The organism is Delftia sp. DLF01, assembly GCF_014852125.1.
Lineage (GTDB): Bacteria > Pseudomonadota > Gammaproteobacteria > Burkholderiales > Burkholderiaceae_C > Comamonas > Comamonas acidovorans.
The window spans coordinates 225,940-337,027 of sequence record NZ_JACVAZ010000002.1; the positions used below are offsets into that span (position 1 = coordinate 225,940).

The window sequence follows — 111,088 nt, forward strand, 5'->3', positions numbered from 1 at the left end:
CCTGTGCCACGGCCCTGCCGCATTCCTCGCGGTTGGCGATAGCGACATCTACCGGGGCTACAAGATATGTGCCTTCCCCGACGCGCTCGACGCGCAGACCCCCGACATCGGCTACATGCCGGGTCACCTGACCTGGAAGTTCGGCGAAAGGCTCAAGGCCTTGGGAATCGAGATCGTGAACGATGGCATCTCGGGCGCGGTGCACCGGGACAGGCAGCTCATCACGGGCGACAGCCCGCTGGCTGGCAATGCGCTCGGCAAGCTTGCTGCCGAAACCTTGCTCGCGGAAGTCACGGCCTGAAGTAAACGTTTCCGTGTCGTGTTGTCAGCCGCAGCAAGGCGAAGTTCGACTCAGGGTCGTTCCCCTGGCGCCTTTTCCGCTGGCGGCTGCAGCCCGTCTGCCAGCGCCATACCCAGCGCGTCAATGACCGCCCGCACGCCCGGCACGTTGCGGCGGTCGCGGTGATAGGCCAGGTACACCGGGCAGGAAGGCAGTGGCGCGTCCACCTCCAGTCGCACCAGGCCGGGCACGGCATGGGCCATGGCGTCGGGCAGCAGGCAGATGCCCTGCCCTTGCTCCGTGGCCTCCTGGCGGGCCAGGTCGGAGCCGGATCGAAAGACGAACCGGGTGGCGCCCCGGCTGGCCAGCCACAGGTTGGAGGCGTCCTGCCGGCCGGTGGCCAGGTCCTGCCCCACGAAATCGTGGCTGGCGAAGTTCTGCACGCGCAGGTGGCGATCCGGCAGGCGCCGCTCGACATAGCCGTGCGAGGCGTACAGGCCAAACGTCAATTGCCCCGCCCATTTCTCCACCACCACGGCCGAACTGGAGCGCCCGACACGGAGCGCCACATCCACTTCGCGCCGCCCGACATCCGTGAAGCGCGACTCCACGGCCACTTCGATATGCAGCCCGGGATGCGCGCTTCTCAACTGCGAGAGCACGGCGGTCACGGGCTTCACGAAGCCCTCGCCCATGCTGACGCGGATGGTGCCGGTCAGCGCATGGGCCTTCTCATCGGGCCGGTCGTCGCGCTTGATGCCGCCCAATCCCAGTTCGAATTGCTCGGCCAGTCCCACCAGTTCCATCGCATCGGACTCGACCGTCGTCCCTGCGCTGCTGCGGTGAACCAGGGCGCGGCCCAGAGATTGCTCCAGCGCCTCGACGCGCCGCGCCACGGTGGAGGTGGACAGGCCCAGGGCAGCGCCTGCGGCAAGCAGGCTTTGGTGGCGGTGAAGCGCCAGGAGCACGCGCAGGTCATCCCAGGTGGTGGGCGGTTGGTTTTTCATGAATGCAAATCAGCTTACCAGCGCTGCCCATTCCCAGCCGGGCACCCCGTCGCAATACTCGAGTGCATGAAAACCCCTTTTGATTTCTCCCAGAAAACCGTCCTGGTGACCGGCGCCTCCATGGGCATCGGTGAAGTATTCGCCAGGGAACTTGCCCGCCGTGGCGCCAAAGTCGTGCTGATCGCGCGCAGCCGCGACAGGCTCGAAAAGCTCGCCCACGAATTGCCCGGCGCCGAATTCCTGGTGGAGGACCTGGCCGCACCCGGGGCGGCCCGGCGGGTCTTCGATGCCGTCAGCGCCAGGGGCCTGCTGCCGGATCTGCTGGTGAACAACGCGGGCTTCGGCACCCACGGCAGGTTTGATGAACTGGCGCTGGCCATGCAGCGGGAGGCCATCGACCTGAATGTGGGCGCCCTGGTGGAATTGACGCACCTGTTGCTCCCCGCACTGGAGCAGCGCCAGGGCGGCGTCATCAACATCGCCTCCACGGCAGCGTTTCAGCCGGTCCCGTACATGGCGGTCTACGCCGCGACCAAGGCCTTTGTCCTTTCGTTCAGCGAAGCGCTCTGGGCCGAGTACCGGCCGCGCGGCGTGCGCGTGCTGGCGTTGTGCCCGGGCGCTACCGACACGGCGTTCTTCGCCCGCGCCGGCGAGGCCGCATCCTTCGGGAAAAAAGCGTCCAGCGAAGACGTGGTTCGCCTGGGGCTGAAAGCCTTCGACGACAACCGCGCCTCGGTGGTGCACGGTTGCGCCAACTACCTGACGGCCCTGGGCGCCCGCATTGCCACGCGCGAGTTCATGGCCCGGTTCACGGCCCGCGTGATGAGGCCTGCAGCGCAGCCGGCTTGAATGCCCCCGGTCTCAGGGATGCAAGCTTGCCGCGGCCCGGCCATTCCTGGCCCGGGCCTGCGTTCACCAGTCAGCCGCCACTGCAGTCAGCCCTTCGTGAGAGGGAAAGTGCGGCAGCACCTCCTGGGCCAGTTCCTCCAGCACCTCGGCGGGCGGGCGCTGTGACCACTGGATGCCCAGCGCCGCGTGGTTCACCCCCGCCGCCTGCCACTGTTCGAGCAATGCCACCAGTCCCTTGCGCCCGGTGCGCAGGACATAGCCCCCATGCAACGGGGTTGGGGGATGGCCGGGGTCATCGACCAGGTCGATCCACTCATTCGTCATGTGCGGGCGGAACGCGCCTCCAGGGATCAGGTCACGCCAGGCACGGATTTTTTCCGCCAGGTGCTGGGGCCCCCGGGGGGTATGGGTGGCACCGGGGTAGGTCAGCCAGCCATCTGCATGCTCTGCAATCCATGGCAGCGATTGGCCTGACGATCCCGTCACCATCAGCGGAATGCTCCCTGCAACGGGCTGGGGGAGAAACTCGGCGCCTTCCAGGCGCCCCAGCGGGGAGTCGATGTCCAGGAGCCCAGGCTGCATGAGCTGGCGCATATAGGCAACCGCGTGGGAAAAGCGCTGTGCCCGGGCCGCGTGTTCCAGTCCGTAGGCGGGAAACTCCATCGGCCTGTCGCCAGAGGCCAAGCCCATCACCAGCCGGCCGCCGGAGAGCTGGTCAATGCTTGTGGCGGCCTTGGCCAGGTCGATCGGATGGCGCAGGGAGACGATGGCGCTGCCGGTGGCCAAGGCGATCTTGCGGGTACGGGCAGCCAGGAAGGACAGGTAGGTGAAGGGGTCGAACACCTGCCCAGCGTCTCCGAACGAGGGATCGAACAAGGGGACATCGCGCACCCACACGGCGGCAAAGCCATGCTGGTCGATGCGGGTGACCAGATCGGCCTGCCCGCGCAGCACCGACATGTCGCCCTTGTAGCTGCGCAGCGGCAGGAAGATGCCCACGGTCAGCCGGTCTGGTGCAAACATGCGCCGATAGCCAGGGTGTGCGTAGAACGAGGCATAGGAAGCCCCACCCGTGCGCGGGGAGAGAGGAGTTGCGTTCATTGTCTGGACCTGACTCGTGTTCATGCGCCGGTTGCCGGTGCCGGCAACGCGATGCCCTTGCGCACCGCAGGCCGGGCCGCGACCCGCTCATGCCATGCGCTCAGATGGCGGTGCCGGCTGAAGTCGAAGTGGATGATTCGCGCGATGTGCGTCCAACCGAAATGGGCAATGTCTGCAATGGAGTAGCAGTCGCCCGCCAGGTAGGAACGGCCCTCCAGCGCGTGGTCCAGCGCCGTGAACGCCTCCTCCGTCAGGCGCCGGTAGCGTTCGATTGCCGCAGGGACAGGGCTTTCCGCAAACAGCTCGAAGTGCACGCGCTGGCCCAGCAGCGGCCCGACACTGGACGCATGGAATTGCAGCCATTTGATCGCCTCCCAGCGGGCCTGCAGGTCCTCTGGCAGCAGCTGCCCGCTCCTGTCGGCCAGGTACAGAAGAATGGCCGCTGACTCAAACAACACCACACCCGTCTCGCTGTCCGTGAGCACGGGAATGCGGCCATGGGGATTCAGCGCCAGAAAGGCCGGCTGCCGGTGCTCACCTTCATCGATGCGCACATGGTGCAGCTGGTAAGGCAGCGAAAGCTCTTCAAGCGCAATGGTCACCTTGAAGCCATTGGGGGAGCTGTCTGAATAGAGATGGAGCATTTTAATTTTAGATAAACTGAATTCATGGAATCGCTGGAAAGACTTATTCTCAACAGATATACGTCTAATATAAAGCGATGATTTCTGCTCCATGAATTTAGTAAATCTAAAAATAAAATGACCTACCCATTGCAGGCGCTGCGCACTTTCGTGGAAGTGGGGCAGCGCAAAAGCGTCAAGGCTGCGGCGCAGGCCCTGCACGTCACGCCCGGCGCCGTCAGCCAGCAGATCCGCGTGCTGGAAGACCGCCTGGGAGTGGTGTTGCTGGAGCGTGAGCGCCTTGGCATGCGGCTGACCGAGGCAGGCGCCAGCGTGTTCCCCAGGCTGCGCGAAGCGTTTCTTCAAATCGACCAGGCCATGCACGACCTGGAAAGCGCCAAGGCAAGACGGAGCCTGACCGTCAGCACGGTCGCCACGTTCGCGGCATCGTGGCTGGTGCCCCGGCTGGGGCGTTTCAAACAATTGCACCCGGACATTGAAATCCGCGTGGAGGCCACGTCGGAACTGGTGGACCTGCGGCGCGACCGGGTGGACGTGGCCTTGCGCCATGGGCTGGGAGACTATCCGGGGCTGGAGGTTCTCCCCCTCATGGCACCGGTTCTGACGCCCGTCGCCTCGCCAGGATTCCTGAAGGCGCACGGGGCAGTGATCCATGAGGCCGGCGATTGCCTCAGCTACCCCCTGCTGCATGACGGCGACCGCGCAGACTGGCCGCTCTGGCTGAAAGCGCATGGCGTGGCCGACGACATGCGCGCGGAGCGCGGCAGTGCCTTTGACGATGACTTCCTGCTGATCCGTGCGGCAGAGGCTGGCCAGGGCCTGGCGCTGGTGCCGCAGGCCTATGCCCAGGAAGAAATCGCGGCGGGCCGGCTCATCCAGGTGCTGGACAAGCCATGGCCCGCAAGATTTGCCTACTACGCGGTGACGCGGCCCGGAGCGGCCGACCGCCCCGAAGTGCGCGCGTTCCTGGACTGGATTCGCGACGAGGCGGGAAAAAACCTGTCACCTCCCCAACCCTAGCCCAGCACAAGCCTTGCTAGCCTTGGCACATGCTGATCTCCGAACTCGCCCAGCTCACGGGCGTCTCCATCCACGCGCTGCGGCACTACGAGCGCGCGGGCCTGCTCAAGCCCCGGCGCCTGCCCAATGGCTACCGCGACTATCCGCGCTCGGCCCGGCGCGAGGTGGTGTTCATCGCCATGTCCCGCGCGCTGGGGTTCGGTCTGCCGCGCATTGCGGAGAACCTGCGCGCCTGGCGTGCGGGGCGCATCGGCCCCGGTGACCTGGCCGATGCCGTGCAGCAGCGCGTGCAGGAGATAGACGAACAGATCGCCGCGCTGCAGGCCCAGCGCGCCCAGGCCCTGGACCATGTGCAGTGGCTGCGCGCCCGCCAGGCCGAGCGGGATCTGGCGCAGACGGCACCGACCCCAGCCAGCACCCCCGACAAACCCGCCGCGCCCTGGCCGCGCGTGCGCCGTGCCGCTTCACCCACCACGAAGGAGACAAGCCATGACTGAGCCGACCACCCACCTCACCCCATCCACCCAGGCCCTGCAGAACGCCGTGCTGGCCATGCCCATGGCGCGCACCCTGGGCCTGCGCTTCGTGCGGGCCGAGCCCGGCGCCACCGAGCTGGAGATGCCGATTGCCGATGCCCTGTGCTTTCAGCCGGGCCAGTTGCAGGCCACGGCGATCTTTGCGCTGGGCGACTTTGCGGCGGTGTCAGCCGCAGGCTCTGTGCTACCGCCAGGCTGGGCCAATGCCACGGTGGACGGCAGCGTGAAGCTCTTCGCCCCCGCACGCGGCACCCACCTGCGGGCGCGCGGCCGCGTGGTGGATGCCGGCCGCGTGCTCAGCATCTGCGCGGCGGACCTGTACGCGGTGGCCGAGGATGGTCATGAAACGCATTGCGCGACCTGGCTGGGGACGGCGCGCAATCTGGAGCCCAGGCCAGCGCGGGCCTGAGGGCGCCCCCGCCGCCTCCCCACCCCGTATGTCAGCGCCTGCGTCGTGGCGGTTGCGGGGCTGCGAGGTTGTCGAAGGGCAGACGACCTCGCCAAGGCCACCACGGCTACAAGCTTTCCTTCAAGCCAATCTTCTCTTCAGATAGAAACTCTCGCCTATTGTGAATAAGCAATACCAACATCACACAGGACACGAGAGAAGAAAACGAGAAAATATAGTTGATCATGGAATAACTGGAGCCATGAAAACCCAATGACATTGGGGCAAAAAATATCACTGCATAAATAGTCCAAAAAATCATTCTTGATGACCAATAAAGACCTAGCCCGCCAGAAATTGCTGCCGCATAGAAGAACACCACATCCGTAGTTCCTTTGCACACCAAGGAAAGGAATCCCTCACCGACAATTTGAAAACCATTCGCTTCTGATATTTCATAGAACATCATGAATACAGCCAATGCAACAACTGGAACAATGGCACAAAAAATCATCAATGACGATGAATCTTTGATGAACTGAAATTGCACTGCCCATTTTCCACGATTTTTGGATATCTCCATTGCCAGAACGGCACAGACTCCCATGGCAGGCAGTTCTGCCAACAGCAATATGGCAGAAGCTTGGGATTGAATTGCAGAATACATTGCACCCAGCCCTGCAACAGACATTGACAATATATAAAGCAGATATTTCCCAAAGAACGCATTGACATAGCCAGGGATGAAGACGGAAAATATTCTTCTGCCAGGCAATACACGAAAATTGAATGAAAATCTGAATTGACAGTATTTCTGCATCAAAGCATATGCGGCAACGGAAAAAATGATGTCACTGAACAGATAGGCAAGAGCGACAGAATCATCGCTCATCCACTCATTCTTCCCAAGCAGCACCAGCACAACAATCACACAGGCTGCGTGGAAAAAAACCTGCCACATTCTGAATTTTGCAACGATGGCAGTATGTGATCTTGACTCAAGAACGCAGCTACATACATTGATGATTCCGAAGAATGGAATACACAGAATTATCAATCTTGCCTGCGATACGGCCCCATCCAACAGTTCCTCTGGCAAACCGGATATCAGGGTTTTCGAGATAACAGGAAGCCAATACACCAGAATAAAACAAAACCCGGTGTATAGGAGGACCAGCCAAAGCAGCAAACTGATGAGTGAGTCCGATTGCTTCTTCTCTTTGCTGGCAGCCATTTCCGAAAAGAAGATGGCGCCAATACTCGCTGGCAATACAAAGAAAAGTGATGCAAAGGAAAGGGCTATGCTGAATTGGGCAACGAGAGTCGAGCTATAGAAACTAATGGCAAAAATGGTGACCATGGAGGCAAGCGGTGGGGCGGAGCGCCCAACTGCAAGATCAAATACCCGCGTTGCATCGCCAGGCCTCATACCTACCCCTCCTCCGCAGAATCAAAACCAATGATATATGACTCGAATTCTTTGAAATGAAGATCCTGCTCTTCTTTGATAGAGCCATTCATTTCCCTTGTCCTTCGCCCCTCTCGTCCCGGAATATGGACCACCAAAACAATGGCGACCAAATATATTGGTGCAATCCTCGAAATACATCTGGATGCAGCAATAGAAGAATCTTTTAATCCGATATGAATTAATCAATCATTCATTGCAAAAATGCATGATGCAATCGGACTGATCTGAAAGTCTTGATGCACAGCCTGTGCTGCACCAGCGCCTGAATTGAATTCGCAGTCTGCCAACCCTGCTTTTACATCGGCGGCTCATATGCATGCCACTGCGCTGTGGCGATTGCATTGCAGTCCTGCCGAAGGACAGGACTGTCCCATTGCCTGACGCGGGTCCAAAACAGACCCGGCCAGTCAACTCACCCCCGCAGCTTCGCCCGCCGCGCCTTCACCGCCGCAGCCAGCTGCTCCAGCACAGGCACGGTCTGCTCCAGGCTGATGCAGGCATCGGTCACGGACACGCCATGCGCCAGCGGCTGGCCGTCCACGATGTCCTGCCGCCCTTCCTGCAGGTGGCTTTCGATCATCAGCCCCGTGATGCGGGCATCGCCACCGGCGATCTGCTGGGCCACGTCGGCCGCCACGTCGATCTGGCGGCGGTGCTGCTTGCTGCTGTTGGCGTGGGAGACATCGATCATGACCTGCGGGCGCAGGCCTGCGCCTTCCAGCAGGGCGCAGGCGGCCTGCACATGCTCGGCGCCGTAGTTGGGCTGCTTGCCGCCGCGCAGGATGACGTGGCAGTCGCCATTGCCGCGGGTCTCGAAGATGGCGGACTGGCCCATCTTGGTCATGCCCATGAAGGCGTGGGGCGCGCTGGCCGCCTGGATGGCATCGCTGGCCACCTTGACGCCGCCGTCCGTGCCGTTCTTGAAGCCCACGGGGCAGGACAGGCCGCTGGCCAGCTGGCGGTGGCTCTGGCTTTCCGTGGTGCGCGCGCCGATGGCGCCCCAGCTGACCAGGTCGCTGATGAATTGCGGCGACAGCAGGTCCAGGAATTCCGTGCCCACGGGCAGGCCCAGGGCCAGCACGTCCAGCAGCAGGGCGCGGGCCATTTCCAGGCCTTCGTTGATGGCGAAGCTGCCGTCCAGGTGCGGGTCGTTGATGTAGCCCTTCCAGCCCACGGTGGTACGGGGCTTCTCGAAGTAGACGCGCATGACCACGAGCAGCTCGCCGGCCAGGGCGTCGGCCTGGGCCTTGAGCTGGCGCGCATAGTCCATGGCCTGGTCGTGGTCGTGGATGGAGCAGGGTCCGACGACGACGATGAGCCGGTCGTCCCGGCCCTGCAGCACGTCCGAGATGGCGGCGCGGCTGGTTTCCACCAGTTGCTGCGCGGCTTCGGGCGCGGGCAGCCATTCCTGCAGCAGGGCCGGGGTGATCAGGGGGCGCACGGCCTTGATGCGCAGGTCGTCGATGCGGGTGGTGTCGTGCGTGCTCAGGGGCACGGCACTGCGTTGTACGTGGGTGGGGGTGGTCATGGCGCTATTGTCGCGCCTTGAGGTTTCCCGACCGGGGCGGGGCAAGGGGCTTGCCCGCCCCTTGGCATCGACTTACTGAGCCGCCGCTGCCGGTGCCGGTGCTGGTGCCGCTGCTGGCGCAGGCGCAGGTGCGGACTCTGGCGCAGCCGGCACAGCGGCCGGTGCCGCGCCGTACTGCCAGCCGGCGGGCAGCAGGCCATCGACCCAGTGCAGGCGCCAGGCCATCAGCGCCAGCAAGGCCACCACGGCCAGCGCCACCAGGGTGTTGCGCAGGCCGTTGCCTTCCGCATAGGGGTCGCCCGCCGTGCGCCGTGCACCCACCGGCACCTTGGCGGTCTGCGACAGGCTGCGGCCCAGCGGCAGGTTGATGCGCATGCGGCCGTTGATGGCCCAGCCGCTGGCGTCCAGGATGGGCCCCAGGCTGCGCTGGCGCAGCTTGAGCCAGGCAATCATCATGCTGGGCCCGGAGATGGCCGCGATGAGGCCGACCAGGGCCACGGGAATCCAGGGCCCCAGGTCGATGAACTTGCCGAAGATGCCAACCAGCACGGCGCTGATGGAGCCCAGCGCCACACCCAGGGCGGCCACGGTGCCCACATCGGTCTTGCGCGATGCGGCGGCAGCCGTGGCGGCTGTGGCGTTGGCCGCAGCGGTGCCGGGCGCCGTGACCAGCTGACCGGCCTGCGTGCCCAGGCTGGCGGTCACGCCCTCTTCCTTGGCCGAGGCGCGCTTGGCCACCTGTTCCTCCACCATGCGCAGGAATTTCTTGTAGGGCAGGAAGAAGGCCTGGCCGATGCTGGTGGGGTTCTCGATGAGCTTGACGATGGTGGCGTCCCAGTCGTTGCCCGCGCGGTCATAGAACACGCCGTTGCGGCCCACGAAGAGAAAATCCACATCGCCCGCCGTGAAGGCCGCGACGATGGCTTTCTTCTTGCCCTCGCGCCGCAGCTCGCAGTAGGCCAGGCAGGTCTTGGCACGGCCGGCCAGCGCGGCGTGGGCGGCGGTATCGCTCACTTCCACGGTCAGGTCGCAGCTGCGCGCATCCAGGTAGAGCGTGCCGGCCTGGAAGGCCGCGCCCTCGCGCCGGTAAAAGAGGCTGAACGAGACGAAGTTGTTGAGCAGCACCAGCAGGTCGCGCTGCAGGCGGATGAGCTTTTCCAGCGCCACGGCCTGCAGGCTGTGTTCCTTCTCGGACTCGTCCTGGGCGATGAGGTCCAGCAGCGCGGCTTCCTGCCCGCCGTCCAGCAGCGCCTGCACCTCCTGTTGCGACAGGGCATCGAGCGGCGTGGCGGGCCGGGCCGCCAGCCATTGGCGGCAGGGCTGCAGCGCGGCCTTGACCTGCTCCCACTGCGCGGCGGTGATCTCCTGCAGGTCTTCGCCCAGCACGGGCTGCACGGCCTGCTCGCGCAGGGCCTGCAGCGCGGCGGCCCAGGCGGGGTTGACGCCCTGGGCCAGCGGCAGCGCGCGGTCGGCCGCCACGGCGGCCAGCGGCAGGGCGGCAATGGCCTGGGCGCCGCTGTCCAGCACCTCACGGCCCAGGGCGGCATAGCCTTCGATGGAGGGGTTGAGCGGGTCCTGCGCGCGCGTGTCGAAGGCGGCCAGCCGCGTGCGTGCGAAGAAGTCGTCCACCTTGGCCTGCACCGCGTCCACGGCGCGGGCCGCGGCCAGGGCCTGGTCGCGCTCGGCAATGCCGCAGCCCAGGGCCTCGGCGCCTGCATGCCAGTCGCGCAGGGAACGCAGGTCAGCATAGAAGGACTCGGCCTGCTTGCGTGCGATGCCGGCCACGCCATCGGCGCCCGCCGCCGTGCCGTAGGCCTTGCCGATGCGCTCGACCAGCGCGGCCAGCGCCTTGTCGTCCCCGGCGGTGGCGGGGCTGACGATGCCGTCGCCATTGAAGCGCATGGCCGCCAGGGAGGCCAGGCGCTCGCGCACCTGGGCCAGGCTCAGCGCGGCGCCGCCGGCCTGGCCGGATAGGGCCAGCATGCGCTCGGCCTCGGCATGCAGCAGGGCGCCCTGCTCGCTGTCGCGCTCCAGGCTGGACAGTTGCAGCACGTCGCCGCCATCGGCCAGCACCTGGGGATCACGCACGCGCGCCACGGCCCATTGGCAGGCGGCGATCAGTTCGGGCGGGCGGATGCGGCCGTCCTTGTCTTCGTCGATCAGGTCCAGCGTGTCGCTGTCGAACTCGATGCCGCGCGTGGGGCAGGCCAGGGCCACCCACAGCTTCTGGTCCAGCTCGCCGATGTGCGCAATGTCCTGCCCGGTGCGGATGACCACCTGGTCCACTCCACCGGCGCGAAAAAACTCCCAAGCATGTTGCTGCTGCATGAAATACCCAACGGCCGCTCTGGCCAACATTCAAAAAACGAAAACGAAAAACCGAAAAAGGGCCGCAGTTTAAAAGTCATTCGGCCTGCTCAATTGAAGACATTTGTCAACGATGGGCGTCAGCACAGGCTGTCAGGGCTGGCGCTTTGTGTGAAAATAAAAGCACTGAATAGATACTTTATTGCCTCCATGCCCTCCAACTCCACCGCGTCGGCCCCTCAACAAGGCCGGGACAAGCTGCACCTGCAGCTGGCGCGGCTGTTCCGCAGCAAGGTGTCCACGGGCGCCTGGCCCGTAGGCAGCGCCATTCCCACGGTGCAGGAGCTGGAGGCGCTGCATGGCGTGTCGCGCACCACGGTGCGCATGGCGCTGGGCGCCCTGGTGGCCGAGGGCCTGCTGCTCACGCGCAAGCGCGGCGGCACCCGGGTGATCGCGGCGCCCTACAAGCCGCCGTCCTTCCTGCTGCCCACCAGCTGGAAGGAGCTGGTGGCCTTTGGCGCCCACATCGGCCAGATCACCCTGCACACCGGGCGCGACTGCCTGCCGCCGATTCCCGAAGGTTTCCCCGACGTGGGCCGCATGGCCCCCGCCTACGTGCACCTGCTGCGCGTGTACGACCATGACGCGGCGCGGTTCTGCCTGTCGCAGCTGTACCTGGAGCAGCAACTGTTCCCCGAGATCGAGGCCCAGCTGGAGCGCAGCTCCCTGGCCGTAGCCCTGAGCAGCGACCCCTCGCGCATTGCCGTGGCGCGCCAGCACCTGAGCGTGGCGCCGGCCGACGAACTGGCCGCCGAGCACCTGGGCGTGGCCCTGGGCACGCCGCTGATGCAGGCGCTGCGCTGGGCCTGCAACGCCGATGGGCTGCTGATCTACTGGGCGCGGGTGCGCTTTCTCAGCGAGTACGTGCATATGGAAATGGATCTCCTGAAATGAACCCGACTTCCTCATTCCCCGCTTCACGCCCGCATGCGGGCCGCGTGGCCTGGATCACCGGCTCGACCAGCGGCATCGGCCTGGCCGTGGCGCGCCATCTGGCCAGCGAGGGCGCAGCCATCGCGCTGCATGGCCAGGCCGCCGCATCGGCCGAGACCGATGCACTGGTGCGCGAGATCGCCCAAGCCCACGGCGTGCCCGTGCGCCACTACGGGCTGGACCTGCGCGACGGCAGCGCCATCGCGCCGCTGGCCCGGCGCATTGCGGCCGAGCTGGGGCCCATCGACATCCTGGTCAACAACGCAGGCATGCAGCATGTGAGCCCGCTGCTCGAATTCCCGGCCGGCAAGTGGGACGAGCTGCTGGCCGTCAACCTGTCGGCGCCCTTCCACGCCATCCAGGCCTGCGCGCCGCAGATGCTGGAGCGCGGCTGGGGCCGCATCATCAATATCGCCTCGGTCAGCGGGCTGGTGGGCGTGGCGCGCAAGCCGGCCTATGTGGCCAGCAAGCACGGGCTGATCGGCCTGACCAAGTCGGTGGCGCTGGAGTTCGCCACCACGCCCGTGACCTGCAACGCCATCTGCCCCGGCTGGGTGCTGACGCCGCTGGTGCAACGGCAGATCGATGCGCTGGCAGCGCGCGAAGGGCTGGATGCCGAAGCGGCGGCGCGCCAGCTGCTGGGCGCCAAGCAGCCCTCCCAGGCCTTCGTGACCGTGGAGCAGGTGGCGGCGCTGGCCGGTTTCCTGGCCAGCGAGCAGGCCGCCCAGGTGCGCGGCGCACACTGGAACATGGACGGCGGCTTTGCCGCTGCCTGACCCCGCCACGCTCGCCCTGCCCCGCCAAACCCCTTTTCATACCAACGACAGACAAACCCAACCAGGAGAGACAGATGTCCTTGAACGAAACCCATGACGCAGGCTTGCGCAGCTGGGTGGCCTCGGCCAACACCGGCGCCAGCGACTTCCCTATCCAGAACCTGCCGTTTGCGGTGTTCCGCCGCGCAGGCAGCCAGGAGGCCTGGCGCGGCGGCGTGGCCATTGGCGACCAGGTGCTGGACCTGGCGCGCGCAAGCGCCCTCAAGGCGCTGGGCGATGCCGTGCAGCCGCAGCTGGAAGCCGCTTCGCAACAGCACCTGAACGGCTTCATGGCCATGGGACCGGCCGCCTGGTCGGCCCTGCGCCTGGCGCTGTCGCGCGCGCTGCGCGAAGGCGCTGCCGCACAGGCGGCACTGCAGGATTGCCTGGTGGCCCAGTCCGACGTGGAATACACGGTGCCGGCCCAGGTCGGCGACTACACGGACTTCTACACCTCGGTGCACCACGCCACCAACGTCGGCAAGCTGTTCCGCCCGGACAACCCGCTGATGGAAAACTACAAGTGGGTGCCGATTGGCTACCACGGCCGTGCGTCCAGCCTGCGCGTGTCCGGCGTGGACTTCCGCCGCCCCATGGGCCAGCTGAAGGCGCCCGACGCCGCCGCACCCGCGCTCAAGCCCTGCGCACGCCTGGACTATGAGCTGGAGATGGGCATCTACACCGGCGCCGGCAACGCCTGGGGCGAGGCGATTTCCATGGACGAGGCAGAGAACCACATCTTCGGCCTGTGCCTGCTCAACGACTGGTCGGCGCGCGACATCCAGGCCTGGGAATACCAGCCGCTGGGCCCCTTCCTGTCGAAGAACTTCGCCACCACGGTCTCGCCCTGGATAGTGACGCTGGAGGCGCTGGAGCCCTACCGCACGGCGTTCACGCGGCCCGCCGCAGATCCCCAGCCCCTGCCCTACCTGAGCTCGGCCGCCAACTCCGAGCGCGGCGCGTTCGACGTGCAATTGAGCGTGGCGCTGGAGACCGGCCGCATGCGCGCCGAAGGTCAGGCTGCGCAGCAGATCACCCACACCAGCTACCGACACGCCTACTGGACCATGGCCCAGCTGGTGGCCCACCACAGCGTCAACGGCTGCGACCTGCAGCCCGGCGACCTGCTGGGCACGGGCACGCTGTCCGGCCCCACCTCCAGCGAGGCCGGTGCGCTGCTGGAGCTGACCGAAGGCGGCAAGAAGCCCGTGGCCCTGGCCAATGGCGAGAGCCGCACCTTCCTGCAGGATGGCGATGCCGTGATCCTGCGCGGCTGGTGCGAGAAGCCAGGCGCCGCGCGCATCGGCTTCGGCGAGTGCCGCGCCACCGTGCTGCCCGCGCGCCAGGCCTGATGGCAACGGCAGATCGATCGGGGCCGATGGAGCGGCCCGATTGATCTGCGCGATGGATCTGACCGATTGATTCACCCGATCGATCCGCCCGAATGTCGTGATTCCGACAGCCATGAGTGCATGACACAATTGCTGACATGCCCGCCCCATCGGAAGACGCCATCTCAGCACCTCCCGCCACCATCGACTTCGGAAGGCAGGCGGCCCCTGCTCGGCAGGAGCCCGCCTTTGCCGAGCCCGGCAGTGCCAGCAGGCCCGACACGGCCGACTCTCCCAAGAGCCCCAGCAAACTGCCGCCCTCGATAGCCAGCGCCTTCGCTGCCGCAGCCTATGCGCTGCAGCACGGCGATGACGCCGCTGCCCCCAACGAGCGGGCAGGCGCCGGCGCACATGCCGGCGTCACCAGCTTCACGGGCGGACAGGGCACCGGCCTGATGCCGGGCCTGTACGCCAGCCTGATTGGCGAGCCCTCACGCGACTACTACCTGCGCCTGTTCGAGCGCTTCGACGCGCTGGGCAAGCCCTTGCCTACCTGGAACCTGGCCGCAGGCCTGTTCACCCTGCCCTGGTGCGGGCTGCGCGGGCTGTGGCAAGAGGGCGGCCTCTATGCGCTGGCCGCCGGCGGCACGGGCCTGGTCTGGGGCCTGCTGCTGCGCCCCGCGCTGGGCCTGCCCCCGGCGATTGCCCACGGCATCGATGCCACGCTGATCCTGCTGGCCATTGCCGTTCCCGGCCTGGGCGCCAATGCCCTGTACTGGCACCATGTGCGCCGCCACACGCTGCAAGCCATTGGCGAGGCCCCCAACATGGCCGCAGCGCACGAACGCCTGGCCCGCCGCGCGGCCACGCCCCTGCGCAAGCGCCTGGCCGTGGCGGCCGGTGCGGTGCTTGCCGCCGCTGCCGGTGCAGGCATCTGGGCGATGTCGGGCATGCCACATTTCATGGCGGCACAGACCGAGGTGATCCCGTCCGAAGCCATACCGGCCGCTGCACCAGTTTCGCCAGCTGCACCAGCCGTGGCGCCAACGCCCGCCGCAGCCGTAGCTGCCGTTGAAACGCCAAGGACGGAACCGGCGCCCACACCCGCCCCCATACCCCAGCCGCAAGAGCCGGTCACCCAGACCGAGGCGCGCCCTGATCCGCAAGCGCCCTTGCCCGCCGCCGGCAGCACCGTCTCCGGCACGGTCGAACCCATGCCCGTCGTGGCAGCGGCCGGCGCTGCGGGTGCCGTCGCGGCCACTGCAGCAGCAGCCATTCCCGTCAAGGCCGCGTTGGTGCCAACCAAAGCACCTGCACCTACGCCTGCGCCAACGCCCGCCAAGCCCTCCAAGGTGGCGGCTGAAACCAAACCAGCCAAGCCCGCCGAACCCGTCGCAAAGGCCCCGGCACCTACCAAGGCCGCCTCGGCGGCTCTGGAGCCGGGCAACTACTACATCAACATCGGCGTGTTCTCTGAAGCTGGCAATGCCGGGCGCGTGGTGGAGCGGCTGGAGAAAGCCAAGCTGCCCACGCTCAGCCAGACCCTGCACAGCAACAAGGGCGAGATCGTGCGCGTGCGCTCGGGCCCCTTTGCCAAGCAGCGCAGCGCCGATCAGGCGGCCGCCAAGATACGCGCCATGGGCATGGAGGCCACGGTCTTCCACCACGCCCCCGCGGAAGGCCGCAGCGCGCGGCGCTGAAGCCTTTGCTGCCACCTGTTACTTCCGCATGCCTTCGGCTTCGCCTTGGCCCGGCTCAGCCCGGCTAAGGTATGCGGCATTGTCCGAGGCAGCGCGCCCGCGCCTGCCCTGATACTGCGCAGCAACACCCCATGAATCGAGGAGACAGACCATGCCGATGACCGCCCCCGCCCTCCAACGCCGCCTTGCCGCCCTGGCCCTGCTGGGCGCCACCACCCTGGTGGCAGGCTGCGCCGGCATGAGCAATCCTTTTGGTGGCAGCGGCGGCGGTGGGGCGCAACCGGCCCCGCGCCCCGTGCAGGTCTGCAATGCGGCATCGGCGCAGTCCTTCGTGGGCAAGAGCAATACCTCGGCCACGCTGGAGGCCGCCCGCAAGCAGACGGGCGCCTACATGGCCCGCGTGCTGCGCGAAGGCCAGCCGACCACCATGGAGTTCAACCAGGAACGCCTGAACCTGGTGGTCGACGGCACAGGCCGCATCGTGGCCGTGCGCTGCGGCTGATCGCCGACCGATTGCGCGGTGGCGCTGGACGAAAAAAGGACGCCGAGGCGTCCTTTTTCAATGGTCGTTGGCCTGCTCACTCCGCTAGGAACAGCTCCTGCAGATCGCTGAGGAAGTCAAAGCCCCGCTCCGTGGGCACCACCCGCCCCAGGTCGCGCGTGATCAAGCCCTTGGCCTGTGCGGCGTCCAGCCCCTTGGCGATGGACGACAGCGGCAGGCCCGTGCGCTCCATGAAGTCCTGCAGCGCAAAGCCTTCGCGCAGGCGCAGCGCGTTGAGCATGTACTCGAAGGGCAGGTCGGCACGGCGCACCTCGCCGTCCTGCGCCAGCGGCGCGCCGGCCAGGGCCTGGTCCATGTAGCGCGCGGGATCGCGAAAGCGCACCTGGCGCACGATGCGGTGCGCAAAGCTGAGCTTGCTGTGCGCGCCCGCGCCTATGCCCAGGTAGTCGCCGAACTGCCAGTAGTTGCGGTTGTGCCAGCACTGGTGGCCCTCACGCGCATAGGCCGAGATCTCGTAGCGCTGCATGCCCGCGGCAGCGGTGCGCGCGGTGATGCGGTCCAGCATGTCGTAGGCCAGGTCGTCCTCGGGGATGGCAGGCGGAAACTTGGCGAAATACGTATTGGGCTCGATGGTCAGGTGATAGACCGACAGGTGCGGCGGGGCAAAGGACATGGCCACGTCCAGGTCCCGCGCCAGGTCCAGTTCGGTCTGGCCGGGCAGCGCGTACATCAGGTCGATGTTGAAGGTCTCGAAGCTGTCGGCCGCCTCGCGCACGGCCGCACGCGCCTGGGCGCCGTCGTGCACGCGGCCCACGGCCTGCAGCAGGCGGTCGTCAAAGCTCTGCACGCCAATGGACAGCCGCGTGACACCGGCCGCGCGGAAGGCGCGGAAGCGGTCGGTCTCGAAGGTGCCGGGGTTGGCCTCCATGGTGATCTCGCAGTCGGCCTCCATGCGCAGGCGCGCGCGGATGGCGGCCAGCAGCCGGTCGATGGACTCGGGCGCGAACAGGCTGGGCGTGCCGCCGCCGATGAAGATGCTGTGCACGGTGCGGCCCCAGATCAGCGGCAGCGCGCTCTCCAGGTCGGCGACCAGGGCGTCGATGTAGCGGTCTTCGGGCAGCTCGGGGCCGTCGCGGCCATGCTCGTGCGAGTTGAAGTCGCAGTACGGGCACTTGCGAATGCACCAGGGCAGGTGCACATACAGCGACAGCGGCGGCAGGCTGCCCAGCTGCAGCGTGCCGGGGCGCATGTAGTGCTGGATGTCGCGCTGCACGGCGGCCTGGGCGCCGGAGGCCGAATCCTGGGGCTGGATGGGAATCATCGCACCCAGCGCTCGCGCACGAGTTCAATCATCTGCAGCGTGGCGCGGCCGCGGTGGCTGTGCGCGTGCTTCACGGCCGGGTCCATCTCGGCAAAGGTCTGGCCCAGCTCGGGGATGTACATCACGGGGTCGAAGCCGAAGCCCTGCGTGCCACGGCGCTCGGTGGTGATCTCGCCGAGCACACGGCCCATGGCGATCAGCGGCTCGGGGTCCCTGGCGCTGCGCACGCCCACCAGGGTGCTGACCATGGCGGCGCGGCGGTCGGCCACGCCCTGCATCTGCTCCAGCAGGGCGCGCACGTTGTTGTCGTCGCTTTTCTCGTAGCCGAACTGCGTGCAGTAGTAGGCCGTGTCCACGCCCGGCAGGCCGCCGAAGTGCGAGACGCACATGCCGGCGTCGTCGGCAATGGCGGGCAGGCCCGTGCGCTCGGCCGCGAAGCGGGCCTTGGACAGCGCGTTCTCCACGAAGGTGCAATGCGGCTCGGGCGCCTCGCCGTCGAACAGGTCGCCCTGGCGAATCAGTTCAACGCCCAGCGGGGCGAACATGGCTTGCAGCTCGGCGAGCTTGCCGCGGTTGTTGGAGGCCAACACAATCTTCATCGTAGAAATCCAGTCGGGCGCCCGTGCGCCCTTTGTCGTCAATAGGTTCGGTAGTCCATGCGCGCCACCGGCACCGCTGCTGCGGGCCGGCAGCGGCTTTCAGCGCTTGAACTGGCGCTCGGCCGAGCGGCGTATCGCCTCGTTGATCTCGGCGATGGAGCGCTCGATGGCGGCGTCATCCAGCTCATCTTCCAGGTCTTCGATTGGCCCCCCCTGGATCGTGGATTCAAACGCGTCGTTCTCGATGTCCTGGGTGGAGATGCCCATGGTGGACTCGAAGGCGTCGGGCGTCTCCCACTCCATGGCGATGGCCGTGACGTTGTCGCTGGCATCGCCCGCGTTGCGCAGCGCCGTTTCCACCAGCTGGGGGATGGCCTGGGACACGGTGCGGCCGTGCAGGGTGCGCATCAGGTGCCCTTCGTCCACGCTGCCCCACAGGCCGTCGGAGCACAGGAGCAGCTTGTCGCCCTGCTCCAGCCGGCGCGGCTCGGTCACGTCGTAGATGGGCTTGGACGGCGAGCCCAGGCAGGTGAACAGCACATTGCGGCTGGATGTCTTGAGCTGCGCGGCGATCTCGCCCATCTCCAGATAGGAGTGGTCGCGCGTGCGCACCAGCAGCTCGCCACCGCGCACCAGGTACAGGCGCGAGTCGCCGCAGTGGATCCAGGTGATCTTGCCCTTCTGGATGACGGCCGCCACCAGCGTGGTGCGCGGCGTATCGATCATGCCCTTGGCGCTGGCGTAGCGCAGGATCTGCCGGTGCGCGTGCAGCAGCGCATCGACCAGAAAGCCCTGCGGATCGTCCAGCAGCGGCTTGGCCTGGCGCTGGAAATGCACGGACATCACCTGCAGCGCCAGCTGCGCGGCGACCTCGCCTTCGGGATGGCCGCCCATGCCGTCGGCCAGCACGAAGAGCACGGCCTCCCGCGTGTAGCAGTAGCCCATGCGGTCTTCATTGAGCGCCCGGCCGCCGCGGCGGCTCAGCTGAAATACCGAAAACCTCATGGCTTGCGCTCCTGGCCGACGGCCGGCAGGCCTGCCGCGCCGCTGATCTTCTGCATGTTCTTCTTGGCGTCGGTCACCAGCGTGTCCAGTTGCAGGCGCATGCGCTCGGAGACACTGAGCTTGGTGTAGCGGCGCTCACCCTCGCGGCTCAATTCCTTTTGCAGCGCAAACACCGACTGCGGGCGCGAACCGGGGTCCATGGCCATGCACCACTCGACGACTTCGATGAGGTTGTCCGAGTACACGCCGCGCAGCTTGGTCAGCGCCAGCGTGAGCCGGTCCTTGTCCTGGCGCTGCGGCGCCTCGTTGGGCGGAAAGCCCTGCATGCAGGCATAGATGCAGGCGCCAATCGCGTAGATGTCGGTCCAGGGGCCGAGCGACGCATCGCGGCGGTACATCTCGGGCGCGGCAAAGCCCGGCGTGTACATGGGGCGGATGAAGTTGCCTTCCTTGGACAGCACCTCGCGCGCCGCGCCGAAGTCGATCATCACGGCGCGGTCATCATTGGTGATGAAGATGTTGGCCGGCTTTATGTCCAGGTGCAGCATCTTGTGCTGATGGACGATGCGCAGGCCGCGCAGCACCTCGTCGAACAGCGAGCGGATGGTCGATTCGCGGAACACCTTCTCGGCCTTGAGCTCGCGCGCGGTGACAACGAAGTCCTGCAGGGTGGCACCCTCCAGGTAGTTCATCACCATGTAGACGGTTTCGTTCTCGCGAAAGAAATTGAGCACGCTGACCACGGAAGCGTGCGAGATCTGTGCAAGGGAACGCCCTTCCTCGAAGAAGCTCTTGAGGCCCAGGCGGTACAGTGAAAGCTTTTCGGGAGCCACGGCGGGCTGCAACTCTCCGGGGGCACGGGTGGCCAGCGATGCGGGCAGGTATTCCTTGATCGCAACCTGCTTGCCCTCTGCATCCAAGGCCAGGTAAACGACGCCGAAACCGCCGGAAGCAAGCCTGCGCACCACCCGATAGCCGCCGATCGTGCTGCCTGGCGGCAATGGCGCCGGCTTGATCTTGGAAGACATTTTTCTCCGGTGAGTCTCAGGGATGAGGCGAAACCCGGATAATCGGGCAATTGCAAGCATCCATCAAAAGTCCAATGCCAGTTTACAGCATGACCGGATACGCCAGTGCCCAGCACGGCGCGTCCGCAGAAGATGGTGGAGCGTCGGGCCGCAACAGCCGGCTCGGTCTGGAGATCCGCTCGGTCAACAGCCGCTTCCTGGATCTTTCGTTCCGCCTGCCCGACGAGTTGCGCGCCCATGAGCCGGCCCTGCGGGCCCTTCTGACCGCCCGCCTCAAGCGCGGCAAGGTCGAAGTGCGCGCCGCCATCGACAACGACGACGGCAACTCCCTGCCCGACCCCTCCACCGCCATGCTGCAGCGCCTGGCCATGCTCCAGGACACCGTCCAGTCATGGCTGCCCGACGCTCGCAGCCTGTCCGTCTCCGACGCACTGCGCCTGGCCAGCGGCGGCGCCAACTCGGCCATCGACTGGAGCAGCGTGCTGCCCACGCTGGCAGAGCAGGCCCTGACCGAACTGCTGGAGGCCCGCGCCCGCGAAGGCAAGCGCCTGGCCACCATGCTGCTGGACCGCATCGCCCAGCTGCGCAAGCTCGCGGCAGACGCCACGCCCCTGGTGCCCCAGCTTGTGGAGCAGCAGCGCCTGCGCTTCATGGAGCGCTGGAAGGAAGCGATGGCCCTGGCCGAAGGCGCCGTGGCGCCCGAAGCCGCCCAGGACCGCGCCCTGACCGAGGCCACGGCCTTTGCCATCCGCATCGACGTGGCGGAAGAAGTCACCCGCCTGGACTCGCACCTGGACGAGATCCAGAGCCTGCTCAAGAAGGGCGGCGAGATCGGCAAGCGCCTGGATTTCCTGATCCAGGAACTGCACCGCGAAGCCAACACGCTGGGCTCCAAGTCCGCCACGCTGGAGCTGACCCGCATCAGCGTGGACATGAAGGTGCTGATCGAGCAGATGCGCGAGCAGGTGCAGAACATCGAATAAGCCCATCACAGATGCCCATGCGTAACCAAACTGCGCACAAATCCATGGATTACCCCGGAAACCTCTTTGTCGTCTCGGCCCCCAGCGGGGCCGGCAAGTCCAGCCTGGTGCGAGCCCTGCGCGAGTTCGATGCGCGCGTCTCGCCCTCCGTCTCCCACACCACCCGCGCGCCGCGTGGCCAGGAAAAGCACGGCCGCGAGTACTACTTCGTCTCCGACCAGGAATTCGACACCATGGTGTCGAACAACGCCTTCGTCGAATGGGCGAATGTGCACAGCCGCCGCTACGGCACGGCCAAGAAGGCGCTGGAAGAGCGCATCCAGGTCGGCACCGACGTGCTGCTGGAGATCGACTACCAGGGCGCGCTGCAGGTCAAGGAAGCGTTTCCGAACGCCGTTCTGATCTTCATCCTGCCGCCCAGCTGGGACGAGCTTCGCGCACGCCTGGAAAACCGGGGCGAGGACGCGCCCGAGGTGATCGAGCTGCGCCTGACGAACGCGGCCGAGGAGATGGCCCAGGTGGCGAAATTCGACTTCGTTATAATCAACGAATTGTTCGAGAGCGCACTGTTTGATCTCAAGACGATCATCCACGCCCAGCGCCTCAAGTATGCGGCTCAGCGCAGCCGCCGAGCAGAGACCTTCGAGTCTCTCAATATTTCTGTACCCAACTGACGTTTCCCGGAGATCCTGATGGCACGCATCACTGTTGAAGACTGCCTGGAGCAGATCCCTAACCGCTTCCAGCTCGTGTTGGCCGCCACTTACCGCGCCCGCATGCTGAGCCAGGGCCACACGCCCAGGATCGAAACCAAGAACAAGCCCGGTGTCACCGCCCTGCGCGAGATCGCCGAAGGCAAGGTCGGCCTGGAGATGCTGAAGAAGGTTCCGGGCTGATTTGCTGCAAAGCAACACAATGGCCCCACAAAGAGCACCGCACAGCGGTGCTTTTTTTACATGAAGCCTGCACAAACCCGCATGCACGCTACATTTAAGTCATGAAAGCGGCCTTGACTTCGTTCACAGCCCCCTCTGATCCCGTACCGACACCCCGGCCCGAGCGCATGTCTGCAGAGCAGGCAGCGAGCGTGTCGGCCAATGCCTTTGCCGGACTGATGGAGCACCTGGGTTACCTGGATGCCACCAGCATCGAGCAGGTGCGCGAAGCCTATGCCTTTGCCGACCTGGCCCACAGCGACCAGTGGCGCAGCAGCGGCGAACCCTACATCACCCATCCCATTGCCGTCACCGCGCTGTGCGCGAGCTGGAAGCTCGACGCCCCGGCCCTGATGGCCGCGCTGCTGCACGATGCGATGGAAGACTGCGGCGTCACCAAGGCGGACCTCGCCCAGCGCTTCGGCCAGGACGTGGCCGAGCTGGTCGACGGCCTCACCAAGCTGGACAAGCTGCAGTTCAACACGCGTGAGGAAAACCAGGCCGAGTCCTTCCGCAAGATGCTGCTGGCCATGGCGCGCGATGTGCGCGTCATCCTGATCAAGCTGGCCGACCGCACCCACAACATGCGCACCATGGGCGACATGCCGCGCAACAAGTGGGGCCGCATCTCGTCGGAGACGTTGGAGATCTACGCACCCATCGCCCACCGCCTGGGCCTGAACCAGACCTACCGCGAGCTGCAGGATCTGGCCTTCCGTCACCTGCACCCCTGGCGCTATGCCACGCTGGAAAAGGCCATCGCCCGCTCGCGCAAGCGCCGCCGCGACCTGGTCCAGCGCGTGCAGGACGAGGTCAATGCGGAGTTCGCCGGCGCAGGCCTGCAGGCACGCCTGGCCGGGCGCGAAAGCACGCTGTATTCGCTCTATCTGCGCATGGAGAAGAACCAGCTGAGCTTTGCCAAGGTGACGGACGTCTACGGATTTCGCGTCATCCTGCCGCGCGTGATCGACTGCTACACCGCGCTGGGCGTGCTGCACCAGATGTACAAGCCCATGCCGGGCCGCTTCAAGGACTACATCGCCATTGCCAAGAACAATGGCTACCAGTCGCTGCACACCACGCTGGTGGGCCCCTCGGGCGTGAACATCGAGTTCCAGATCCGCACCGAGGAAATGCACATCGTCGCCGAAGCCGGCGTCGCCGCGCACTGGCTGTACAAGGCCCAGCCCGGCCACGATTCCGAGCAGTTGGGCACGCAGTGGCTGCAGTCGCTGCTGGACATCCAGAACGAGACGCGCGATGCGGCCGAGTTCTGGGACCACGTCAAGGTGGACCTGTTCCCCGACGCCGTCTACGTGTTCACGCCCAAGAGCGAGATCATGGCCATGCCGCGGGGCGCCACCGTGGTGGACTTCGCCTACGCCATCCACAGCAAGGTCGGCAACCACATGACGGCCGCCCGGATCAACAACGAGGAAGTGCCGCTGCGCACCGAACTCAAGAGCGGCGACGTGGTGCAGATCGTCACCTCCGAGGACGCCACGCCCAACCCGGCCTGGCTGGGCTTCGTGAAGACGGGCCGCGCGCGCTCCAAGATCCGCCACTACCTGAAGTCGGCCGCGCAAAGCGAATCGGCCCGCCTGGGCGAGAACCTGCTGGCCCAGGCCATGCGTGCCGAAGGCATGGATGCCGTGCCGCCGGCCGACGAGGCCAACCAGGCACTGTGGGACGAGGTGCTGCGCATGGCCGGCAGCCGCAGCCGCGCCGACCTGATGGTGGACATCGGCATGGGCCGGCGCATTGCGTCGCTGGTGGCCTCGCGCCTGACGGCGCTGATGGCGCGCCACGGCCACCGGCCCGACGCCCTGCTGCTCACACGCGAACGCTTCAACTCCAGCAACCGCCCCTTCCAGGGCGCCGTGCTGCTGGACGGCTCCAACCAGGGCTCCATCCACTACGCGCAATGCTGCCGCCCCGTGCCGGGCGACCCCATCGTGGGCTACCTGGGCAGCGGCGAAGGCCTGATCGTCCACCATGCGCAGTGCAAGATCGCGCAGCGCCTGCAGGAAAAGGACAGGGACCGCTTCATCGTGGTCGAGTGGGCCGATGACATGGATGCCGCGCGCCTGTTCGAGGCACGCATCGTGGTCACCGTCAACAACGGCAAGGGCGTGCTCGCGCGCGTGGCGGCCGAGCTGGCCGGTGCCGAGGTGGACATCCTGCGCGTGGACATGGCCGACGAGGCCGCCATGAGCACCACGGACCTGTGCTTCGTGATCTCGGTGCACGACAACCAGCAGGTGGAGTCCGCGCTGCGCAACCTGCGCCGCGTGCACTCGGTGGTGCGCGCATCGCGCGTCATCCCCTGAACACTGCCCCGCTCCTGCGGGGCTTTTTCATTGCTCCAGGTCCTGGGCCAGCTGCTGCAGAAACGGGCCGCAGTCCTGCTCGATCTTGAGGGCCAGCAAATCCTCGGAGCGCATGCGGCCCTGGTTGATGGCGGCCACCGGCTTGCCCTGGGCCACGGCCTCATGCACGAAGCGCAGGCCTGAATACACCATCAGCGAAGAACCGGCGACCAGCAGCCCGCCGGCCTGCTGCAGCATGGCGCGCACGGCCTGCACCCGCTGGCTGGGCACACCTTCCCCGTAGAACACCACATCGGGCTTGAGCACGCCGCCGCAGTGCGGGCAGGCCGGCACGTCGAAGCGGCTGAAGTCGCGCCCCTCCAGATCGGCATCGCCGTCGGGCGCGGCCTGGGCGCTCAGGCCGGCCCAGCCGGGATTGCGCTCCAGCAGCATGGCCTGCAGCACGGCGCGCTCCATGCCGGTGCCGCAGCCCATGCAGCGCACGGCGGCGATGCGGCCGTGCAGGTCGATGACGCCATCGCTGCCCGCGGCCGTGTGCAGGCCGTCCACATTCTGGGTGACCAGGCCTTCGATCCATCCGCGCTGCTGCAACTGCGCCAGTGCCGCGTGGGCCTGGCCGGGCCTGGCCTGCGCCATCACGGGCCAGCCCAGCAGGCTGCGCGCCCAATAGCGCTGGCGCGTGGCATGGCTGCCCATAAAGGCCTGCAGCGTCACTGGCTGGGGGCGCTTCCATTGCCCCTCCAGATCCCGGTAGTCCGGAATGCCGGAGCCCGTGCTGCAGCCCGCGCCCGTCAGCACCAGCCAGCGCCGGCCGGGCGGCAGCAAGGCGCGCAGGGCCAGCGCGGCATCGTGCAGAACCGGGGACGGTGATGGCGGCGGAGCGATGGCGGTCATGGCCGCACAGCATAGCGGCCCCGCACGCCCAATGCAGAAACACCGTGTTGCACTCCGAGCCGGGACGCAGCGGAGACAATGGCCGGATGCCTCACGCACACGCCACCGCCCACGCCTTTCCCACCGCCCGCCATCCCGCCGCGCTCAACCGTGCCGCCCTGGCCACCGCCCTGGCCGCCGTGCTGCTGGCCGGCTGCGCGTCCCGGCCGGCGCCTGCGCCAGTCACGGTGCCGCCCTCCATGCCCGCCCCCACGGCGCCTGTCGCGCCCGTGCAGCCCGAACCGGCCACCGCGCCGGATGCCGCCCAGCAGGCCGAAGCCACCAGCTTCGAAGCGTGGAAGCGGGATTTCGCGCGCAAGGCGCTGGACGCCGGCATCTCGGAGAAAACCGTGCGCAGCGCACTGGAGCCTGCCCGGCTGCAGCGCCGCGCGGTGCAGCTGGACCGCTCGCAGCCTGAATTCACGCGCACGCCCTGGCAGTACCTGGACAGCGCCGTATCGGCCCAGCGCATTGCCCAGGGCCGCGCCAAGCTGCGCGAAGCGGCTGCACCGCTGCAGTCGGCCAGCCAGCGCTATGGCGTGCCGGCCGAGGTGATCGCCGCCATCTGGGGCATGGAAAGCAATTTCGGCGGCAACTTCGGCAACTTCCCCACGGTCGATGCGCTGGCCACGCTGGCCTTCGACGGCCGGCGCGCCGCCTGGGCGCAAAAGGAGCTGCTTGCAGCCCTGCGCATCATCGACAACGGCGATATCGATGCAGCCCACATGATCGGCTCCTGGGCGGGTGCCATGGGCCACACGCAATTCCTGCCCTCCGTGTTCCTGGCCTATGCGGTGGATGCCGATGGCGACGGCCGCCGCGACATCTGGGGCAGTCTGCCCGATGTGACGGCCTCCACGGCGAACTACCTGGCCCATTCGGGCTGGAAGACGGGCGAGCCCTGGGGCGTGGAAGTGCGCCTGCCGGCAGGCTTTGACCATGCACGCGCCGAGACCAGCGTGCGCCAGGACAGCGCGCAATGGGCGGCCGAGGGCGTGCAGGCCGTGTACGGCTCCGCCCTGCCCTCCATGGCCGATGCCAGCGTGATCGCACCGGCCGGCGCGCGCGGGCCGGCCTTCATGGTGGGTGCCAACTTCCGCACCATCCTGCGCTACAACAACTCCGTGAATTACGCGTTGGGCGTGGGCCTGCTGTCGCAGCAACTGGCCGGCGGCCCGGGCGTGCAGGCGGCCTGGCCGCGCGATCTGGCACCGCTGTCGCGCGAGCAGTTGCGCGCCTTGCAGGCCGCGCTCAACGAACGGGGATTTTCGGCCGGGACGGCCGATGGCGTGATGGGCCCGGCCACACGCGCGGGCCTGCGCCAGTTCCAGCAAAGCCAGGGCCTGGTGGCCGACGGCTATCCCACGCTGGAGCTGCTGCAGAAACTGCAGCCCTGAACGCTCACCCGGCGGCGCTGCCCGGCTCCGGGTAGGTGACTTCCAGCACTTCCAGCGTGCGCACACCTGCGGGTGTGGGCAGGGCCACCTCGTCGCCCACACGGGCCTTGAGCAGGGCGCGAGAGACGGGCGCGATCCAGCTGACCTGCTGGCGTGCGCTGTCGGCCTCGTCGATGCCCATGATGGTGATGGTGCGCTCCTCGCCCTCGTCATCGACATAGGTGACGGTGGCGCCGAAGTAGATCTGCTCGCTGCCGGCATGCACGGAGGGATCGACCACCTCGGCGATCTCCAGCCGCTTGGTCAGAAAGCGGATGCGCCGGTCGATCTCACGCAGGCGCTTCTTGCCGTAGAGATAGTCGCCGTTCTCGGAGCGGTCGCCATTGCTGGCCGCCCAGTGCACGATCTCCACGATGCGCGGACGCTCGTTGTCGATCAGGTCCAGCAGCTCCGTCTTCAGCCGCGCGAAGCCCTGGGGCGTGATGTAGTTCTTGCCGCCCGGCGGCAAGGGCGGCAGGCCGACTTCATCATCGTCGTCGCCGTCGGATTCCTTGGTGAAAGCCTTGCTCATAGGGAGCCGATCTTCACACAGATCACCGCAGCAGGCGAAGACGCCGAACAAACCTCGACACCAACGGCGGCACAAACTGCGGCACAAACGAAAAAGCCTCAGAACTTTGCAGTTCTGAGGCTTGTCGTTTTGGTGCGGCTGGCAGGAATCGAACCCACGACCCCTTGGTTCGTAGCCAAGTACTCTATCCAGCTGAGCTACAGCCGCCAAGCTTCGAATTATAGCGTGCTTTTTGAACGCTTACGGAAAACCATGAAAATATCGAAAAATAACCGTTGCCAGCGCCTGAACCATTGCCACGGCCTCTGTGCGGGCCTGTGCGGGCGCCTGAAACGAAAAAGCCTCAGAACTTTGCAGTTCTGAGGCTTGTCGTTTTGGTGCGGCTGGCAGGAATCGAACCCACGACCCCTTGGTTCGTAGCCAAGTACTCTATCCAGCTGAGCTACAGCCGCCAAGACAACTATTGTATATCAATTTCCTGCCTCTCCGCAAAAATTGCAACCATCGCAAACTCCGGGCCCCGTGGCGCGCGGGCTGGCCTATATTGGCCGGTCGCGGATGCAGGCCCTGCCCTGCACCTGCGCGGGAGACAAACACAGCGAGCGGCCCGCCGCAGCGGCGGGAACGACAAGACATGACAGACAAGCGCGCGGCCACGCAGCCGCAACCGCCCGAGGGCGCCATGTGGGGGCAGCTGTTTCGCCGCAGCGCCCGCCCCTCCCTGAGCCTGCAGGGCCAGATCCGCGAGATGCTGGTCGATGCCATCCTCTCGGGCATCCTCGCACCCGGCGAATCCATTCCCTCCAGCCGCGAGCTGGCGCGCCACCTGGGCGTGGCACGCATCACCGTCGTGCTGGCCTACCAGCAGCTGGCCGAGGAAGCCTTTTTGCTGAGCCGCCAGCGCAAGGGCCACTTCATCCATCCCGACGTACTCAAGGGGCGCACGCCGGGCGGCGCTGCGGCCAGCAGCACCCCTGGCGAAGGCCGCCGCACCGACTGGTCGCGGCGCCTGTGGCTGCTGCCCAGCCAGCAGCGCAGCATCGTCAAGGAAGAGGACTGGCAGCGCTACCCCTATCCCTTCCTGTACGGCCAGTTCGACAAGGAGCTGTTTCCCACGGCCGCCTGGCGCGAATGCTGCCTCAAGGCCCTGGGCGTGCTGGACATACGCCAGTGGGCGCCCGACCAGATCGCGCGCGACGACGAGATGCTGATCCAGCAGGTGCAGACCAAGATCCTGCCGCGCCGCGGCGTCTGGGCCTCGGCCGACGAGCTGATCATTACCGTGGGTGCGCAGCACGCCCTCTACATGGTGGCAGACCTGCTGATGCGCGAGGGCACGGCCGTGGGCATCGAGGAGCCCGGCTACCCCGACGCGCGCAACATCTTCAGCAGCCGCACCTCCCAGGTCATCCCGCTGCCGGTGGACGGCCAGGGCCTGCCGGTCACGCCGCTGCTGCGCCAGCTCGACTACCTCTACGTGACGCCCAGCCACCAATGCCCCACGGGCGTGACCATGCCGCTGGCGCGGCGCGAGGCGCTGCTGGAGATGGCCGAGGCGCACGACATCATCCTCATCGAGGACGACTACGAGAGCGAGAGCAGCTTCGACGGCCAGCCCATTCCGGCGCTCAAGAGCCTGGACCGCAGCAACCGCGTGATCTACGTGGGCAGCCTGTCCAAGAGCCTGGCGCCGGGTCTGCGCGTGGGCTACATCGTGGCTGCGCCCGAGCTGATCCGCGAACTGCGCGCGCTGCGCCGGCTCATGATCCGCCACCCTGCCACCTTCGTGCAGCGCACGCTGGCCATGTTCATCTCCCTGGGCCATTACGAGGCCCAGCAGCGGCGCCTGGCCCAGGCGCAGAAGGAGCGGCACGCGGCGCTGACGGCCGCCATGGCCGAGCATGCCCCCGGCTGCCGCATCACGCCCGTGCGCGGCGGCGGCTCGTGCTGGGTGCAGTTGCCCGACCACATTCCTGTCGAAGCCCTGGCGCAGCGCGCCGCAGCGCACGGCGTGCTCATCGAGCCCGGCGATGTGTTCTTCGCCCGCCCGGGCACGCCCGGCAGCTACATGCGCATGGGCTACCAGTCCATACCCGCCAACGACATCGGCCAGGGCGTGAAGGCCCTGGCCGATGCGATCCGTGAGGAGCAGTCCGAGAAGTAACGCGAGGAGTGGCCGGGACCGGCCCTGCCGGTCCCGTCGCCCCTGGGTCAGTACTTCTGCGGCTCGGGCTGCGCGGCCTCGGACAGCGAGGACACCACCGGCGCCACGCCACGCTGCAGGAACTGCCGCACGCCATAGGCCAGCAGCAGGATGCACAGGCTGGCCACGCCCAGCGCCAGCGGTGTGCGCTGCTCGGGGATGAAGGCCATGGCGATGACGATGGACAGCATGCCGAAGATGGCGAACCAGGTCAGGTACGGATAGCACCACATGCGCACCTTGAGCAGGTGCGGCGCCTCGCGCTCCAGGCGGGAGCGCAGGCGCAGCTGCGAGATGGCGATCAGGATGTAGACGAAGATCGCCACCGTGCCGTAGGAATTGACCAGGAAGGCAAACACCTTGTCGGGCGACACATAGGACATCACCACGGCGCCGTAGCCGAATACCGTGGCCACCAGGATGGCGCGCGTGGGCACGCCATTGCGGCTGACCTTGGCCAGCGCCTGGGGCGCATCGCCGCGCCGCGTCAGCGCGAACAGCATGCGCGAGGATGCATATAGCCCCGAGTTCAGCGCCGACAGCACGGCCGTCAGCACGATGGCGTTCATGATCTGCGCGGCAGCGGGCACGCCCATGGTGTTCAGTGCGCTCACATACGGCGTGGCGATGCCAACCGCATTCCAGGGCACCAGGCAGGCCACCAGGAAGATGGAGCCCACATAGAACACCAGCACGCGCGTGATCACCGAGCTGGTGGCCTTGGCCACGGCCTTCTGCGGCTCGGCAGTTTCAGCCGCCGCAATGGTCACGATTTCGGCACCGAAGTAAAAGCCCGTGGCCGCCACGGCCCCGGTCAACACCGGCACGATGCCGTTGGGCATGAAGCCGCCATTGCCGGTGAGGTTGCCGAAGTGCATGCCCTGCGACGCAGGCGTCAGGCCCAGCACGTAGACGCCGGCCACGAACAGGAAGACCACGATGGCCGCCACCTTGATGGAGGCGAACCAGAATTCGAACTCGCCAAAGGACTTCACCGAGACCAGGTTGGTCAGCGTCAGCATCACCAGCAGCACCAGGCTGATGCTCCAGTTGGGGACATCGGGCAGCCAGTAGCGCACCAGGTCGGCACCGGCCACGGCCTCCAGCGCCACGACGATGACCCAGAAGTACCAGTACATCCAGCCCGTCAGAAAGCCTGCCAGCCGGCCCACGCCGGGGCGGTCGCGCCAGGCCTCTCGCGCATATTCGTAGAAGGACCCTCCGCCGGGCATGGAGCAGGCCAGCTCGCCCAGCATGCGCATGACCAGCACCACGAGCAGGCCCGTGATGAGGAAGGAAAGAATCGCGGCCGGCCCGGCCGACTTGATGACCACGCCGCTGCCCACGAACAGCCCGGCGCCGATGACGCCGCCCAGGGCGATCATGGTCATGTGCCGCTGTTTGAGCCCGTGTGAAAGCCCCGGCGAAGAGGCTTGCTGATGTCCGATCATGTCTTGTCTCCTGTTGCGTTCAGGCGCCACGGCTGATGCTCTGTTGTGGTGGCTGCGCAGGTGCGCGCCTTGCCGTGGCGTATCCGGTGTTCCCGGTGGCACGGGGCCGCAAGGCCCCGCGCCGTCAGGCGGCCGCCACCGGCGGGCGGTCCTTGCGGAAGGCGTTCTTCACGGCGATCTTTCCGTCCTTGAAGGTGAAGACATCCACCATGCGCGCTTCCACGCGCAGGCCGTCGGCCTTGGTGCCCTTGAAGGTGCTCTCGGACACGCCACGGTCGCCCTGCACGAAATGGTCTCCATCGAGCCAGGCCGCATCGGGGAAGGCCTGCCAGGCCATCTGAAAGCCCTCGCGCACCGCCTGGCGGCCGACGAAGCTGCGGCCCATGAGATCGGGCCCGGCCACGGCGTGGAACTCGCACTCATCGGCCATGAAGCCCATCAGGGCCTCGATGTCGTGGCGGTTCCAGGCCTCGGCGAAGCGGGCCAGGAACTGGGCATCCGGAGGGTTGGTGTCTGCGCTCATGCTGTCTCCTTGTCTGTGGTGGGTACCACGGCGCCGGGCCCCGGGCAGGGCCGCCGCGCCGCGTCATCGAAATGTCGATGGGCCATGGTAGGTAGCAGGCACACGGACCCGTTAGAACCAGATGCCATCAATCGTTAGGTCCAGGCGCGCGCACCGGCCGCCACTGGCTCTATCGAAAGCTGGGCTGTGGCGCTAACTGGCTCCATGGCCTGCTGGCTATGCTGATTCCATCGTCGGCGCACCGCCTTGCGTGGCTCGCCGGCATTGGCCCCATTCCACCGAATCCATAGCAAAAAGCGGCAGATCCCAAGCCGCCGCACCAGGAGACATCCGCCATGAAAGCCGAGGACATCCGCCCCAGCCACCTGCGTCCCTACGACCCTCAGTACGACCCGCTGGTGGCCGCCAACCCGGGCCACGGCACGGGCTATGCGCCCACTTACTGGGTCGGCACGGCGGGACGCCCGCCAGACGATGACGGCCCCGTCACCGGCGACATGGACGTGGACGTGGCCATCGTCGGCTCGGGCTTCACGGGCCTGGCCACGGCCCTGTTCCTGGCGCGCGAGCACGGCATACGCGCCGTGGTGCTGGACGCCAACCAGACCGCCTGGGGCTGCACCAGCCGCAACGGCGGCCAGGGGCAGAACGCCAGCGGGCGCCTGTACCGCTCGCAGTGGATTGCGCGCTGGGGCAAGGACGTGGCGCTCAAGCTCGACGCCGAGATCCGCGAGGGCTTCCAGACCTTCAAGGACCTGGTGGCCGAATTCCCCGAGTGCGAGCCCCAGCCCGGCGGCCACCTCTACATCGCCCACCGCGAAAAGAAACTCGACTTCCTGCGCAACGAGACCCAGATCATGCGCGAGGTCTTCGGCTACGACGCCCGCATGCTCAGCCCCGAGGAGCTGCGCCGCGACTATGTGAACGACGCCGACAGCCACGGCGCCATGCACGAGCCCGACGGCATCGGCGTGCACCCGCTCAAGCTGGCCTTCGGCTACCTGCGCAAGGCGCGGGAGCTGGGCGTCAAGGTGCACCCGGCCAGCCCGGTGCTGGGCGTCGAGACGCGCAACGGCGTGCACCACCTGCGCACGCCCGGCGGCACCGTGCGGGCGCGCGCCGTGGGCTTTGCCACGGGCGGCTACACCAGCAACGCCCTGCATGGCAGCCTGCGCTCCAAGATCATGCCCATCCTCTCGAACTCGCTGGTCACGCGGCCGCTGACCGAGCAGGAACTGGAGGCCACGGGCTTCAAGACCACCCAGGTCATCACCGACACGCGCACGCTGCGCTTTTACTACCGCCGCCTGCCCGACAACCGCGTGCAGATCGGCAGCCGCAGCGCCGTCACGGGTGCCGATGCGCCCAACCCCATCCACATGGCCAAGCTGGTGGACGGCCTGCACCGCAAGTTCCCGGCGCTCAAGGGCATCACCATCGACTACTCCTGGTGGGGCTGGGTCGATGTGAGCCACGACATGATGCCGCGCGTCTTCCAGCCCGACCCGGCCCAGAGCATCTTCTACGCCGTGGGCTATGGCGGCAACGGCGTCTCCTTCTCGGCCCACGCGGGCCGGCGCATGGCCGAGCGCATCGCGGGGCGCCAGAGCAAGACCTTCGAGCTGCCCATCTACAACTCGGAGCTGGAGTATCCGAACGTCTTCAACATGGTGCGCTCGCCCGCGTTTGCGCCGTTTCGCCGGTTGGGGCAGCGGTTCCTGTACCACTGGTACTACATGCGCGACGAAAAGCTCTGAACCCCAACCGATTGCTGCTTGGGCCGGCCTCCTGCAGGGGGCCGGCCCTTTTTTTCAGCAGCGCCGGGGGCAGCCACCTGCTACCGGTTCCGCATCCAGTCGGCCGTGTTCATGAAGCTGGCCTTGAGGCGCACGCGCAAATCCTCGGGCACGCCGGTCTCGCCCATGGCCTGGTCCATGCAGGCCACCCACTGGTCGCGTTCCAGGATGCCGATGGAAAACGGCATGTGGCGCATGCGCAGGCGCGGGTGGCCGAAGCGCTCCTGGTAATGGTCCGGGCCGCCCAGCCAGCCGCACAGGAACCAGAACAGCTTCTGGCGCGCATCGGCCAGCGTGCTGCCGTGGGCGGCACGCAGTTCGGCATAGCCGGGCTCCAGGTCCATGAGATCGTAGAAACGGTCCACCAGGGCCTGCACCCTGGGCTCGCCGCCGATCCATTCATAGGGGGTCTGGGGGGCGTTGTTCTGGGATTCCTCTGACATGGCGAAAAGCGGCTGGCGGCTGAGTGAAACCCGCGATTGTCAGGCATGTGCCATGTCCGTGCCCGTACCGGTATCCGTGGGGGCCCCGGCACGCAGGAACCCGTACACCGCCAGCGCCGTGAGCACCGTGATGCCCGCCAGCACATCCAGCAAGATGCCAAAGGCCTGGCCATAGGCCGCCAGCACGGCGGGTGCAGACAGGCCGGGCAGCAGGGCCATGGCCTCGGCGATGTTCCCCGTCACCAGCAACTGCGCCGCGCGGCCGGTGGCATGCACCGCCTGGGGCGCCTGAGCTGCCAGGGCCGACAGACGCCATGCCAGCAATGCGGCCAGCCCCGCGCCCACCAGCGCCAGCGCCATGCCTTCGCCCGCCACGCGCACCGTGCTGAAAATGCCCGTGGCCATGCCGGCGCGCTCACTGGGCACCACGCTCACGGCCAGGCCATCCATCAAACCCCAGGGCAGCCCGATGCCCAGGCCGATCAGCAGCAACGGGGGCGCCATCTGCGCAAAGGCCGTGCCCGGCGCGCACCCGCCCAGCCACAGCAGGCCCGCCGCGCATACCAGCAACCCCGCCAGGCACAGCAGCGCGGCCGAGATCCAGCGCGTGAGCCAGCCCGCCAGCAACGGCACGAACAGCATGGGCAGGGACAGCACAAACATCAGCTGCCCCGCCTGCAGCGGCGCCATGCCCTCCACGCCGATGAAGCGCACCGGCAGCAGCACCAGCAGCACCACGAAGGCATAGGCCGGCGCACCCGCCAGCAACTGCACGCCCACGAAACGCGGATAGCGAAACAGCGACAGGTCCAGCATGGGCTGCCCCGTGCGCTGCTGCACGCGCCGCTCCACGGCCACAAAGGCCGCCAGCGCCAGCGCGGCACCGGCCAGCGGCAGCAGCGCCGCCCCGCTGGACCAGCCCGCCTCCGGTCCCTGCAGCACGCCCCAGGTCAGCAGCGCCAGGGCTGCGGTGAACAGCAGCGCACCGGCCCGGTCCAGCCGCTGCGCCTTGGGATTGCGCGACTCCGGCATACAGCGCAGCCCCAGCACCAGCGCGGCCAGCGCCACGGCGGCCACGCAAAGCACCACGCCGCGCCAGCCCGCCACGCCCAGCAACCAGCCCGACAGCAACGGCCCGAAGGCCAGGCCCACGCCGAACGACGTGCCCACGCCACTGAAGGCACGCATGCGCGCCGTCCCGTCGAACACCTGGGCCAGCGCCGCCGTGCCGCCCGCCAGCGCGGCCGCCGCGCCCAGGCCCTGCAGCGCACGCAGCAGGTTGAACACGACAATGGCTCCCTGCCCGCCCAGGCAGGCCTGGGCCAGCGCACTGGCCAGCACCACGCCAAGCCCGGTCAGGAAAACGCGCCGCCGCCCGTGCAGATCGGCCAGCGCGCCGGCCGCCATCAGCGTGGCGCCAAAGCTCAGCATGAAGGCATTCGTCACCCAGTTGAGCGCCAGCGGCCCGCCGCCCAGCGCCTCGCGCAGCGCAGACAGGGCCACGGCCGGCCCGGTAAAGCTCAGCGGCATCGCCAGCGCCGCAAGACACACCGACAACAGCACCCAGACCGGGGACGCACGCGGTCGCGCTGTGCCGTGGAGCGCACCCGGTGCGCGGGAAGAAGTCAGGCAGGAGGACATGGTTGGCAAGGCTTTCGCAATTTCCCGGCCGCACATGGCCAAGCATGCATGAACGATAAAAGCGCTGCAATGCCGTGAAAATAGGCGCCAGACTCCCCACACTCCCAACCCCAGGTTGGCAATCGACATGGACAGCTTCAGCGGACTCGAATCCTTTGTGCGTGCAGCCGACCTGCTGAGCTTTGCCGAGGCCGGGCGCGCCCTGGGCATCTCGGCCTCGGCCGTAGGCAAGAACGTGGCGCGGCTGGAACAGCAACTGGGCCTGCGCCTGTTCCAGCGCACCACGCGCCAGGTACGCCTCACGCAGGAAGGCGCGCTGTTCCACGAGCGCTGCCGCCGCATCCTGGATGAACTGCACGATGCGCGCGCCACCATGCAGGCCGCCGCCGAGGCGCCGCGCGGACGGCTGCGCGTGAGCCTGCCCACCATCGGCTACCGCTTCCTGCTGCCCGTGCTGCCCGAGTTCCAGGCCCTGTACCCGGAGGTTGACCTGGACCTGGACTTCAACGACCACCTGGTGGACGTGGTCGAGGCCGGCCTGGACGTGGTCATCCGCAGCGGCGAACTGGCCGACTCGCGCCTGGTCGCGCGCCGGCTGGGGCCGTTCCGCTTCATCCTGGCCGGCTCGCCCGACTACCTGGCGGCACGGGGCATACCGCAATCCCCCGCCGAAATCGCACAGCACAGCTGCCTGCGCTACCGCTTCCTGAGCAGCGGCAAGCTGGAGGAATGGGTGCTGCCCGGCATGCCGCCCCACCTGCCCGCCGCCCTGGTCTGCAACAACATGGAAGCCATGCTGGGCGCGGCCGTGGCAGGCATGGGGCTGGCCTATATGCCGGACTTCCTGGCGCGGGATGCACTGGGGCGTGGCGAACTGCAGCGGGTGCTGGCGGAGGACCTGACGCACACGGGGCAGTTTTCGGCGTTGTGGGCGTCGAGTCGGCAGTTGTCGCCTAAGGTGAGGGCGTTTGTGGATTTTGTGGGGGAGAGGTTGTTCAAGGAGTCTTGAACGCGTCCTTCCTCTGCTGTTGCTCGTTTCTGCCCCTGCCGGGTGGTTGTTTTTCGAGGCCGGGTCTCGGCCCGGCGGCCGACTGCCCTTTCTTGATTCGCCAAGAAAGGTCAGATCAAAGAAGGCGACCCGGATGTCCGCGACCCTCCGCTTCGCTGCGGGCAACCTGCGTCGTGGCGGTTGCGGGGTTCGCCGTGAAACTCACTTCGCGCTGCGCGCTACGTTCAAACATCACGGCGAGTCAGATCACGAAGCAGTCCTGTCCTTCGGCAGGACTGCAACCCCGCAACCGCCACGCCGCAGGCGCTGACATACGGGAAGTTGGTGCGGGCCTTCGCTTCGCTCGGCCTTTTTTGAGCGCGCTCGTCGTCCAAAGCATCTATCATTTCGACCGGCCCCCTGTTCAGGGGCTGGTGCTTCAAAACACCTTTATAGAGCGGCGCAGCCTCCCCGTCAGCGAGGCCTTGTCACGTCTGGATCATCGGACCGTGGGTGCCTGCCCACGTCCCTGCGGTTACGGACGGGATGGGGCTACCCGCAAGGGCGTCCGCACGGCTCTGTACGTGTTTTGAACATCCCGTCCACCTTCTTCGCGCTTCAAAACGTAAAGCGGGTGGCTTCCATCTCACAGAGGAGAGCGAAACCATGCACGCCATATGTCCCATCCTGGTTACCGTCACCTGCAGGGCCAGGCCATGAAGCAGGAAACACGATCCACCAGCGCCAGAACCACGCAGCTGAACTTCTCCATCACCGAGGTGAACCGAATGGTCCAGATGGGCTGCAACGAGATCTCCTCCATCTCCCACCTCGCCCAGGCATGGCTGCTATCGCCCGAAGGCCTGCGCGACACGGACGTGGTGATCAACGCCTTGCGCACCATCCAGCACAGCGCCGAGCGGCTGGCCACCTACGTGGAAGACGAGATCTATCTCCTGCGCAACACCGCCAAGCCCGAGGTCTGAAGCAGCATGCAAAACAGCCGAGCGCGACAATGGCGCATCGGCTGTTTTGCATTTCCGGCTGTTGGCTATTGGCTGTTCCCCAGCCTCCCCCCTTGTGCCCACGCCTGCGTTGGGCGGGATGCGGGGTGGCAGCCCTGCCGAAGGACAGGGCTGCTTCGTCATCTGACTCGCCGTGATGTTTGAGTGAAGCGCGCAGCGCGCAACGAGTTTCACGGCGCACCCCGCATCCCGCCCAACGCAGGTCGCCCCGTAGCGCAGCGTAGGGGTCGTGGGCAGTTTGGGGCGCGCTTCTTTGCTTCCTTTCTTATCGCGCGATAAGAAAGGGAGTCGGCCGCCGGGCCGAAACCCGGCCTCGAAAAACAACCACCCGGCAGGGACAAAAAACAGAACCCAAAGACCTACTCAGCCACCTGCCTCAACGTATCCATCACTGGCCTCCTCAACACCTCCCGCAACGCCCACCACCCCGCCATCCAGGCCAGCAAGGCCCCGGCAACAGCCCCCGCCAGCGGAGCCCACCAGGGCACGGTCCAGTTGAACTCGAACACCCAGCGCGCCAGGGCCCAGCCCACGGCCCCCGCCGCGCAGCTGGCCAGGAAACCCGCCAGCAGGCCCACGCCGGCCAGCTCGGCGCGCTGCACCTGCGCCAGCAGCCGGGCCTGGGCACCGACGGCGCGCATGATGGCGTACTCGCGCGCGCGCTCCTCGCGCGTGGCGGTGACGGCGGCGAAGAGCACGACCAGGCCGGCGGCCAGGGTGAAGCCGAAGAGGAATTCCACCGCGCGTATCACCTGGTCCAGCACGCGCTGCACCTGGGCCAGCGTGGTGCTCAGGTCCACGTTGGTGATGTTGGGAAACTCGCGCACCAGGGCGTTGTCGAAGCCCGCCACGTCAGGCGCGCGGTAGGCGGCCAGGTAGCTGACGGCCACGTCGTCCAGGTGGTCCACGGGATAGATGACGAAGAAGTTGGCACGCATCGATCCCCAGTCCACCTTGCGCAGGCTGGTGATGCGCGCCTCGCTGGGCACGCCGCCCACGTCGAAGCCCAGCGTGTCGCCGAGCTTGAGGCCCAGGGTCTCGGCAATGCCGTCCTCCACGCTGATCTCGCCCTTGGCGCCAGGCGTCCAGGTGCCCGCCGTGATCAGGTTGTGTGCGGGCGCCTGCGCCGTGGTGGAGAGGTTGAACTCCCGGTCCACCAGGCGCTTGGCGCGGTCTTCGCTGAAGTCGTCGGGGCTGACCGGCTTGCCGTTGACGGTGACCAGACGCCCCCGGATCATGGGGAACCAGTCATAGGAGGTGACGCCAGCCTTGTCCAGCGCCGCGCGGAAACCGTCGGCCTGCTCGGGCTGCACGTTGATGACGAAGCGGTTGGGCGCATTGGCCGGAGTGGCCTGGCGCCAGCTGCCGATGAGGTCGGTGCGCAGCAGCACCAGCAGCATGAGCGCCAGCAGCCCCACGGCCAGGCTGCTGATCTGCACCACGGCATAGGCGGGGCGCGCGGCGATCTGGCGCGTGGCCAGCACCAGCCAGCGCGGTGCCGTGCTTTCGTGCACCAGGCGGCGCAGCACCTGCACGGCCAGCCAGCCCAGGGCCGCGAACAGCAGCACGGCCACGGCAAAGCCACCCACGGCGATCAGGCCCAGCTTGATGTCACGGCTGGCCGCCAGCAGCAAGGCCGCAAAGCCGGCCACGCCCACGGCCAGCACCACCACCGAGGCAGGCTTGAGCGCGCCCAGGTCGCGGCGCATGACGCGCAGCGGCGGCACGCGCGCCAGCTGCAGCACGGGCGGCAGGCCAAAGGCCAGCAGCAGGGTCAGCCCCATTCCCACGCCGAAGGCCGCAGGCCACAGGCCTGGTGCGGGCAAGGCGGTTTCCACCAGCCCGGCCAGCAGCAGCACGAACACATGGTGGATGGCCCAGCCCAGCAGCACGCCCGCGGCGCTGGAGGCCAGGCCGACCAGCACGAACTCCACCGTGTAGGCGCCTGCAATGCGCCGCTGGCTCTGGCCCAGCACGCGCAGCATGGCCGAGGCGTCGAGGTGGCTGTTGGCAAAGCCGCGCGCAGCCAGGGCCACGGCCACGGCCGACAGCAGCGCCGCCAGCAGGGCGACCAGGCTCAGGAATTTCTCGGCGCGGTCCAGCGTCTGGCGCATCTCGGGGCGGCCGCTGTCCAGCGACTCCACGCGCACGCCATGCACGCCGGGCGCCTTGGCCTGCTGCTCGGCCCAGACGCGGTAGCGCTGCACGGCCGACTCGGAGCCATCACCCGCGCCGGCCACGGCCAGGCGGTAGGTGATGCGGCTGGCCGGCTGCACCAGGCCTGTGGCGGCAAGGTCGGCGGAGGTGATCATCACGCGCGGCGCAAAGTTCATGAAGCCCGCGCCCCGGTCAGGCTCGATGGAGATGATGCGCGCCACGCGCAGTTGGGCGTCGCCCAGCAGCAGCATGTCCCCCACGCCTATGCCCAGCGACTCCAGCAGCGGCGCATCGACCCACGCCTCGCCCCGCGCCGGTATCTCGCGCGTGGCCCGGTCGGCTGCGCCGGGGGCATCGGCCACGCGCAGGCTGCCGCGCAGCGGATAGCCTTCGGGCACGCTCTTGAGCGCCACCAGGCGGCTCATGCCGCCTTGCGCGTCGCTGGCGCGCGCCATGGTCGGGAAGCTGGATGTCTCCAGGGCCTGCAGCCCTTCGGCGCGTGCGCGCTCGGCAAAGGCCGGCGCCGTGGGGTTGTCGCCGACCACGACCACGTCGCCGCCCAGCAGCTGGCGCGCATCGCGCTGCAGCCCCGCCTGCAGCCGGTCGGCAAAAAAGCCCACCGAACTGAGCGCGGCCACGGCCAGCATCACGGCGACGATCAACAGGCGCAACTCGCCCGCGCGCAGGTCGCGCCACAGGGTGCGCCAACCCAGGGTCCATGCAGAAGATCCATTCATGCCGCGCAGATTAGCGCAGGCGAAGATGGGCACCCGGGCGCCACGGCTATTGGCACGGCCGTTCAGAACATCAGCCGCAGGCCAAAGTCCAGCCCGAGCGCGCCGGCCGGCTGCATGCCGCCCGTGGTCAGGTAGCCGGGCTGGGGCAGGATGGCCGGGTTGCTGACCACCAGCGGCGTCACGCCCATCACGCCCGGGTTGTTGCGCCCGTTGCCCACGCTGATGCGCGATACCGTGGCGTACAGCGCCGTGCGTTTGGACAGCGGGTGCACATAGCCCAGGGCGAGCTTGTTCACCGAGGAATCGCCGTCGGCCAGGCCCTGGCCATTCCTGAACTGCACACGTGCATAGGAGGCGCGCAGCGCCCCCTGGCCCACGGGGATGTTCACGCCGGCCAGCACGCCCAGATAGCGGTCGTTGATCGCGGCCAGCGTGCCGGCGTCGCGCCGCTCGTTGCGCACGCCGGACCATTCGCCAAACAGCTTGACAGTGCCGAAGTCATAGGAGCCGCCCAGGTTCAGCGAGCGGATCTTTTCCGCGCCGGCGCCCGAGGTGCCCAGGGTGTTCTCGCCATAGCCCAGCGCCACATCGGCCGCCCCCATGGCCCAGCCGATGCGGGCACCCGCGTAGCGCCCCCGCTTCGAGCTGTTCTCGGGAAAGGCGTACATGGCCTGCCCGTAGACGCCGCCCAGGCCCGGCGGCAGGAAGTAGCCGATGGAGTTGCCTGCGCGCAGATAGGTGTCCGTGCCCACCGACAGCCCGCCGCCCAGCAGGCCGCCCGTGGCCAACGCGCGGGCGATGGCCAGGTTGCTGTTGACCACGGCGATCAGGTTGGTGCCCACGCCGTTGACGGTGAAGGGGTCGAAGGCCCAGTCGTTCAGAAACGAAGGCGTGTGGTCGCGCCCCATGCGCAGCTCGCCCAGGCGCCCGGACAGGCTGATGGTGGCGCGCCGCCCGAAGTTGAGCGCGCCGCCGCCCGTGTCATTGGCCACCGGCGCCTCCAGCCACAGGCCGGCCATGAGGCCGCCGCCCAGGTCCTCGCTGGCGCGTATGCCGATGCGGCTGGCCAGGTTGCCCGAGGGCGACAGCGCCCAGGTGCTTTGCCGCGCCGAGCGCGCGGGGCCCGCGTCCCAGGATTCGCTGCGCACGCTGTAGCGGCTGATGCCGGCGTCCATCACGCCGAACAGCGTGACCGAGGTGGGCGCCTGGGCGGCTGCCGCGCCTGCCAGACACAGCAGGCCCAGCGCGTGCAGGCCGCAGGGATGGGGGTGAAGTCGGGGCATGGAGGTCTCCTGTTCGTCGTGGGGCTGGCGCGGTCCTGCGCCACGAATCGACTCTAGGAAAGCCATCGCGCCGCTTCTTGGCAGTTCATGCCAACGGCTTTGCAATTCACGACATGCGCGGGTTGCCCTGTTCAGGGTTGCCATGGATTTGTCCCAACAAGGCAAATGCCTGTCCCCCAATGGCAAGTCCCGGGAAAGCGGGCTTTCGATACTGGATGCCAGAACACGGAACAAGGAGACACGGACATGAGACTGCCCCACGCCATCGCCACGCTGCTCGCGGGCTGCGCCATCGCCATCGCCATTGCCGGTACGGCCTGGAGCCGCCAGCCGCTCAGGCTCATCGTGCCCGCACCGCCGGGCGGCACCATGGACATCGTGGCGCGCGTCGTGGGCCAGCAGCTCGCGTCTGAAACAGGCCAGGCCGTGGTGATAGACAACCGCCCGGGCGCGGGCGGCCTGCTGGGCATGCAGACCCTGCTGCAGGCGCCCGCCGATGGGCAGACGCTGCTGGTGGGCGCAAGCAATCTGCTGGCCGAGATCCCCCATGTGATCAAGATGCCCTTCGATCCGCTCAAGGACCTGGTGCCCCTGGCCTCGCTGGCCCGCTCGGGCGTGGTGCTGGTGGCCGCGGCCAGCCAGCCCGCCCAGGACTTGCAGGAGCTGCTCGCGCAGCTCAAGGCACGCAAAGGCCAGACCAGCTTTGCCAGCTACAGCCCCGGCACCGTGTCGCACTACGCCGGCCTGATCCTCAGCGACAAGGCGGGCCTGGACCTGCAGCATGTGGGCTACGCGGGCTCGCCGCCGGCCGTGCAGGCCCTGCTGGGCGGCCAGGTGGACGTCATGTTCGACGGCATGCTGACCTCGGTGCCCCTGATCAGGGCCGGCAAGCTGCGTGCCTACGCGTTCTCCGGCCCCCGGCGTTCGCGCCACCTGCCCCAGGTGCCGACCACCGCCGAACTCGGCTACCCCGAGCTGCAGTTTCGCGGCTGGGTGGGCCTGATCGCGCCGGCCCGCCTGCCGCCCGAAACCATGGAACGCCTGCGCGCCGCCATCGGGAAAGCGGCCAGCGCGCCGGCCGTGCAGCAAAAACTCTCCGACGTGGGGCTGGAGCCCGAGGTGCTCACCGACACCGCCGCGCTGCAGCGCGAGACACGCCAGATGTCCGAGCGCAACGCCGGCATCGTGAAGAAATACCAGATCACCGCGAACTGACTTCCGGGGAAACACCGACCATGCAGATCCGACAGATCACCCCCGCCATCGGCGCCGAAATCTCCGGCATCCATCTGGGCGATGCCGCACGCGACGCCGCGCTGTTCGCGGACATCCGCGCCGCGCTGCTGACCCATCGCGTGCTGTTCTTCCGGGACCAGGACATCACGCGCGCCGAACATGTGGCCTTTGCCAGCCGCTTCGGCCCACTGGAGGACCATCCCGTGGCAGGCAGCGATCCCGAGCACCCTGGCCTGGTGCGCATCTACCGCAGCGACGATCCGCACAGCTACGAAAACACCTGGCACTGCGATGGCCTGTGGCGCCCCAACCCGGCCATGGGCGCGGTGCTGCGCTGCATAGAGTGCCCGCCGATCGGCGGCGACACCATCTGGGTCAACATGGTCAAGGCCTACGAGGAGCTGCCCGAGAGCATCAAGCGCAGCATCGACGGCCTGCGCGCCAAGGCCGGCATAGAGCACACCTTCGGCGCCGTGATGGCGCCCGAGGCGCGCGCGCGGCTGGCCAGCGAGCACCCGCCCGTGGAGCATCCCGTGGTGCGCACCCACCCCGAGACCGGCGAGAAGCTGCTGTTCGTGGGCGCGGGCTTCAGCACCCACTTCGTCAACTACAGCACGCCCGAGAACGTGCGCCACGGCATAGACAAGGCGCCCGGCGCCGCGCTGCTGATGAACTACCTGATCAGCCGCGCCACGATTCCCGAATACCAGGTGCGCTGGTCCTGGAAGCCCGGCGACGTGGCCGTCTGGGACAACCGCAGCACCCAGCACTACGCGCTCAACGACTACTACCCGGCGCCCCGCCGCATGGAGCGCGCGGGCATCGTCGGCGACATCCCGCGCTGAGGCCCTGCACAGACTCTTTCCACACCTACCCCTCACCCCCACCCACCGGAGCGTCCCATGAATTTTCTCGATGGCCACCTGTTCCCCGAAAACCAGCAGCCCCTGATCATCACGGCGGCCCCCTATGCGCCGGGCTGGCTGCCCGGCGATTTCCCCGAAGACATTCCCGTGACCATGCAAGAGCAGATCCAGAAGGCCGTGGACTGCTACAACGCCGGCGCCACCGTGCTGCATCTGCATGTGCGCGAGCTGGATGGCAAAGGCAGCAAGCGCCTGTCCAAGTTCAACGAGCTGATCGCCGGCGTGCGTGCGCGCGTGCCCGAGATGATCATCCAGGTGGGCGGATCGATCAGCTTTGCTCCCGAGACGGACGGCGCGGCTGCCAAGTGGCTGTCCGACGACACGCGCCACATGCTGGCCGAGCTGGAGCCCGTGCCCGACCAGGTCACGGTGACCGTCAATACCTCGCAGATGAACGTGACGGAGCAGGCCGAGGACGCGGACTTCAGGGGCACCTCGCGCGAGAAGCCCGCCATCTTCGACGCCTACAAGGAGATGACCGTGCCCGCCCAGCCCGGCTGGGCCGAGGAGCACATCCGGCGCCTGTCGGCCGCCGGCATCCAGAGCGCCTTCCAGTGCTACAACATCAACAGCTTCGAGTCCGTGGAGCGGCTCATGCGCCGGGGCATCTACAAGGGCCCGCTGGTGATGAACTGGGTGGCGATTGGCGGCGGCATGGACGCGCCCAGCATCTACAGCCTGGCACACTTCGTGCGCGCCGTGCCCGACGGCGCCGTGCTCACCGTGGAAAGCAATGTGCGCAACGTGCTGCCCGTGAACATGATGGGCATCGCCATGGGCCTGCACGTGCGCTGCGGCACCGAGGACTGCCTGTGGAACCAGTCGCGCAGCGCCAAGGCCAGCACGGTCTCCCAGATCGAACAACTGGTGCGCATCGCGCGCGAGTTCGGCCGCCCCATCGCCACGGCGCAACAGGCGCGCGCCATCAGCAAGATTGGCGTGTTCTACGACACCGCGGAAGAGACATTGGCGGCCAACGGCTTCGCGCCCAACCGCAACGGCGGCAACCAGGGATTTCTGCGCAAGACCGCCTGACGCACTAGGCCTCGCCAACCCGTCCCTGCCCCCGCCTGCGCCAGTCCGAGACGCTGGCGCCGAAAGCGGCCCGGAACCAGTGGCAAAAGCCGCTGGGCGCGGCAAACCCCAGCAGGCCCGCCACCTCGCCCAGGGGCTGGCCACCGTCTTGCAGATGGCGCAGCACCAGTTCCCTGCGGATGGTGTCGAGCAGCGACGAGAAAGTCTGCCCCTCCGCAAGCAGGCGGCGGTGCAGCGTGCGGCGGTCCATTCCCAGCTGGCGTGCCACCTGCTGGGCCGTACAGCGGCCGCCCGGCAGCAGTGCAATGATCAGCTCCCTGCAGGCCGCCTGCATGCCTTCGCCCCGGCTGCGCAGCGCCTGCTCCAGATGGCTTCGCGCAAAGCGCGCAACGCCCGAGCCCTGCGCCTGGCCGCATTCGCGCAGCAGTTGCAGATCCGCCAGGCGGCAGACCATGCCGTTGAAAGGCTGGTCAAACAAAGGGGTTACGCCGAAGAAGGCACGGTGGGCCGATGCATCGGCCGGTGTAGCGGCACAGCGTGTCCAGCGCCTGGCGCGGCGTGGGCTCTTGCTGCAGCACAAGGCTGATGGGGCCCAGGTGGGACAGGCTGCGCCGCGCCGCCAGGCGCAGCGCGAAATCCTGCGTTCCCGTGGTGCGCGCGGCCACCTCCAGCAGCTCGCGCACGGCATGGATGGGAATCAGCGTCTCCGGGTCGTCGAGCAGGCGCGCCGACAGTCCCGCCGCGCGCACAAGGACGGCGGGATCATGGCCCAGGCTTTTCACCAGGTCGGCATAGCCATGCAGGCTGGCACTGCGGATAAGGCCGCAGGTGACGGGCCTGCGGCCTGCGGCCACGGTGCCGAAGGCATGGAGCGCAGGGGTCTGCATGGCAGGTCCATTTCAGGGAATCAGCACCGTCGCGCCCGTGGTGCGGCGCGACTCCAGCGCCTGGTGCGCCTGGGCCGCATCGGCCAGCGCAAAGCTTTGCTGGGGCTCGCTGGCGATGCGCCCGGCCAGCACATGGTCGAACAGCTCGCGCGCCATCTCCAGCATGTGGGCGCGCGGCTGGATGTAGTGCACCATCGCGGGCCGCGTCATCCAGATCGATCCCTTGGAGGCCAGCAACTGGGAGTCCACCACCACCGAGCCCGACGAGGTGCCGTTGCTGACCAGCCGGCCGCGCGGCTGCAGGCAGTCCAGCGAATCCATGAGCGTGTCCTTGCCCACCGAGTCATAGACCACGGGCACGCCCTTGCCGCCCGTGATCTCCATCACGCGAGCGACGGTGTTCTCGCGCGAGGTCACGATGACGTGGGCGCAGCCGTTGGCGCGCGCGGCGGCGGCCTTCTCGTCGGTGCTCACCGTGCCGATCATGGTCACGCCCAGGGCACGCGCCCACTGGCAGGCGATCAGCCCCACGCCACCGGCCGCCGCGTGGTAGAGGATGGTTTCGCCCCCCTGCAGCGGATGGACCTGGCGGAACAGGTACTGCGCCGTCATGCCCTTCATCATCAGCGTGGCCGCCGTGCGGTCGCTGATGCCTTCGGGCAGCGGGATCAGCACCTCGGCCGGCATCACGCGCACATCGCTGTAGGCGCCCTGCGGGCCCATCAGGTAGCCCACGCGGTCGCCGGGCCGCACTTCGGTCACGCCCTCCCCCACGGCCTCGACCACGCCCACGGCGTCCGAGCCCAGGCCGTTGGGCAGGGCCAGCGGATAGCGGCCCGTGCGGAAATAGATGTCGATGAAATTGACGGCGATGAAGCTGTGGCGCACGCGCGCCTGGCCGGGTCCCGGCGCGCCGGCCTCGGCATGCTCCAGCCTGAGCACCTCGGGGCCGCCGGTGGTATGAAAGCGTATGGCCTTTGCCATGGAGTCTCCTTGTGTAGCGCCTGGGTGGGGCGCCCTGCATCAGTTGAGCCGGATGTCGAAGTTCCGGACGATCTCGGCATTGCGGTCGAACTCGGTGCGCAGGTCGGTGGACATCTGCTCCAGCGAGCGATCGCCTTCGACGGGCTCGAAGCCCGTGCCCGCATAGCGTTCGCGCACGGCCTTGCGTGCGTTGACCCGGGCCAGCGCGCCGTGGATCTTCTCCAGCAGCGGGCGTGGCGTCTGCGCCGAGGCGAACACGCCGCTCCAGTTGCTGAAATCCACCTCGGGATAGCCCAGCTCGGCCAGCGTGGGCACCTGCGGGTAGTCGGGCAGCCGGCTCTTGTAGGCCACGGCCAGCAGCCTGACCTTGCCGCCCGCGATCAGCGGCTTGGAGGTGACCGATCCGTCGAACATCAGCGGGATCTGGTTGCCCATGACCTGGGCCAGCGCGGGCGCCGAGCCCGGGAAGGCCACATGCTCCATGTCCAGGTGGGCCCTTCTGTTGAGGATGGCGCCCGCGTACTGCGAGGCCGTGCCCTGGCTGTACGAGGCGAACGACAGCGTGCCCGGGTGGGCCTTCACGTAGGCGATGGCCTCGGCCCCGTCGCGCGCGGGAAACTGCGGCGAGGCGATGAACAGCATCACCGAGCGCGCCATCTGCGCCACGGGCCGCACGTCCTTCATGGGGTCGAAGCCGACCTTGAGCACATGGGGCACCTCGGTGAGGATGTTGGTCACCGTCACCAGCAGCGTGCTGCCGTCGGCCGGCTGGGACAGCATGTGCTTGACGGCGATGGCGCCACCGGCGCCGGGCCGGTTCTCGACGATGACGGGCTGGCGTATCTCCTGCGCCAGCTGGTCGCTGATGATGCGCGCGAACACATCGATGGTGCCGCCGGGCGGCGCCGGCACGATGAGCCGGACCGGCTTGTCGCCGAAGGCGTGGGCGCCACCGGCCAGCAGCGAGGCGGCCAGGGCGATGGCAGTCCAGGGGGGCATGCGTTGCATCGTGGGCTCCCGGTTCAGGCGGCCTTGCGCAGAAATCCCTGCTGGGCGCCGTTGCGGTTGGGTGCGAAGCCGTTGGCCGCCAGCGTCTCGTCCACGGTGCCGTAGAACTGGCCGATCCGGCAGATCTCCCGCGCCCGCTGCGCCGTGGCAATGGGGCGGCCGAACTCGCGCGCGATGCGCACCAGCTGCTCGATCTGCGCCACCGTGCCCATCTTGGCCGTGCGGCGCTGGTTCCAGAGGTTGTCCTCGGTGCCGCAGCGCACATGCAGGCCCATGGCGATGCCCATCATGTTCACGGGCAGCACGTTGAGCACCGAGCTTTCCACGGTGAGCACGGCGCCGTCGGGCACGGCACGCACGAAGTTGGCCAGGCTGTAGATGCTGGGCGCGTCCATGCCGCCGCCAATCGCCACCCAGTTCATCACCAGCGGGCCCTTGTAGATGCCCCGGCGCATGAGCCGCTCCACCGACTCGAAGCTGTTGATGTTGTAGCACTGGAAGGCGCTCTGGATGCCGGCGGCCGACAGGCGCCGGATGTGCTCCTCGGCCCAGCCGGGCTGGGCGGGCACGGTCATCTCCCTGTAGGCATTGAAGACGGCCGGGTCCTCCATGGAGGTGCCGCGTATGTCGCGCGCATCGAACTGCTCCAGGAAATTCATCTGCGAGGTATTGATGGTCACCGTGACCTGGTCGGGCACGGGCTCCAGCTCGGCCAGCATGTGGCGCGTGTCGTCGGACAGCCACTTGGCGGCCGCGCCGTCCGTCTCGGGAGCAAAGCTGATCGATCCGCCCACCTGGATGATCATCTCGGGCACGCGCGCACGCACGCCGGCGATCAGCTCGTTGAACTTGGACAGGCGCTTGCTGCCTTTGCCATCCAGCTCGCGCACATGCAGGTGCAGCACGGTGGCGCCGGCGTTGTAGCAGTCCACGGCCTTCTGGATCTGCTCGTCCATGGTCACGGCGATCTCGCCGGGAAAGTCCGAGGGCAGCCACGAGGGCGCATAGGGCGCGGCCGTGATGATCAGGGGCTGCTGGTTTTCGGGGAACAGGTGGCCGTCGAGAAAATTCATGGCATGTCTCCTTGTGTCGTGATCGTGTTTCAGAAGGTCGGCGTGCCGACGATGCCCGCGCGCTCCATCTTCCGGTGGCTGGGCGGGTAGTCCATGGCCGCGTAGTGCTGGGTGGCGCGGTTGTCCCAGATCGCCACGCTGCCCGCCCGCCAGCGCCAGCGCACCTGGTACTCGGGTATGGCAGCCTGGCCGATCAGGTACTGCAGCAGGCCGGAGGCACCCTGCGTGAAGTCCTGGCCCACGCGCACATTGGCGGGCGTGTGGAAATTGGTGAAATGCGTGGTGAAGCCGTTCACGAACAGCACCTTCTCGCCGGTCTCGGGATGGGTGCGGACCACGGGATGCTCGGCATCGGGGTACTGGGCCTTGAGCGCCAGCCGCCTTTCGATGGGCATGGCCGCACCGAACGTGCATTCGATGCTGTGGCGCGCGCGCAGCGGCGCGATCAGCGCCTTGACGGCGTCCGGCAGGCGTTCGTAGGCCAGCGCCATGTTGGCCCACAGGGTGTCGCCGCCCACGGGCGGGCATTCCACGCAGTGCAGCACGCAGCCCATGGGCGGCGCCTCGCGCCAGGTGGCGTCGCAGTGCCAGGAATTCTCGTAGCGGTCGTTGGGCTGCTCGGGCGTCCTGTAGATGCGCACCAGGCCCGGATGCTCGGGGTCGCTGCCGGCCACCGGATGGTCCTCCAGCTCGCCGAAGCGCCGCGCAAAGGCCACGTGCTCGGCGCGCGCCAGGCCCTGGTCGCGCAGGAACAGCACCTTGTGGCGCAGCAGCGCCGCCCGGATCTCCGAGAAAAGCGCGTCGTCGCGCACCGCGTCGGCCAGCCGCACGCCGAGCAATTCGGCGCCGATGGCGCATGTCATGGGCTCTATGCGCATGCCTGTCTCCTGTCATTGTTGTGAAGGCCCGTGGCGGCACGGTCCGCCCGGCGTGGGGCCGGTCTCTGCAATGTAGGAAAACCCGGTTCCGCGGACTATGCAAGCCATGCCATCCTCTTTGCATTTCGTGCCACCAGGGCACGGACTGACAGGAGGGCAAGCATGGTCACCATGGTGCGCGCGGCGGCCTTGACCCATTTTTCGGACGTCATGCGCGAACTGGGCGGCGACCCCGACAAGGCACTGCGCCAGGCCGGCCTGCGGCCCGCGCTGCTGCGCGAGCAGGACCAGCTGATCGACGTGGCCATCGTCGCGCGCCTGCTGGAAGACGCGGCCCAGTCCACGGGCTGCGAGTCCCTGGGCCTGCGCATGGCCCGGCACCGCCAGCTGTCGAGCTTCGGCGCCGTGAGCCTGCTGCTGCTGCACCAGCCCACGCTGCGCCATGCGCTGGACACGCTGGTCGCGCACATGCACCTGGTCAACGAATCGCTGCTGATCCACCTGGAGGATGCAGGGGACATCGTCATCCTGCGCGAGGACTTCGTCCTGCACGGCGCCATGCGCCAGTCCGTGGAACTGGCCATGGGCGTGCTGTGGCGCATGTGCGAGGCATTGCTGCGCGAGCGCTGGAGGCCGCAGGGCGTCAGCTTCAGCCACGCGCCACCGGCCGACCTGTCCGAGCACCGCCGCATGTTCCGCTGCCGCATCACGTTCGGCGCCGAGTTCAACGGCATCGCCTGCCGCGCCGCCGACCTGGACGAGCCCAACCCGCTGGCCGACCCCGCGCTGGCGCGCTATGCGCTGCGGCTGGTGGAGGTCATGCCGGCCCACCGTGCCGCCTCCGTGGGGCACCAGGCGCGCAGGGTCATCTACCTGCTGCTGCCCTCGGGCAACGCCACCTGCGCAGGCGTGGCGCAGGGCATGGGGCGCAGCCTGCGCACGCTGCAGCGCGAACTGGACCGCGAAGGCCTGAGCTTCAGCGAGCTGCTGACCGAAGTGCGCCACGAACTGGCCCTGCGCTACCTGGACCATCCCCACTACAGCGTGGGCCAGATCGCGTCCATGCTCGGCTATGCCAGCCACAGCGCCTTCACGCGCTGGTTCGCTGCGCAATTCGGTTGCGCGCCCGAGGCCTGGCGCAGCCGCGCGCAGGGACTGCCTCGCGCCTGACGCACCCAGCGTTCCTGGCGCACTTGGCGCACTTGATCGCACTTGACGCACCACCACGGCGCACCCCGCCCCTGCACGGTGCGGCGGGCGCATTGCGGTGCACGCTGTCTGCGCACCAGACAGCGTGCACCACGGGCAGGCACCGCGCCGCGGTGCTGGCACGGCACTTGCATTGACTGCCCTGACCCGCTGGCCCTGGCCTGCGGCCCGCAAAACACTGGATGCGCAACGCAGGACGCCAGATGAACATCGTTGTGATCGGCCACGGCATGGTGGGCCACAAATTTCTCGAGCAGCTGCATGCCCTGGGCGTGGCAGACGCGAACGTCACCGTGCTGTGCGAGGAGCCGCGCGCCGCCTACGACCGTGTTCACCTGTCGGAATTCTTCTCCGGCAAGAGCGCCGAGGACCTGAGCCTGGTGGCGCCCGGCTTCTTCGAGGCCAGCGGCTTCACGCTGCGCCTGGCGGCCAGGGCGGCAGCCGTGGAGCGGCGCGAGCGCACCGTGACCACGGCCGATGGCGAAATCATCCCCTACGACCGGCTGGTGCTGGCCACAGGCTCGGCGCCCTTCGTGCCGCCCGTGCCGGGGCGCGACCGGCCGCACTGCTTTGTCTACCGCACCATCGAGGACCTGGAGGCCATGCAGGCATCGGCCGCGCGCTCCAGAACCGGCGTGGTGGTGGGCGGCGGCCTGCTGGGCCTGGAATGCGCCAAGGCCCTGCGCGACCTGGGCCTGGAGACCCATGTGGTCGAGTTCGCCCCGCGCCTGATGGCCGTGCAGGTGGACGACGGCGGCGGCCGCGTGCTGCGCAGCAAGATCGAGGACCTGGGCGTGCAGGTGCACACGGGCCGCAATACGCTGGAGATCACCGACGGCGCCACGGCGCGCCACCGCATGGTGTTTGCCGACGGCACGCACCTGGAAACCGACATGATCGTCTTCTCCGCCGGTATCCGCCCGCGCGACGAGATCGCCCGCCAATGCGCCCTGGCCATAGGCCCGCGCGGCGGCGTGGCCGTGGACGACCATTGCCGCACCAGCGACCGCAGCGTCTACGCCATTGGCGAATGCGCCTCCTGGCGCGAGCAGACCTTCGGGCTGGTGGCACCCGGCTACGACATGGCGCGCGTGGCGGCCCGCCACATTGCGGGCGAGGCCGAGGCCGCCTTCGGCGGGGCCGACCTCAGCACCAAGCTCAAGCTCATGGGCGTGGATGTGGCAAGCATCGGCGACGCCCAGGGCAAGACGCCGCGCAGCCGCAACTACCAGTTCATCGACGAGCGCAAGCAGGTCTACAAGAAGATCGTGGTCAGCGAGGACGGCCGCCAGCTGCTGGGCGCCGTGCTGGTGGGCAATGCCGATGAGTACGGCACGCTGCTGCAGATGACGCTCAACAGCATCGCGCTGCCCGAAGAGCCCGAGTTCCTCATCCTGCCCTCCAGCGACGGCAAGGCCAAGCCCGGCCTGGGCGTGGACGCCCTGCCCGACACGGCGCAGATCTGCTCGTGCAACAACGTCACCAAGGCGCAGATCTGCGCGGCCGTGGGCGAAGGCGCCTGCACCATGGCCGAGCTCAAGGCCTGCACCCAGGCTGGCGCCACCTGCGGCGGCTGCGTGCCCCTGGCCACCCAGGTCATGAAGGCCGAGATGGCCCGGCGCGGCATGGCCGTCAACAACCATGTCTGCGAGCATTTCCCGCACTCGCGCCAGGAGCTGTACCACCTGGTGCGCGTGGGCGGCATCAAGACCTTCGACGAGCTGCTGCACCGCCACGGCAAGGGCCTGGGCTGCGATGTCTGCAAGCCGCTGGCCGCCAGCATCCTGGCCTCGTGCTGGAACGAGTTCGTGCTGCAGCCGCAGCTCGCCAGCCTGCAGGACAGCAACGACTACTACCTGGGCAACATCCAGAAGGACGGCAGCTACTCCGTGGTGCCGCGCATGCCCGGCGGCGAGGTCACACCGGACGGCCTGATCGCCGTCGGCCAGGTGGCCAAGAAATACGGCCTTTACACCAAGCTCACGGGCGGCGCCCGCGTGGACCTGTTCGGCGCCCGCGTGGAGCAGCTGCCGCTGATCTGGGAGGAGCTGATTGCCGCCGGCTTCGAGTCCGGCCATGCCTACGGCAAGTCGCTGCGCACCGTCAAAAGCTGCGTGGGCTCCACCTGGTGCCGCTACGGCGTGGACGATAGCGTGGGCCTGGCCGTGCAGCTGGAAAACCGCTACAAGGGCCTGCGCGCGCCGCACAAGATCAAGTTCGGCGTCTCGGGCTGCACGCGCGAATGTGCCGAGGCCCAGGGCAAGGACGTGGGCGTGATCGCCACCGACAAGGGCTGGAACCTCTACGTCTGCGGCAACGGCGGCATGAAGCCGCGCCATGCCGAGCTGATCGCCTCCGACCTGTCCAAGGACAGGCTGCTGCAGCTCATCGACCGCTTCCTGATGTTCTACGTGCGCACGGCCGACCGCCTGCAGCGCACCAGCACCTGGCGCGAAAACCTGGAAGGCGGCCTGGACTACCTCAAGGACGTGGTGGTCAACGACAGCCTGGGCCTGGGCGCCGAACTGGAGGCCCAGATGCAGCATGTGGTGGACACCTACCAGTGCGAGTGGAAGACCGCCGTCACCACGCCCGAAGTGCGCCAGCGCTTTCGCAGCTTCATCAACAGCGACCAGCCCGACGAGCACATCGTCTTCGTGCAGGAGCGCGGCCAGATCCGCCCGGCGCGCAGCGAAGAGCGCAGCGAGGCCCTGGTCTGATCCAGGCCTGATCCAGGCCTGATCCCGGCCCGCACCCACACCACCGACAAGGCACCGCCATGACACACCCCGCCCAAGAACAGTGGATGCCCGTCTGCGCCACCCGCGACATCGTCCCCGACACGGGGGTCTGCGCGCTGGTCGAAGGCCGGCATGTGGCGGTCTTTCGCCTTGGCGAAGACCGCTTCTACGCCATAGACAACGTGGACCCGCGCTGCGGCGCCAGCGTGCTCGCGCGCGGCCTGGTCGGCAGCCTGGGCGAGCGCGTCGTCGTCGCCTCGCCCATCTACAAGCACCACTTCGACCTGGCCACCGGCGAATGCCTGGAGGCGCCCGAGCACTCCGTGCGCGCCCATGCGGTGCGCAATGAGAATGGGCAGTTGATGGTCGCGCTGCACTGAGGGGCACGTCAAAAGCCCGCGTGTGGTGGGCTTTGAAGCCTTACGGGTTGGACACCCACTCGCTGCCGTTGGACCAATAACTCTTCAGGTTTGAATACCTGAATCCCCCCGTTCCAAAAGACACCGCTGACAGCAGAACTCGCTGGTTGTGGATGTTGTAGCTGGTCGGAAAAGCCGACCATACGGGAGTGGTCGTATAGATCAGTGCTCCAGTGAAGGCGTCCCAAACCCGACCGTCAAGCAGTACACCACCTCCTTGTGCCACGGTTTCGATGGCCATTCGATACCACTTCCCGGTTTGGAGCTGGTTCGCAGCGGAGTTGCCGTGGTGTTTATTCAGCCGATTAGTGTCGATCTCGATCTCTTCGAGACCCACAACGCCTTCGCCCCACAGTTCGCCAGCGATGATGGCTGCAGAACGATGATCTCCAGCCTGTTTGTAGGTGCCGCCCTTGTGCCGCGATGCCAGCACCAGATGGCTGCCGGACTTGCTGAGCGCATCCCCCGTGAAAATCACATCCATTGCAATCGTGTGCCGCGAGTCGTTCACCGCAATGCTTGCCGGACAGGGCGATTCGAAGAGAGCAACCGTGTACTCGGTCTGCAGGTTGGTGCCCGGGCGTTGGATCTGGCCATACGATGCTCCCTGTGGGATCTGGATGCCGGATGCCGATGCCACGTATTCGGTACCAATGGGAACTATGGTGGTTGCGTGGATTGTCATATCGATGACCTTTCTTGATGACAGGAAGGCGCTCGATGGCACTCGAATGGGGGGCTCTGATCGACCCTCAATGAATTCAGCGTCCCGCAGCGCGGGCACTTGATACTCAGTTGCAGGAAGATCCCCATGGCCAGCTTGCGATTGCAACTGGCACATCTCACTTCTTGCATTGCCTGGTCCATCTGGAAGCCGTCCGCTCACTGTTGCGATGACTTCATTCTGTGGGACCGATTGCGCCAGTGCGCAGACCAGGCGGCTGTTTGTCTTGTGGCGCATCGGCTCACATGTCCCCTGCCATGCAGCGGCTGCTGTGACAAGATGCGCGCGAGACCTGCAACGTAGGCGCAACGCTGTTCCCCAGCCTGCTGCGCGCCGAGCTGCACGGCGTGCGCTGGATACGGTGCAAGCGCACTCCAACGCAGTCACCAGGGCCGGCCTGGCCGAAAGCTCTGCCTTGGGCATCGGGCAGACGCCTGCCTATGATGGCGCTCTGCCGATCCTCCGATATGCCTCTGGCGCCCTCACCATCCATGAACTACCGCATTGAAGACCACGTCCCCGCCGTCCAGGACTACATCCAGATCCGGCTGGCTGCCGGCCTGAGCCGCAAGTCGCCCGAGGCGGCCGCCATCGGCCTGAAAAACGGCCTGTTCAGCGTGGTCGTCTATGCCGATGCAACGCCGGTTGGAATAGGCCGCGTGATCGGAGACGGCGGGTGCTTCTTCGAAATCGTGGACATCGCCGTCATCCCCGGGCACCAGAAAAAGGGCCTGGGCCACCTCATCATGCAGCGCCTGATGCAGTACATCCACGGCAATGCCCTGCCCACGGCCTATGTCAGCCTCATGGCCGACCACGGCACGCCGGAGTTCTATCGCCGCTATGGGTTCGAACCCTCCCTGCTGCCCAAAAAGGCGGGCATGTCCTTGCGCATTGTTTGACTGCAGAGGCCCGATCAAGACAGAGATGAACAACAAACTGAGAGCAGCGGCAGTGATCGCCGCAGCGTTTTTGGCCGTTGCCTTCCTTGTGCCCGCGCCGAAAAGTGTGCCGCTCACCGAGCGCTATCCCGGTCCGTGGAAAACTGATTTCAGCCGAGACATCGCCATCGCGCTGGGCAAGAACCAAGCTATCGGCTGCGTGCAATTCCAATACCGGGAGAGCCGCCTGGACCCAGGCGAGTACCTTGTGTACTGCAATGATCGGGGCATGTGGAGGTCCTATCTGGTCTGGATCCCGTCGCAGAAGATCACCGGGCCGCACATGATTGATGCATCGATTCCGCCGTGATCGAAGAATCCGCACTGGCATGCAAGATGGCGCTGCATTGAGTTCAGCCACGTCCCATGCCGGCGGCGCGGCACCATGAAATCCGCCCGACAGGGCGCCTGCCCGTGCCCGTCCTGCGGGCTCAGGCGTAAAGGGACAGCAACGCCAGGCACACGATGACCACGATGGCCGCCGTGATGAGCATCACCCTGAAGCCACCGTCGCTGCTGCGCAGCAACCGCAACTCCAGCAGGGCCGCACCCACCCGGGCCATCCAGAAACAAAGCAGTTCCACCATGGGCGCAGCATAAGCGGCCCGGCAGATCAGGTGCGGGGCGTGGAAAATGCCGGCGAGCGCCTTGGCATCGCAGGCCATCGAGATGTCGTGAAGCCCGTTACCCACAGGGAGGTTTATGGAACAGATTCGGGAACAGTCAGCTGGCAGCAGGCCAGCCACAAAGAGGAAAAGAATCCTCATGGTCTGCACAGGGAACATCTGCCGCAGCCCCACGGCCCATGGCGTGCTCGAGAAAATGGTGGCCGACGCGGGCCTGGCGGGCCGCATCGAAGTGGACTCCGCAGGCACGCACGGCTACCACGTGGGCGAGGCACCCGACCGCCGCTCCCAGGCCCATGCCGCGCGGCGCGGCTATGACCTTTCGCAGCAGCGCGCGCGGCAGCTGCGGGCCGAGGACTTCACGGCATTCGACCAGGTGCTGGTGATGGATGGCGCCAACGAATCCGCCGCGCGCAGGATCTGCCCCGAGTCCGAATGGCACCGCGTACAGCGGCTGACGGAGTTCTGCACCGAGCACACCGCGCGCGAAGTGCCCGACCCCTACTACGGCGGCGACCGGGGTTTCGAAGACGTGCTGGACCTGGTGGAAGACGCCTGCGCGGGGCTGCTGGCCACGCTGGGCATGGCGCCGCGCAAGGGTTGACAAGCCACGGCACCGCTTGCGCATGCGAACCCTCATTCTTTGCTTCGGCATCCTGGGCACGCTTGTGTTCGGCGCAGCCTTCGCCCTGTCGTTTTCCTCGCCATTGCTGGTCGAGAGCCTGGGCAAGGAGATCATCCGCATCGAGATCGAGCGCAGGCTGGGCACCCAGCTGGATACGCTGACAGGCTCGCGCATGGCGGGCCTGGCCCAGAAAGCGCTTGGCAGGACAGATGGCGAGATCGCCGCAGTGCGGCGCGAGATCGAGGCAGGCATTCCCGACAAGCTGGCTTCGGTCATGACCGACATGCGCCGTGCTGACTGCGAATGCCGCAAGCGCAATGCCGTCTACACGCAGCAGCGCCAAGCCACCCAGCTGGCATCGCTGATCCAGATGCGCGCCCGGCTGGTGGAATTCATCGAGTCGGCCTACCACCAGACCACGGCCAGCCTGGTGCGAGAGTCCAGGATCTTCACTGCGTCCAATGCGCTGGTGTTTCTGGCCCTGGCCGGCGTGACGGCGCGACGCAGGCGGGCGGGGCTGCAGCTGGCACTGCCCGCCATCGTGCTGGTGACCGCCTCGGCGGTGACTGCCACGCTGTATCTGTTCGCCCAGGACTGGCTGCACACCATTGTGTTTGGCAGCTACATCGGCCTGGCCTACATGGCCTATCTGGCCTTTGCCATCGCGCTGCTGTGCGACATCGCATTCAACCGGGCACGTGTGTGCACACGGGCCATCAACGGCCTTGCATCGTCTTTTGGTTCGGCATTCGAAGTCTTGCCTTGTTGAGCCCAAGGCCCCACCTGCCCCGGCAACTGCCCCGATCACAGCAGCGGCACGGCCTCCATAGCCCTGCCCACCCGCCACCACAATCCACCCCTTCCCGCTCGCTTGGCCGCGTGGGCACCGAAGGTGCACGCATGCTGCTGCAATGGATGCGCGCAGAGGCCGGGGAATCGCCAAGCCTGGATCTGGGTTATGAGCTGGTGGTGCGACAAAGCAATTGACTGGCAGATGCCTGGCTATCCATTCGCATATTGAGATAGAGTTCGGCGGCTTGGCCATTCCCGCCCAAGCCACTCTTCTCCACTGCGCCTGCGCTATGGAGATTTTTCATTTCAATCCATCTTCAAAGAACATGAACACCATTGCATTGGGAGGACGCCTGCGGCCGCAAGGCGCAATCCGGACTCGCCGGATCATGGCCGCCTTGCTGGCTGCGAGCGCTGTACTGTGTGTGCCGAACGGAGTATCGGCGGCCGAGAACGATGCACTATCTGCCTCTCTGACTGCATTCGGTGATGCCGCTGCGGCAAGACGCCTGGAGGACCAGATCGCGGATCTTGTGAAAAAGCGCAATCAGGCGGGCATGACCAAGCTGGTGGGGCAGATCGCGCAGAACGACGGGGCTTTCATGGAAAAGATGGACAGCCTGATGCAGGCCAAAAATCGCGTTCCTGATCCTGAAATGGCCAGGATTGCCATGGCCCTGGGCCCTTGCCACCATGCCGGTTTTCTTCTCAGGAAAATGGCCTTCGCCCTTGCCGATGGTCAGGCGAAGCCCATCATTCGCAATGGGGTGATCATGATTGACGGCACGCACATGGACGATATGTATGCCGAGCAAATGTCGCGCTGTGAAAGGCTGGCCAAGCAGCCCATGCGGAAAATCAAGATAGGTTCCATGTGCTCCGTCAATGGCTCGGGCTGCGACGAGGATCCGGATATGGATTGAAAAGGCCGAGCGCTGAAAAACGAATGCAAGAAGAGAAAAGGCCGGGTCTGCCGCCCGGCCTTTGGTGACCGCCCCGGCGGTGACTTTTGGTTCGGCATTCAAGGCCTTGCCTTGTTGAGCCCACGGCCCCCTCCGCCCGGACAACTGCCGCAATCACAGCGGCGGCATAGCCCCCAAGTCCCTACCCGCCCGCCACCACTATCCTCCCCTTGCCCGCGCGCTTGGCCGCGTACATGGCCTCGTCGGCGCGCTGCAGGAGCTGGGTGGCATCTTCCCGGGAGGCATTGAGGGCAATGCCCATGCTGGCGCCGACCTGCACGGTGGCGCCGCTGTGCAGGCGGATGGGCTGGCGGATGGCGGCCAGGCAGCGCTGCATGATCTGCCGGGCGTCGTCGGCCGAGGCCAGTTCGTCCAGCAGCAGCACGAACTCGTCTCCGCCCAGGCGGGCGACGCAGTCGGTTTCGCGGGCCTGGGTGGTGAGGCGGCGGGCGATGATGCGCAGCACTTCATCGCCGGCGTCGTGGCCTTCGGTGTCGTTGACTTGCTTGAAGCCGTCCAGGTCCATGAAGCAGACGGCCAGCTGGCCGGGGCCGCTGGCCTGGGCCAGCGCGCGCTGCAGCCGCGCCTGCAGCGCGCGGCGGTTGGCCAGGCCGGTCAGCACGTCGTGCAATGCCTGGTGCTGGGCCGCCTGCTCGCCGCGCTTGAGGGCGTCGATGTCCACGAAGACCCATATCGATTCGCCATCGGCCAGGCCCGCGCCGCTGACATCGACCCAGAGCAGGCTGCCATCGCTGGTCTGCAGCTGCATCTGGGCGTGGCATTTGCCGCTGGAGCGCAGTGCGCCATAGGCCAGTTCGCCGGAGCGCTCGTAGGTCTCCTCGTCCGGGTAGAGGATGCGCGCCGAGTGGTCCAGCAGCTCGCCGGCCGGGCGCTTGAGCATGCGCTGCAGGGCCTGGTTGGTCCACAGCAGCCGGCGCTCGCGCAGGCGGGCGATGCCGATGAGGTCGTTGTCCATGAACAGTTCCTGCTGGCGCAGCAGCTCGGCGAGCCGGATGCGTGCCACGCGTTCGCGCTGCTGCAGCAGATAGAGGCTGACCGAGCCCAGCGCGATCAGCGCGATGCTCAGGCCCGTGAGCGCCCAGGCACGCCAGGCCGATGCACGCCACCCCGCCAGGTAGCTTTCCGTGCCCAGGCCGGTGAAGACGGTCAGCGGGTAGCCGGTCAGGCGCTGGTAGGCCGTGATGCGCTCCACGCCATCGAGCAGCGTGGGCGTGATGTACCAGCCAAGCTCCCGGTCATCGGCCAGGGCCCGGTGGTACTCGCCCGAGACTTCCGAGCCGCCGATGCCGGCCATGGGCTGGGGATCGCCGGCCGCGTAGCGGGCCACCAGCAGATCCTTGTCCGAACGCAGCGCAATGGCGCTGTCGGGCCCGAAGGCCTGGCGGCGGAACAGCGACTGGAAATGCTCGGCCGCGACGACCGCGTAGACGATGCCCTGGAAATCCCCATCGCCGGATTGCAGCCGCCGCGCCAGCACGATGGCCCATTTCTTGAAGGAGTGGCTGACCAGTGGGTCGGAGACCACCATGCGGTCGGTGTTGCGCGCCCGGTCGAAGTAGCCTCGCTCGGCCACGGAAAATGACGGCTCCTCCTCGTTCGCACTCTGCAGGACCTGGCCATTGGCGTCGGTGACGCGCAGCGCCGTGACGAAGGGAACGAGAGCGCGCTGCTCCTGCAGGATTTCATAGAGGGCCAGCGCCGCCACGTCCGCGCCTTCCAGACTCCGGCTGCGGTAGCGGCCCGCGACGGTGGCCAGGGCGTTGTCCACCAGCCGCATCTCGGCGTTCAGCTCCAGGCTCAGGCTGCGGGCCTGGTTCCGGGTGACGGCCACGCCCAGGTCCAGGTCGGCCTGGTGGTTGGCGCGCAGGCTCAACCAGGTGGCCAGGCCCAGCAGGCCGGCCACCAGCAGGTTGCCGAGCACCAGGCGCAGGAGCACCTTGTCGGAAAGAAGCCTCTTCATGGCGCCGGGTGTCCCTTTCCTACTTGCTGGATGGGCATCGGGGTGGATGGACCGGCCCATTTTTAGCACAAGGCAAGAGCACTCCATGCCAGGTCGCACGCCATGGCGGCGGCGCCTTTCGGCGCTGCGCCCGGCCCCCTCAGGGCATGCGCCAGCTCAGGCCCGCGTACACGGCCCGGCCATCTCCGGGAAAGTAATAGGCACCGTCCACGCCGCGCACATTGGCCTGTACGGCCGTGGTCGCGGCATAGCGCCGGTCGGTCAGGTTGCGGCCTTCGACGAACCAGCTCCAGCCATCGCCCAGCGCCCCGCTCAAGCGCAGGTTGAGCAGCGCATAGCCATCGGAGGCCACGGTGTTGGCATGGTCCACCCAGGTGCGCGAGGGCAGCCACTCCAGGCCAGGCGCGACCGTGACCTGCTGCGTGGCCTTCCACTGCAGCTCGGCCCGCAGCAGGTGCGGTGGAATGCCGGCCAGGCGGCGGCGGCCGTAGACGGCGTCGTTGTCAAAGCGCAGGTCGCTGTAGAGGTACTGGGTGCGCAGCGACCAGCGCGGCGCAAGCCGTGCCTGCATGGACAGCTCCAGCCCCTGGTGGATGGTGCGGTCGGCATTGGTGGTGCCCAGGGCCGCGCCGCTGGCGTCGGTCAGCGCCAGCAGTTCGCGGCGCACGCGCGAGTGGTAGATGGCGGCGTCCCAGGCCAGGGCCTCGCCGTGGCCGCGCCAGCCGGCCTCCACCGTGGTTGCGCTTTGCGCGCGCCCCAGCGGCAGCGAAGGCTGGTAGACCAGCTCGCCAATGGGCGGTGCCTCGAAGCTGCCGCTGATGTTGGCGTACCACTGCGACGTGGGCGTGGCCGCGAACAGCAGGCCCAGCTTGGGCGAGGTGTGGCTGAAATCCACGTCGTAGCTGGAGGCGGGCACCAGCAGATTGTCCTGGCGGCGCTGGGCGCGCACGAACTGCAGGCCGGCCTGCAGCGTCCAGCGGGTGCTCAGGCCATGGCTGTATTCGCCATAGACCACGTCCTGCTGCGCCTTCACGCGCGTGCGCCCCGTGGACGTGCCGGCCGCGCCGCCCGCATTGGTGTAGCGCCATTCATCGCCATCGAGCTGCGCGCTGGAAAAGCCCAGCACCAGCCTGCGCGTGAGGCCACCGCCCCGCCCCAGCTCGGCCACCAGGCGCGAGTCCAGGCCCGTGTCGCGCATGTCCTGCTGGACGATGCCCATGGTCATGGGGTGGAAACGGTCGCGCTGCGCCGCGAACAGCGAAGTGGTCCAGCGCAGGCCTTCGCGCGGCTGCCAGTCCATGCGCAGGGCGCCGCGCGTCTGGCGGTAGTTGTTGCCGGCGTCCTGCGCCACATAGCCGGGCGCGGCCTGGCGCGGATTGGCCAGCATGGCCGCGCGCGTGAGGCTGCCGGGCATTTGCATGTCGGCATCCACATGGGACAGGAAGGCGCGCAGCTCCAGCGTATCGGTGAGCTGCAGGCCCACATTGCCGGACAGGCGCTGCGTGCGCCAGGCCGACTGTTCGCGCCAGCCGTCCTGCTCGCTGCGGCTGAAGTTCAGAAGGCCATCCACCCGCTCGCCACGGCCCGCCAGCTGGGCCTGGGCCTGCCGCTGGCCGAACGATCCGGCCTGCAGCCGCAGCGATGCGGCAGGCGCCGTCAACCCGGTCGGCGAGACAAAGTTGATCGCGCCGCCCAGGCTGCTGGCGCCGTACTCCAGCGCATTGGCGCCACGCCAGACCTCGACATGCTGGGCCGCCATGGGGTCGATGGACTGGAAGTCCGCCGCGCCATCGGCCTGGTTCAGCGGTATGCCGTCCTGGTACAGCTGTATGCCGCGCATCAGGTAGCCGCGCTGCACGCCCGAGCCCCGGATGGACAGCCGCGTCTCGGGGCCGTGGCGCGTCTGTGCGAGCACGCCCGGCGCGTAGGCCAGTGCATCGGCGGCGGTGCTGGCACGCCCGGCCGCGTAGCTGGCTGCATCGATGACGGCCGTGCCGCCTGCGCGCTGCGACAGCTCATCGCGCGCAGCCTGCACGGCCTGCGCGGCGCGGGCCTCGGCCGTGGCGGCGGCGCCGCGGGCGCGCACCTCCACATCCGCAAGAACAGGTTCTGCCTGGGCCAGGGCGGAGGATGCCGCGCAAAGGCCTGCGGCGCCGGCCAGAGAAAGTGCAAAGCTCTTCATGCAGCCCCCAGGATCTGCCGCAGATCGGCCGCGCAGTCCTGCGCGTCCTGCTCATGGCGGAACGCCACGCGCAGCCGGCCCTCGGGATCGAAGACATAGGTGATGGCCGAGTGGTCCATGGTGTAGGACGCACCCGTGGGCACCTTCTTGTAGAAGACCTTGAATTCCCTGGCAACCTCGGCCGTCTGCGTCTCGTCGCCGCGCAGCGCGACAAAGCCGGGGTCGAAGGCGCCCACATAGGCCTTGAGCACCTGGGCCGTATCGCGCTCGGGATCGATGGTGATGAAGGCCACGGCCAGGCGGGCACCATCGGCGCCCAGAAGCTCGCGTATTTCCAGCGCGCGCGTCAGCGCCGTGGGGCAGACATCGGGGCATTGGGTGAAGCCGAAAAAGACCATCAGGGCCTGGCCCTTGAAGTCGGCCAGCGTGCGCTCGCGCCCATCGGCATCGCGCAGGCGGAAGTCCCTGCCGTACTGCGCGCCGGTCAGGTCGATGCCCTTGAACGGCACGGTGGCGGGCTTGCAGCCGGCCAGCAGCGCCAGTGCGGCCAGGCCGCCGCCAAGGCAGGCACGGCGAGACAGGGCAACGCAAGCAACGGATGGGAGGGTCGAAGAAAAATCGGCGGCGCGCTGCGGCGCCGCATGGCAATCGGAACGGAACATGGCTTCCCTGCGTGGAATCTTGGCGAAGCCGCACCGCCAAGGCTGCGCCCGGCCGGTGCGGCAATGTTCTGAGACAGGCCAGCGGCCAGACAGCGCGGGACAGCGCTGCACAGCAGCCGAGGGCTCAGGCGATCAGCAGCAGCAAGGGAGGCCCGCGCGGCGGCAGCGGCGCGCCGACCAGGGAGGCAATGCGGGCAGAGACGATGGGCTGCAGCGCGCGGCCCAGCGGCTGCGGTTGTGCCCAGGAGGGGGAGACATGCGCGGGCGGCGGCGTCACTGCCAGGCACAGCGGGCAGTCCAGCGAATGCTGGGCAGACACCGCCTGCCCTTCTTCACCGTTGACCACGACCAGCTTGACGCTGCCGCCAGCCGTGCAGACCAGCTCCATGGCCTGCGGGTGCACCAGGGGCGATGCAATGGCCAGGCCCAGCGTCAACGCGAACCACGCCATGACCAGGCGGGCCAACGAGACGGAGTTGCGCAGGGCGTGCATGGCTGGGGATTATGGGGCTGAGATGCCGGATATGCGTGGTATCCGTAGCCGCCCGCCCGCATGGGCCATCCCATAATCGCCTTTTCCCCAAGCAGTGACCGCCATGTCGAAACTCCATGTTGTGCAGCAGGGCCAAGGCCCGGCCCTCGTTCTGAGCCACGCGCTCGGTTGTGACCTCCAGATGTGGGACGGCGTTGCCCAGGCGCTGGAAGACCGCTTCACCGTGGTGCGCTACGACCACCGGGGCCACGGCCGCTCGCCCGCCATCGGCGAGGCTTTCGACATGAACGACCTGGCAGACGACGCAGCCGGCGTGATCGAGGCGCTGGGCCAGGGGCCGGTGCACTTCGTGGGCCTGTCCATGGGCGGCATGACGGCCCAGGCCCTGGCCGTGCGCCATCCGGCGCTGGTGCGCAGCATCACCATCGCCAATTCGGCCAGCTACTACGACGAGGCCGCGCGCGCGGGCTGGCAGGCGCGCATTGCCACCGTGCACGACCAGGGCGTGGCGGTGATTGCCGACGGCGCCATGCAGCGCTGGTTCACCCCCGAGTTCCGCACCGGGCAGGCGGCCCGCGTGGCCACCTTGCGCGCAGGGCTGGAGGCTTTGGCGGCCAAGCCCTATGCGGCCGCCTGTGCGGCCGTGGGCGGCATCGATTTTCGCGAGAGCAATCGGCGCATCGCCTGCCCCGCGCTGCTCATTGCGGGCAGTCGCGATGAGGCCACGCCGCCTGCCCTGTCCGAGGACATGCAGGCGCAGATTCCGGGCGCGCAGCTGGTGTCGCTGCCCGCCGCGCATTTGAGTGCCGTGGAAATGCCCGTGGAGTTTGCGCGGTTGGTGAGCGACTTTGTCGCGCAGGTCCGCTAGATCTGCAGTCCCACCCGGGCGGGATGGGGACTGAGCGAAGTCGCTATCGCGGGGGGCATCACGGCCGGCAGATCAACTCCGCCACGTCCATCAGCAGGGCTTCATCGATCTGCTCGCGCAGGTCCGCCGCCAGCCTGCGCCGGTAGAACACGCCCAGGTCCAGCCCCACGCCCAGCGCGCGGATCTGCACGTCGCCCGCGCGCTCGTGCCGGGCGATGACCTGGCGCAGGTGCTGGTCCAGGTAGTGCTCGTCGTTGGCCTGGTGCGTGGCCGTGTCCATGGGGCAGCCGTCCGAGATGACGAGCAGGATGCGGCGCTGCGCGGGCCGCGCCAGCAGCCGCTCGCAGGCCCATTCCACGGCCTCGCCGTCCACGCCCTCGCGGAACAGGTCGGGCCTGCGCAGCGCGGCAATGCCGTGGCGGGCGTGGCGCCAGGGTTTGGCGGCATCCTTGAAGACGATGTGCAGCCGCTCGTTGAGCCGCCCCGGGATGTGGGGCTGGCCCGCGCGCTGCCAGTCGCGGCGGGCGCGGCCGCCGTTCCAGGCCTGGGTGGAAAAGCCCAGCACGTCCACCGGCACGCCGGCCATGGACAGCGCGCGACCCAGCAGGTCCACCAACAGGGACAGCGGGCGCGCATGCGCCTTCATCGAGCCCGAGCAGTCCAGCAGGAGGGCCACGGCCGCATCGCTGACGGGGCGCGGCAGCTCGTTCCTGAAGATGGCGCGCTGCTGCGGATCGCTGACCAGTTGCGCCAGCCGGCTTGCATCCAGGTGTCCATCCTCCAGGCCGAACTGCCAGCCGTCGTGGCGCGGCACGGCCAGGCGCTGCTGCAGGTGGCGGGCCAGCCGGCCCGCGTGCAATCCGCTGCGCGCCAGTTCCTCATCCATCTGTTCGCGGAACTCGGCCAGTTGCGCTGCGCGGATCAGCTCGGCCGCCTGCGCCTCGCGGTCATAGGCGCGCGTGAACACGCGGTAGCTGTGGGCCGAGCCGGCCCAGGCGCGGCTGTCGCCGCTGAGCGCCACGGGCGGCGCATCCAGGCTTTGCGATTCAAAGTGCAGCGGCAGCGCGAAGCTGCCGCGCCGGCGCGGCCCGCCAGCGCCGCGCGGCGCCTCTTCCTGGGCTGACCGCACGGCCTGGCCCACCCAGCGGCTGATGGCCAGGGCCGGCGCAATGAAGGCCTGCTGGTCCTGCCGGTGGCGGCGCAGCAGGGCCCACTGCGCGCCCAGTTGCGCGGACAGGCCGGCGCGCGTGGCCTCGGCCAGGTCGGCCAGGGCATCGGGCGGCTCATGTCCGCTCAGGCGGCTCCAGGCGGTCAGCGCCACGGTGAACAGCAGGATGCCCAGGCTGCTTTCGGTCAGGCCCGAATCGGCAAAGGCCTGGCTCCAGTGCACAAAGCGCGCATGCAGGTTGGCGCGTGCGCCGGGCCATTCTTCAGGCGCCAGGCTTTCCACGCGCAACTGCTCCAGCAGTTCGAACACCAGCCGCTCCACCGGGTCGCCGGGCAGGTGGCGCGCGTGCAGCGCGGCATCGCTCAGGCGCAGGCGCAGGCTGGCGCCGTCGAGCAGGCCGCGCTGGTCGGCCAGTTGAGCGGGCACATCGGATTGGTGGGCCGCTGCCAGCACCACGGGCGCCGTGCCCCGGTACAGCGTCTGCCCGCTCCATTGCAGCGAGGCATCGCCCGCCATGGCGCGCAGCAGCGCGCCGCCCCAGGCCTCCATGCGCGCCAGCGAGGGGGATGCCTCAGCAGGCATGGGCGGGCTCGTCGCGCAGCGCCAGTTCCTGGCCGAAGCAGCGCTGGAAATACTCGGCCACGATGGCCCGCTCGGCCGGCTCGCACTTGTTGAGGAAGGACAGCTCGAAGGCCAGCCGCAGGTCGTGGAAGATCTGCGCGTTCTCGGCCCAGGTGATGACGGTGCGCGGCGACATCAGCAGCGACAGGTCGCCCACGGCAAAGCCCTTGCGCGTGAGCGCGGCCAGCGCCACCATGGCGGCCACCTGCTCGCGCCCCTGCGGCGTGGCCAACTGCGGCACGCGCGCCAGCACGATGGCTGCTTCCTCGGCCGGTGCCAGGTAGTCCAGGCTGGTGACCAGGTTCCAGCGGTCCAGCTGGGCGTGGTTGAGCATCTGCGTGCCGTGGTACAGGCCGCTGAGGTTGCCCTGGCCCAGGGTGTTCATGGTGGCGAAGAGGCGGAACTGCGCATGCGGCTGGAGCACGCGCTTTTGGTCCAGCAGGGTGAAGCTGCCCTCGCGTTCGAGCACGCGCTGGATGACGAACATCACGTCGGGCCGGCCCGCGTCGTACTCATCGAAGACCAGGGCCACGGGCCGCTGCAGCGCCCAGGGCAGGATGCCTTCCTGGAACTGCGTGACCTGGCGGCCCTCCTGCAGCACGATGGCATCCTTGCCCACCAGGTCCAGCCGGCTGATGTGGCCGTCGAGGTTGACGCGCACGCAGGGCCAGTTCAGCCGCGCCGCCACCTGCTCGATGTGGGTGGACTTGCCCGTGCCGTGCAGCCCCTGGATGACCACGCGCCGGTTGTGCGCAAAGCCGGCCAGGATGGCCAGCGTGGCCTGCGGGTTGAAGCGGTAGGCCGGGTCCACGGCAGGCACATGCTCGCTGCGCTCGGCAAAGGCCGGCACCTGCATGTCGGTGTCCAGGCCGAAGGTCTCGCGCACGCCAAGTGTGCGCGTGGGATGCATCAGGGTCAGCTCAGTCATCGTCAGGGGCTCCCGGGGGGACTTCGTCGTTGATGCGCGCAATCGCCTCGGCCGCCGCGCGCAGTTGGGGAAGAAAGGACAGCGCCCGCTCGCGCGTGAAACGCATGATGGGCGCCTGCACGGCCAGCCCCATGTTCGAGGGGCCGCCCTGGATGGAGGGCACGAGCACGCCCAGGCACAGCAGGCCGGGCAGGAATTCCTCGTTGTCGAAGGCATGGCCCTGGGCGCGCACCTGTTCCAGCTCGGCGTCCAGCGCGTCAAAGGCCGTCAGCGTGTTGGCCGTGAAGCCTTCCAGCGGCACGGCCGACAGCAGCCGCCTGCGCTGCGCGGGCGCCATCTGGCTCAGGAACAGCTTGCCCGTGGCCGAGCAATGGGCCGGCACGCGCGAGCCCGGGTGCAGATAAAAGCGCAGCGGCGCGGGCGTTTCCACGCGGTCCAGGTAGAGCACCTCGCTGCCCGAGAAGGCGGTGATGTTGCAGCTCTCGCCGATGTCGCGCACCAGCTGGGCCAGCACCGCATGGCGTGCGCCATGCGTGGTGTTGTTGAGCAGCACGCTCTCGGCCAGCCGCATCAGGCGCCGGCCCGTGCCGTAGTGCCGGCCATTGCCCTCGCGCTGCAGGATGCCCGCGCCTTCGAGCTGCTGAAGCATGCGGTGCATGGTGGGCTTGGGCAGGCCTGTCTCCTCGACCATGGTCTGCAGCGTGAAGGGCTCGTTCTTCTGGGCAATGGCCTCCAGCAGGGCGAACAGCCGCAGGTTGGGCGTGTCGCCATCGATACGGGCAGGGATGGGGTCACGGGTGTTCATGGTGTTGGTCATCATATGTTTTTCAATTTTTCGAGTCAATTTGTTCCGAAAAAAGAAATTTGTTTGACATCCAGGCGAAGTCAGTCCTAGACTTGCGCCGTAATTTCTTTTTTCGGAACATTAAGTTCCATTTTCAAGGAGACAACATGACTGCAGCCAACAATCGTACGGTGGTCGAAGGCGTCCAGAAGATGACCCCTTCCGAAGCCTTTGTGGAGACCTGCGTGGCCAACGGCGTCACGGAGATGTTCGGCATCATGGGCTCGGCCTTCATGGATGCCATGGACATCTTCGCGCCCGCCGGCATCCGCCTGATCCCCGTGGTGCACGAGCAGGGCGCCGCCCACATGGCCGACGGCTATGCGCGCGTCTCGGGCCGCCACGGCGTGGTGATCGGCCAGAACGGCCCCGGCATCAGCAACTGCGTGACCGCCATCGCCGCCGCCTACTGGGCCCACAGCCCCGTGGTCATGATCACGCCCGAGACCGGCACCATGGGCATGGGCCTGGGAGGCTTCCAGGAAGCCAACCAGCTGCCCATGTTCCAGGAGTTCACCAAGTACCAGGGCCATGTCTGCAACCCCAAGCGCATGGCCGAGTTCACGGCCCGCTGCTTTGACCGCGCCATCTCCGAGATGGGCCCCACCCAGCTGAACATTCCGCGCGACTATTTCTACGGCGAAGTGCAGTGCGAAATCCCCAAGCCCATGCGCGTGGAGCGCGGCTCGGGCGGTGAAAACAGCCTGCAGGCCGCCACGGAACTGCTGGCCACGGCCAAGTTCCCCGTGATCCTGGCCGGCGGCGGCGTGGTCATGGGCGATGCGGTCGAGGAGTGCAGGCAGCTGGCCGAGCGCCTGGGCGCACCCGTGGTCACGGGCTACCTGCGCAATGACGCCTTCCCCGCCAAGCACCCGCTGTGGGCCGGCCCGCTGGGCTACCAGGGCTCCAAGGCCGCGATGAAGCTCATCGCCCAGGCCGACGTGGTGATCGCGCTGGGCTCGCGCATGGGCCCCTTCGGCACCCTGCCCCAGCACGGCATGGACTACTGGCCCAAGAACGCCAAGATCATCCAGGTCGAGGCCGACCACACCAACCTGGGCCTGGTCAAGAAGATCTCGGTGGGCATCCACGGCGACGCCAAGGCCGTGGCGCGCGAGCTGGGCCGCCGCCTGCAGGGCCAGACCCTGGCCTGCGACGCCACCAAGGCCGCGCGCGCCGACACCATCGCCACCGAGAAGGCCGCCTGGGAGAAGGAGCTGGACGAGTGGACGCATGAGCGCGACCCCTACAGCCTGGACATGATCGAAGAGGCCAAGGGCGAGCGCACGCCCACGGGCGGCAAGTACCTGCACCCGCGCCAGGTGCTGCGCGAGCTGGAAAAGGCCATGCCGCCGCGCGTGATGGTCTCCACCGACATCGGCAACATCAATTCCGTGGCCAACAGCTACCTGCGCTTCGACGAGCCGCGCAGCTTCTTCGCGCCCATGAGCTTCGGCAACTGCGGCTATGCCCTGCCCACCATCATCGGTGCCAAGTGCGCGGCGCCCGACCGTCCGGCCATCGCCTACGCCGGCGACGGCGCCTGGGGCATGAGCATGGTGGAGATCATGACCGCCGTGCGCCATGACATTCCCGTCACGGCCGTGGTCTTCCACAACCGCCAGTGGGGCGCGGAAAAGAAGAACCAGGTGGACTTCTACAACCGCCGCTTCGTGGCCGGCGAGCTGGAAAGCGAGAGCTTCGCAGCCATTGCCAGCGCCATGGGCGCCGAGAGCATCGTGGTCGACCAGATCGAGGACGTGGGCCCGGCGCTGCAAAAGGCCATCGACCTGCAGATGAACCACGGCAAGACCTGCGTGATCGAGGTGATGTGCACGCGCGAACTGGGCGACCCGTTCCGCCGCGATGCGCTGGCCAAGCCCGTGCGCTTCCTCGAAAAGTACAAAGATTTTGTCTGAAGCTGTCTGACACCCCCTGAGGCGCTGCGCGCCTTCCCCCTCTCTACCCGCTGCGCGGGGGAGGGGGACGACACCCTCGGTGCGGGGCGGCCCTTCCTCGGTGTCCCTGGGATGGGCCGCGCCGGTTTCATGCGCCTGGGTGAAGCGCAAGGCCCTCGAAAGCCGATTCCCAGATTCCCTGCGTTGCTCGCGCCGGGCCCTGTACTTTCCCGCAGGAGCTTTCATGGTCCCCCCACTTTCACTCGCCGTGGCCGCCGACGATGCGCCCGCCACGCACCGCCCCCATCTCCAGCACTTGCTCGACCAAGCCAAGGCGCAAGGCCCCATTCCGGTGGCCGTGGCCTATCCCTGCGATGCGGGCTCGCTGCAGGCCGCCATGCAGGCCGCGCAGGCGGGCCTGATCACGCCGCTGCTGGTGGGCCCCGAGGCACGCATCCGGGCGGCGGCCCAGTCGGCCGGGCTGGACCTGGCGGGCGCGTCCATCCATTCCACCGCCGACGATCCGCGCGCGGCGGCGGCCCAGGCGGCGGCGCTGTGCGGCAGCGGCCAGGCCCGCGCGCTGATGAAGGGCAGCCTGCACAGCGACGAGCTGCTGGGCGCTGCCGTGGCGCGCGAGGCCGGCCTGCGCGGCAGCCGCCGCGCCAGCCATGTGTTCGTGATGGACCTGCCGGGCTTCGAGCGCCCACTGCTGATGACCGACTGCGTGGTCAACATCTTCCCCACGCTGATGGACAAGCGCGACATTGCGCAGAACGCCATCGACCTGGCCCGTGCCATCGGCATTGCCCGGCCGCGCGTGGCCGTGCTCTCGGCGGTGGAGACGGTCAACCCCGCCATTCCCGGCACCATCGACGCGGCCGCGCTGTGCAAGATGGCCGACCGGGGGCAGATCAGCGGCGCCATCCTCGACGGGCCGCTGGCTTACGACAACGCCATCTCGCTGCGCTCGGCGCATCACAAGGGCATCGTCTCCGATGTGGCCGGCCAGCCCGATGTGCTGCTGGTGCCCAGCCTGGAGGCCGGCAACATGATCTACAAGCAACTGGTCTACATGGCCGATGCCGAGTGCGCGGGCCTGGTGCTGGGCATGCGCGTGCCCATCGTGCTGACCAGCCGTTCGGACTCGGTGGCCAGCCGCATCGCGTCCTGCGCGCTGGCGGTTCTGGCCGATGCGGCGGGCGGCAAGGAGCAGCCATGAGCCAGGTTCAAGCCCCGTTGGCAGCGCAGCCGCCCGTGCCGCGCATGCTGCAATGGCTGAAGCTCCTGCCAGGCACAGGCCTGTCGGGCGTGATTGCGCTGGCAGCCACCTTCGTCTCCACGCTGCATGGCGGGCCGCAACTGCTGTTCGCGCTGTTCTTCGGCGTGGCCTTCCACTTCCTGAGCCAGGACGCGCGCGCCAAGCCGGGCATCGAGTTCTGCGCACGCGGCGTGCTGCGCCTGGGCGTGGGCCTGCTGGGTGCGCGCATCACGGCCACGCAGATCGCGGGCCTGGGCTGGACCACGGCGCTGATCGTCATCGCCGCCGTGGTCACCACGCTGCTGTGCGGCACGCTGCTGGGCCGGCGCCTGGGCCTGACGCGGCCGCAGGGCGTGCTGTCGGGCGGCGCGGTGGCCATCTGTGGCGCCTCGGCGGCGCTGGCCATCTCCTCGGTGCTGCCGCGCGACAAGGACAGCGACCGCTTCACGCTGACCGTGGTGGTCACGGTCACGGTGCTGTCCACGGCCGCCATGGTGCTGTACCCGCTGGTGGCGCGCGCCCTGCATCTGCCGCCCGAGCTGGCGGGCCTGTTCATCGGCGGCACCATCCACGATGTGGCCCAGGTGGTGGGCGCGGGCTACACCATCGACCAGGCCACGGGCGACTACGCCACCATCGTCAAGCTGTTCCGCGTGTCCATGCTGGCCGTGGTGGTGGTCATGGTCTCGGCCCTGTTCAAGCGCCAGCGCGAGGCTGCGGCCGAACAGCACCACGGCAAGAAGCCGGGCCTGGTGCCCTGGTTCCTGTGGGTGTTCGTCGCGCTGGTGGCCATCAACTCTCTGGGCTGGGTGCCGCCGGGCCTGCAGCACCAGTTGAGCGACCTGTCGCGCAACTGCCTGGTGCTGGCCATTGCGGCCCTGGGCCTGAAGACCTCGTTCCAGCAACTGGCCCAGGCCGGCTGGCGGCCTTTTGCACTGCTGGTGGTGGAGACGCTGTGGATGGCGGCCTTCGTGCTGATCGCCATCGAGTTCGAGATGCGGTGAACCCAGGCGCAATACGGCAGTTTTCCAGGGCCCGCCATGCGCGGGCCCTTCTCATTTCTCATGGAACCGGCGCATTTGATGTTCGCGCATTGAGGTGATACATTTGCACACAATTTTTTGACCCACGTCAACGCCCGACACGAGCCGTGAACGTTCTTCGCAAGCAAGCCGGCAGATTCCGCAGACGCACTGCCATCCAGGTCCTCGCCCTCCTGCGCAGGCAACAACCCCTGCAAGCTGCCTTGCTGCGGCTGCTTCCGTGCCTGCTGCTGCTGGCCGGCTGCGCCGTGCTGCTGGACTCCCTGGTGCCCATCCCGCTGTGGGCCGTCGCCGGCCTGACGGGGGTCATGGCGGGCTACATCGCCCACAACTGCCAGGCGTTTGTTGCATCCCAGCGCAGGAAGTCCATGCTGCGCCATCTCGCGCGCTGCTGCCTGCTGCACGCCCAATGAAACACGGGCGCCCGGGTCGTCAGGCACCGCTGCTGGCATAGGCCGTCAGCGCCTGCGCGACCGCCTTGAAGACCACGGCGCAGCGCTCGCTCTTGCGCAGGTCCTCATGCATGGCCACCCAGGTATCGAGCTTCCATGAGAATGCCTGCGGCAGCACCCGCACCAGGCCCGGGTCCCTGGCCGCCAGCGCCGACTGGCAGATGCCGATGCCAAAGCCAGCGCGGATGGCGCCGAGCTGTGCCAGGTCGCTGTCCGAGCTCAGCGCCATGGCCTCGCGCGTGAACATCGGAAACTGCTGCTGAAACCTGCGGATGAAGGCGTTCTCATGGTCGAAGCCGATCAGCGAGTGCCCGGCCAGCTCCTGCAGCGAAGCCGGCACCCCATGCCTGGCCAGATAGCTCTCATGGGCATGCAGCCCCAGTTCGATGGCGCCGATATGGCGGGCCACCAGCGCCTCCTGCTGCGGCCGGAACATGCGCACGGCCACATCGGCCTCGCGGCGCAGCAGGTCATCCACCGCGTTGGACAGCACCAGTTCGATGCGCAGTTCAGGATGGGCCGCGCGCAATTGCGCCAGCACGGGCGGCAGCAGCTCCACGCCCACGACCTCGCTGGCCGTCAGGCGTACCGTGCCGCGCACGCCCGCGCCATGGCTGGCCGCCACGCGTCGCAGCGCGGCAGCCGTCGCGGCCATGCTGGCCGCATAGGGCTGCAATTCATAGGCCGCCTCGGTGGGCGCGAAGCCATCGGACGAACGGGTGAACAGTTGCAGGCCCAGCGCCGACTCCAGCCCGTCGATGTGCCGGCCCACGGTTGGCTGCGCCAGGCCCATGGCCCGGCCCGCCGCTGACAGCGACCCGGACTCCAGCACCTGCAAAAAGCTGCGATACCACTCCCAATGGGGTTCCGACATCACTGATCCATTCATTTATGCATGGACACCAGAAGATTCTAGGCAATTTTCCTTTTGCGGCGTGTTGCGGACACTGGCGTGGTCAACACAGGACCCGCACCATGCCATCCATTGCACTTTTCGGCGCCGCAGGCGCCATCGGCCAGAGCCTGGCCGCCGCGCTCAGACAACAGGGCCGCGCCTATCGCGTGGTCGGCCGCAACGCAGCCAGCCTGCGCCAGACCTTCGGCGCCGATCCCCTGGCCGAGATCGCCACCTGGAACCCGGATGTCGCCGGCTCCATCGAGGCTGCCGCCCACGGCGTGGACACGCTGATCTACCTGGTGGGCGTGAACTACTGGCAGTTTCAATTGCATCCCGAGTTGATGCGCAAGACGCTGGAAGGCGCCATTGCCGCGGGCGTGCGCCGCATCGTGCTGATCGGCACCGTCTATCCCTACGGAAAGGCCCGCACCCTGCCCGTGGCGGAAGACCATCCGCGCGAGCCCCATACCTTCAAGGGCCGCATGCGCAAAGCCCAGGAGGACCTGCTGCTGCAAGCCCATGCACAGGGCCGCATCGAGGCCACCGTGCTGCGCCTGCCCGACTTCTACGGCCCCGGAGTGCACAACAGCCTGCTGCACGGCGCCTTCGAGGCGGCGGCCCACGGCGGCCGGGCCGACATGATCGGCCCGCTGGACCGGCCGCACGAGTTTGTCTATGTGCCTGATGTGGGCCCCGTCGTGGCGCGCCTCATCGACACGCCGCAGGCATTCGGCAGGGTCTGGCACCTGGCTGGCGCGGGGACGACCACGCAGCGCGACATCGTCTCGGAGATCGAACGCCTGAGCGGCAGGCCGTTGAAACTGCGCGTTGCAGGCAAGACCGCGCTGCGCCTGGCCGGCCTGTTCAGCCCCTTGATGCGCGAACTGGCCGAGATGCACTACCTGCTGACCGATCCGCTGATCATGGATGACTCGGCCCTGCATGCCCTGCTGGGCCCCATTGCCAAGACTCCCTACACCCAGGGCATACGCGCCACGCTGGATGCCGCCAGGGCGGGCGCGGGCTCAGCTGTGAACTCCAGCCCGCAGCAGGCCACGGCCTGAAAACAAAAAAGCCCTGACAGCAGAACTGTCAGGGCTTTTGTCTATCTGGCAGGGGAGGAAGGACTCGAACCCTCGCATGCCGGAATCAAAATCCGGTGCCTTTACCAACTTGGCGACTCCCCTAGAAGACGTAAATTCTAATACGTTTTTTTGGGCCGAAATCCAAAATTCAGAAAATTTGGTTCAAAACGTTCTTCAATCATTCCGGCGCCAACGCGGCATCCAGCTGGCCACGAATCGCCTGCTGCCCCGCCGCCGTGAAGCAGCCAATGAAGACAAAGGCGGACCCGGCAACCTGTGCCGCGCCCAGATCCGCCACGCGCAGCCGGCCTCCCACCACATGGATTTCCTGCAAAGGCTGCTGCCCCCGCAGCCGCACGATGCCCTTGGCCCGCAGCAGCGGCACCGGCAGGGCGCGCAGTGCCTGCCTGAGGCGCTGCTTGTCGAATTGCCGGTGCGTGGTGTACGAGAAACTGGTGATTCCTGCCATCCCGGCGAGACCTGCCGAGCCATCCACGGCCCTCTTCCAGGCGCCACCTTCACCCGCAAGCGCACCCAGCAGGCGCTGCGGGTGCTGCGGTTGGCGTGGCAGGGGCACAGCGTCCAGGAAGACGGCCAAGGGAATCTCGCCGCACTGTGCGGTCAGCACCATGGTGTGCGGGGCGATCTCGGCCAGGCGCTGCCTTGCCTTGCCGATCATCGGCGCGCTGGCCAGGTCGGCCTTGGTCAGCACCAGCGCCGTCGCGCCGGCGATCTGGCGGCGGACCATGTCGCCGACCAGCGGGTCGCACAGTTGCTCATCGACGTCCTGGACATCCACCGCCACCAGGATGGCGTTGAGCTGCAGCGCGGGGTCGAGCATGCCGACCTGGGCGATGCGCACGGGGTCGGAGACGCCGCTGGCCTCGATGACCAGCAGGTCCGGGCGGTCGGGCCTCGCGCCCACGGCGGACAGGGCCTCGGCCAGCCGCCCGCCGATGGAGCAGCAGATGCAGCCGTTTTCCAGCTGCAGCACGTCGCTGCTGCGTGTGCGGATCAGGGCGGCGTCGATGTTGATCTCGCCGAAGTCGTTGACCAGCACGGCCACGCGCAGGCCATCGGCGCGCTCCAGCAGCCGGTTGAGCAAGGTGGTCTTGCCCGCGCCCAGGTAGCCGCCCACGACGACCATGGGAATGGGCGCCCGCTGCGCCGCGGCGGCCGGCGTGCTCATGGCAGGGACCCAGGCGCGGGGAAGATGCGCCCGCCCAGCACGGTGCCCCAGACCTTCACGTCCTTGAGGGCGGCGGGCGCCACCGCGCGGGGATCGTCTTCCAGCACGGCGAAGTCCGCCAGCTTGCCGGGCTCGATGCTGCCCACGCGCTGCTCCAGCTTGAGGGTACGGGCTGCGCCCATGGTGATGGCGTGCAAGGCATCGTCCACCGACAGGCGCTCGGCCTCGCCCAGCACGCGGCCTGACGCGGTTTCGCGCTGCACGGCGCACCAGGCGGTGAACAAGGGGTTGATGGGGGTGATGGGCGCATCGGAGTGCATGGAAAAGTCCATGCCCAGGCGCCGTGCCGTGCCCGCCGCATTCATGCGTGACGCCCACTCGATGCCCACGGTCTGCCCGGCGTGCGCATCGCCCCAGTAATAGAGGTGGTTGGAGAAGAAGTTGACGCACATTCCCAGACGCGCGGCGCGCTGCAGCTGGGCGCTGCTGGCCAACTGGCAGTGCTGCAGGGTGTGGCGATGGTCGGCGCGCGGGTGCCTGGCCAGCAGGTCCTCGATCACATCCAGCACCACCTCGGTGGCCTCGTCTCCGTTGGTGTGGATGTGCAGTTGCAGCCCGGCCAGGTGGAAGGGCTCGAACAGCGCGGGCAGCTGCGACGGCGGAATCAGCCACAGGCCGTTGGGCTGCCCGCCCGCGTAGCCGGGAGCGCGCAGGCGCGCGGTGAAGCCCTGGATGGAGCCATCCACGATGAACTTGACGGGGCCGAACTGCAGCTTGTCGCTGGCCGACGATGCGGCAGCGGCGTGCACGCGCGCGGCGCCGCCTTCCGGGTTTCGCTGCGGCGCGAAGGCCGGGACGATGCGCAGCGGATAGGCCGCGTCGCCCGTCACTTCGCGCAGCGCGGCCAGGCCCTGGGGCGAGAGATCGCTGACCAGGTCGGTGGCCGTGGTCACGCCCGCGAGCTGGGCCACGCGGCCGAACTTCCAGATGGCCTCGCGCTGCTCGGCAGCGGCCAGCGACAGCGCGCTGCCGATCACCTTCTGCACCGGATACATGGCGGCGAACTCCTGGAGTTCGCCCGTGGGCTGGCCCTCGGCGTCCTTGTGGATGCCGTCGATGTCGGTGTCCTCGTCGATGCCGGCCAGCGCCAGCATGGCCGAGTTCACATTCATCAGGTGCACGCTGGCGTGCAGGATGACGATGGGCCGCGTGGGGGAGACACGGTCCAGCTCGCGCACCGACAGCCGGCTGCTGCCAAAGAGGATGGGATCGAACCCCCAGGCCAGCAGCGTGGCCTGCGCGTCGGGCAGGGCACACTCGGCCTCGGCCAGGCGCGCCAGCACGGCGTCCAGCGTGCGCAGGCCGGGCCACAGCCGCCCGTCGGGATCGCGGCGGTCAAAGTAGCCCAGGTAGACCGCATCCCACATGGCGCCTTCCATCAGGTGGCTGTGGGCCTCGATCAGGCCGGGCATGAGCACCTTGCCGCGCAGGTGGTCGATGCGTTCGGCATCGGGCCAGGCGGCCATGTCGGCCTCCCCGCCCACCGCCAGCACCGTGCTGCCCCGCACGGCCACATGGGTGGCCTGTGGCTGGGCCGGGTTCATGGTGAGGATGGTGCGCGCCGCGAAGATGCGCACGCGCTCGCTGGTTTCGTGGTTCATGGGGATGTTTCCCTCAGGCGGTCTTGACGTGTGCCGCACGCGGCAGGCAGTGGACGATGGCCGTGACCAGCAGGTTCAGCGCCAGGCTGATGAAGCCCAGGTTGATGCCGCCGAAGTCCGGTTGCTGCAGGTACAGCACGATGGCCAGCGCCTGCCCGCAGACGATGCCCAGGGCGATGGCCAGGGGCCGGATGCGCCAGCCAAACAGGATGGCCATCATTCCCGGGAAGAACTGCGTCACGCCGTAGTAGGTGGTGTTGATCAGGGTCAGCATCAGGTTGGGGGTGAGCAGCGTCATCACGATGGACAGCAGCAGGTAGATGACGATCACCACCTTGGCGCCCTGCTTTTGCTTGGCCTCGGGCAGGCCGGGCAGCAGGTTGCGCGCCACGATGGGGCCGATGGCCAGGCAGATGCCCGCCAGCACCAGCAGGCCCGACAGCGCGGCGCCTGCGGCGACCAGGCCCAGCAGCCAGTCGGGCAGCAGGCGAACGGCAGCGGCGAAGAAAGCCTCGTTGGGCGATGCCAGTTCCAGGTTCTGGCTGATGGCGTAGTACGAGGCCAGCACCAGGAACGGGTACATCAGCATGTACAGCGGCATGGCGATCTGCGTGCGGCGGATGGTGTGCGAACTCTTGGCCGTGAAGAAGTTCTGCACGGCGAACGGCATCATGTAAAAGCCCAGCGCCTGGAACAGCATGGTGCTCATGGAAAAGCGCAGCTGCGTATCGGTCATGTGGTTGCTGACCTTGGCACTGGCGGCGGCGAACACATCGCCCACCCCGGCATGCCAGCCCACGGCCACGCCCGTGGCGATGATGGCCACCACCATGAGGATGTCCTTGAGGATGGCGATGTAGGCCGAGGCACGCACGCCCGAGATGGCGATGTAGGTGAAGGCCAGGCCCGCCGAGATCAGCAGCAGGTGCAGCGGCTGGAAGTTCCAGCCCAGCCCCTTGAGCGCCGCCACCAGCCCCGTGAACTGCAGCTGGCCCCAGGGCAGCAGGAACAGGATGGCCGAGCCGGCCACGATCAGCTCCAGCGCGCGGCTGCCGAAGTGGCCCTTGAAAAGGTCCGGCAGCGTGATGGCGTTGTGGCGCAGGCCGGCCTTCCAGATCATGGGGCCGAGGAAGTAGCCCAGCGGATAGGCCAGCAGGATGTAGCCCAGGAACCAGACGCCATAGGTCGGCCCCTTGGCGTAGATGCCGCCCGGAAAGCCGACCATGGTGCCGATGCTGTAGATCTCGCCGGCGGCGAGGAAGAACACCAGGTAGGCGCCGAACTGGCGCGAGGCGACGAAGAAGTCATGCACGCTTTGCGCACCCTTGCCCGTGCGCGAGCGGATGGCCAGGTACAGGGACAGTGCGATGAAGCCCAGAAAGACTGCGGTGGTCATGGCAGTGCTCCCTTCAGGCCGACTGCACGTCGTCGGCTTCGTGGCGGTCGAACATCAGCCAGCACACGAGCATGCACAGCGACGTCAGCACGAACCACATGAAGATCCACAGGTAGATGAAGGGCACGCCGAACACGAAGCGATCGACGGACGCGACCCAGGGAAGCAGGCCGATCACCGCGATGTACGGGATGCCTATGCCGATGAACAGCTTGAGCATGGTTTGTCTCCTTTTGCTCCGATGAAAGAGTTGGCGGTTGTGGCCGCTCTATAGGACGTTTCAATGTCCATGGATGCGATCTTAGGAAGTGCCTACCTATAATTCAAATGAGAAATTTGCCAACAAACCATGAGGACTCCGCATGGATACCCAGAAGCTGCGGCACTTGCTGGCCATCGTCGAGCACGGCACTTTTTCAGACGCGGCGCGCGCCGTGCACCTGACCCAGCCGGCGCTGAGCCGCAGCATCCGCGCGCTGGAAGACGAGCTCCGGGCGCAGCTGTTCGACCGGGGCGCGCGGCGTGCCCGGCTGACGGTCTTCGGCGAACTGGTGGCCGAGCGCGCACGCCGCATGCGGCTGGAGGAAACCCAGCTGCGGCGCGACCTGGAGCTGCTGCGCGGCGGCCAGGAGGGCGCACTGGCCATAGGCGTGGCGCCGGCCCCGGCCGCACTGCTGCTCAAGCCCTTTCTGATCCACATGGCGCAGGCGCATCCGCGCATCAAGGTGCGCACCGAGATGGGCGCCACCAGCGCCCTGCTGGAGCTGCTGCGCAATGAGTCGATAGACGCCATCGTCGGCGACGCCTATGTGCTGCGCGCCGCCGATGACGTGGACATGGAGCTGCTGGGCGAGCTGCCCGCCGGCCTGGTCTGCCGCGCGGGCCACCCCGTGCTGCAAAACCCCGGCATGGACGAGATCCGCCGCTACCCCCTGGCCACCACCACGCTGAGCACGGCCATGGCGCGGCAGCTGGCCGAGCTGTGGGGCGAGGGCGCCGAGCCCGACAAGCTGTTCACCCTGCACTGCAACAACCTGGAACTGCTGCGCAGCGTGACCCTGGCCACGGACACCTTGCTGTTCGGCGTGCTGTCCATCACGCGCCAGGAGCGCGCCAGCGGCACCATGGCCGAAGTGCCCCTGCCCGCCGATCCCCGGCGCTGCGGCCGCTACGGCATGGCGCGCATGGGCGCGCGCAGCCTGTCACCGGCGCTGGAAACCGTCTACGCCTTCACCCGCACGCACTGGCGGGAGCTGTCCGAGCACGACCAGTGAAGCCGGGCAGGCGCAAGTCATGCGTCGGCCCGCGCCAGCGGCAATGTCTGCGTGCGCAGCCACTCCAGCACCAGGGCGAAGCGGGCCTCGTCATGCACCGGCCTGGGTGACATGAGCACGTAGTGCGAGCCGTCGGCCACAAAGCCGCGCGGCGCGCACAGGGTGCCGCTGGCCAGATCGTCGGCCACCAGCGCCAGCGGCCCGATGGCAATGCCCGCCCCGGCAACGGCGGCCTGCAGGCTCAGGTAGAAATGCTCGAAGCGGGCCTCGCGCCCGGGCTGCAGCGGCACGCCGGTCAGCTCGCTCCAATGCCGCCATGCGTCCGGGCGCGATGCCGTGTGCAGCAGCACGCCGCCCAGCGGCCCGGAGCGTGCCAGCGTCTTCGCAAGTGCAGGCCTGCAGACGGGACCCACGTGCTCCTGCAAAAAGGGCTCGGCAACCACATCGGCGCCCAAGTCGAAATCCGCGCGGCGTATGGCCAGATCGATGCCTTCACGCGCAAAGGGCACCGAGCCGCCGGCCGACACCAGGCGCAGCTCGCGCTGCGTGCCGATCGCTTCCTGCAAACCGCTCAGGCGGGGAATCAGCCAGCGCATCAGAAAGGTGGGCTCGCAGGACAGCACCAGCGGCCGGTCCGGCCCGGCAGCCTGCCGCGCTCGGCCCAGCGCGCCGCGCAGGCGCTCCAGCGCCAGGGCCACCTCCTCGGCCAGCACACGCGCCGTGGGGGTGGCAATGATGCTGCGGTTGCTGCGCTGGAACAGCGCAAAGCCCAGCGCATCTTCCATGTCGCGCACGGCGCGGCTCACGGCGCCATCGGTCAGGTGCAGCTCGCGCGCGGCCTTGGAAACGCTGCCGTGGCGCACCGTGGCCTCGAAGGCACGCAGGGCGGACAGCGGCGGCATATGGGTGGGTGGGGCCATGGGACTGGAGGGCGGCATCGGACACATCGGACACATCGAAAAAAGGGAGTGGGGAGAGATTTCAGTTGACTTTTGATCAACTGAATACTGAATCCATATCGATTTTCTGCAGTGCGATTTTCATGCAAAGTACCTCCATCGATTGAGCTTTCAGCAATGACCATGAACGAAGCCCCCGCCATCGCCCCTGCACCCCTGGCCATCACCATGGGCGATCCCGTGGGCATAGGTCCCGAGATCATCGTCAAACTGGCCATGGACCCTGCCCGGCCCCATGCGCCTTTTTTCGTCATCGGCGACACGGGGCGGCTGCAGCGGGCAGCCAACATGCTGGGCGTGCACCCGCGCATCCAAGTCATCGACACGCCGGCCCAGGTTCCCGCCACCGTGCCACCCGCCACCCTCTTCGTGCTCCAGACCGGGGACCGGCTGCCCGAGGACCTGGCCTGGGGACGCATCGATGCGCGCGCCGGGGCCGCCTGTCATGCCTACATACAGCGCGGCATCGACCTGGCCCTGGCCGGCGAAGTCGCAGGCCTGGTGACCGCTCCCATCCACAAGGAGGCGCTGCGCGCGGCGGGCTGCCCCCACCCCGGCCATACCGAGATGCTGGCCGAGCGCTCGGGCACGCGCGACTTCGCCATGATGCTCGCCAATGACGAGCTGCGGGTGCTGCTGGTCTCCATCCACGTGCCGCTGCAGCAGGCCATTGCCGCAGTCACGCCGGACAACGAACTGCGTGCCATCCGCCTTGCGCACCGGGCCTGCCGGGCGTTCGGCATCGCCCGGCCCCGTGTGGCCGTGGCGGGGCTCAATCCGCACGCCGGCGAGAACGGGCTGTTCGGGGACGAGGACCGCTCGGTGATCATCCCCGCCATTGCGGCCGCACGGGCCGAAGGCATAGACGCCAACGGCCCCTGGCCGGGCGACACGGTCTTCATGCGGGCGCGCCGGGGCGAGTTCGACGTGGTTGTCGCCCAATACCATGACCAGGGGCTGATTCCCGTGAAGTACCTGGGCGTCGAGCAGGGCGTGAACATTACCGTGGGCCTGCCCTTCGTGCGCACCTCGGTGGACCACGGCACGGCCTTCGACATCGCCGGCACGGGCCGTGCGGACCATGCCAGCCTGGCCTGCGCGCTGCGCCAGGCGGCGGCCATGGTGCAGGCGGGCCGCTCCGGCGCCAGCGGGCAGGCGCAGCGCCCGGACTTCATCTTCATGCTCACGCAGCAGGACAAGACCATTGCCGATGCGCGCGAGCGGCTGCGCGAAGTGCTGGCCCAGGGCGTGCGCCATGTGGGCTTCAAGGACATAGGCCTGCCCCTGCCCCAGCTGCGCGAGCTGGCCCGGGACATCCGCGCAGGCGGTGCCAGGGTCTATCTGGAAGTCGTCAGCCTGGACGAGGCGAGCGAGGTGGCTTCGGCCCGCGCGGCGGTCGAGCTCGGGGTGGACGTTCTCATGGGCGGCACGCGCCCCGAGGCAGTGCTGCCCGTGCTGCGCGGCAGCGGCATTGCCTACTATCCGTTTCCCGGCAGGATCAGCGGGCATCCGAGCGTGCTTTCAGGGCCGGCCGAGGACATCGTGGCCAGCGCGCGCCGCATCGCGGGGCTGGAGGGCGTTCATGGCCTGGACCTGCTGGCCTACCGTTTCCGGGGCGACGTGCCGGCCCTGATCAAGGCGGTCTGCGATGCGGTGGACAAACCCGTGGTCGTGGCCGGCTCCATTGATCGCAGCGAACGCATCGCGGCCGTGCTTGCCAGCGGTGCCGCGGGCTTCACGGTAGGCACCGCCGCCTTCGAGGAGACTTTTCCAGCCGCGCGGCCCGGGCTGGCGGCGCAGTTGCAGGCCATACAGGCGCTGGTGGACTGAAAGCGGGCCGGCCATCGCGCGCACCTCACGCACCTCCCGCACCTCAGACAACGCACGCAACTCTCGCACCTCCCGTGCCGGCCACGCCTCCCGCACATTCCGCGCGCCGGTGTCATGGGCCAGCAACTGGCGCCGCTCGGCTTCGGCCAGGCGGTGGGTCTTCAGCCGCTGGACCACATGGAACTGGCGCTTCTTGGCCATGAGGGACGCGCCACCTGCAAGGCCTTCCATGCGGCTTGCCGCCTTGCCATGCTGCGGGGCATTCCAGGGGTACAGGCCTGCCACCAGGGTCACAACGACAGCCAACACCATGACCACGAGCGCCCTCCAGGGTGCCCGGGGTCCGCGTTGGCCTTGCCTGTGATGCGCCTGAGAGTTCATGAAGACAGGGCAAATGATTGCGGCAGCTTGCATTGGTGCAGGTGCTTTAGCCTGCATCAATGAACCTGGCCGGATACCAGTCCAAAAACCAATCAGAACCTGGCGCACTTCAGTTGCGCCATTCCTTGATTCTCCAGCAGCCGGAATCTGATGAGAACCCTCGTTTTCCAACAGATGCATTGCCTGAAAACGGAGATAACGCCCAGCAGCCTCTATTGCCGCATGAAAAACAAATGATTCATTGCTATCAATAGAAAACCTGAAACCCATCCATGGCCAAAAAGCAAAGCCCGCCAACTGCCCTCTGGACACTGCCAGCCAGGCACCGCGGCGCCACAGATGAACATCGAATGGCATCACCCTTTCCCCTACCATCCGGCAGCGTGTCGTCCTACTGGATAAACCATGCCATTTAGGGAACGATGATATTCACCCTGAATACCTCTCATTCGGCACACCATTGACAACGGCCGGTCTTTGAAGTGCAGCGCCGGTATTTGCAGGGCCCAATCGATGGCTGCACGCATTCAGCCATTTTCCGCAGTTTTGTGATCAGTTGTTTTGGCCAGATGGCTTGGCATCCGATGAATAAAGCAGGGATCTTGGTTGATGATTCGAACGCTGCCGCGGACCGTTGCCGGCCCCGCTGGAGTCTGGTCGCGCCTGCCGCTCGCGTGCCTTGGATGGAGCCTGGCAGCCGCTCCCGTCTTCCTGTGCGGCGCACAGGCGCAAACACCTTCTTCGGCGGCCGTTGCCGGTACCTCCATGGCTGAGGCACGCATCGAATCCCTGGACCGCGACCAGGCCGAGCAGGCCCGGTTCAAGGCACTCTCCGAAGGGGCCGCCCCCGCCTACCAGGACCGTTTCATGGATCCGGACGAGATCGCACAGTCCGCTGCCGCCCAGCCCGAAGCCGAGCAGCCCGAGGGCTTTCGCGCCTGGGTGGTGGAAAGCCGCCTGGGCCTGGGCGAATCCCGCACCACCGGCTATGGCCGCCAGCGCGCCACAGAAATCGGCCAGCGCCTCGAATACCGCCGCGAGACACTGAACTACGGCGAGTTCACCCTGCAGGCCGAAGGCCGGCACCTGAGCGGCGACAACTTTGGCAATGGACTGGGTATGGGCGGCTTGAGTATTGGCGGCCTGGGCTATGCCCGGCAAGCCACGAGCGAGCGCTTCACGCTGCGCAACCTTGGGTTTCCGCTGACCACGCAGACCTTCGCCGACACGGCCGTGGGCGACCTCTACAGCGAGCTGACCGATGGCCTGGCGCGCAACTACCGGCTGTCGCTGGGCTCGACCACGGTGCGCGGCGCCTCGGCGCGCATCTTCCGCCCGGACCTGGACCTGCGCGCGGGCTACGGCCAGCGCGGCCTTCTCACGGGAGGGCCCTACCCCGGGTTTGAGAAAAACCAGGGCACGCTGGGCTGGCTGGGCGCCACCGTGCGGCTGGATGGCCCCTGGTTTGCCGCCTTCCAGCTGGACCAGGCCGACGATATTCCCGCCTACTACAGTCCCAGGCACTACCCCGGCGATGACACGCAATACGACCCCGGCTCCGCCCTGGGCCTGGGCAGCAAGCGCGTGACCAGCTGGGCCGCCTCGCTGGGCTACGGGCGCGGCGTGCTGCGCGATGGCGACTTCAGGCTCCGCACCACGCTGCTGGGCAGCCGTACCAGCGCGCCACTGTTTTCTCCAGCGGCAGGCACCGCCGGCACGGGGGGCCGCAGCGCCCAGGGCCTGTTCATCGAGGCCAGCGCGCGCGCTGGCGCCTACCGCCATGAATTCGGCGTGCATGCAGCCCAGCCCCAGCTGCACTTTGGCGACTACGCGCTGTCCAGCGCGGCGCGCGGCGCCTATTGGCGCGTGGACCGCCATGTCACCCGCCTGAGCTGGGGCATGGGGCTGGACTACGAACGCACGCCGCAAACCACGGCGCAGGATGCAGGCTTTCAACTGTCGGGCTACCGCCGCCTGGGAGCGAATGGCAATGCCCAATACCAGTTCGACCGGCACACGGCCGTGGGCGGCAGCTTCAGCGCCTACCAGACGCGCAACGATGCGGGCACCGCAGGCGGCGGCCAATCGCGCAGCCTTTATGGCAGCGCGTTCTACCAGACCCGCTTTTTCGACTGGCCGCGCAGCCGCTTCATGCTGACCGTTCGGCGCAACGAGCTCATCGTGCTGGGCGACTCCTCCGCGACGGGCCAGGAGGTGCAGTGGGAGCAGGACTGGGCCGGTGCACGCCAGGCAACGCTGCGGTCCGAGCTCACCACCACGCTGGGCTATGCGCGCGACCGCAGCGGCGGCATGTCGCGCAACTATCCAACGGCCGGGCTGCAATGGCGCTACTGGCTGGAAAGCGGGCTGCAGCTGGCCGGCAACCTGCGCTACACCTCGCAAAGCGGCAGCCTCTACACCAGCCGGGGCCTGTCGGGCTCGCTGTCGGCCGAGAAGGAACTGGGCCGGGGCTGGCGCATGGGCGTCATGGCGCACTTCAACCAGGCCCGGTCCTCGCTGCTGCCCACGCCCTCTTCCCTGCCCAACCTCTACCGCAGCGACGAGAAGACTGCCTATGTCTACCTGCGCTGGGAAGGCAGCGCGGGCACGGCCTATGCGGCCGCAGGCGCACCCGGTGAAGGCGTGGGCGGCGGCAGCCTGTCCGGCCGCGTGTTCTACGACGCCAACCGCGACGGCGAACAGCAGGCGGGCGAGGTGGGCGTGGCCGGCGTCGAGGTGGTGCTTGACGGCCGCTACCGCACGGTGACCGACCGCGATGGCCAGTTCGAATTCCCGGTGGTACCCACGGGCCACCACCGGCTGTCGCTCACCCAGGAAAGCGTGCCGCTGCCCTGGGGCGCCTCCGGCGACAACACCAGCAGCGTGCATGTGCCCCTGCGCGGCCAGGCCTCGGCGTCGATTGCCGTGGTCAAGGTGGGCGAGTGAGTGAATGAGTGAATGAGTGAATGAGTGAATGAGTGAATGAATGACTGATTAAGGCGCACAGGCTTCCCAGGCAACCCGTTCCATCCAAGGAGATTCCATGAAACGAACATCCATCGCCCAACGCCTGCTGGCCGCCTTGCTCGGCGGCCTCGGCCTGGCCCTGACCGCGTTGCCTGCCATGGCCGAGAGCCAGTACGGATCGGGCACCGGAACCATCACGGCCCAGGCCAAGGTCAACCTCAGCGTGACCGTGCCCAAGCTCATCTTGCTGCGCGTGGGCTCGACCAATACCACGGTGGACACGGTGACCTGGACCTCGACGCTGAGCATCCCAGGCGTGCCCACCACGCCGCTGGCCTCGGTCAACAACACCAACGTGGACTGGAACGGCGCCGCGCCCACCGTCGCCACCGCCTCGGCTGCCGCCACGCTCACGGTCTATGCCTGGACCAATGCCGGCGCCGGCACCATCAACTGCGCGGTCGGCGCCTGGAATGCCACGGGCGGCCCCGCCAACGCGGACTTCACCGTCACGACCACCGGTAACCTGCCCCACCCCGGGCCCAATCTGGGTGCCTGCGCATCCACCTCGTTCCCCTCCAACGTGGTTGCGACGGGAACCTGGGCGTATGCGCTGGGAGGTACGCCGGCCAGCTGGGCTGCCAATACCTATACCAACGTCATCACGTATACGGCCCAGGGCATCTGATGGACAAGGCATTGCCTCGCCTGCTGGCCGCAGCAGCCCTCTGCGTTGTGCAGCCGCCCGCGCAGGCCGTGTTCACCATCGTGACCGACACAGACCTGCTCAACTACAGCCTGACACTGCGCGTGGGCACGACCGGGGCAACCGTGGACACCGTGGCCTTCAGCGTGACGGGAGCCAACGCCGGCCTCACGCCCGTGGCCGTGACGGGCACGCCCAGCATCAGTGTCTCGGTGTCTCCCACACGTCCCGCGCTGGGCACCGCCGTGGCCCGGCCAGTCACCCTGGTCGTCGATTCATCCACCGCACTTTCCTGCCAGTCGGGTGGCTGCGGCAGCGCGACCATTCCGTTCAGCAAGATCAGTTGGGTGGCATCGAACAACGGCAATGCTGCGTCCGGTGACATACAGAACGGGCGCTTCACCGCCAGCGCCGGCCAGTCCATCGCCAGCTACAACGCCAACGCATCCGTCTGTTCTGGCGCGCTGTGCCCGGTCGCTGGCTGGACCGTCCAGTCACGGCAACTGACCGGCACCGTGCTGCAGTTCACCTACGACAACGACGTGGTCTACCCGGGCGGCAACTACAAGGGCACCGTGCGCTTCACGGCATCGATGGTATGAGGCGTTTGGCGTGGCCGCTCCTGTGCATGGCGCTGGCCTGGGCCACGGCCCTCGCGGCGCATGCCGAAGTGGCGCGGCTGGACGACTCGGCTTCGCCCCGGTCCCAGGTCCGCAGCGACTTCGCCCGGGCCAGGGTCGTCGGCGAGCGGCTGCTGGAGCTGCCCATGGGACGCATCGAATACCGGCTGGCCACGGCGCCCCATGTCGGCCGCACGGCGCGCATCTTCTATGTGATTCCCGCCCTGGTCACGGGCCTGCGCTCGCCTGCGGGCATGCAGGTGCAGTGGCGCGGCAATGGCGTCTTTGCGGGCGGCACGGGCCGGCCCGGCGACCGGGTCCAGGTCTGGAACGGCGTGGTCCGCACGCCCTGGATGGCCGAGGTTTTCGACCTCACGCTGCACATCGACCCTGCCGAGCTGCGCCTGACCCGGGGCTCGGCACTGAGCTTCGAGTCCTACTTCGAGATCGAGACCCTGCCATGAAAGCTCCTCCCATCGCCGTTTCACTGGCCCTGCTGATCGCCTGCAGCGGCGCCGCCGCCGCACCGTTCGAGCTGGCCGTGGCGCCCTCGCGTTTCGAGCTGTCGGCCAAGCCGGGTGCGCGCACGGGCCAATCGCTGGACATCCACAACCTGGCCTCGGCACCCACCGAGGTGGCCATGCGCACCATCGACTGGACCTATTCCGACACGGGCGACATCACCTACCACGACGAACTGCTGCCCGGCAGTTGCCGGCCCTGGGTGCTGCTGGAGCGGCGCAGCGTCACGATTGCAGGCCGCAGCAAGAAGGCCTTCCGCTTTCAGGTGGAGCCGCCTGCCGATGCGCCGCGCGGCGAATGCCGCTTCATGATCGCCATCGAAGGCGTGGAGCCCGCGCAGCAGACCGTCATACGCAGCGGCGGCGCCAGCCTGAGCCTGCCTGTCACGGGCCGCATCGCGGTGGCCGTCTACGTGACGCTGGGAGGCGCTGCGCCCCAGCTGGACATTCGCCAGTTTTCCATGGCCGAAGACGGCAAGACGCGCCGCGCCCTGGTCACCGTCAGCAACACCGGCGATGCCCATGGCCGGCTGGAAGGCAGCCTGGACGCCGTGGACAACAAGGGCCGCCGCTTCGAACTGGTGCCGGAAGGCACGCCCATACTGCCCGGCCAGACACGCACGCTGGCCCTCATGCCCAAGGGTGAAGACGGCCAGCCCGCCCCGCCGCCCGCGTATCCGGTCAAGGCCAAGGGCAGCCTGGACTGGGAAAAAGGCAGCTTCAAGATCGATGTGGAACTGAAGTGATGGCAACCAGGCCGATCGCGTGGCTGGCCCTGTCCATGGCGCTGGGCGGCCTGGGCCACACCGTGTATGCGGCGTCCAGCACCACAGGCCCCAGCCTGCTGGTGCCGCTGAGCACCTCGGTGAACCTGGACTTCACCATCGCCATCGACAAGTTCATCTTCTTTCGCATAGGCGACGGCACCTGGCCCACGCCCGGCGGCACGACCAGCAGCGTGGCCTTTGTGCTCGCCCCGTCCATCCCTGGCGTGCCCACCACGCCCGTGGCGGGCAGCAACACCTCGGTGAACTGGAGCGGCGCGGCCCCCAGCTTCAGCATCACGCCCAGCGGCAATATGCTGCCGGTGGAGGTGCGCAGCAACGCAGGCCAGGTCACGCTGCGCGCCACCGCCACCACGGCGCTGGCCAGCGGGGCCAATACCATTCCGCTGTCGGAGATCACCATCGCCACCAGCGACAGCAACCTGCCCGCACCGCTGATACCCAATACGGGAACGGGCGCAGCGGTCAACGTCGTGGCCACCGCCTTTGCGGGGCTGGTCACCCAGCGCACGGCGAACTGGACCCTGTCCTATGCCAACCTGGCCTCCCGCAGGGCAGGCACCTACACGGGGCAGGTCACCTTCACGGCCAGCTCGCCCTGAGCGCCCTGAGCGCTCTGGGCGCTTCGGGCGCGCTCAAAGGCCCAGGTACAGCGCAACCAGCGACACAGCAGCCGGCACGGCCTGCACCCAGAGGATCTTGCGGCTGGCCGTGGCGGCGCCATACACGCCGGCCACCAGCACGCAGATCAGGAAGAAGTATTTGAAGCCCAGGCCATCGGCCCCCTGCGCCAGCCCCCAGATCAGCCCGGCGGCGAGAAAGCCGTTGTACAGGCCCTGGTTGGCGGCCAGTGTCCTGGTCTGCTGGGCAAATTCGGGCGTCAGGCCAAACGCGCGGCGTCCGGCCGGCTTGTCCCAGAGAAACATCTCCAGCACGAGGATGTAGACATGGATTGCGGCGACGATGCCGATGAGTACGTTGGCCATCTGGGGTGGGAAGAAAGTGGACAGGCCTCTGTATACGGGATGCACCTACACCCGTCCATTGCCGCTGCGCTACACAGGGCCTGCCACCACCCCTTCCCTGTCACCCGGAAGACTTGTTGCCGGGGTGCGACGGTTTTTCCGCGCCCTGCGCAGGTGCCACGGCGCCAGCGGCCGCGCCGCCCAGCGCACCGGCCACACTGCCTACCGTGCCGCCGACCACCACGCCCACCGGGCCGGCAATCGCAGCACCCGCCGCAGCGCCTGCAGCGGCTCCGGCCAGCACGCCGCCGCCGATGAATACCGAGCGCGACTCGCGCTCTGCATCCTCGGGCGACAGTTCGAACTGCGCGGACGCATCGGGGTCCTGCGAAGGAACACCGTGGCCGGGGCGTGCCTGCTCGGCAAGGTCTTCATCCTCGGGGGCATCCGTGGACACCGGCTGGATGGATGGCTTGTTGCTTGCATTCATGGGGCTCTCCTTCAAGGCATGCCACACGCATGCGGGACTGCCTGCGCTTCATTGCCCTGTCGTTTTTGTTGTACGCCTCGCCCTGCCGCGCCGCAGCCGGCCCAGGCTGCTGCCCCGCGTCAGCCAAGGCCCGCAGCCCCGCCGACCTTGACTACAGGGGCTCGTAGGAACTGGCCTCCGCCGCCCAAGGCACCTCCTACGCCCGTCGCGGCGGCCCGACTACCCGGTGCCCGCAGATGCCGTCCTAAGCTAGAACCCAGAAGCACACAGGCTTCGACTTCGCCAGGCGATGCACAGGTTTTCTTGACAGGCCGGCTACCGCGCCCCATTCAAAGCCGCATCGCTCAGCCGCCAGACGCACCGCGCTGGCGGGTCAGCACAAACCCACTCACTGGAGAACGTCATGGTCACACCCAACACCGCATCGAGCGTCATTTCTTCCGAAACCGTCAGCGGCACCAATGTCTACAACCCGGCAGGCGACAAGCTGGGGACCATAGACACGCTGATGATCGACAAGCTGTCCGGCAAGGTGCGCTATGCCGTCATGGAGTTCGGCGGCTTCCTGGGCATCGGCACGGACCGCTATCCGCTGCCCTGGGAATCCCTCAAGTACGAGCCCAACATGAATGGCTACGTGGTGTCGCTGACGCGCGAGCAACTGGACAACGCTCCACGCTACGAGCGCGATACGGCTCCGGCATACACCGATGAATATGGCCGCCGCGTGAACGATTACTACGGCGTGCCCTACCTGTAAATCCCGACCCTTGCGGTCTTTGACACAGCCCCGTTCGCGGGGCGTTTTCTTTGGTGCGGATAGCTGCCAGCGAATGGCCAAGGAAGAACGCCCTGCGCAACTTCACTCCCTCATTCCTGGAGAACTGCCATGAATACCACCCCACCTGCCATCGACTACAAAGCCTGCATGGACGCCTGCCAAGCTTGCGTCATTGCCTGCAATACCTGCGCCGCCGCCTGCCTGAAGGAGTCAGACGTCCAGATGATGGCCGCCTGCATTGCCCAGGACCTGGAATGCGCGCAGATCTGCGAACTGGCCGTGGCCGCAATGGCGCGCCAGAGCCCGCATGCGCCGGACATCTGCCGCCTGTGCGCCCAGATCTGCCAGGCCTGCGCCGACGAATGCAGCAAGCATTCCCACGACCATTGCCAGACCTGCGCGGCAGCCTGCCAGCAATGCGCCATGTCGTGCAATCTCATGGGCATGCAGTCTCACTGACACGGCTGGCATGGGCCATGACAGCCGCCCTGGCAGAAATCCTGCAAACACGCAGGAAAAAACGCCACCGGCGCTGTCGCCAAACGCCGCGCCTTCGCGGAACCGGGCCTGCCTACACTTTGATGCATATCCAGGCACACAGGAGGCAGACATGGCACTTGAAATCAGCGCAGAGGAACGGTTCTTCACCCTGCTGAACCAGTTGAAGCACATGCCTCCCTGCTCATCCCGCCAGGAGGCACACGACATGCTGTTGCTGCTCTGGATGCGCATCTGCGAAGGCGCTGGCGCTCGCCGTGAATTGCTCAACCGCATGCGACAACGCACGCTGTGCGCGGAACATGGCTGGAAAAACCTCGACAAAAGCCCTTGCCATCTGGATTCGGACACCCTGCCAGGCATCCGCATCTATCTGCACTCCAACGGCACTATCGTCATTCAAAGACAGGGGGGAGCGCAGGATTCCGAAATCCTGCACTTCAGCGCCAGGCGCGAATTTGCCGAGGCCTAGGCCCGGACCGCGCACAGCGCATGGGGGCAGTCGGAGCAGAGGCTAGGTGCAAACACCAACGATGTCCCACATGCGACATGGGCCCTGTCTCCATAGAATGCGTCATTGTGTAGCACACTATCCATGAGGAATACATGACAGCAGATTACAAAACCCTCCTCCAGCAGAAGGCCGAGCTTGAGGCAAAGATCGCCGCCACCCTGAAGGCGGAAAAAGGCGGAGTCATCGCCAAGGTCCGCGAACTCGTCGAGCAGTTCGGTCTGACCCAGGATGACATCTTCAGCACCGGCAAGGCCAAGTCCGCCAGCATTGGCGTGGCCAAATACCGCGACCCCGCCAGCGGAGCCACCTGGACCGGCCGGGGCAAACCGCCGCGCTGGATTGAAGGCAAGGACCGCAAGGCCCTCGAGATCTGAGCACGGCCCGCCAACGCGGGCCTTTTTTATGGCCGCAACTGCCTGCTGCGCGAGAACGTGAGCATCCAACTACTGCGCAAGGTATTCGCATCCACCGGCGAAATCGGCTTTGCCTGCCACGTCTGCGCTGATGTGGTGATCCCCTACCCGCAGACCTTCGCAGTGGTAAAGGGCCTGCGCGCGTAACTACCGCAGGCCCAGACGCAACAAAGCCCCGCATGGTTCGCCCAGCGGGGCTTTTTGCTAGCCCATCTTTACGAGCTGGCTAGAGATTTGGCGAATCAGACTTGTTATGTATTCGGCATCCTTGAACGCCGCAGTTGACGCGCTTGTTGATGTCTTTGTGCCGCTTAGCGTTATGGCATTGCTACTCAGGGCTGTTTGTACCAAATCGGTGGCTTTTTTTACAGCCTCTGCACTTGAATAAGCTGGCAAAATGATCTCCTTACAATCAGTTTCAAAGCAAACACTGTAGCAGCCGAAGGATGTTCGTGTAAATCTAGTAGGTCTGCCGTGCCATAAGCACTTGCGCCCGATTCGACTTAGGATCGAAAGAGCCCTGCCAAAGGAGGGGCTATGCGAAGTCCCCAGGGCTGCGGCCTCTAGACCGCCCTGTTCCTCACGCGCAGAAAATTTCCCCCGTTTGAATTTGTTAATCAAACGGAAACGCCCCGAAACCCAGCATCCATGCGGGTTTTCGGGGCGTTTTGATTCTTTGATTCTTTGTTAAAGCTTTAACATCCAGCCATCGCGTCTGGCGAGGGCCCAGCGCTCTTCCACATATGGCGTTGCACCGGGATCAGGCCCCGGTACCTGTCTTGAGAGGGGGCTTACCTGCTGCTTCGAGCTTCTTGTTAAGGGCATCCCTACGCGCAGCGGCCTTGGCCGGTTGCACGTAATAGTGATCGAACAGACCCTCTAACACCTCAAGATTCCATTCCGCCTCATGCGGATCCACAGGCAGCACAGCATTGGTCTGCTTGTCCTTCATCGGATGAGCTGCGAAATTCCCGATGTTCCTCACTGCATCAAGATTTTCAGCAAGCGCTGCGGGCAAGGTATTGGACTCGAGGGCAGCCTTAATTGCTGGCGCAAGGTCGTTCTGCGTGTACCCGTTTTCTCTTAATGTGGCTTGCAAACACCGCCTAGACAAGGCAGCAGAAGCCTTAGGACTCATCGTCAGAACAAGAGCCGCTTCATTAAAGTCTTCTGCGATCTCTGCCGGAACTTCCTTCGGTGCGGGAGGCCTTGACGAATGCCGTGGATAAACCGTCCAAAGTTCAACCGCATCATCTGCGCCGCGCTTCGATAGGTTCAACAGCGCCTTTTTACACGCTGGACAAGTCATGTAGTGAAGGCACCATCTTGTGACCGTCTCGTCTTCGATGCCAACCTCACCGTTGCCGTTAACCAACATCGGGGAGAACATGGGGTGGATCTCAACTTGGCAGTGCATGCACTTCATCGAGCAGCTCCATCATTGATGGGTAGATTGATGGGCACAACAAAAAAGCGCCTCGAAAGGCGCTTGTTTGCTGACACATTGGCGGAGAGGGAGGGATTCGAACCCTCGGTACGTTCGCACGTACGCCTGATTTCGAGTCAGGTACAATCGACCACTCTGCCACCTCTCCGCAGCGTCGAAGCTGAAATTATAGCCTAAAAATTCAGGCCTTCAGCAAAGTCTGTCCACCCATGTACGGGCGCAGCGCCTCGGGGATGGTCACCGAGCCGTCGGCGTTCTGGTAGTTCTCCAGCACAGCCACCAGCGTGCGGCCCACGGCCAGGCCGGAACCGTTGAGCGTGTGCACCAGCTCGTTCTTGCCCTGGGCATTCTTGAAGCGTGCCTGCAGGCGGCGCGCCTGGAAGGCCTCGCAGTTGGAGACCGAGCTGATCTCGCGGTAGGTGTTCTGCGCAGGCAGCCAGACTTCCAGGTCATAGGTCTTGGCCGCGCCAAAGCCCATGTCGCCCGTGCACAGGCTCATCACGCGGTAAGGCAGGCCCAGCTTCTGCAGCACGGCCTCGGCGTGGCCGGTCATTTCTTCCAGCGCCTCGTAGCTCTTTTCCGGATGCACGATCTGCACCATCTCGACCTTGTCGAACTGGTGCTGGCGGATCATGCCGCGCGTGTCGCGGCCATAGCTGCCGGCCTCGGAACGGAAGCAGGGGCTGTGGGCCGTGAGCTTGATGGGCAGCTGGTCCTCGGCCACGACCACGTCGCGCACGAAGTTGGTCAGCGGCACTTCGGCCGTGGGAATCAGGTAGAGCGCCACATTGTCGGGCACGGGTTCGCCATCCTGGCCGCCCTTCTTGGCGGCGAACAGGTCGCCCTCGAACTTGGGCAACTGGCCCGTTCCCTTGAGCGAGTCGGCATTGACGGCGTAGGGCACATAGCACTCGGTGTAGCCATGCGAGTCGGTCTGCAGGTCGATCATGAACTGCGCCAGGGCGCGGTGCAGGCGGGCGATGGGGCCCTTCATCACGGTGAAGCGCGAGCCCGACAGCTTGACGCCCATGTCGAAGTCCAGCCCCAGCGGCTGGCCCACGTCCACATGGTCCTTGACCTCGAAATCAAAGGTCTTGGGCGTGCCCCAGCGACGCGCCTCCACATTGCCGCTTTCGTCCGCACCGACGGGCACGCTGTCGTGCGGCAGGTTGGGCACGGCCAGCAGCATGGTCTGCAGTTCGCCCTGGATCTGCTCCAGGCGCGTGGCCGACTGGTCCAGCTCGGTCTTGAGGCTGCCGACTTCGGCCTTGGCGGCCTCGGCAGCGTCCTTCTCGCCCTTGCCCATCAGCATGCCGATCTGCTTGGACAGCTGGTTGCGCTTGGACTGCAGCTCCTCGGTCCGTGTCTGCAGGGACTTGCGCTCTGCTTCCAGGGACTGGAAGGCCTCCACGTTCAGGAAGGCCTGGGGCTTTTTGCGGGTCTCCAGCCGTGCGACGGCCGAGTCAAGGTCTTTGCGAAGAAGAAGGATATCGAGCATAGCCGGCAATTTTAGGCGGTATCGCCATGGCAGCGCCCGCCCCTGGGCGTTGGGGGTCTTGCCGCTACAGAAATCCCGCGCCAGCGCCGATACTTCCAATATGCCGCCCACAGCGGTTTGCGCACCCGGGAGCACCCATGTTTTTTGTCTTCGGTCCCAACGGACAGATGTTTCGCGGTCCCGCCGAGCGGCTGGGCCAGGTGGCGCCCGTGCGCCGCGTACAACGCCCGCAGGCCCTGCGCACACGCTCGGCCGATGTGATGGCGGGCGACGCCACCGCCTCGTTCCCCGCCATCCTGGCCGACCTCGCGGGCCAGCCTGCCGGCGCGCCGGAGCCCGCGCCGCGGCTGCGCGGAGCGGTCGATGCCTACCTTTCCACGGAAAAAGGCCCCAGCCAGCCACGCCAGCCCCTGCAGACCGTGGCCGACGTGATGAGCCACGAGGCCGTGACGGTATCGCCCGAGGCCGGTGTCAACGACGCCTGGCGCGTGTTGGCCGAGCACGGCGTGGCCCAGGCGCCCGTGCTGGATGCCGGTGGCCGCGTGGTCGGGCTGCTGCTGCGTGCCGACATGGCGCCGCTGGACCTGCTGCCCGAGCCCGGTGCGATCAAGGACGCCATTGCCCTGGCGCGCCGGCCCGTGAACGAGGTCATGATCTCCCCCATTCCCACGGTGGCCACCACCACCGACCTGCGCCGCGTGGCCGGCGTGCTGCTGGAGACCGGCCTGCCGGGCCTGCCCGTGACCGATGAGCAGGGCCTGCTGGCCGGCTTCATCAGCCGCACCGACATCCTGCGCGCCGTGGCCTCCGATCCGCCGCTGGATCTGTGGAGCTGAGGCTTTCGGCCCCACCATGCAAAACGGGCGCCAGGCGCCCGTTTGCTTTTTGGCCAATGCCCGCTGCGCCTGCGGTTCAGCCGCCCGTCTCGGGCTGCTTGCCCACGGAGATCTCCAGCCCCGTGGCCGCGTCGATCTTCAGGCCCTTGGGCAGCGGGAACTTCACGGTCTCCTCGATGCCATCCATCTTGCGCACCGACAGCGCGCCCAGCTGGCGCAGGCGCTGGATGACCTCTTCCACCAGCACCTCGGGGGCGGAGGCCCCGGCCGTCAGGCCCACGCGCCCGGCATTGGCAAACCATTCCTCGCACAGCTCGCCCGCGTTGTCCACCATGTAGGCGGGCGTTCCCAGGCGTGCGGCCAGCTCGCGCAGGCGGTTGCTGTTGGAACTGGTGGGGCTGCCCACGACGATGAGCACATCCACCTGCGGCGCCAGCACCTTGACGGCGTCCTGGCGGTTTTGCGTGGCATAGCAGATGTCCTGCTGCTTGGGCTCGCGCACCTGCGGAAAACGGGCGCGGATGGCCGCCGTGATGCCTGCGGCATCGTCCACCGACAGCGTGGTCTGCGTGACCACGGCCAGCTTCTCGGTCTGGCGGGGGGTGACACGGGCCACATCGGCCTCGTCCTCGACCAGGTGGATGCCCTCGGACAGCTGGCCCATGGTGCCCTCGACCTCGGGATGCCCCTTGTGGCCGATCATCAGGAACTCGTAGCCTTCCTTGGCGAGCTTGGCCACTTCCACATGCACCTTGGTCACCAGCGGGCAGGTGGCGTCGAAGATGGAGAAACCGCGCCGCCGCGCCTCTTCCTGCACCGCCCGGCTCACGCCGTGGGCGCTGAACACCAGGGTGGAGCCGGGCGGCACGTCGTCCAGCTCCTCGATGAAGATCGCTCCCTTGGCCTTGAGATCATTGACCACGAAGGTGTTGTGCACGATCTCGTGGCGCACGTAGATGGGCGCGCCGAACTTGGCCAGCGCACGCTCCACGATCTCGATGGCACGGTCCACGCCGGCACAGAAGCCCCGGGGCTCGGCCAGCAGGATTTCCTGGGGCGAGGTCGAATCCAGCACCTCAGAGCACCCCGATGATCTGCACTTCGAACGTCACCGGCTGGCCCGCCAGCGGGTGGTTGAAGTCGAACAGCACGGCGCCGTCCTCGCGCACCTGCACCACGGCGCCCGCGTAGCTGCCCAGGCCGTCGGGCGTGGGGAACTGCACCACGTCGCCGGGCGCGTACTGCTCGTGCGGGTCGCCCAGCTCGTTCATCAGCTTGCGCGCCACCCACTGCATCATGTCGCCGTTGCGCTCGCCAAAGGCTTCGCCGGCCGGCATCTCGAACGTGGTGCGCGTGCCTTCGGCCAGGCCCAGCAGGCGCTGCTCGACGGCGGGCGACAGCTCGCCCGCGCCCAGGGACAGCGTGGCGGGCTTGTCGTTGAAGGTGTTGATCACATCGCCTGCAGGCCCGGACAGGCGGTAGTGCAGCGTGAGGAACGAGCCGGTCTGGACCGTGGGGAGGGCCGAGGAAGAAGCGCTAGAGGTCATGGAAGTCCCGATAAACTGGCCCGTATTGTAGAAAAACATCCATGCCCCCACGCCCCGTGCAACGGTGTCCCTGCGGCGCCCCCCACCTGGCTGAACCATGGCTCTCAAAGACCTGCCCGCCCAGGCCCAGCCGCGCGAAAAGCTCGCGGCGCGCGGCCCCTCGGCGCTTTCCGATATCGAACTGCTGGCCATCGTGCTGCGCACCGGCATGGCCGGCAAGGGCGTGCTGCAGCTGGCCCAGGAACTGCTGCAGTTGCCCGGCCGGGCCGGCCTGTCCGGGCTGCTGCAGGCCGGGCACGCCGACCTGAAGGCCATCAAGGGGCTGGGGCCTTCCAAGTGCGCGCAACTCCTGGCCGTGCTCGAACTGGCGCGCCGCGCCATGGCCGAGCAACTGCGCGAGCGCCCGGCCCTGGCCTCGCCCGAGGCCGTGGCGCGCTACCTGCAGCTGCACCTGGCGGCGCGCCAGCATGAGGTGTTCGCCGTGCTCTTCCTGGACAGCCAGCACCGGCTGATCGCGCTGGAGGAGATGTTCCGCGGCACGCTCACGCGCACCAGCGTCTACCCCCGGGAAGTGGTGCTGCGCGCCCTGCACCACCATGCGGGCGCCGTCATCCTGGCCCACAACCATCCCAGCGGACAGGTCCAGGCCAGCGCCGCCGACAAGGCCGTCACGCAGGGACTTCAGGCCGCCCTGGGCCTGGTGGACATCCAGGTGCTGGACCATGTGATCGTGGCGCCCGGTGCCTCGCTGTCCATGGCCAGCGAGGGGCTGATGTAGGCAGACTCTGTAAAATGAGAAAAATTCTCATTTGCAAAACCGCTGCACCATGCCCTCCCCGTCCACCGCCGACCCGGTGCACACGCTCTACGTCGCCCACCATGACTGGCTGCACGGCTGGCTGCGGCGCAAGCTGGGCAATTCCCACCAGGCAGAGGACCTGGCGCACGACACCTTCGAGCGCGTGGTGGCGTCCCGGCAGGCCCATGCCATCCAGGAGCCGCGTGCCTACCTGACCACGCTGGCCCAGCGGGTGCTCTACAACTTCTGGCGCAGGCGCGAACTGGAGCAGGCCTGGCTCGATGCGCTGGCCACGCTGCCCGAGGAAGTGGCGCCCTCCCCCGAGGACTACGCCCTGGTGCGCGAAGCCATCGAGGCCCTGGACCAATGGCTGGACGGCCTGCCCCCGAAGGTCCGGCAGGCCTTCTTGCTGCGCCGGCTCGACGGCCTCAAGCACGCCGAGATCGCCGAGGCCATGGGCGTGTCCATTGCCACGGTGGAGCGCTACATGAAGCAGGCCCTGGTGCACCTGTACCTCTCGCCGCAGGCCTTCCCCGGCTGATCGCCTGCATGGATGCCGCCACCGATCAGGCCATCGACTGGCTGGTGCGCCTGGACTCGGGCCACGCCAGCGATGACGACCGTCGCGCCTTCGCCCACTGGCTGCGCCAGTCGCCCGGCCATGCCCAGGCCTGGGCCATGGTGCAGCAACGCCTGTCCGCCGGGGTGGAGCCCGCCCTCGTGCAGTTGCGCCGGCAGGGCGGGGGCACGGCGGCCCTGGGCCTGCAGGCGCTGGTGGCGCCCATCCCGAAGGCCGCGCGCAGGCGCGGCCTGTTGCGCGGTGGGTTGGCCGCCCTGCTGGCCAGCACCGCCACGGCCTGGCTGGTGCACCGGCAAACACCGCTGACCACGCTGGCCGCCGACCTGCGCACGGGCACCGGCCAGCGCAGCCACCACCGGCTGCCGGACGGCAGCGAGATCGAACTGGACGCGCGCTCGGCCGCCGACATTGCCTACAGCGACACCCGCCGCCTGGTGCGCCTGCGCGAAGGCGCGCTGCTGGCGCAGGTGGCGGCCAGCGCGCCGGGCCAGCCCCTGCGCCCGTTTGTCGTGCAAAGCGCCCAGGGCACGGCCCAGGCGCTGGGCACGCGCTTCATGGTGCGCCAGGCAGAAGGCAGCACCCTGGTGCATGTGCTGGAGCACAGCGTGCTGCTCACCAGCCTGAACGGCCGGCAGCACCGGCTGCAGGAGGGCCGCAGCGCCTGGATCGACGCCGACGGCATCCGCACGCAGGACACCGCCCACCTGGCGCCGGCCGCCTGGGCCGACGGCGTCATCGACGTGCGCGACCAGCCGCTGGGCGAGGTGATCGACGCGCTGCGGCCCTACCAGGCCGGCATCATCCGCATCAGTCCCGAGGCCGCGCGCCTGCGGATCTTCGGCGTGTTCCAGCTGGCCCGGCCCGACCAGGTGCTGCAGGACCTGGTGGACACCCATCCCGTCAGCGTGCGCCGCTGGGGGGACTGGCTGACGGTGATCGACGTGCGAGACCGGTCCGCTTGAATCTTTTTTGCGCCGCGTGAGGGGTTTTGCCGCCCTTGTCGCACATACGGAATGAAAGCCCTTCATTTCCACCGCAACGACAAGGACCTCCGACTCCATGGCCTCCGCACGCCGCCCTCTCCGTATCCCGCAGCCTGGCAGCACGCCCGCACACCGCAGGCCGAGCCCGCCCTCGCTGCTGCTGCCCGTGGCCGCCGCGCTGGCCTGGTCGCTGTCCGCACCGCCGCAGGCCTGGGCACAGCCGGTGGCGGCCAGCACATCGCAGGCAGCCGCCACCCTGGAATGGAACCTGCCCGCCGGCGCGCTGGACGACTCGCTGGCGCGCATCGCCCGCCAGGCCCAGCGCAGCATCAGCGCCGATCCGGCCCTGCTGGCTGGCAAGCGCGCGCCCGCCATCCGGGGCAGCTACAGCGTGGAGCAGGCCGCCCAGCTGGCGCTGGGCGACAGCGGGCTGCGGCTGGCACGCACGCCCCAGGGCACGCTCACGGTGCTGGCCTCCGCCGCCGCGCCCGCGGCGTCAACGGCTACGGCAGCGCCGGGCCGCGCCCAGGACCATGCGCTGGCCGAGGTCAAGGTCGTCGCCCAGGCCGACCGGGCAGGCACGACCGAAGGCACGGGCAGCTACACCGCGCGCGGCCCCAGCGGCGTGGCCACGGGCCTGGCGCTGAGCGTGCGCGACACGCCGCAGTCGGTCAGCGTGATGACCCAGCAGCGCATGGAGGACGAAAACCTCACCAGCATCAGCGACGTGCTGGCGCGCGTGCCGGGCATCTCCACCTCGGCGCTGGGCACCGAGCGCAGCAACGCCAATGCGCGCGGCTACCCCATCACCAACTACCAGCTCGACGGCGTCAGCACGCACACCGAATTCCTGGGCCTGGACGCCCTGCCCACGCAAAGCATTGCCGACATGGCGCTGTACGACCGCATCGAGGTGCTGCGCGGCGCCTCGGGCCTGACCACGGGCGCGGGCGATCCGTCCGGCATCGTCAACATGGTGCGCAAAAAGCCCACGGCGCAGTTCCAGGGCTCGGCCGAGGCCAGCGTGGGCTCCTGGGGCAGCCGGCGCGGCGTGCTGGACCTGTCCTCGCCGCTCAACGCCTCGGGCAGCGTGCGCGGCCGCCTGGTCGCCGTGCACCAGGAGGGCGACAGCCACATCGACTTCTACAGCAAGAAAAAAGAGGTGCTCTATGGCGTGATCGAGGCCGACCTCACCTCCACGCTCAAGCTCACCGCCGGGCTGGACCACCAGCGCGGCCGCTCGCGCGGCTCCATGGCCTACCTGGGCTTTCCGCTGTTCAGCAGTGACGGGCGGCAGACCGACTTCCCCGTCTCCTTCAACCCGGCCAGCCGCGACAACCGCTTCAACACCGACTCCACCAGCGCCTTCGTCACGCTGGAGCAGGCGCTGGCCAACCGGTGGCAGCTCAAGCTCTCGGCCAACTACCTGCGCTCCAACCAGCGCGAAGACGCGGTCTACCTGGCCGTCAACAACAGCCTGTTCGACCGGGAGACCGGCGATGGCCTGTCGCTCAACGCCGAGCGGCGCGACTACCGGCTGCGCAACAAATCCGTGGACATCAACCTGCGCGGCCCCTTCAACCTGGGCGGGCGCGAGCACGAGGCGGTGCTGGGCTTGGACTACACCGACTTCCAGAGCCTGACCGACGGCAGCTTCGACATCACGGGCCTGCGCAACAAGCCCGTCAACATCTACCAGTGGGACAGCAGCGGCAGCCCGGTGTTCGGCGACCGCTTCGTGGTCTTCGACAGCACGCGCCGCCAGACCAGCCTGTACGGCGCCGGCCGCTTCGCGCTGGCCGACGACCTCAAGCTCATCGTGGGCGGCAAGCTGTTCAACTACGACAGCGACTACCGCACCGACACCACGGACGGATACCACCAGACCTCGCCCTCGTCCGAACGCCGCGTGTTCACGCCCTACGCAGGCCTGGTCTACACGCTGAACCCGCAGCACACGCTGTACGCCAGCTTTGCCACCATCTACAGCCCGCAGACCTCGCGCGACCGCAACGGCTCCTTCCTGGACCCGCAGGAAGGCAACACCTACGAGGCCGGCATCAAGAGCGAATTCCTGGACGGGCGCCTGGCCACCAGCGCCGCCATCTACCTCATCCGCCAGGACAACCTGGCCGAGTCCGATCCCGGCCAGTTCATCCCGGGCACCACCACCACCGCCTCGCGCGCCATCAAGGGCGCCAAGACGCGGGGCCTGGACCTGGAAGTCAACGGCGCCATCAACCGCCAATGGTCGATTGCCGCCTCCTACAACTTCAGCGCCTCCGAAGACGCCACGGGCCAGCGCATCAACACCACCTTCCCGCGCCAGATGGCCCGCCTGTGGACCACGTACCGCATGCCCGGCGAATGGCGCCGCCTCACCCTGGGCGGTGGCGTCAACTGGAGCAGCGGCATCGAGTACAGCGGCGAAGCCTGGCAGGTCGGCAAGCAGGTCAGCGCACGCCAGGCCTCCTACGCCGTGGCCGGGCTCATGGCCCGCTATGACGTGAGCGACCAGCTGTCGCTGACGCTGAACGTCAACAACCTGTTCGACCGCAAGTACATCGCGGCCATGTCCGGCTGGTGGTACTCGGGCATGTACGGCGCGCCGCGCAACGTCCAGGTCAGCGCCCGCTATCGCTTCTAGGGCCACCAGGTATTGAGAGGGCGCCATGGCCGCCGGGGTGCCGAAATTGCGGTACAACCGGCGTCACCATGACTTTGAAAGCCACCAGCCTGCAGGACCTCGCGCCAGTGCGCCGCGCACTGGCCGAAGCCGCCGCCCAAGAGGCCCTGCTCCAGCAGCAGCGCGCCGAGGCGGCGCGCCGCCTCCTGGCCGAGCAAAAGCTGTTCGAAAACACCGTGGGCCCGGTGCATGCGCTCAAGTCCGCGCACGCCCGCCACCTCCATGCCCCCGAGCCCCCCGAGCCGCTGCCCCTGCAGCTGGAGCTGGACGAGCAGCGCGTGCTGCAGGAGGCCATGAGCGACGAGTTCGACGTCAGCACCCTGCTGGACACCGACGACCAGCTCAGCTTCCGGCGCCCCGGCATCGGCCTGGACGTGACGCACAAGCTGCGCGCCGGGCAGTGGAGCATCCAGCGCCAGCTGGACCTGCACGGCCTGCGCGTGGACGAGGCGCGCGAGGCGCTGGGCCAGTTCATCCGCCTGTCCCACCGCACCGGCATACGCTGCGTGCGCGTGGTGCACGGCAAGGGCCTGGGCTCGCCGGGCAAGACCCCCGTGCTCAAGGGCCGCGTGCTGCGCTGGCTGGTGCAGAAAAAGGAAGTGCTGGCCTTCGTTCAGGCCCGCCCGGCCGAAGGTGGCGCGGGCGCCCTGGTCGTCCTGCTGCAGCCGGGCAAGCGCCAGCTGTACTGAAGGCGTGGATGGCGTGAACGGTGATGGGGTTCAGGCCGCGGCCACCGCCGCCGCCTTGCGCGCCCGCCCTATCACCAGCGCCATCACCGCAGCCACCAGGCAGGCCAGGCCGGCCGCATACAGCGCGGGCGTATAGGTCAGCAGCAGGGTGCGCGTCAGGCCCGCGCCCCAGGCAGCGGTGGCCGCGCCCAGCTGGTGGGCCGCGAAGATCCAGCCGAACACCAGCCCCACCTTCTGCGGCCCGAAATGCTGGGCCGTGAGCTTGACCGTGGGGGGCACCGTGGCGATCCAGTCCAGCCCGTAGAACATGGCGAACAGGCCCAGGCCGTAGAAGGTGAACTCCGAATGCGGCAACCAGAACAGCGACAGGCCGCGCAGCCCGTAGTACCAGAACAGCAGCTTGCGGTTGTCGTAGCGGTCCGACAGCCAGCCCGACAGCACGGTGCCCACGAAGTCGAAGGCACCCATCATGGCCAGCACCGACGCGGCGGGCACCGCGCCCATGCCGTTGTCGCCGCACAGCGAGATGAAGTGCGTCTGCACCAGGCCGTTGGTGGACAGGCCGCAGATGAAGAAGGTGCCCGCCAGCAGCCAGAAGGTGCGGTTGCGCGCGGCCTCGGCCAGCACCTTGAAGGGCGTGCCGAAGTTCATGGCCATGGCCGGCGGCGGCGGGGCCGAGGCATCGCCGCCAAAGGGCGCCAGGCCCAGGTCCGAAGGCCGGTCCCGCACGAACAGCAAAGCCAGCACGGCAATCAAGGCGCTGGCCACGAACACCGGCACCGTGGCCGAGCGCCAGCCCCAGTGCTCGATCATCCAGGCGGCCAGCGGCAGGAAGGCCAGCTGCCCCGTGGCCGCACTGGCCGTGAGCACGCCGATGACCAGGCCCCGCCGCGCCGCAAACCAGCGGTTGGCCACCACGGCGCCCAGCACCAGCGCCGTCAGGCCCGTGCCCATGCCCAGCAGCAGGCTCCACAGCAAAAACAGATGCCACAGCTGCGTGGCCTGCGTCACCATCGCCATGGCGCCGCCCACCAGGGCCAGGCCCATGCACATCACGGCACGCAGGCCGAAGCGCTCCATCATCACCGCCGCAAACGGCCCCAGCAGGCCGAACAGCGCAAAGCGCAGCGCCAGGCTGCTCGATATCTGCTCCGTACTCCAGCCGAACTCGCGCGACAGCGGCTGCAGCATGGCGCCCGGCAGGCCCAGCGCCGCCGACATGGTCAGCATGGTGAGGAAAGTGATGGCCGCGACCAGCCAGCCGTAGTGGATGCCGCGCCGCTGCAGCCAGCGCGCCGTGGAGTTGGAGAGCATGGGAGTCTCTTCGGGGGTTGGGAATTCGGTAGGGCCTACGCCTGCGGGCCGTCTGCAGCGTTGCCATCGCCATCGAGCAGCACCAGGCATTCGTCGATCAGCGCATGCAGGGCCGCCACGCGCTCCAGGCCCACGCGGGCGTTGAGCTCGTTCTGTGCGGTCTTCCAGCTTTGCTTGGCCTCTTCGCGCTTGGCCTGGCCCGCGTCGGTGATGTGCACCAGGCGGCTGCGCTGGTCCTCGCCCTGGCCCATGCGCACCCAGCCGGCGTCGATCAGCGGCTTGAGGTTGCGCGTCAGCGTCGAGGCGTCCATGCGCATGCGCCGCGCCAGGTCCGAGGGCCGCACCGGACCGGCGGCCAGCACATGGCTGAGCAGCGAGTACTGCGTGATGCGCAGCCCCGTCTCGTTCAGATGGGCGTCATACACCTGGCCCACGCTGCGCATGAGCTGGCGCACGCGGTGGTTGGTGCAGCCCTGGGGCACGGCGAGGATGTCTGGATTCACTGGCATGGCGCAGATTATTGCATATACAACTGTTGTAGATACAATAATATCCACACCGCCATCCCAGACAGCCTGGCACCCGCATTTTTCCCAATGAAAGAGAGACATTCCATGGACACCCGCACCCACTCCCCGGAGCAGGCCGCCCACAGCCTCACCTCCGGCGCCACCACCGGCGCCATCTCCCCTGCCCTGCAAGCCTGGCTGGACGAGGAACAGGCGGTCACCCTCCGGCTGGACGCCGGCCCTGGCGCAGGCGTGTCGCGCCCCGACCAGGTCGCAGGCCGCAGCGGACTGGAGCTGATGCAGGCCATGCTGCGCGGCGAACTGCCCTACCCGCCCATTGCACGCACGCTGGACTTCATGCTGATTTCCGTGGGCGAAGGCAGCGCCGTCTTCCAGGGCCGCCCCGGCGCCAACCACCTCAACCCCATGGGCACGGTGCACGGCGGCTGGTTCGCCACCTTGCTGGACTCGGCGCTGGGCTGCGCCGTCCACACCTGCATGCCGCCGGGCCGGGGCTACACCACGGCCGAGCTGGGCGTGAACCTGGTCAAGGCACTGACCCCGCGCGTGCCGCGCGTGCGCGCCGAAGGCCGCGTGCTGCACTGCGGCCGCCAGCTGGCCACGGCCGAGGCGCGCCTGGTCGGCCCCGATGGCACGCTCTACGCCCACGCCACGACCACCTGCCTGGTGTTCGAGATGCCTCCTGCGCGCTGAAGCCCGTTCGGCACAAGCAAAAAAGCCCCGTGCCAGATGCACGGGGCTTTTTTGTTGCTTGCCTGCCGGAACTTACTTCGACAGATCCAGGCGGTACTTGGACGTGCCCTTGCCCGAGCCGTCATCGGCCGCCACCAGCGAGATGTTGGCCAGGCCCGCCGCCTGCGCCACCGGCAGCGCGTTGGCGCCGGAGCTGAACACCACGTTGGCCGAGGTGGCCACCTTGGTGAAGCGCCAGCTCTTGGCCGCGCCATTGGCAGCGCGCGTGATGCTGCCCTTCTTGCGCACGTAGCCGATCACCACGTCGCGGTTGGCGTCCGGCGAGGCCCAGATGGCGCTGGAGCCGTCGAGCTTGGCGATGAAGCTCTTGCCGCTGGTGGCGCGGTAGTTGTTCGTGGCGATCACGAACTCCTGCGCGGGGTCGATGGCCTTGCCCAGGTACTGCAGGTTCTTGATGCGGCTGCCCACGGGCTGGGTCACGTCGATCTCGTACTGCACATCGGCCGTGGTGAACATGTCGAAGTTGTAACCCGGGAAGGTGCTGATCAGCTGCTGCTCACCCGTCTTGGCCGGATCGATCTGGTTGAAGCGCTTGGCAGCGGCCTCCAGCCAGTCCTTGATGTCGGCGCCATTCACCTTCACCGCATACACGGTGTTGGGGTACAGGTACAGGTCGGCCGCGTTGTAGATGGCCAGCGGGCCCACGGCCACGTCGGTGTAGTCGGCGCCGCCCTGGAAGCCCGACTTGAACGGCGCGCTCACCGACAGCACGGGCAGCTGCGCGTACTGCGGCAGGCTGGCCTTCACATAGTCGGCCACATAGTCGCGCTGCGCCTGGTTGACGATCTGGATGGCGCCCGGGTCGCCCACATCGGCGAACAGCGTGCTCATGCGGAAGTCCGTGCTGCCGATGGGCGTCTTCACGTACTGGATGGCGGCCTGGTGCTGGCTCTCGATCAGCGGCGCCACCGTCGGGTCCACGGCCACGTAGCTGGCCTTGCCTGCGGCGTCCTTGCCGGTCTGGATATTGCGCAGCTCGCTCTTGCCCGCGCTCTTGTCCACGCTCCACTGCTTGCCGTCCCACTTCAGCGCCAGCTGGATCACGCCCAGCGCCTTGCCCCAGGAACTGGCCATCACCGACTGCACGCCGTTGATGGTGCCCGCTTTGTTGTCCACGCCCGCCTGCGTGAACGCCGGCGTGGCCGCCGCATCGGGGAACACGCTGTGCTGGTGGCCCATGACCATGGCGTCGATGCCGGCCACCTTGCTCAGGTGCAGGCCGGGGTTCTCCATCGTCGGCGAGTAGGCCGCGCCATCCAGGCCGCCGTGCAGCATGGCCACCACCACATCGGCGCCCTTGGCGCGCATCTCGGGCAGGTACTTCTGGGCGGACTCCACGGCGCCTTCGGTGTAGAGCTTGCCCTCCAGATAGCGCTTGTCCCAGTTCATGATGCCCGGCGTGGTGAAGCCGATCACGCCGATCTTGATGGGCAGCTCCACCGCCTTGCCATCCTTGTCCTTGGCCGCGATCTTGCGCTCCAGAATCACATAGGGCTGCACCAGCGGCTGCTTGGTCTTGCTGCTGTAGACATTCGACAGCGCCATGGGAAAGCCATTGCCCGCGCACTTGAGCGCCTTGTCCACGCCGTCCACGTCCAGGCCGCCGCCCAGCACCTGGTTCAGGAAGGGCAGGCCGTAGTTGAACTCATGGTTGCCCAGCGTGCCCGCATCGAAGCCCAGCGCGCCCATGGCCTTGTACATGGACAGCTGCTGCGTGCAGGGGATCTTGGCCACCTCGGCCTCGTAATCGGCCAGGGCCGTGCCCTGGATGGTGTCGCCGTTGTCCACCAGCAGCGTATTGGCAAACTCCTTGCGCGCCGCACGCACCAGCGTGGCCGTGCGCTCGAAGCCGTAGGAGGCATCCTCGGCAAGCTTGAAATAGTCATAGCTGCGCACATTGAAGTGCAGATCCGTGGTCTCCAGCACGGCCAGCGTGGCCGTCGCGGGCTGGCTGGCCACCGGGGGCGTCGTGCTGTCGTTGCTGTCGCTGCCACCGCAGGCGGCCACCAGCGCGGCGCTGGCCAGGACGCTCAGCGCCAGGCGGCGGGACAGGAGCAGGGATTGCAATGTGGGGAGGTTGCTCAGCGGCATGTGGTTTTTGTGGGGGTGGTGAAGGGGGGGAGTTTGTTGGTGGGGGTTTACAGGGGTGTGACAGCTGGTCTGTTCTGGTCTGGTCTTGGTCAGGTGCTGTTTTTTGTCCCTGCCGGGGGGTTGTTTTTCGAGGCCGGGTTTCGGCCCGGCAGCCGACCTACCTTCTTTTGCTTCGCCAAAAGAACGTAGGCCAAGAAAAGGCGACCCGGATGTCCGCGACCCCTTCGCTTCGCTGCGGGGCAACCTGCGTCGGGCCACCTGCGGGGTTCGCTGCGGAACTCGCTGCGTTCACTGCGTGAACTCCGCTCAGACAACCGCAGCGAGGCAGATGACGAAGCAGTCCTGTCCTTCGGCAGGACTGCAACCCCGCAGGCGGCCCGACGCAGGCGCTGACATACGGGAGTTGTTGCGGGCCTTCGCTGCGCTCGGCCTGGTTTCTTGATACGCGCCGTTAAACTTGCGGCGAGCCGAAAGGCTTGGTGTGTCGTAACACCAGCACGTAGAGGTTGCAGCCCCCACCTAGAGCGGGGCCTTTGTTTCATACAGGAACCAAGTTATGCACCCTCTCACCGCCGCACAGGCGACCTCTCCCCAACCACCTTTTCTTCCCACCTGGCGGCAGGCCATGCATGCCTCGCTGGGCCTGGTGCACAGCACGCTGCAGCAGTTGATCGAACTGATGGTCAACGATCCCGACAGGGACGACAGCGAAGTCGATGTGGACTGCGCCGTGGAGCTGGCGCTGGAGCACATCAAGCGCATGAGTGTCCAGCAGCATGCGGACCGCTATGCCTTCGAGGTGGAGTGGATCAAGGCAACGGCGGCGCTGCGGCTGGCGCAGGGCGCCTTCGGGCGGCCAGAATCACGCTTTGGCCTGCGGCTCAAGGACGCCATCCAGCAGCTGGAGATGCTGCCGGAGCTGGTGGAGTTCGTGGACCAGGACGACGGCGAGTGAACTGTGCGGCGTGCCCGTATCTCTGTGAGAAACTGGCCCGCCGAACACCCCCTTGCCTTCACCCATGGAACTGCGCCAGCTGCGCTACTTTGTCGATATCGCCAAGACCGAGCACCTGACGACATCGGCCAGGAACCTCTATGTCACGCAGTCCACGCTCTCGCATGGGCTGCGCCAATTGGAAGAGGAGCTGGGCATGGCGCTGTTCGAGCGCATTGGCCGGGGGCTGAAGCTGTCGCAGGCGGGCGTGGTGTTCCGCAACTATGCGGAGCGTGCGCTGCATGAGGTGGAGGCCGGGCGCATGGCGCTGGCCGACCTCAGCGAGCTGCAGACCGGCACGCTGACCATCGGCGTGATTCCCACCTTCCTCAACACCCTGGTCGCCCCGGCCGTGGCGGCTTTCATGCGCGCCTATCCCAAGGTCAACGTGGTGGTGATCGAGCTGCTGGCCCCGCCCGTGGAGCAGGGATTGCTGGACGGCAGCCTGGACCTGGGCGTGAGCTTTCACCCGCCCCAGCGCGCCGAACTGGACGCGCTGCCGCTGTTCGACGAACGCATGATGCTGCTGGTCAACCCATCGCATCCGCTGGCCGGGCGCCGCACGCTGTCCGTCAAGTCACTGGCCGGCGTGCCCCTGGCCCTGCTGCCGCGCACGTTCTACACGCGCAGCCTGATCGAGGACGGGCTGCGCACCGCAGGCGTCACGCCCTTGCTGCGCGCGGAAATGGGCTCGGTGGAATCACTGATCGCGCTGTGCCGCTGGGGCGACATGGCCACCATCGTCCCCGAACGCGCCGCCCAGCAGGCCACGGACATGGTGGCCATCCACCTGGTCGCCCCCCAGCTCATCCGCACGGCAGGCCTGCTGTGGCGCCGAGGCGCCAGCTACAGCGCGGCCGCGCGCGAGTTCGCGGCGCAACTGGCCCCCGCCACCAGAACCAACATGCCCCGCTAAAAAAACCCCAGGCCGAGCGCAGCAAAGGCCCGAGCAAACTCCCCGTATGTCAGCGCCTGCGTCGGGCCGCCTGCGGGGTTGCAGTCCTGCCGAAGGACAGGACTGCTTCGTCAACTGACTCGCCGCAGTTGTCTGAACGGAGCGCGCAGCGCGCAGTGAGTTCTGCGGCGAACCCCGCAGGCGGCCCGACGCAGGTTGCCCCGCAGC

General features: G+C 67.4%; 105 protein-coding genes, 4 tRNA genes and 1 pseudogene (1 of these 110 cut by a window edge). 58 read left to right on the forward strand and 52 right to left on the reverse strand.

The window, feature by feature from the left end:
* Positions 1-301, forward strand: the 3' portion of a protein-coding gene (gene hchA, locus IB269_RS09400) for a glyoxalase III HchA (RefSeq protein WP_192367025.1). Its footprint begins 548 nt before the window's first position; only the last 301 of its 849 coding nucleotides appear in the window; its start codon lies beyond the left edge, outside the window; it ends in the stop codon at positions 299-301.
* 50 nt (positions 302-351) lie between these two features.
* Here the strand turns inward: hchA and IB269_RS09405 are convergent, their stop codons facing one another.
* A complete protein-coding gene (locus IB269_RS09405) occupies positions 352-1,287 on the reverse strand; it encodes a LysR family transcriptional regulator (RefSeq protein WP_192367026.1) in 936 nt (311 codons plus the stop codon).
* A gap of 66 nt (positions 1,288-1,353) precedes the next feature.
* Here IB269_RS09405 and IB269_RS09410 point away from each other — a divergent pair, with 66 nt between their 5' ends.
* Positions 1,354-2,136 (forward strand): SDR family NAD(P)-dependent oxidoreductase, encoded by a 783-nt coding sequence (locus IB269_RS09410; protein ID WP_192367027.1) that lies wholly within the window; start codon positions 1,354-1,356, stop codon positions 2,134-2,136.
* 63 nt (positions 2,137-2,199) lie between these two features.
* Here the strand turns inward: IB269_RS09410 and IB269_RS09415 are convergent, their stop codons facing one another.
* Positions 2,200-3,237 (reverse strand): LLM class oxidoreductase, encoded by a 1,038-nt coding sequence (locus IB269_RS09415; protein WP_192367028.1) that lies wholly within the window; start codon positions 3,235-3,237, stop codon positions 2,200-2,202.
* Between the two features lie 20 nt (positions 3,238-3,257).
* Entirely contained in the window at positions 3,258-3,881 is a 624-nt protein-coding gene (locus tag IB269_RS09420; RefSeq protein ID WP_192367523.1) for a glutathione S-transferase family protein, read from the reverse strand.
* Between the two features lie 117 nt (positions 3,882-3,998).
* Here IB269_RS09420 and IB269_RS09425 point away from each other — a divergent pair, with 117 nt between their 5' ends.
* From IB269_RS09425 to IB269_RS09435, 3 genes are read left to right on the forward strand one after another with little or no spacing between them, the layout of a single operon-like run.
* Positions 3,999-4,901 (forward strand): LysR substrate-binding domain-containing protein, encoded by a 903-nt coding sequence (locus IB269_RS09425; protein ID WP_192367029.1) that lies wholly within the window; start codon positions 3,999-4,001, stop codon positions 4,899-4,901.
* 29 nt (positions 4,902-4,930) lie between these two features.
* Entirely contained in the window at positions 4,931-5,398 is a 468-nt protein-coding gene (locus IB269_RS09430) for a MerR family DNA-binding transcriptional regulator (RefSeq protein WP_192367030.1), read from the forward strand.
* A complete protein-coding gene (locus IB269_RS09435; RefSeq protein WP_192367031.1) occupies positions 5,391-5,846 on the forward strand; it encodes a PaaI family thioesterase in 456 nt (151 codons plus the stop codon). Before IB269_RS09430 ends, IB269_RS09435 begins: the two co-directional genes overlap by 8 nt.
* 106 nt (positions 5,847-5,952) lie before the next feature.
* On the opposite strand, the gene IB269_RS09440 is transcribed toward IB269_RS09435, so the two are convergent.
* The 3 genes from IB269_RS09440 to IB269_RS09450 all read right to left on the reverse strand — a co-directional run bounded on the left by IB269_RS09440 (position 5,953) and on the right by IB269_RS09450 (position 11,152).
* Positions 5,953-7,254: an MATE family efflux transporter gene (locus IB269_RS09440; RefSeq protein WP_192367032.1), complete on the reverse strand. Its 1,302-nt coding sequence runs from the start codon at positions 7,252-7,254 to the stop codon at positions 5,953-5,955.
* A gap of 454 nt (positions 7,255-7,708) precedes the next feature.
* Positions 7,709-8,824, reverse strand: a complete 1,116-nt coding sequence (locus tag IB269_RS09445; RefSeq protein ID WP_043825515.1) for a 3-deoxy-7-phosphoheptulonate synthase — start codon at positions 8,822-8,824, stop codon at positions 7,709-7,711.
* Between the two features lie 72 nt (positions 8,825-8,896).
* Positions 8,897-11,152, reverse strand: a complete 2,256-nt coding sequence (locus tag IB269_RS09450) for a hypothetical protein (RefSeq protein ID WP_192367033.1) — start codon at positions 11,150-11,152, stop codon at positions 8,897-8,899.
* Positions 11,153-11,341: 189 nt separating this feature from the next.
* Between IB269_RS09450 and IB269_RS09455 the strand changes: the two genes are divergently transcribed.
* The 5 genes from IB269_RS09455 to IB269_RS09475 all read left to right on the forward strand — a co-directional run bounded on the left by IB269_RS09455 (position 11,342) and on the right by IB269_RS09475 (position 16,472).
* Positions 11,342-12,085: a GntR family transcriptional regulator gene (locus IB269_RS09455; RefSeq protein WP_043825517.1), complete on the forward strand. Its 744-nt coding sequence runs from the start codon at positions 11,342-11,344 to the stop codon at positions 12,083-12,085.
* Entirely contained in the window at positions 12,082-12,900 is an 819-nt protein-coding gene (locus IB269_RS09460; RefSeq protein WP_097203241.1) for a 3-hydroxybutyrate dehydrogenase, read from the forward strand. Before IB269_RS09455 ends, IB269_RS09460 begins: the two co-directional genes overlap by 4 nt.
* A 74-nt stretch (positions 12,901-12,974) precedes the next feature.
* On the forward strand, positions 12,975-14,291 hold the full coding sequence (gene fahA, locus IB269_RS09465; RefSeq protein WP_097203242.1) for a fumarylacetoacetase: 1,317 nt from the start codon (positions 12,975-12,977) through the stop codon (positions 14,289-14,291).
* A 137-nt stretch (positions 14,292-14,428) separates the two neighbouring features.
* Positions 14,429-15,970, forward strand: a complete 1,542-nt coding sequence (locus IB269_RS09470) for an SPOR domain-containing protein (RefSeq protein WP_192367034.1) — start codon at positions 14,429-14,431, stop codon at positions 15,968-15,970.
* A gap of 151 nt (positions 15,971-16,121) precedes the next feature.
* Positions 16,122-16,472 (forward strand): I78 family peptidase inhibitor, encoded by a 351-nt coding sequence (locus IB269_RS09475; protein WP_192367035.1) that lies wholly within the window; start codon positions 16,122-16,124, stop codon positions 16,470-16,472.
* A gap of 76 nt (positions 16,473-16,548) precedes the next feature.
* Here IB269_RS09475 and hemW read toward each other — a convergent pair whose 3' ends face one another.
* The 4 genes from hemW to IB269_RS09495 form a co-directional block, all read right to left on the reverse strand.
* Positions 16,549-17,793: a radical SAM family heme chaperone HemW gene (gene hemW, locus IB269_RS09480; RefSeq protein ID WP_012203958.1), complete on the reverse strand. Its 1,245-nt coding sequence runs from the start codon at positions 17,791-17,793 to the stop codon at positions 16,549-16,551.
* Entirely contained in the window at positions 17,790-18,392 is a 603-nt protein-coding gene (gene rdgB / locus IB269_RS09485; protein ID WP_192367036.1) for an RdgB/HAM1 family non-canonical purine NTP pyrophosphatase, read from the reverse strand. The genes hemW and rdgB overlap by 4 nt, the downstream gene beginning before the upstream one ends.
* Positions 18,393-18,491: 99 nt before the next feature.
* Positions 18,492-19,397 (reverse strand): PP2C family protein-serine/threonine phosphatase, encoded by a 906-nt coding sequence (locus IB269_RS09490; RefSeq protein WP_012203956.1) that lies wholly within the window; start codon positions 19,395-19,397, stop codon positions 18,492-18,494.
* Positions 19,394-20,425 carry a serine/threonine protein kinase gene (locus tag IB269_RS09495; RefSeq protein ID WP_012203955.1) on the reverse strand — a complete coding sequence of 344 codons (1,032 nt, stop codon included), beginning with the start codon at positions 20,423-20,425 and terminating at the stop codon, positions 19,394-19,396. Before IB269_RS09495 ends, IB269_RS09490 begins: the two co-directional genes overlap by 4 nt.
* 89 nt (positions 20,426-20,514) lie before the next feature.
* On the opposite strand from IB269_RS09495, the gene IB269_RS09500 reads away from it, so the two are divergent.
* The 4 genes from IB269_RS09500 (at position 20,515) to IB269_RS09515 (ending at position 24,673) form a co-directional block, all read left to right on the forward strand.
* Positions 20,515-21,408 (forward strand): YicC/YloC family endoribonuclease, encoded by an 894-nt coding sequence (locus tag IB269_RS09500; RefSeq protein WP_063326985.1) that lies wholly within the window; start codon positions 20,515-20,517, stop codon positions 21,406-21,408.
* A 44-nt stretch (positions 21,409-21,452) separates the two neighbouring features.
* Positions 21,453-22,082, forward strand: coding sequence for a guanylate kinase (gene gmk / locus IB269_RS09505; protein ID WP_013803794.1), 630 nt, complete (start codon positions 21,453-21,455; stop codon positions 22,080-22,082).
* 18 nt (positions 22,083-22,100) lie between these two features.
* The gene (rpoZ, locus tag IB269_RS09510) at positions 22,101-22,304 is read left to right on the forward strand and encodes a DNA-directed RNA polymerase subunit omega (RefSeq protein WP_012203952.1); all 204 of its coding nucleotides are present in this window, start codon (positions 22,101-22,103) and stop codon (positions 22,302-22,304) included.
* A gap of 101 nt (positions 22,305-22,405) precedes the next feature.
* A complete protein-coding gene (locus IB269_RS09515; protein ID WP_012203951.1) occupies positions 22,406-24,673 on the forward strand; it encodes a RelA/SpoT family protein in 2,268 nt (755 codons plus the stop codon).
* 27 nt (positions 24,674-24,700) lie between these two features.
* Here IB269_RS09515 and IB269_RS09520 read toward each other — a convergent pair whose 3' ends face one another.
* Positions 24,701-25,567: an NAD-dependent protein deacetylase gene (locus tag IB269_RS09520; protein WP_192367037.1), complete on the reverse strand. Its 867-nt coding sequence runs from the start codon at positions 25,565-25,567 to the stop codon at positions 24,701-24,703.
* Positions 25,568-25,653: 86 nt separating this feature from the next.
* On the opposite strand from IB269_RS09520, the gene IB269_RS09525 reads away from it, so the two are divergent.
* The gene (locus IB269_RS09525) at positions 25,654-27,003 is read left to right on the forward strand and encodes a lytic murein transglycosylase (RefSeq protein ID WP_192367038.1); all 1,350 of its coding nucleotides are present in this window, start codon (positions 25,654-25,656) and stop codon (positions 27,001-27,003) included.
* Positions 27,004-27,007: 4 nt separating this feature from the next.
* On the opposite strand, the gene greB is transcribed toward IB269_RS09525, so the two are convergent.
* The 3 genes from greB to IB269_RS09540 form a co-directional block, all read right to left on the reverse strand.
* Complete coding sequence (gene greB / locus IB269_RS09530) at positions 27,008-27,574, reverse strand: transcription elongation factor GreB (RefSeq protein ID WP_013803797.1); 567 nt, start codon at positions 27,572-27,574, stop codon at positions 27,008-27,010.
* 130 nt (positions 27,575-27,704) lie between these two features.
* Positions 27,705-27,781: transfer RNA gene (locus tag IB269_RS09535), tRNA-Arg, on the reverse strand.
* Between the two features lie 168 nt (positions 27,782-27,949).
* A tRNA-Arg gene (locus IB269_RS09540) sits at positions 27,950-28,026 on the reverse strand.
* Between the two features lie 182 nt (positions 28,027-28,208).
* Here IB269_RS09540 and IB269_RS09545 point away from each other — a divergent pair.
* A complete protein-coding gene (locus tag IB269_RS09545) occupies positions 28,209-29,738 on the forward strand; it encodes a PLP-dependent aminotransferase family protein (protein WP_192367039.1) in 1,530 nt (509 codons plus the stop codon).
* Between the two features lie 47 nt (positions 29,739-29,785).
* On the opposite strand, the gene IB269_RS09550 is transcribed toward IB269_RS09545, so the two are convergent.
* Together IB269_RS09550 and IB269_RS09555 are read right to left on the reverse strand one after the other, a co-directional pair.
* Positions 29,786-31,228, reverse strand: coding sequence for an amino acid permease (locus IB269_RS09550; protein WP_012203946.1), 1,443 nt, complete (start codon positions 31,226-31,228; stop codon positions 29,786-29,788).
* 124 nt (positions 31,229-31,352) lie between these two features.
* Positions 31,353-31,751 carry a nuclear transport factor 2 family protein gene (locus IB269_RS09555; RefSeq protein ID WP_013803799.1) on the reverse strand — a complete coding sequence of 133 codons (399 nt, stop codon included), beginning with the start codon at positions 31,749-31,751 and terminating at the stop codon, positions 31,353-31,355.
* Between the two features lie 335 nt (positions 31,752-32,086).
* Between IB269_RS09555 and IB269_RS09560 the strand changes: the two genes are divergently transcribed.
* Complete coding sequence (locus IB269_RS09560) at positions 32,087-33,508, forward strand: NAD(P)/FAD-dependent oxidoreductase (protein ID WP_012203944.1); 1,422 nt, start codon at positions 32,087-32,089, stop codon at positions 33,506-33,508.
* Positions 33,509-33,588: 80 nt separating this feature from the next.
* Here the strand turns inward: IB269_RS09560 and IB269_RS09565 are convergent, their stop codons facing one another.
* Together IB269_RS09565 and IB269_RS09570 are read right to left on the reverse strand one after the other, a co-directional pair.
* Entirely contained in the window at positions 33,589-33,990 is a 402-nt protein-coding gene (locus tag IB269_RS09565) for a group II truncated hemoglobin (RefSeq protein WP_034367729.1), read from the reverse strand.
* 39 nt (positions 33,991-34,029) lie between these two features.
* A complete protein-coding gene (locus tag IB269_RS09570; protein ID WP_192367524.1) occupies positions 34,030-35,553 on the reverse strand; it encodes an MFS transporter in 1,524 nt (507 codons plus the stop codon).
* Positions 35,554-35,758: 205 nt separating this feature from the next.
* Here IB269_RS09570 and IB269_RS09575 point away from each other — a divergent pair, with 205 nt between their 5' ends.
* Entirely contained in the window at positions 35,759-36,640 is an 882-nt protein-coding gene (locus IB269_RS09575; protein WP_192367040.1) for a LysR substrate-binding domain-containing protein, read from the forward strand.
* A 656-nt stretch (positions 36,641-37,296) separates the two neighbouring features.
* Positions 37,297-37,605 (forward strand): hypothetical protein, encoded by a 309-nt coding sequence (locus IB269_RS09580; protein ID WP_225614072.1) that lies wholly within the window; start codon positions 37,297-37,299, stop codon positions 37,603-37,605.
* Between the two features lie 398 nt (positions 37,606-38,003).
* On the opposite strand, the gene IB269_RS09585 is transcribed toward IB269_RS09580, so the two are convergent.
* The gene (locus IB269_RS09585; RefSeq protein WP_192367041.1) at positions 38,004-40,538 is read right to left on the reverse strand and encodes an ABC transporter permease; all 2,535 of its coding nucleotides are present in this window, start codon (positions 40,536-40,538) and stop codon (positions 38,004-38,006) included.
* 62 nt (positions 40,539-40,600) lie between these two features.
* Positions 40,601-41,821, reverse strand: a complete 1,221-nt coding sequence (locus IB269_RS09590) for a porin (protein ID WP_192367042.1) — start codon at positions 41,819-41,821, stop codon at positions 40,601-40,603.
* A gap of 246 nt (positions 41,822-42,067) precedes the next feature.
* Here IB269_RS09590 and IB269_RS09595 point away from each other — a divergent pair, with 246 nt between their 5' ends.
* From IB269_RS09595 to IB269_RS09605, 3 genes are read left to right on the forward strand one after another with little or no spacing between them, the layout of a single operon-like run.
* Complete coding sequence (locus IB269_RS09595) at positions 42,068-43,036, forward strand: tripartite tricarboxylate transporter substrate binding protein (protein WP_192367043.1); 969 nt, start codon at positions 42,068-42,070, stop codon at positions 43,034-43,036.
* A gap of 20 nt (positions 43,037-43,056) precedes the next feature.
* Positions 43,057-43,902 carry a TauD/TfdA dioxygenase family protein gene (locus tag IB269_RS09600; protein WP_016450763.1) on the forward strand — a complete coding sequence of 282 codons (846 nt, stop codon included), beginning with the start codon at positions 43,057-43,059 and terminating at the stop codon, positions 43,900-43,902.
* Positions 43,903-43,959: 57 nt separating this feature from the next.
* Complete coding sequence (locus tag IB269_RS09605; protein ID WP_192367044.1) at positions 43,960-45,018, forward strand: 3-keto-5-aminohexanoate cleavage protein; 1,059 nt, start codon at positions 43,960-43,962, stop codon at positions 45,016-45,018.
* 4 nt (positions 45,019-45,022) lie between these two features.
* Here the strand turns inward: IB269_RS09605 and IB269_RS09610 are convergent.
* The 5 genes and pseudogenes from IB269_RS09610 to IB269_RS09630 form a co-directional block, all read right to left on the reverse strand.
* Positions 45,023-45,905 (reverse strand): annotated as a pseudogene (locus tag IB269_RS09610) (AraC family transcriptional regulator ligand-binding domain-containing protein).
* A gap of 12 nt (positions 45,906-45,917) precedes the next feature.
* Positions 45,918-46,889, reverse strand: coding sequence for a quinone oxidoreductase family protein (locus tag IB269_RS09615; protein WP_192367045.1), 972 nt, complete (start codon positions 46,887-46,889; stop codon positions 45,918-45,920).
* A gap of 39 nt (positions 46,890-46,928) precedes the next feature.
* Positions 46,929-47,897, reverse strand: coding sequence for a Bug family tripartite tricarboxylate transporter substrate binding protein (locus IB269_RS09620; RefSeq protein WP_013803809.1), 969 nt, complete (start codon positions 47,895-47,897; stop codon positions 46,929-46,931).
* A 14-nt stretch (positions 47,898-47,911) separates the two neighbouring features.
* Positions 47,912-48,970, reverse strand: a complete 1,059-nt coding sequence (locus IB269_RS09625; RefSeq protein ID WP_192367046.1) for a 3-keto-5-aminohexanoate cleavage protein — start codon at positions 48,968-48,970, stop codon at positions 47,912-47,914.
* A 29-nt stretch (positions 48,971-48,999) separates the two neighbouring features.
* Complete coding sequence (locus IB269_RS09630) at positions 49,000-49,848, reverse strand: TauD/TfdA dioxygenase family protein (protein WP_016454322.1); 849 nt, start codon at positions 49,846-49,848, stop codon at positions 49,000-49,002.
* Positions 49,849-50,010: 162 nt separating this feature from the next.
* Between IB269_RS09630 and IB269_RS09635 the strand changes: the two genes are divergently transcribed.
* The 3 genes from IB269_RS09635 (at position 50,011) to nirD (ending at position 54,178) form a co-directional block, all read left to right on the forward strand.
* Complete coding sequence (locus tag IB269_RS09635; protein WP_192367047.1) at positions 50,011-51,018, forward strand: AraC family transcriptional regulator; 1,008 nt, start codon at positions 50,011-50,013, stop codon at positions 51,016-51,018.
* Positions 51,019-51,260: 242 nt separating this feature from the next.
* Positions 51,261-53,777, forward strand: coding sequence for a nitrite reductase large subunit NirB (gene nirB, locus IB269_RS09640; RefSeq protein WP_192367048.1), 2,517 nt, complete (start codon positions 51,261-51,263; stop codon positions 53,775-53,777).
* 59 nt (positions 53,778-53,836) lie between these two features.
* Positions 53,837-54,178, forward strand: coding sequence for a nitrite reductase small subunit NirD (gene nirD / locus IB269_RS09645; protein ID WP_013803814.1), 342 nt, complete (start codon positions 53,837-53,839; stop codon positions 54,176-54,178).
* Positions 54,179-54,218: 40 nt separating this feature from the next.
* Here nirD and IB269_RS09650 read toward each other — a convergent pair whose 3' ends face one another.
* Positions 54,219-54,902, reverse strand: a complete 684-nt coding sequence (locus IB269_RS09650; protein ID WP_192367049.1) for a hypothetical protein — start codon at positions 54,900-54,902, stop codon at positions 54,219-54,221.
* Complete coding sequence (locus IB269_RS09655; protein ID WP_318652150.1) at positions 54,899-55,084, reverse strand: Com family DNA-binding transcriptional regulator; 186 nt, start codon at positions 55,082-55,084, stop codon at positions 54,899-54,901. The genes IB269_RS09650 and IB269_RS09655 overlap by 4 nt, the downstream gene beginning before the upstream one ends.
* 348 nt (positions 55,085-55,432) lie before the next feature.
* Between IB269_RS09655 and IB269_RS09660 the strand changes: the two genes are divergently transcribed.
* Together IB269_RS09660 and IB269_RS09665 are read left to right on the forward strand one after the other, a co-directional pair.
* A complete protein-coding gene (locus IB269_RS09660) occupies positions 55,433-55,843 on the forward strand; it encodes a GNAT family N-acetyltransferase (RefSeq protein WP_192367051.1) in 411 nt (136 codons plus the stop codon).
* 25 nt (positions 55,844-55,868) lie between these two features.
* Positions 55,869-56,192, forward strand: coding sequence for a hypothetical protein (locus IB269_RS09665; RefSeq protein WP_063327002.1), 324 nt, complete (start codon positions 55,869-55,871; stop codon positions 56,190-56,192).
* Between the two features lie 121 nt (positions 56,193-56,313).
* Here the strand turns inward: IB269_RS09665 and IB269_RS09670 are convergent, their stop codons facing one another.
* On the reverse strand, positions 56,314-56,649 hold the full coding sequence (locus IB269_RS09670; protein WP_225614073.1) for a hypothetical protein: 336 nt from the start codon (positions 56,647-56,649) through the stop codon (positions 56,314-56,316).
* Here IB269_RS09670 and IB269_RS09675 point away from each other — a divergent pair.
* The 3 genes from IB269_RS09675 to IB269_RS29035 all read left to right on the forward strand — a co-directional run bounded on the left by IB269_RS09675 (position 56,648) and on the right by IB269_RS29035 (position 58,848).
* Positions 56,648-57,112 carry a low molecular weight protein-tyrosine-phosphatase gene (locus IB269_RS09675; protein ID WP_192367052.1) on the forward strand — a complete coding sequence of 155 codons (465 nt, stop codon included), beginning with the start codon at positions 56,648-56,650 and terminating at the stop codon, positions 57,110-57,112. The two genes, IB269_RS09670 and IB269_RS09675, sit on opposite strands and share 2 nt — an antisense overlap.
* Positions 57,113-57,134: 22 nt before the next feature.
* Entirely contained in the window at positions 57,135-57,902 is a 768-nt protein-coding gene (locus tag IB269_RS09680) for a hypothetical protein (RefSeq protein ID WP_192367053.1), read from the forward strand.
* 349 nt (positions 57,903-58,251) lie between these two features.
* Positions 58,252-58,848: a hypothetical protein gene (locus tag IB269_RS29035; RefSeq protein WP_225614074.1), complete on the forward strand. Its 597-nt coding sequence runs from the start codon at positions 58,252-58,254 to the stop codon at positions 58,846-58,848.
* Between the two features lie 181 nt (positions 58,849-59,029).
* Here the strand turns inward: IB269_RS29035 and IB269_RS09690 are convergent, their stop codons facing one another.
* The 4 genes from IB269_RS09690 to IB269_RS09705 form a co-directional block, all read right to left on the reverse strand.
* Positions 59,030-60,868: a diguanylate cyclase domain-containing protein gene (locus tag IB269_RS09690; protein ID WP_192367054.1), complete on the reverse strand. Its 1,839-nt coding sequence runs from the start codon at positions 60,866-60,868 to the stop codon at positions 59,030-59,032.
* A 139-nt stretch (positions 60,869-61,007) separates the two neighbouring features.
* Complete coding sequence (locus IB269_RS09695; RefSeq protein WP_192367055.1) at positions 61,008-63,050, reverse strand: TonB-dependent receptor family protein; 2,043 nt, start codon at positions 63,048-63,050, stop codon at positions 61,008-61,010.
* Positions 63,047-63,712, reverse strand: a complete 666-nt coding sequence (locus IB269_RS09700) for an SCO family protein (protein ID WP_192367056.1) — start codon at positions 63,710-63,712, stop codon at positions 63,047-63,049. Before IB269_RS09700 ends, IB269_RS09695 begins: the two co-directional genes overlap by 4 nt.
* Before the next feature lie 124 nt (positions 63,713-63,836).
* Positions 63,837-64,205 carry a DUF2946 family protein gene (locus tag IB269_RS09705; RefSeq protein WP_012203922.1) on the reverse strand — a complete coding sequence of 123 codons (369 nt, stop codon included), beginning with the start codon at positions 64,203-64,205 and terminating at the stop codon, positions 63,837-63,839.
* A 103-nt stretch (positions 64,206-64,308) separates the two neighbouring features.
* Between IB269_RS09705 and IB269_RS09710 the strand changes: the two genes are divergently transcribed.
* On the forward strand, positions 64,309-65,073 hold the full coding sequence (locus IB269_RS09710) for an alpha/beta fold hydrolase (RefSeq protein WP_071954566.1): 765 nt from the start codon (positions 64,309-64,311) through the stop codon (positions 65,071-65,073).
* A 58-nt stretch (positions 65,074-65,131) separates the two neighbouring features.
* On the opposite strand, the gene IB269_RS09715 is transcribed toward IB269_RS09710, so the two are convergent.
* Genes IB269_RS09715 through IB269_RS09725 form a run of 3 tightly spaced genes read right to left on the reverse strand, consistent with a single transcriptional unit; the run spans position 65,132 to position 68,610 of the window.
* On the reverse strand, positions 65,132-66,823 hold the full coding sequence (locus IB269_RS09715) for a cobaltochelatase CobT-related protein (RefSeq protein ID WP_192367057.1): 1,692 nt from the start codon (positions 66,821-66,823) through the stop codon (positions 65,132-65,134).
* A complete protein-coding gene (locus IB269_RS09720) occupies positions 66,813-67,790 on the reverse strand; it encodes an AAA family ATPase (RefSeq protein ID WP_013803829.1) in 978 nt (325 codons plus the stop codon). The genes IB269_RS09715 and IB269_RS09720 overlap by 11 nt, the downstream gene beginning before the upstream one ends.
* Positions 67,783-68,610 (reverse strand): IclR family transcriptional regulator, encoded by an 828-nt coding sequence (locus IB269_RS09725; protein WP_192367058.1) that lies wholly within the window; start codon positions 68,608-68,610, stop codon positions 67,783-67,785. Before IB269_RS09725 ends, IB269_RS09720 begins: the two co-directional genes overlap by 8 nt.
* A 131-nt stretch (positions 68,611-68,741) precedes the next feature.
* Here IB269_RS09725 and xsc point away from each other — a divergent pair, with 131 nt between their 5' ends.
* From xsc to IB269_RS09745, 4 genes are all read left to right on the forward strand, one after another.
* Positions 68,742-70,553 (forward strand): sulfoacetaldehyde acetyltransferase, encoded by a 1,812-nt coding sequence (xsc, locus tag IB269_RS09730; protein ID WP_034390943.1) that lies wholly within the window; start codon positions 68,742-68,744, stop codon positions 70,551-70,553.
* 223 nt (positions 70,554-70,776) lie between these two features.
* A complete protein-coding gene (locus tag IB269_RS09735; protein WP_034390940.1) occupies positions 70,777-71,751 on the forward strand; it encodes a bifunctional enoyl-CoA hydratase/phosphate acetyltransferase in 975 nt (324 codons plus the stop codon).
* On the forward strand, positions 71,748-72,794 hold the full coding sequence (locus tag IB269_RS09740) for a YeiH family protein (protein WP_013803832.1): 1,047 nt from the start codon (positions 71,748-71,750) through the stop codon (positions 72,792-72,794). Before IB269_RS09735 ends, IB269_RS09740 begins: the two co-directional genes overlap by 4 nt.
* A gap of 242 nt (positions 72,795-73,036) precedes the next feature.
* Entirely contained in the window at positions 73,037-73,246 is a 210-nt protein-coding gene (locus IB269_RS09745; protein WP_012203914.1) for a hypothetical protein, read from the forward strand.
* 19 nt (positions 73,247-73,265) lie between these two features.
* Here IB269_RS09745 and IB269_RS09750 read toward each other — a convergent pair whose 3' ends face one another.
* Complete coding sequence (locus IB269_RS09750) at positions 73,266-74,159, reverse strand: LysR family transcriptional regulator (RefSeq protein ID WP_013803834.1); 894 nt, start codon at positions 74,157-74,159, stop codon at positions 73,266-73,268.
* A gap of 101 nt (positions 74,160-74,260) precedes the next feature.
* Here IB269_RS09750 and IB269_RS09755 point away from each other — a divergent pair, with 101 nt between their 5' ends.
* On the forward strand, positions 74,261-75,247 hold the full coding sequence (locus IB269_RS09755) for an NAD-dependent epimerase/dehydratase family protein (RefSeq protein WP_192367059.1): 987 nt from the start codon (positions 74,261-74,263) through the stop codon (positions 75,245-75,247).
* 46 nt (positions 75,248-75,293) lie between these two features.
* Here IB269_RS09755 and IB269_RS09760 read toward each other — a convergent pair.
* The 5 genes from IB269_RS09760 to IB269_RS09780 form a co-directional block, all read right to left on the reverse strand.
* A tRNA-Gln gene (locus IB269_RS09760) sits at positions 75,294-75,370 on the reverse strand.
* A 76-nt stretch (positions 75,371-75,446) separates the two neighbouring features.
* The gene (locus IB269_RS09765; RefSeq protein WP_192367060.1) at positions 75,447-76,457 is read right to left on the reverse strand and encodes a CobW family GTP-binding protein; all 1,011 of its coding nucleotides are present in this window, start codon (positions 76,455-76,457) and stop codon (positions 75,447-75,449) included.
* Positions 76,454-78,118: an amidohydrolase gene (locus tag IB269_RS09770; protein WP_192367061.1), complete on the reverse strand. Its 1,665-nt coding sequence runs from the start codon at positions 78,116-78,118 to the stop codon at positions 76,454-76,456. The genes IB269_RS09765 and IB269_RS09770 overlap by 4 nt, the downstream gene beginning before the upstream one ends.
* 13 nt (positions 78,119-78,131) lie before the next feature.
* Positions 78,132-79,514 (reverse strand): sodium:solute symporter family protein, encoded by a 1,383-nt coding sequence (locus tag IB269_RS09775; RefSeq protein WP_013803838.1) that lies wholly within the window; start codon positions 79,512-79,514, stop codon positions 78,132-78,134.
* 13 nt (positions 79,515-79,527) lie between these two features.
* Positions 79,528-79,734: a DUF3311 domain-containing protein gene (locus IB269_RS09780; RefSeq protein WP_034390877.1), complete on the reverse strand. Its 207-nt coding sequence runs from the start codon at positions 79,732-79,734 to the stop codon at positions 79,528-79,530.
* Positions 79,735-79,876: 142 nt separating this feature from the next.
* Between IB269_RS09780 and IB269_RS09785 the strand changes: the two genes are divergently transcribed.
* Positions 79,877-80,788 carry a LysR family transcriptional regulator gene (locus tag IB269_RS09785; RefSeq protein WP_012203907.1) on the forward strand — a complete coding sequence of 304 codons (912 nt, stop codon included), beginning with the start codon at positions 79,877-79,879 and terminating at the stop codon, positions 80,786-80,788.
* Between the two features lie 17 nt (positions 80,789-80,805).
* On the opposite strand, the gene IB269_RS09790 is transcribed toward IB269_RS09785, so the two are convergent.
* Positions 80,806-81,708: a LysR family transcriptional regulator gene (locus tag IB269_RS09790; RefSeq protein ID WP_192367062.1), complete on the reverse strand. Its 903-nt coding sequence runs from the start codon at positions 81,706-81,708 to the stop codon at positions 80,806-80,808.
* Positions 81,709-81,864: 156 nt separating this feature from the next.
* On the opposite strand from IB269_RS09790, the gene pdxA reads away from it, so the two are divergent.
* From pdxA to IB269_RS09830, 8 genes are all read left to right on the forward strand, one after another.
* Positions 81,865-83,577 (forward strand): 4-hydroxythreonine-4-phosphate dehydrogenase PdxA, encoded by a 1,713-nt coding sequence (gene pdxA, locus IB269_RS09795; protein ID WP_192367063.1) that lies wholly within the window; start codon positions 81,865-81,867, stop codon positions 83,575-83,577.
* Positions 83,578-84,017: 440 nt separating this feature from the next.
* Positions 84,018-84,212, forward strand: a complete 195-nt coding sequence (locus IB269_RS09800) for a hypothetical protein (RefSeq protein ID WP_192367064.1) — start codon at positions 84,018-84,020, stop codon at positions 84,210-84,212.
* Between the two features lie 511 nt (positions 84,213-84,723).
* On the forward strand, positions 84,724-86,904 hold the full coding sequence (locus IB269_RS09805) for an SdrD B-like domain-containing protein (RefSeq protein ID WP_225614076.1): 2,181 nt from the start codon (positions 84,724-84,726) through the stop codon (positions 86,902-86,904).
* 97 nt (positions 86,905-87,001) lie between these two features.
* Positions 87,002-87,613, forward strand: coding sequence for a hypothetical protein (locus tag IB269_RS09810; protein ID WP_192367066.1), 612 nt, complete (start codon positions 87,002-87,004; stop codon positions 87,611-87,613).
* Entirely contained in the window at positions 87,613-88,233 is a 621-nt protein-coding gene (locus tag IB269_RS09815) for a hypothetical protein (protein ID WP_013803844.1), read from the forward strand. Before IB269_RS09810 ends, IB269_RS09815 begins: the two co-directional genes overlap by 1 nt.
* The gene (locus tag IB269_RS09820; RefSeq protein WP_043781098.1) at positions 88,230-88,715 is read left to right on the forward strand and encodes a hypothetical protein; all 486 of its coding nucleotides are present in this window, start codon (positions 88,230-88,232) and stop codon (positions 88,713-88,715) included. The genes IB269_RS09815 and IB269_RS09820 overlap by 4 nt, the downstream gene beginning before the upstream one ends.
* Positions 88,712-89,518 (forward strand): hypothetical protein, encoded by an 807-nt coding sequence (locus tag IB269_RS09825; protein WP_192367067.1) that lies wholly within the window; start codon positions 88,712-88,714, stop codon positions 89,516-89,518. The genes IB269_RS09820 and IB269_RS09825 overlap by 4 nt, the downstream gene beginning before the upstream one ends.
* Complete coding sequence (locus IB269_RS09830; RefSeq protein ID WP_192367068.1) at positions 89,518-90,159, forward strand: hypothetical protein; 642 nt, start codon at positions 89,518-89,520, stop codon at positions 90,157-90,159. Before IB269_RS09825 ends, IB269_RS09830 begins: the two co-directional genes overlap by 1 nt.
* Positions 90,160-90,192: 33 nt before the next feature.
* Here the strand turns inward: IB269_RS09830 and IB269_RS09835 are convergent, their stop codons facing one another.
* Positions 90,193-90,543, reverse strand: a complete 351-nt coding sequence (locus IB269_RS09835; RefSeq protein WP_071954550.1) for a DUF1304 domain-containing protein — start codon at positions 90,541-90,543, stop codon at positions 90,193-90,195.
* A 100-nt stretch (positions 90,544-90,643) separates the two neighbouring features.
* Complete coding sequence (locus tag IB269_RS09840) at positions 90,644-91,012, reverse strand: bacteriocin (RefSeq protein ID WP_192367069.1); 369 nt, start codon at positions 91,010-91,012, stop codon at positions 90,644-90,646.
* A gap of 403 nt (positions 91,013-91,415) precedes the next feature.
* Here IB269_RS09840 and IB269_RS09845 point away from each other — a divergent pair, with 403 nt between their 5' ends.
* The 4 genes from IB269_RS09845 to IB269_RS09860 all read left to right on the forward strand — a co-directional run bounded on the left by IB269_RS09845 (position 91,416) and on the right by IB269_RS09860 (position 93,179).
* Positions 91,416-91,772 (forward strand): PRC-barrel domain-containing protein, encoded by a 357-nt coding sequence (locus tag IB269_RS09845; RefSeq protein ID WP_013803850.1) that lies wholly within the window; start codon positions 91,416-91,418, stop codon positions 91,770-91,772.
* A 129-nt stretch (positions 91,773-91,901) separates the two neighbouring features.
* Positions 91,902-92,252 carry a four-helix bundle copper-binding protein gene (locus tag IB269_RS09850; RefSeq protein ID WP_013803851.1) on the forward strand — a complete coding sequence of 117 codons (351 nt, stop codon included), beginning with the start codon at positions 91,902-91,904 and terminating at the stop codon, positions 92,250-92,252.
* Between the two features lie 151 nt (positions 92,253-92,403).
* Positions 92,404-92,763 (forward strand): hypothetical protein, encoded by a 360-nt coding sequence (locus IB269_RS09855; RefSeq protein ID WP_012203894.1) that lies wholly within the window; start codon positions 92,404-92,406, stop codon positions 92,761-92,763.
* A 134-nt stretch (positions 92,764-92,897) separates the two neighbouring features.
* Complete coding sequence (locus IB269_RS09860) at positions 92,898-93,179, forward strand: H-NS family nucleoid-associated regulatory protein (protein WP_012203893.1); 282 nt, start codon at positions 92,898-92,900, stop codon at positions 93,177-93,179.
* 799 nt (positions 93,180-93,978) lie between these two features.
* Here IB269_RS09860 and IB269_RS09865 read toward each other — a convergent pair.
* The 3 genes from IB269_RS09865 to serS all read right to left on the reverse strand — a co-directional run bounded on the left by IB269_RS09865 (position 93,979) and on the right by serS (position 96,163).
* The gene (locus IB269_RS09865; RefSeq protein WP_225614077.1) at positions 93,979-94,608 is read right to left on the reverse strand and encodes a DUF4145 domain-containing protein; all 630 of its coding nucleotides are present in this window, start codon (positions 94,606-94,608) and stop codon (positions 93,979-93,981) included.
* A 115-nt stretch (positions 94,609-94,723) separates the two neighbouring features.
* A tRNA-Ser gene (locus IB269_RS09870) sits at positions 94,724-94,813 on the reverse strand.
* A gap of 33 nt (positions 94,814-94,846) precedes the next feature.
* Complete coding sequence (serS, locus tag IB269_RS09875; RefSeq protein ID WP_192367070.1) at positions 94,847-96,163, reverse strand: serine--tRNA ligase; 1,317 nt, start codon at positions 96,161-96,163, stop codon at positions 94,847-94,849.
* Between the two features lie 137 nt (positions 96,164-96,300).
* On the opposite strand from serS, the gene IB269_RS09880 reads away from it, so the two are divergent.
* The gene (locus IB269_RS09880) at positions 96,301-96,999 is read left to right on the forward strand and encodes a CBS domain-containing protein (protein WP_096915443.1); all 699 of its coding nucleotides are present in this window, start codon (positions 96,301-96,303) and stop codon (positions 96,997-96,999) included.
* Between the two features lie 76 nt (positions 97,000-97,075).
* Here the strand turns inward: IB269_RS09880 and ispH are convergent, their stop codons facing one another.
* Both ispH and IB269_RS09890 read right to left on the reverse strand, forming a co-directional pair.
* The gene (ispH, locus tag IB269_RS09885; RefSeq protein WP_096915442.1) at positions 97,076-98,074 is read right to left on the reverse strand and encodes a 4-hydroxy-3-methylbut-2-enyl diphosphate reductase; all 999 of its coding nucleotides are present in this window, start codon (positions 98,072-98,074) and stop codon (positions 97,076-97,078) included.
* Between the two features lies 1 nt (position 98,075).
* Positions 98,076-98,546, reverse strand: a complete 471-nt coding sequence (locus tag IB269_RS09890) for an FKBP-type peptidyl-prolyl cis-trans isomerase (protein ID WP_012203830.1) — start codon at positions 98,544-98,546, stop codon at positions 98,076-98,078.
* Between the two features lie 97 nt (positions 98,547-98,643).
* Between IB269_RS09890 and radC the strand changes: the two genes are divergently transcribed.
* From radC to IB269_RS09915, 5 genes are all read left to right on the forward strand, one after another.
* The gene (radC, locus tag IB269_RS09895; RefSeq protein WP_192367071.1) at positions 98,644-99,324 is read left to right on the forward strand and encodes a RadC family protein; all 681 of its coding nucleotides are present in this window, start codon (positions 98,644-98,646) and stop codon (positions 99,322-99,324) included.
* Between the two features lie 49 nt (positions 99,325-99,373).
* A complete protein-coding gene (locus IB269_RS09900) occupies positions 99,374-99,886 on the forward strand; it encodes a sigma-70 family RNA polymerase sigma factor (RefSeq protein ID WP_043824830.1) in 513 nt (170 codons plus the stop codon).
* Positions 99,887-99,894: 8 nt separating this feature from the next.
* On the forward strand, positions 99,895-100,887 hold the full coding sequence (locus IB269_RS09905; RefSeq protein WP_043824818.1) for a FecR family protein: 993 nt from the start codon (positions 99,895-99,897) through the stop codon (positions 100,885-100,887).
* Positions 100,888-100,984: 97 nt separating this feature from the next.
* Positions 100,985-103,555: a TonB-dependent siderophore receptor gene (locus tag IB269_RS09910; protein ID WP_192367072.1), complete on the forward strand. Its 2,571-nt coding sequence runs from the start codon at positions 100,985-100,987 to the stop codon at positions 103,553-103,555.
* Positions 103,556-103,623: 68 nt separating this feature from the next.
* Complete coding sequence (locus IB269_RS09915) at positions 103,624-104,283, forward strand: Smr/MutS family protein (protein WP_013803859.1); 660 nt, start codon at positions 103,624-103,626, stop codon at positions 104,281-104,283.
* Between the two features lie 30 nt (positions 104,284-104,313).
* Here IB269_RS09915 and IB269_RS09920 read toward each other — a convergent pair whose 3' ends face one another.
* Positions 104,314-105,597 (reverse strand): MFS transporter, encoded by a 1,284-nt coding sequence (locus tag IB269_RS09920; RefSeq protein ID WP_012203827.1) that lies wholly within the window; start codon positions 105,595-105,597, stop codon positions 104,314-104,316.
* 35 nt (positions 105,598-105,632) lie between these two features.
* Complete coding sequence (locus IB269_RS09925) at positions 105,633-106,106, reverse strand: MarR family winged helix-turn-helix transcriptional regulator (protein ID WP_071954544.1); 474 nt, start codon at positions 106,104-106,106, stop codon at positions 105,633-105,635.
* 105 nt (positions 106,107-106,211) lie between these two features.
* On the opposite strand from IB269_RS09925, the gene IB269_RS09930 reads away from it, so the two are divergent.
* The gene (locus tag IB269_RS09930) at positions 106,212-106,820 is read left to right on the forward strand and encodes a PaaI family thioesterase (RefSeq protein ID WP_192367073.1); all 609 of its coding nucleotides are present in this window, start codon (positions 106,212-106,214) and stop codon (positions 106,818-106,820) included.
* Between the two features lie 72 nt (positions 106,821-106,892).
* Here the strand turns inward: IB269_RS09930 and IB269_RS09935 are convergent, their stop codons facing one another.
* Positions 106,893-108,971, reverse strand: coding sequence for a bifunctional 2',3'-cyclic-nucleotide 2'-phosphodiesterase/3'-nucleotidase (locus IB269_RS09935; RefSeq protein ID WP_192367074.1), 2,079 nt, complete (start codon positions 108,969-108,971; stop codon positions 106,893-106,895).
* A gap of 556 nt (positions 108,972-109,527) precedes the next feature.
* On the opposite strand from IB269_RS09935, the gene IB269_RS09940 reads away from it, so the two are divergent.
* A complete protein-coding gene (locus tag IB269_RS09940) occupies positions 109,528-109,926 on the forward strand; it encodes a hypothetical protein (protein WP_192367075.1) in 399 nt (132 codons plus the stop codon).
* Positions 109,927-109,990: 64 nt separating this feature from the next.
* On the forward strand, positions 109,991-110,881 hold the full coding sequence (locus IB269_RS09945) for a LysR substrate-binding domain-containing protein (RefSeq protein WP_016450106.1): 891 nt from the start codon (positions 109,991-109,993) through the stop codon (positions 110,879-110,881).
* The last annotated feature ends 207 nt before the right edge of the window (positions 110,882-111,088 follow it).

Bases quoted from the DNA above. Each gene is read 5' to 3' on its own strand.
- IB269_RS09405 (WP_192367026.1), bottom strand. From the start codon at position 1,287: ATGAAAAACCAACCGCCCACCACCTGGGATGACCTGCGCGTGCTCCTG.
- IB269_RS09410 (WP_192367027.1), top strand. From the start codon at position 1,354: ATGAAAACCCCTTTTGATTTCTCCCAGAAAACCGTCCTGGTGACCGGC.
- IB269_RS09415 (WP_192367028.1), bottom strand. From the start codon at position 3,237: ATGAACGCAACTCCTCTCTCCCCGCGCACGGGTGGGGCTTCCTATGCC.
- IB269_RS09420 (WP_192367523.1), bottom strand. From the start codon at position 3,881: ATGCTCCATCTCTATTCAGACAGCTCCCCCAATGGCTTCAAGGTGACC.
- IB269_RS09425 (WP_192367029.1), top strand. From the start codon at position 3,999: ATGACCTACCCATTGCAGGCGCTGCGCACTTTCGTGGAAGTGGGGCAG.
- IB269_RS09430 (WP_192367030.1), top strand. From the start codon at position 4,931: ATGCTGATCTCCGAACTCGCCCAGCTCACGGGCGTCTCCATCCACGCG.
- IB269_RS09435 (WP_192367031.1), top strand. From the start codon at position 5,391: ATGACTGAGCCGACCACCCACCTCACCCCATCCACCCAGGCCCTGCAG.
- IB269_RS09440 (WP_192367032.1), bottom strand. From the start codon at position 7,254: ATGAGGCCTGGCGATGCAACGCGGGTATTTGATCTTGCAGTTGGGCGC.
- IB269_RS09445 (WP_043825515.1), bottom strand. From the start codon at position 8,824: ATGACCACCCCCACCCACGTACAACGCAGTGCCGTGCCCCTGAGCACG.
- IB269_RS09450 (WP_192367033.1), bottom strand. From the start codon at position 11,152: ATGCAGCAGCAACATGCTTGGGAGTTTTTTCGCGCCGGTGGAGTGGAC.
- IB269_RS09455 (WP_043825517.1), top strand. From the start codon at position 11,342: ATGCCCTCCAACTCCACCGCGTCGGCCCCTCAACAAGGCCGGGACAAG.
- IB269_RS09460 (WP_097203241.1), top strand. From the start codon at position 12,082: ATGAACCCGACTTCCTCATTCCCCGCTTCACGCCCGCATGCGGGCCGC.
- fahA (WP_097203242.1), top strand. From the start codon at position 12,975: ATGTCCTTGAACGAAACCCATGACGCAGGCTTGCGCAGCTGGGTGGCC.
- IB269_RS09470 (WP_192367034.1), top strand. From the start codon at position 14,429: ATGCCCGCCCCATCGGAAGACGCCATCTCAGCACCTCCCGCCACCATC.
- IB269_RS09475 (WP_192367035.1), top strand. From the start codon at position 16,122: ATGCCGATGACCGCCCCCGCCCTCCAACGCCGCCTTGCCGCCCTGGCC.
- hemW (WP_012203958.1), bottom strand. From the start codon at position 17,793: ATGATTCCCATCCAGCCCCAGGATTCGGCCTCCGGCGCCCAGGCCGCC.
- rdgB (WP_192367036.1), bottom strand. From the start codon at position 18,392: ATGAAGATTGTGTTGGCCTCCAACAACCGCGGCAAGCTCGCCGAGCTG.
- IB269_RS09490 (WP_012203956.1), bottom strand. From the start codon at position 19,397: ATGAGGTTTTCGGTATTTCAGCTGAGCCGCCGCGGCGGCCGGGCGCTC.
- IB269_RS09495 (WP_012203955.1), bottom strand. From the start codon at position 20,425: ATGTCTTCCAAGATCAAGCCGGCGCCATTGCCGCCAGGCAGCACGATC.
- IB269_RS09500 (WP_063326985.1), top strand. From the start codon at position 20,515: ATGACCGGATACGCCAGTGCCCAGCACGGCGCGTCCGCAGAAGATGGT.
- gmk (WP_013803794.1), top strand. From the start codon at position 21,453: ATGGATTACCCCGGAAACCTCTTTGTCGTCTCGGCCCCCAGCGGGGCC.
- rpoZ (WP_012203952.1), top strand. From the start codon at position 22,101: ATGGCACGCATCACTGTTGAAGACTGCCTGGAGCAGATCCCTAACCGC.
- IB269_RS09515 (WP_012203951.1), top strand. From the start codon at position 22,406: ATGAAAGCGGCCTTGACTTCGTTCACAGCCCCCTCTGATCCCGTACCG.
- IB269_RS09520 (WP_192367037.1), bottom strand. From the start codon at position 25,567: ATGACCGCCATCGCTCCGCCGCCATCACCGTCCCCGGTTCTGCACGAT.
- IB269_RS09525 (WP_192367038.1), top strand. From the start codon at position 25,654: ATGCCTCACGCACACGCCACCGCCCACGCCTTTCCCACCGCCCGCCAT.
- greB (WP_013803797.1), bottom strand. From the start codon at position 27,574: ATGAGCAAGGCTTTCACCAAGGAATCCGACGGCGACGACGATGATGAA.
- IB269_RS09545 (WP_192367039.1), top strand. From the start codon at position 28,209: ATGACAGACAAGCGCGCGGCCACGCAGCCGCAACCGCCCGAGGGCGCC.
- IB269_RS09550 (WP_012203946.1), bottom strand. From the start codon at position 31,228: ATGATCGGACATCAGCAAGCCTCTTCGCCGGGGCTTTCACACGGGCTC.
- IB269_RS09555 (WP_013803799.1), bottom strand. From the start codon at position 31,751: ATGAGCGCAGACACCAACCCTCCGGATGCCCAGTTCCTGGCCCGCTTC.
- IB269_RS09560 (WP_012203944.1), top strand. From the start codon at position 32,087: ATGAAAGCCGAGGACATCCGCCCCAGCCACCTGCGTCCCTACGACCCT.
- IB269_RS09565 (WP_034367729.1), bottom strand. From the start codon at position 33,990: ATGTCAGAGGAATCCCAGAACAACGCCCCCCAGACCCCCTATGAATGG.
- IB269_RS09575 (WP_192367040.1), top strand. From the start codon at position 35,759: ATGGACAGCTTCAGCGGACTCGAATCCTTTGTGCGTGCAGCCGACCTG.
- IB269_RS09580 (WP_225614072.1), top strand. From the start codon at position 37,297: ATGTCCCATCCTGGTTACCGTCACCTGCAGGGCCAGGCCATGAAGCAG.
- IB269_RS09585 (WP_192367041.1), bottom strand. From the start codon at position 40,538: ATGAATGGATCTTCTGCATGGACCCTGGGTTGGCGCACCCTGTGGCGC.
- IB269_RS09590 (WP_192367042.1), bottom strand. From the start codon at position 41,821: ATGCCCCGACTTCACCCCCATCCCTGCGGCCTGCACGCGCTGGGCCTG.
- IB269_RS09595 (WP_192367043.1), top strand. From the start codon at position 42,068: ATGAGACTGCCCCACGCCATCGCCACGCTGCTCGCGGGCTGCGCCATC.
- IB269_RS09600 (WP_016450763.1), top strand. From the start codon at position 43,057: ATGCAGATCCGACAGATCACCCCCGCCATCGGCGCCGAAATCTCCGGC.
- IB269_RS09605 (WP_192367044.1), top strand. From the start codon at position 43,960: ATGAATTTTCTCGATGGCCACCTGTTCCCCGAAAACCAGCAGCCCCTG.
- IB269_RS09615 (WP_192367045.1), bottom strand. From the start codon at position 46,889: ATGGCAAAGGCCATACGCTTTCATACCACCGGCGGCCCCGAGGTGCTC.
- IB269_RS09620 (WP_013803809.1), bottom strand. From the start codon at position 47,897: ATGCAACGCATGCCCCCCTGGACTGCCATCGCCCTGGCCGCCTCGCTG.
- IB269_RS09625 (WP_192367046.1), bottom strand. From the start codon at position 48,970: ATGAATTTTCTCGACGGCCACCTGTTCCCCGAAAACCAGCAGCCCCTG.
- IB269_RS09630 (WP_016454322.1), bottom strand. From the start codon at position 49,848: ATGCGCATAGAGCCCATGACATGCGCCATCGGCGCCGAATTGCTCGGC.
- IB269_RS09635 (WP_192367047.1), top strand. From the start codon at position 50,011: ATGGTCACCATGGTGCGCGCGGCGGCCTTGACCCATTTTTCGGACGTC.
- nirB (WP_192367048.1), top strand. From the start codon at position 51,261: ATGAACATCGTTGTGATCGGCCACGGCATGGTGGGCCACAAATTTCTC.
- nirD (WP_013803814.1), top strand. From the start codon at position 53,837: ATGACACACCCCGCCCAAGAACAGTGGATGCCCGTCTGCGCCACCCGC.
- IB269_RS09650 (WP_192367049.1), bottom strand. From the start codon at position 54,902: ATGACAATCCACGCAACCACCATAGTTCCCATTGGTACCGAATACGTG.
- IB269_RS09655 (WP_318652150.1), bottom strand. From the start codon at position 55,084: ATGGACCAGGCAATGCAAGAAGTGAGATGTGCCAGTTGCAATCGCAAG.
- IB269_RS09660 (WP_192367051.1), top strand. From the start codon at position 55,433: ATGAACTACCGCATTGAAGACCACGTCCCCGCCGTCCAGGACTACATC.
- IB269_RS09665 (WP_063327002.1), top strand. From the start codon at position 55,869: ATGAACAACAAACTGAGAGCAGCGGCAGTGATCGCCGCAGCGTTTTTG.
- IB269_RS09675 (WP_192367052.1), top strand. From the start codon at position 56,648: ATGGTCTGCACAGGGAACATCTGCCGCAGCCCCACGGCCCATGGCGTG.
- IB269_RS09670 (WP_225614073.1), bottom strand. From the start codon at position 56,649: ATGAGGATTCTTTTCCTCTTTGTGGCTGGCCTGCTGCCAGCTGACTGT.
- IB269_RS09680 (WP_192367053.1), top strand. From the start codon at position 57,135: ATGCGAACCCTCATTCTTTGCTTCGGCATCCTGGGCACGCTTGTGTTC.
- IB269_RS29035 (WP_225614074.1), top strand. From the start codon at position 58,252: ATGAACACCATTGCATTGGGAGGACGCCTGCGGCCGCAAGGCGCAATC.
- IB269_RS09690 (WP_192367054.1), bottom strand. From the start codon at position 60,868: ATGAAGAGGCTTCTTTCCGACAAGGTGCTCCTGCGCCTGGTGCTCGGC.
- IB269_RS09695 (WP_192367055.1), bottom strand. From the start codon at position 63,050: ATGAAGAGCTTTGCACTTTCTCTGGCCGGCGCCGCAGGCCTTTGCGCG.
- IB269_RS09700 (WP_192367056.1), bottom strand. From the start codon at position 63,712: ATGTTCCGTTCCGATTGCCATGCGGCGCCGCAGCGCGCCGCCGATTTT.
- IB269_RS09705 (WP_012203922.1), bottom strand. From the start codon at position 64,205: ATGCACGCCCTGCGCAACTCCGTCTCGTTGGCCCGCCTGGTCATGGCG.
- IB269_RS09710 (WP_071954566.1), top strand. From the start codon at position 64,309: ATGTCGAAACTCCATGTTGTGCAGCAGGGCCAAGGCCCGGCCCTCGTT.
- IB269_RS09715 (WP_192367057.1), bottom strand. From the start codon at position 66,823: ATGCCTGCTGAGGCATCCCCCTCGCTGGCGCGCATGGAGGCCTGGGGC.
- IB269_RS09720 (WP_013803829.1), bottom strand. From the start codon at position 67,790: ATGACTGAGCTGACCCTGATGCATCCCACGCGCACACTTGGCGTGCGC.
- IB269_RS09725 (WP_192367058.1), bottom strand. From the start codon at position 68,610: ATGATGACCAACACCATGAACACCCGTGACCCCATCCCTGCCCGTATC.
- xsc (WP_034390943.1), top strand. From the start codon at position 68,742: ATGACTGCAGCCAACAATCGTACGGTGGTCGAAGGCGTCCAGAAGATG.
- IB269_RS09735 (WP_034390940.1), top strand. From the start codon at position 70,777: ATGGTCCCCCCACTTTCACTCGCCGTGGCCGCCGACGATGCGCCCGCC.
- IB269_RS09740 (WP_013803832.1), top strand. From the start codon at position 71,748: ATGAGCCAGGTTCAAGCCCCGTTGGCAGCGCAGCCGCCCGTGCCGCGC.
- IB269_RS09750 (WP_013803834.1), bottom strand. From the start codon at position 74,159: ATGTCGGAACCCCATTGGGAGTGGTATCGCAGCTTTTTGCAGGTGCTG.
- IB269_RS09755 (WP_192367059.1), top strand. From the start codon at position 74,261: ATGCCATCCATTGCACTTTTCGGCGCCGCAGGCGCCATCGGCCAGAGC.
- IB269_RS09765 (WP_192367060.1), bottom strand. From the start codon at position 76,457: ATGAGCACGCCGGCCGCCGCGGCGCAGCGGGCGCCCATTCCCATGGTC.
- IB269_RS09770 (WP_192367061.1), bottom strand. From the start codon at position 78,118: ATGAACCACGAAACCAGCGAGCGCGTGCGCATCTTCGCGGCGCGCACC.
- IB269_RS09775 (WP_013803838.1), bottom strand. From the start codon at position 79,514: ATGACCACCGCAGTCTTTCTGGGCTTCATCGCACTGTCCCTGTACCTG.
- IB269_RS09780 (WP_034390877.1), bottom strand. From the start codon at position 79,734: ATGCTCAAGCTGTTCATCGGCATAGGCATCCCGTACATCGCGGTGATC.
- IB269_RS09785 (WP_012203907.1), top strand. From the start codon at position 79,877: ATGGATACCCAGAAGCTGCGGCACTTGCTGGCCATCGTCGAGCACGGC.
- IB269_RS09790 (WP_192367062.1), bottom strand. From the start codon at position 81,708: ATGGCCCCACCCACCCATATGCCGCCGCTGTCCGCCCTGCGTGCCTTC.
- pdxA (WP_192367063.1), top strand. From the start codon at position 81,865: ATGACCATGAACGAAGCCCCCGCCATCGCCCCTGCACCCCTGGCCATC.
- IB269_RS09800 (WP_192367064.1), top strand. From the start codon at position 84,018: ATGAACCTGGCCGGATACCAGTCCAAAAACCAATCAGAACCTGGCGCA.
- IB269_RS09805 (WP_225614076.1), top strand. From the start codon at position 84,724: ATGGCTGAGGCACGCATCGAATCCCTGGACCGCGACCAGGCCGAGCAG.
- IB269_RS09810 (WP_192367066.1), top strand. From the start codon at position 87,002: ATGAAACGAACATCCATCGCCCAACGCCTGCTGGCCGCCTTGCTCGGC.
- IB269_RS09815 (WP_013803844.1), top strand. From the start codon at position 87,613: ATGGACAAGGCATTGCCTCGCCTGCTGGCCGCAGCAGCCCTCTGCGTT.
- IB269_RS09820 (WP_043781098.1), top strand. From the start codon at position 88,230: ATGAGGCGTTTGGCGTGGCCGCTCCTGTGCATGGCGCTGGCCTGGGCC.
- IB269_RS09825 (WP_192367067.1), top strand. From the start codon at position 88,712: ATGAAAGCTCCTCCCATCGCCGTTTCACTGGCCCTGCTGATCGCCTGC.
- IB269_RS09830 (WP_192367068.1), top strand. From the start codon at position 89,518: ATGGCAACCAGGCCGATCGCGTGGCTGGCCCTGTCCATGGCGCTGGGC.
- IB269_RS09835 (WP_071954550.1), bottom strand. From the start codon at position 90,543: ATGGCCAACGTACTCATCGGCATCGTCGCCGCAATCCATGTCTACATC.
- IB269_RS09840 (WP_192367069.1), bottom strand. From the start codon at position 91,012: ATGAATGCAAGCAACAAGCCATCCATCCAGCCGGTGTCCACGGATGCC.
- IB269_RS09845 (WP_013803850.1), top strand. From the start codon at position 91,416: ATGGTCACACCCAACACCGCATCGAGCGTCATTTCTTCCGAAACCGTC.
- IB269_RS09850 (WP_013803851.1), top strand. From the start codon at position 91,902: ATGAATACCACCCCACCTGCCATCGACTACAAAGCCTGCATGGACGCC.
- IB269_RS09855 (WP_012203894.1), top strand. From the start codon at position 92,404: ATGGCACTTGAAATCAGCGCAGAGGAACGGTTCTTCACCCTGCTGAAC.
- IB269_RS09860 (WP_012203893.1), top strand. From the start codon at position 92,898: ATGACAGCAGATTACAAAACCCTCCTCCAGCAGAAGGCCGAGCTTGAG.
- IB269_RS09865 (WP_225614077.1), bottom strand. From the start codon at position 94,608: ATGTTCTCCCCGATGTTGGTTAACGGCAACGGTGAGGTTGGCATCGAA.
- serS (WP_192367070.1), bottom strand. From the start codon at position 96,163: ATGCTCGATATCCTTCTTCTTCGCAAAGACCTTGACTCGGCCGTCGCA.
- IB269_RS09880 (WP_096915443.1), top strand. From the start codon at position 96,301: ATGTTTTTTGTCTTCGGTCCCAACGGACAGATGTTTCGCGGTCCCGCC.
- IB269_RS09890 (WP_012203830.1), bottom strand. From the start codon at position 98,546: ATGACCTCTAGCGCTTCTTCCTCGGCCCTCCCCACGGTCCAGACCGGC.
- radC (WP_192367071.1), top strand. From the start codon at position 98,644: ATGGCTCTCAAAGACCTGCCCGCCCAGGCCCAGCCGCGCGAAAAGCTC.
- IB269_RS09900 (WP_043824830.1), top strand. From the start codon at position 99,374: ATGCCCTCCCCGTCCACCGCCGACCCGGTGCACACGCTCTACGTCGCC.
- IB269_RS09905 (WP_043824818.1), top strand. From the start codon at position 99,895: ATGGATGCCGCCACCGATCAGGCCATCGACTGGCTGGTGCGCCTGGAC.
- IB269_RS09910 (WP_192367072.1), top strand. From the start codon at position 100,985: ATGGCCTCCGCACGCCGCCCTCTCCGTATCCCGCAGCCTGGCAGCACG.
- IB269_RS09915 (WP_013803859.1), top strand. From the start codon at position 103,624: ATGACTTTGAAAGCCACCAGCCTGCAGGACCTCGCGCCAGTGCGCCGC.
- IB269_RS09920 (WP_012203827.1), bottom strand. From the start codon at position 105,597: ATGCTCTCCAACTCCACGGCGCGCTGGCTGCAGCGGCGCGGCATCCAC.
- IB269_RS09925 (WP_071954544.1), bottom strand. From the start codon at position 106,106: ATGCCAGTGAATCCAGACATCCTCGCCGTGCCCCAGGGCTGCACCAAC.
- IB269_RS09930 (WP_192367073.1), top strand. From the start codon at position 106,212: ATGGACACCCGCACCCACTCCCCGGAGCAGGCCGCCCACAGCCTCACC.
- IB269_RS09935 (WP_192367074.1), bottom strand. From the start codon at position 108,971: ATGCCGCTGAGCAACCTCCCCACATTGCAATCCCTGCTCCTGTCCCGC.
- IB269_RS09940 (WP_192367075.1), top strand. From the start codon at position 109,528: ATGCACCCTCTCACCGCCGCACAGGCGACCTCTCCCCAACCACCTTTT.
- IB269_RS09945 (WP_016450106.1), top strand. From the start codon at position 109,991: ATGGAACTGCGCCAGCTGCGCTACTTTGTCGATATCGCCAAGACCGAG.